Source organism: Pararhizobium sp. DWP1-1-3, from assembly GCF_049896125.1.
Classification (GTDB): Bacteria; Pseudomonadota; Alphaproteobacteria; order Rhizobiales; family Rhizobiaceae; genus Pararhizobium.
Window position 1 is genome coordinate 1 of the sequence record NZ_JAFCTR010000008.1, and the last position, 115343, is coordinate 115343.

Here is a 115343-nt window from a genome sequence, read left to right on the forward strand (position 1 = left end):
CTGATGTAGGCGTCGCCGGTCGGCGAGGGTGATTTGCGTATAGCATCTGGACATGCCAAAATCTCCAAAGTGAAGCCATTGAAATTACTGGCATGTCGCACTTGGAAATAGAATGTACCCCGCTACATGGGTGGATTGCGTAATCTATCTTATGGAACTCACTCGCATTAGACGCGATGTCCCGGAGGGCTGGCAGTGGCGTGGCGCTTTGAAAGCGCCGGTAGCGACCGGCAATGCGCTCACAGTTCCGGGGGGCAGCCACGGTCTTGGTGCCTGTCGGGTCTTCCGCACCGTGTGCCCTATTAATCCCCTCGAAGTCATCCGTCGGGGACCCGTCGATGTCACTTGGTCCGCGCTTGGCGGCGGCGTCAACAACAGCCTCTCCCGTCCCGGCCTACGGCATCAACTGGCCGCCATTGACCTCGATGATCTGGCCGGTGACGTAGCCGGAGAGTGTGGGAGATGCGAGAAACAGATAGGCGCCGACGCATTCTTCCGGCGTGCCGACCCGTCCTTGCGGAACGGTCTTGCGCTGGGCGTCGAGCATTTCAGGGCTGGTATAGCGGTCGTGGAAGGGTGTTGCGATGACCCCGGGCGCGACAGCGTTGACGCGGATATCGTCGCCGGCAAACTCCTTGGCGTGCCCCCGGGTAATCGTCGAGACGAAGCCTTTGGACGCTGCGTAGAGGATGGCACCGTTGCCACCGCCGTTGCGGGCGGCGATCGAAGTCGTGTTGATGATGAAGCCGCCCTGCTTCTTCAGCCACGGGTGCGCGGCGCGGGTCGCAGCCAGCACGGAACGGGCATTGAGATCCATGACGCGCTCGTAATGCGCGTCGCTCATCTCGGCTGTTGCGACACGGCCGAGCATGCCGCCGGCATTGTTGATCAGCCCGTCGAGCCGGCCGAAATGACGGGCTGCCTCTTCGACCACACGTTCCGTCACGCCATCGGCAGAGACATCGCCCTGAACCAGAACAGCTTTGCCGCCCGTGCTTTCGACTTCCAAGAGGAGGTCGGCTGCCGCCTGCCTGCTCTCATTGTAGTGGATCGCGACACTGGCGCCCTGCGCAGAAAACGCACGGACAAGGGCCGCGCCGATACCGGTCGAGGCCCCCGTGATCAAGATCGTCTTGCCGTCGAGGTCGGCAATACCAACCCCATTCCATTGTCCTTGCAGGCCTGCCATTTCTCATCCTCGCGTGTCACGATACATGGCACGGAGAATAGCGTTTGAAACGCGATTGGCCAGTCCCGCTTGAAGGCGGTACGGACTGAAAGCAATACCGTCCGAAGGCGAACCTCCGGACGGTGGAGACATTGGCAGTCAGCGGCGGTGGAACCCGCCGCCTCCATGGAAGCCCCCGCCGCCGTGGAACCCGCCACCGCCGCCAAAATTACCGCCGCCGTGGAAGCCACCACCACCGCCGCCGCCGCCGCGCTGGAAATCGCCGCCGTCAAATCCACCCCGTGCCGGACGGCGGATCATGTCCTGCTGAAAGGCACGCTGATTGCCGATCTGACGTCCGGCACGGTCAAGGCCGAGATTGTCCGGCGCCACCGGGCGGACGCGATTGCTGTTGCGGTTGGCCAAAGGTTTGATGGCATCACGGTTCTGGCCGATTTTCTGCGCCGCATCCGGATGCTTGGCCGCGAAGTTCTCGCCGTGCTGTTTCAGATTGTCGGTCGATGGCTTCTGCACCGGGTCCCAGCCGTCCGGTGTATGCTTCTGCCACTGACCATTGTCGCGGCGGTAGACGTTGCCGTCACGGCCGGCATAGATGTCGCCGCCCTTGCCGGCTGCGACGAAACCATGATTGCCGTCGGAATTGCGCCAATGAACATTGCCGCCGGCCGCTGTCGTACCGCCGGCAATATGCGCGAAGTCCGAACCGTGCTTGACGTTGGCCGAGCCCCAGGAACCGTAGACATTGTGGCCGCCCCGCGCCATCACGCCGTTTCCGGTGCGCGGATTGTAGGCTGCAATGAAGCCACGCTCGCCAGCCGGACCTGAAACGGCACCGCCGCGAACATAGGTGCCGGTACGGGGATTATAGGCCGCCCCGCCCGCGATGCCGCGGTACGGACCATAGGCATAGCCGTAGCGCCCGAAGGTTCCGAAAGCCGGATTGTAGAAGGCGCCGACGCCATAGCTCACAGGGCGCGGGTAGTATGGGACGTAACCGCCGCCTGCCCAGCCGTAATCCCAGTAGTCGTCATAGGCCCAGCCGGTACCGTAGACATAGGTGTCCCAGGCCAGATAGGCGCCGAGATACCCCATGGTATAGCCGTACCAGACCGCATCCGGCTCGGTCTTGTAAACCCGCACATAGGTGACGTTGTAGACCGGCGAGGACGGCGGGATCTTGTAGATCTCATCCGGCACCGCCTTGGCGACTGCGAATGGGCCGGTGGGGCTGGCGCCCTCGAACCAGACACCATCCTTCAGGACGAAATATTTGTCGCCGACCTTGATGACCTGTTCGTTGGTATTGACCGCATAGGTGAGCGAGGTGCCGTCGATCGGTTCGAATTTCGGTTCGCCGCTATAGGAGACCTCGACCTTCACGGAGCCATCGGTGGAGACACGCGCCGTTTGCGGAATGCTGGCCTTCAGCCGCGCTTCGGCATTTTCCGAGGTGCCCGGCACCGATGCACGCACCGCATAATAGGGCGCGTCATCCGGAATGTTCTGGAAATCGGCTGGCAGGTCCGGTGTGGCGAATGTCCAGGGACCGTCGAGCGATGCCGCGGAAAACCAGCGGCCGGACAACAGGACGTACCATTGCTTGCCCTTTTCATCAAAGAATACGTCGCCAGCGGCATTCGAGGCCCCTTTCAGCGCGGTGCCCTTGACGGGCTCAAGCTTCGGTTTCCCCTCGAACTGGATCAGTTCGGCCGGCGCTTCCGAATAAACCACCTTCGGCAGTTTGTAGCCTTCCACCGCTGTCAGCGGGATGGCCGTGCGGGCCGCCTTCCAGCTGTCGTCGTCGGGAAGCTTCGTCAATGCGTCTGGAAGTGCCGCCGCGATCTGCCAGCCGCCCGCCGGGTCCTTGGAGGTCAGCCAAGTCTTGTCATCGCGCAAATAATAGCTCTTGTCGGCATCGGCCTGAAACAGGTCCCAATTGGTATTGACCGCGAAGGAAAGACCCGTCACGCCCTTGACCGGAGCAAGCACCAGCTTGCCGTCCGTCTGCAGCAAGATCGCCGGCGTCTCGCTGATGAAGATCGGCGGCGGATCGGATTTAAGCCCCTTCACATCCTCCATGCGCTGATAATCGGCAAGGCTGGCGGTCAGCCGTTCTTCGGGATAGGTCAGATTGCCTGTCGGCATCAGCTTGCCGACCTCAAGCGACAGATCCGAAATCTGGCTCCGGTCGAGCGCCGAGAAATTGATCTCCGTGGCTTTGATATTGCTGAGGATGACGGTACCTGCATCCGCATCGGACACCGTGTCGGCACTGACGCCGATGACGCCGAAGATCGGTTTTGCATCCTTGCTGGGTTTATATTCCGTGGCGATCAGCGCCGAGAGCGTGGAAAAATCCTTCCAGTCGGTGATCTGCGGCTGATAGAGGGTAATCTCGGCACCGCCGTCAGTCGTGTAGACCCTTGGCCAGCCCGGCCGGTCCGTCGTCGCGTCGGCCTGGTTGAGATACTTGCCGTTGACGAAACCCTGCTCACCCTTGACGGAAACCGCGCACCAGGCGCCGCTGTCGTCACATTCGCCGAGATCGACGGCGGTTCCCTCAACAAGCTGGCCAAGGCTACCAAACCCGGTGCCGGGGCCTGAGCGGAAGTTCACATTCGCCGTCGTGACCGCAGGTCCTGCCAGAGCGGAGCCGGCCGTCAAAGCGGCGGTCATTAACACAAAACCAAATCTCACCATCATTCTCATCCTTGTCATGGGCATCCAGTGTCGTCGCGCAGCGGGCTGTACTCGCGCGGAAACGGCTTTGAAGCCTTGCACGATGGGGCGCTGAAACAAGTACGTTACAGTTACTTTTATGAAATCTGGGGAATATGGAGTCGCGTCCTCGATACGGGATGCACCATTCACCCTACGGACCGCGGCCTCAGGATTTCTGCGGCGTCGCCTTTATAACGCCGATTTCGATCAGGTCGGTCATTTTGGGCGTGAAATAACGCGCGCTCATATTCTTGCGGAATGCGACGTCGAAATCGGCGCGGCCCGCTCCGAGGCTGGCGAGAGCCGATCGCGCCTCGTCCGTTCTGCCCAATTGCCCGGCGGCAGCGGCCTGAACCGCGTGAGCCACATAGTCACCGGAAATCTTCAACTGTTTCGAGAGCGCCAGCGCATCTTCGAAACGGCCAAGCCGGTAAGCATCCAGAGCGCGGGTCAACAGACCGTCGAATGCAGAATCCTGGTCCATCCACGCTGACCGCACAGCGAGGCCAGCGCCTTCTTCCCAACGTCCAGCGGTAAAAAGATAGAGCCCCAGACGTGCGGCGATATCGCTGTTGTTGGGATTAAGGGCCATCGCAGCATACCCCGTCTGGATCGCCGCCTGCATCTGACCCGAGCGAAACTGGCTGGTCATCAACGCATATTTGCTGCGGTCGGAAAATGGCGAGAGCTTTACCGCATCGGCGGCCAATCTGTAGGCTCGGTCGGAGGCATCGGTAGGGGCCTCTATCGGGTCCTTTGCGAGCAGGACAATTGCCAGTTCCGCCTTGGCCCCGGCGTCATTGGGCGCAATGGCCAGTGTTTGTTCCAGGCAGTTGCGAGCATCCGCCATCCCCGCTTCATCGCTTCGGTCCCCCGCCGTGATCGCTCTCAGGATGCAGCCGTTGCCAAGCGAGGGCGTGTTGAGTTCATGAAGTGTTTCAATGGTGTTGATGACGCCACGGGTCCCGACAAGCGTCCGTGCCAGCCGGTTCGCCAAGCTCTGGCTTGCCGGCACGGAAACCGGATCCGTCAGCATCCTCGATGCCGGACAGCAGCACCTCTCCGGTGGACGCATCCGTCACCTGCCACCAAGCAAAACCCTGGCTCCCCTTCCCATCGTATTTGAGAACGATACGGTAGTCTTCGGCCACCCGCTGGCCTCTGAGCGCCGATACGAGTTTCGGAGCAGTCCATTCGCCCAAAGACGCCGCCACCATATGATCGACGGTAGATGCGAGGCGAACGGTATGAAATTGCGAGATTGCCACCGTGAGATAATCCCGGAGCTTTTCAATGTCGCGTTCCGGCGTATCTCCGTCAGCACTCAACGCTAAGGAAATCAGCGGCTTCTGCCTCAAGGCATTTTGTTTCCAGGCGCCAAGACCTGTCGTCAGCGCATATGTGGCAATACCGATACCGATTAGCAACCAGGCCAAAGCGAGCCGCGTAGTGCCGCCCCAAAACCGCCGGCCCGAACCCTCCTCCACGCTCGCAGCCTGAGCCGGCAGATCCGGGGCTGCGGCTTCAGCCGGCAGGGAGGGCATTTCGTTGGGCACCATGCGGGTGAAGTCTGGAACATACCGGCCGCGAGGGAGATCAACGCGAATACCGGTGTCGCTTCCGTGTGCATCGTAGTATTGCGTCAGTGCGGCACGCAGCCGCGTCGCTTCGATGCGCACGATCGGGTCAACCGAGGGATCGAAATTTGCCGGACGGCCGAACACATCGACCGCGATCGCATACGCCTTGATCGCCTCCGCCCTGCCCTCGAAGTATTCGGAAGCGATGAAGCGGAGAAAATTTTTGTTGCGTTCGGGAGACTGAAAGCGAGTATCCGCCAGCAGCCGGTCAATCTCGGCCTGCGCCTCGGTCTGATCGATATGTTCGCAGAGTGATCGTTCGATTTGACGCTCGCTGCTCATACCTGCCCCCAAGCTTTCAACTCGAGGTCACATTAGCACACCGAATCGGCACAGCAGTCAAACGCTCTTTGCTGAAGAATCTCGGCCGTAAACGCTAAAAATTCCGTTGACTGTTTGAAAAGTGATAATTCGGCGTGGAAGTGCCTCACTTTGGAGCAGGCCAGAAAATCCATGCCAAACAAATAGATATGGCGGCTTATCGGCGCGGCTTGGTCTGCTCGGTCAGACAGATCTCGATCACTTCGCCTTCTATTTCGCTGCACAGCGTCTCGTATTCGCGGATGATCGCACGATCGACGTTGAGATCCTTCCTCAAGGAATCGAGCGTAGAGCTGGCATCGTGAAAAGCGTCGCAAAGAGTGAGCAGGCCTGCATTCCGCACACTGAGAAGCTGAAGCTGGCCGCGCAGGGCGGGCAACTTCAGCATGAGCTTCCACAAACCCCTCTGCGCCGTGTCTGTCGGCATCGATCTGGTACCTGGTTTGGCCGGCGGATACATATCCTGTGCGTTTTACCTGCTGCGTTAAGGCATGCCTCAACGATCAGCCCGGATTATGTATCGCCTTTTTCAGATCGGTGGGGAGTACGTTACGGTTACAATTGCATCGGCGGGGCATCGAGTGCCGGAGATGGATCGGCTGCGCCGAGGGCGGCAGCCGAAAAGGTGAAGGGAAAATCCCTTTAAAAATCCCAGTCGTCGTCCTCGGTCGCGACGGCCTTGCCGATGACGTAGGATGAGCCGGAACCGGAGAAGAAGTCATGGTTCTCGTCGGCGTTCGGCGATAGCGCCGAGAGGATCGCGGGATTGACCTTGCAGGCCTCCGGCGGAAACAGTGCCTCATAGCCGAGGTTCATCAGCGCCTTGTTGGCGTTGTAGTGCAGGAATTTCTTCACGTCCTCGGTCAGCCCGACGCCGTCATAAAGCGTTTCGGTATATTTGGCCTCATTGTCATAAAGCTCGAACAGGAGTTCATAGGCAAAGTCCTTGATCTCCTGCTGTTTTTGCGCGCTCAGCCGCTCCAGTCCTTTCTGGAACTTGTAGCCGATGTAGTAGCCGTGCACCGCCTCGTCGCGGATGATCAGGCGGATCATGTCGGCGGTATTGGTCAATTTTGCCCGGCTCGACCAGAACATCGGCAGGTAGAAACCGGAATAAAACAGGAAGCTCTCGAGAAAGACACTGGCGACCTTGCGCTTCAGCGGATCGGGATTGCGATAGTGTTCGAGGATGAGAGCCGACTTGCGCTGCAGGTGCTCGTTTTCCTCCGACCAGCGATAGGCGTCGTCGACATCCGGCGTCGAGCAGAGCGTCGAGAAGATCGAGGAATAGGAGCGGGCATGCACCGCTTCCATGAAGGAGATGTTGGAATAGACGGCCTCCTCATGCTGGGTGATCGCATCTTCCATCAGCTTTGGCGCGCCGATGCTGGTCTGGATCGTATCCAGCAGGGTCAGTCCGGTGAAGACGCGGATCGTCAACTGCTGCTCTTCCGGCCGCAGCGTCGCCCAGGATGGAATGTCGTTGGAGAGCGGCACCTTTTCCGGCAGCCAGAAATTCCCGGTCAGCCGGTTCCAGACTTCCAGGTCCTTGTCGTCCTCGATGCGGTTCCAGTTGATGGCGCGCACGCGCGAAACTGGCTTGATGGCGATGTTCATGGGCATGTCTTTCCTCAATAAATCTTACAGGGCGCCTGGCCCCCTCACCCTGCCCTCTCCGCACGGGGAGAGGAGAACCCCTCGCGCTAGCCGCTCGTCTCTTCTCCCCATCGGGGAGAAGGCGCCGGCAGTCGGATGAGGGGGGCTCCGGGCTCGAGCGTGACTGAAACGGCAGGGCCTCAAATCACAAACTGCACGACACGCAGCCCTGCACCTCGGTGCCGGACAACGCCATCTGGCGAAGGCGGATGTAGTAGATCGTCTTGATGCCCTTTTTCCAGGCATAGATCTGCGCCTTGTTGATATCGCGCGTCGTTGCCGTATCGCGGAAGAACAGGGTCAGTGAAAGGCCCTGATCGACATGCTGCGTTGCCGCCGCATAGGTATCGATGATCTTATCAGGGCCGATCTCATAGGCGTCCTGGTAATAGTCGAGATTGTCGTTGGTCATGAACGGCGCCGGATAGTAGACGCGTCCGATCTTGCCCTCCTTGCGGATCTCGATCTTCGAGACGATCGGATGGATCGAGGAGGTCGAGTGGTTGATATAGGAGATCGATCCCGTCGGCGGCACGGCCTGGAGGTTCTGGTTATAGAGGCCGCTCGCCATGACATCCGACTTCAGGGCCAGCCAGTCTTCCTGCGTCGGGATGTGGATGCCGGCGGTCTCGAACAGTTCGGCGACACGCCCGGTCGCCGGCACCCATTCCTTCTCGGTGTATTTGTCGAAATAGTCGCCGGAAGCGTATTTCGAGTTCTCAAAACCCTTGAAGCTCGACCCGCGCTCGACGGCGATCCGGTTCGATGCCCGGATGGCATGGTAGGTCACCGTGTAGAAATAGATATTGGTGAAATCGACGCCTTCGTCCGAGCCGTAGTGGATGCGCTCGCGGGCGAGATAGCCGTGCAGGTTCATCTGGCCGAGGCCGATGGCGTGGCTGTCGTCATTGCCTTTCTCGATCGACGGCACCGAGGAGATATGGCTCATGTCGGAAACGGCGGTCAGCGCCCGGATCGACGTCTCGATGGTCTTGCCGAAATCGGAGCTGTCCATCGCGGCGGCAATGTTCAGCGAGCCGAGATTGCAGGAAATGTCCTTGCCCATATGCTCGTAGGATAGGTCGTCATTATATTCGCTGGCCTCGCTCACCTGCAGAATTTCCGAGCAGAGATTGCTCATGGTGATGCGGCCGGCGATCGGATTGGCCCGGTTCACCGTGTCTTCGAACATGATGTAGGGATAGCCGCTCTCGAACTGGATTTCAGCCAGAACCTGGAAGAATTCGCGCGCCTTGATCTTCTTCTTGGAAATGCGGGCATCGTCCGCCATCTCGCGGTACTTTTCCGTGACCGAGATTTCGGTGAACGGCACACCGTAGACGCGCTCCACGTCGTAGGGTGAAAACAGATACATGTCCTCGTTGTTCTTCGCCAGCTCGAAGGTGATATCGGGCACGACGACGCCGAGCGACAGCGTCTTGATGCGGATCTTCTCGTCGGCATTTTCGCGCTTGGTATCGAGAAAGCGCATGATATCGGGGTGATGGGCGTTGAGATAGACGGCCCCTGCCCCCTGGCGGGCGCCAAGCTGGTTGGCATAGGAAAAACTGTCTTCCAGCAGCTTCATCACCGGAATGATACCGGACGACTGGTTTTCGATCTGCTTGATCGGCGCACCGGCCTCGCGGATATTGGTCAGCGACAGGGCAACGCCGCCGCCGCGCTTGGACAGTTGCAGCGCTGAATTGATGCCGCGCGCGATCGATTCCATATTGTCTTCGACGCGCAGCAGAAAGCAGGAAACGAGCTCGCCGCGCTGCTTCTTGCCGGCATTGAGGAAGGTTGGCGTTGCAGGCTGGAAGCGGCCGGAAATGATCTCGTCGACCATGTCGCGGGCCGTCGCCTCGTTGCCCTGCGCCAGCGCCAGCGCCACCATGCAGATGCGGTCTTCGTAGCGCTCGAGATAGCGTTTTCCGTCGAAGGTCTTCAGCGTGTAGCTGGTGTAATACTTGAAGGCGCCGAGGAAGGTCGGGAAACGGAATTTCTTGGCATAGGCGTGATCGTAGAGGTCGCGCACGAAGTTGAACGAATACTGGTCGAGAACCTCGCGCTCGTAATAGCCCTCGGTCACCAGATAATCGAGCTTCTCCCGCAGATTATGGAAGAACACGGTGTTCTGGTTGACGTGCTGGAGGAAATACTGCTTCGCCGCCAGCCTGTCCTTGTCCAGCTGGATCCTGCCCTCGTCGTCATAGAGGTTCAGCATCGCGTTCAGCGCGTGATAGTCAATCGCCTGTTCAGTGACCTTCAAAGGGCGTTCGAGCGTTGAGACGTCCAAAATCGTTCCAATCCATTGATGACATTGGCGACGTCCTCGTCCGTGCCCAGAAGCTCGAACCTGTAGAGGTACGGCACCCGGCATTTATCCGAGATGACATTGCCCGCGAGACCGAACGTCTCGCCGAAATTGCTGTTGCCGGCGGCGATCACGCCCCGGATGAGGGATCGGTTGTCCGCGTTGTTGAGAAAGCGGATCACCTGCTTGGGAACAGCCCCCTTGCCGTCATCGCCGCAATAGGTCGGCAGGATGAGGACGAAGGGTTCGCGCACATCGGGCGTTTCCGCGCCACTGCTGACGGGAATACGGGCCGATTTCAAACCGAGCTTGGCGACGAAGCGATGGGTATTTTCCGACAGGCTGGAATAGTAGACGATCAGGCCCATCGCTTGTCCACCCGCACTCAGGCCGCGCTCAGGACAGCGCGTTGATCTTGTCCGGACGGAATCCAGCCCAATGGTCCTGGCCCGCAATCACCACCGGAACCTGCTGGTATCCGAGGCCGATCACCTTCGCGAAGGCGTCCTCGTCCTTGGAAATGTCGACGACCTGATAGTCGATGCCTTCGCGATCGAGCGCGCGATAGGTCGCGGTGCACTGGACGCAGAAAGGCTTGCTGTAGACGGTAATGTTCATGATGGTCCTCGTGGTCTGTGATATTGCTGGCACACGAAAGGCTCCGAGCCGCTGCACGCGGATCCGATCGTGGGGTCTTGTATTGCGATACTTGCGGGAGGTTAGGCCTGCGCCGCCGATCCCGCATATCTTGGTCTGCGAATTCGATTGACTGACATGCCTTCACCCCGAAGCCTTTTTGGCGGGCATCGGAAGAACGCAATCCAAAGCGGAATCATTCCGCTGCACATCACGCGACCTTCCGGGCACCCCGCCCGTGGACGTTTTGTTCAATGCAGGTCTCCTGGCTTGCGGGTCGTGGCGTCCATTCCGTCTTCCCGAAGCCTGATGCTTCAGTGACCTGAAATGAAACAGACGCTCGCCGCTTACAGTTGCGGGGGCAGCTCCGGTTTTGCCTGCCTTTATGGCCAAGCGCACCGCATTCCCTCTTAGCCTCCCTACCTTGCGATTTGGAGGAACCTTTAACACTAGATATAGTATACGACAGGAAAATAACGTCAATGTGTAGACATCGGAAACATGCCTTGCGGTGCATATTTTTTGCAGCTTTGTGGATAATGGGGAGTTAATGCCCGCCACGGCAATCGGCTGTGGATAGTGGGGCAGCCGCCCGGGACAGTGGCCCCGGTATCAGTAATGAGCCACGCGCGTGGGCCGCCGGGCGCCCGTCTGGACCGGCCGGGACGACGAACCACCTATCACTCGGCAGCGGCAGCTGCACGGCGGCGGCCGATGGTGGCCTGGGTGAGCAGCAGCGCGCCGACGGCGCAGAGCGCGATGCCCGTGGCCATCGGAACGGCCGTGCCGTCGAAGAACACCGAGGCGATCACCATGGCGACGGCGGCGGTGACGAAATGCAGCGTTCCCATCAGCGACGATGCCGTGCCGGCGATTTCGCCGTGGTCTTCCAGCGCCAATACCGCACTGGTCGGAATGACCAGACCGAGAAAGCCGTAACCGACGAACAGGAACGCGGCCATCACCGGCAGCTGGTTGAAGCCGAGGCTCATGACGATGGCCATCGCCGCCATGGTCAGCGCGAAGGCTGCAACGGCGATGCGCATGACCCGGACGAGCCCAAACCGTTCGCCGAACCAGCCGGTCGCCTGCGATACCGCGAAGAACGACACGGCATTGATCGAGAAGGCAAAGCTGTATTGCGTCGGCGACAGGCCGTAATAGTCGATCAGCACGAAGGGCGAGTTGGCGAGATAGACGAGGAAGCTGGAAATGCCGAGGCCGCCGATGAAGGTCAGCGTCAGAAAATTCTTGTCCCTGAGCAGCAGGCCGTAGGCAGCCATGGCGCTGCGCAGGCCACTCCCGGCACGGTGCTCCCTCAGGCGGGTTTCCTGCAATTGCGTCGCCAGCAGGATGAGGCCGATGAAGGCGGCGATCATCACCGCCCAGAACACGCCGCGCCAGCCGTAGAACTCGATGACGGCACTGCCGGTCAGCGGCGCCAGGATCGGCGAGATGCTGAACACCAGCATCAACAGCGACATCAGCCGGGCGGCCTGCACGCCGGTATGCATGTCGCGAACGATGGCGCGCGGGATGACCATGCCGGCAGCTCCGCCGATCCCCTGCAGGAAGCGGAAGGCGATCAGCGTTTCGATATCGCTTGCCAATGCGCAGCCGATGCTGGCGAGCGCAAAGATGCCGATACCGATATAGAGCGGCGCCTTGCGGCCCCACATATCGGACAGGGGACCGTAGACCAGCTGCGCCACCGCAAAGGAGACGAAGAAGGCGAGCAGGCTCAGCTGCACGATATGGTTCTCGGCGCCAAGGTCCTGCCCGATCGAGGGCAGCGCCGGCAGGTACATGTCTATGGCAAACGGGCCGATGGCCGACAACAGGCCGAGGATGAGGGCAGTCCGGAAGAAGGAGGACGTCATGGGGGGCATCTTTCAGAAAACGGCCGCACAAAACCGGGTCGGTCTGGCGCCGCGTTGCTCTCAGGAGTTCACCGTGATCGTTGCCAAGGGCGCGCGGTGCTTGGGAGGACGCCTGCTTGGCAAGCCGTGTCAATATTATTGGACAGAGCTGTAAAATTAGACACCATTGTCTAAAACGTCAAGAGGCATTATCTTCGGCCGATGAAAACCAATCATGACACAGTGCCGAAAATGTCCGTGCATAGCCAGCGCGGGCAATGTGCCAAGCGCAAGTCCATTCTGGAAGCCGCCGCCCAAGTCTTTTGCCGTCAAGGCTTTACCGGCGCCAGCATCGACGAGATCGCCGCCGAAGCCTGCGTCTCGCGTCAGACCGTCTACAACCACTATCGCGAAAAAGAGAACCTGTTCACCGCCGTGGTCGAGGACGTGATGGACCGGGCAAACGCCATGCTGTTCACCACTCTCTCAACCTTTCCCGAGAAGCCGGACAATCTCGAAGACGATCTCGTCGCCTTTGCCGTGCGCCTCAGCCACAATTGCATCTGCAACCAGGATGGAAAATTCCTGCGCAAGCTGGTCCAGTCCGAAGGCGAGCGTTATCCGCACCTGTTCGAAAGCTGGCGCCAGCATGGCCCTGGCAAGATCGGCACGGCACTGGCCGCACTTTTTGCCCGGCTCGCCCACAAGGGCCTTTTGCAGGCAGACGATTTCGACGTTGCGGCGCGTCAATTTCTGGCACTGGTCAATGCCGACCTGCAGATGAGCACGCTGTTTGGCGTCACGCCGACGGAAGCAGAACTGGACATTGCGGCCCGCAATGCCGTGCGGACATTCATGCGGGCCTATGGGCCAGCGCAGGCAAACACGCTGGCTGTCAAGACGGCGTAAGTCCCGGCGTCAGCTGACACCGGTGATCATCGAGACGATCTCGTTCTTGTTGGTCTCCGCAGTCCTGCGGATGCCGATCTGTTTGCCACGCCTCAGAACGCAGATCCGGTCCGACAGCTTGAACACCTGATCGAGGCTGTGGCTGATGATCAGCACGCCGATATTGCGCGACTTCAGCGATTGCACGATTTCCTCGACCTTCGCGGTTTCCGCGACCCCGAGCGCCGCCGTGGGTTCGTCGAGCAGGATCAGCTTCTTTGCCCAGCGGGTGGCCCGCGCAATCGCAACGCCCTGACGCTGGCCGCCGGACAGATCGCGGATCGTCGCGTGCGCCGAGGGGATGCGCACGTCGAGTTCCTTCACCAGCTTTTCCGTTTCCGAAATCATCGTCTTGCGATCGAGCAGGCCGATGCCGTTGGTGAGTTCGCGTCCGAGGAACATGTTCATATAGACCGTCTGCTGGTCGGCCAGCGCCAGATCCTGATAGACCACCTCGATGCCGTGCGAGCGGGCCATGGTGGCGCTGGACATCGCGACCGTCTCGCCCTCGATGGTGATCGTGCCGGAGGACGGGCCATAGACGCCGGAAACAATCTTGATCAGCGTCGATTTGCCGGCACCGTTATCGCCGACGAGGGCAACGATTTCGCCGGGATAGATATCGAGCGAAAAATTCTCGATGGCGACAACGGCGTCGAAATTCTTGCGGATGTCCTTGAGCTGCAGCACAGGGGCCTGAGTGTTCATGGTCATTCTCCTATACCGGCCAGGATTGAGGTTCGCCGAAACCGTTCTCGATGCTTTCGACCTTCGGCAAACCCTTGGATATTCCAGACACGCCGACGACATAGGCGCGGGTGACAAAGGCCTGCCCGCGGAACCCGAAGACGGCGGTGTCGCCGGGCTTCGGCGCCTTCGGTCCACCAGCATCGATCATCGCGTAATAGTCGATGGCCGATGGTGGCGGCACTTCGACACTGCGCAGCGACGATGCCGCGACCGTCGGCTCGTCAGAGACGATCGCCTTGACGTCATAGTCCGGAAAGATCGGGTCGATGTAGAAGCCGCCGCCGAAGCAATACGCCTTGCCGGCGGACAGATGAGAGACCTCGGTGAGGTAGCAGACGGCTGGAAGCTCGGGCAGGTCTTCCACGACATGCAGCGCCGTCGTGCCGTGCAGGCCGTTGCCGGGCTCGCATTGCGTCGCCCCGGCATCGGCCAAGCCCTGCAAGAGAACCGAGGATGTGGTGCCCGGCGCGTTGACCTCAATGCCGGTGCGCCCGGCCTTCGCCAGCGCCTCGGCAGCCTTGGTCAGCGTTGCCAGATTGTGCGTCGGCAAAACCTTGCGGCTCTTGTGGTCGAACAGCAGCGCCGGAAACGTGGTGATCCCGGCAAACCGTCCGCCATCCAGCGCGTCGAAAGCATCGGCCACATCAGCGACATCGGCCGCATCGAAGCCGCCTTCATGGCCGCGATAGAAAGTATCCCCTTCGGCCTTGATGCGGGCAAGCAGGTCCTGCACATAACCCGCCGCCCTGGCGCCTTCAGCGGCTTCATTCGCCTTTTCATCGTTGAAGACGGTCCAGTAGTCCGGGCGGAAGGCAGCGGCAGCGGCTTTGGCTTCATGGCGGGCAACCTGCTGCAGATGACCGAGATGGCCGACGCGGAGGCCTGCCCGGTGGGTGGCGCGGGCGCAGGCCATGTCGACCGCAACGGACCGGTCGATGCCGCCCCGCTGCACGGCCGCGCAGAATGAACTGGCGCGGCCGACCTGCTTGGTCATGGCAAATATCTTAAGGCCGAGCCGGTCGGCCTCTGTCTTCAGCACACCGGCATTGGCTTCGACGGCATCGAGATCCAGCACATAGGCATTGGCCGGGATCTTGCCCTGCCGGTGCAGCGCGATCGCGGCTTCAAGGAGTTTCGGGTTGCGGCGGCGCAGAACGTCGAGAAACATGGGGTATCCTTTCTTCAGCGCAGCTTTTCGCGCAGCGATACGGCGACTGCGGCGAGAATGATAAGACCACGGACGATCATCTGGTCGGACACGGAAAGCCCCATCAGGATCAGGCCGTTGTTGAGCATGCCCATCATCAGCGAGCCGACGAGCGCGCCGACGATCGAGCCTTTGCCACCGTTCAGGAGCGTGCCGCCGACGATGACCGCGGCAATCACCGTCATCAGGTCGGTTTCGCCCAGCGTATACTTTGCCGCCTGAAGACGGCCGGCATAGAGCAGACCGGCAAGACCGGCGAGCGCGCCGCTGATCACCAGCACGGCAAGCCGGATGCGCGGCACGGGAATGCCGGAGACGCTGGCAGCACGGGCGTTGTCGCCGGTCGCCAGTACATGAGCGCCGAACCGGGTCTCACGGAAGATCAGATGCCCGGCGGCGATGGCAATGACCGTCCACCAGATCAGCGAGGGAATGCCGAGCAGCGTACCGGAGCCGAAGAAGCCGGTGAACATGCTATCGGTGACGGGAATGGAGCGCAGGTTGGTGAGCGACCGGGCAACGCCGGCAAACAGCCCAAGCGTTGCCAGCGTCACCAGAAACGATGGCAACCGGACATAGGCGACCAAAAGGCCGTTGACCAGCCCAATGGCAACCCCTGCCCCGACCCCGGCAGCGATGCCGGCGATCATGCCATAGGCGTTCATCGTAACGGCGGCAGAGAGCGCTGCGACCGCGACGGTCGAACCGATCGAAAGGTCGATCTCGCCAGCCGACAGCACGAAGACCATGCCGATCGCCATGATCGTGATCGGCGCCGTCTGCAGCACGATGTTGGAGAGGTTGCGCACCGTCAGGAACCCGCTGTCCTTCAGCACGATGGCGAAGAACAGGAAGATCGCCAGAAAGCCGACATAGACGACATATTGCTGGATATTGATGCGGCTGATCATGCTCATCGCCGGTTTGGCGGCATTGCTTGGGGCGCTGGACATAGCGGTTCCTCCGAAGAGCGGGGGTATGGGCGGGAACCCGTGGCTCCCGCAGGGCAGCGGCACGCTTCATGTGAAGCCGCTGCGACGATTTCAATCTGCGCCGGAGCGCGGATAGTTACTTGATGGCGTCGGCAATGGTGGCCGGAACATCCTTGTTGAGCGACTTCCTCCAGCCGTCCTTGACCGTGTCCTTGGTGACCGCAAGCGAATCCACCACCAGGAACGGCGCAGCCTGCTTGCCGACCAGCGATCCGGCCGCAGCACGCGCAGCAGTCACGCCGATATTGTAGGCTTCGTCGGCCACCAGCGCTGCAACTGCGCCGCCCTTGACCATGTCGAGCGCTGCCGGCTCGTTGAGATCGAGCGTGACGATCTTGGTGTGGGTGTTTCCGGCAGAGCGCAGGGTGGACAGCACGCTCAGCGCAGGCTCCGCCCAGGTCACGTAGATGCCGTCGAGATCGGGGTTCTGGGTCACCATCGCCTGGGCGATCTCTTCCGCACGGGCCGGATCGGCCATGCCCGCCTCGGCAGTGATCTTCATGTCGGGATAATCCTGCTCGATCGTCGACTTGAAGGCTTGGTCGCGCTGGTTGGTCACGTAGAAATCGGCATCATGGAAGATATAGCCGACCTTGCCCTTTTTGCCGAGCGCCTCGGCCATCGCGACACCGGCCTTGTGACCCATCTGGAACAGGTCGTCCGAGACGATGGTCACATAGTCCTTGCCCTGCACATAGCCCTGCGGCGAGTTATCGACAAAGGCGAGCTTGACGCCGGCCTTCAGTGCCGGATCGTAGATCGGCCCGGCGGTTGCCGGATCGACCGGCAGAGACAGGATGATCGACGGCTTCTTGGCAAGCACGGTCTCGACATCGGCCTTTTGACGCGCGGCATCGAAGCCGGCGTCCGTCTGGGCGACGACTTCAACACCCAGACGCTTGAATTCGTCCTGCGCGCCGCTGTTGACGGCATTGGTGTATTCGCTCATTTCGTGCCAGACGAGGGCGGCGGTGAACTTGCCGTCCTTGATCTTGGTCTCTTCATCCGGCGTCAGCGTGAAGCTTGCGGCCGGTGTCGGCTTTTCGCCATGCGGGCCGGTGGTTGCGCCATCGGCGGCAAACGCGTGGGTGGATAGAAGCGCGGCAACCAGCCCGGCCGGGATCATCGACAGCTTGTTCATCATCATTCCTCCAGAATTTTGGGTTGATGCGCGCCGGGCGGCTGTCTGCACAGCCCGGCGCAGCAGATCATTTGGCAGCGTCGAGGACTGACTGCGGCGCATCGCGGTTGAGCGACTGCTTCCAGCCTTCGGACACATCGGCCTTGGTCACGGTCAGCGCCGGGGCAACGATGAAGGCAGGCGTTTCCTGACCCAGCAACGCTTTCAGGCCGGTGGCGGCCATCGTCTGGCCAAGCTCATAGGCCTTGTCGGCAACAAGGGCTACGACATTGCCGCCCTTGACCATGTCAAGCGCTGCCGGTTCCGACAGGTCGAGCGTCACGACCTTGGTCTTGGTATTGCCAGCACCGCGCAGAGCAGAGAGAACACCTTCGGCCGGTTCGGCCCAGGTCACATAGATGCCGTCGAGATCCGGGTTCTGCAGCAGCATGGCATTGGCCAGTTCCTCGGCGCGGGCCGGATCGGAAATGCCCTGTTCGGCAACGATCCTGATATCCGGATAGTCCTTCTCGATGGTCGTCTTGAAGGCCTGGTCGCGCTGGTTGGTGACATAGTAGCTCGCATCGTGGAAGATGTAGCCGACCTTGCCCTTGCCGCCGATCGATTTCGCCAGCGCATCGGCCGCCTGCTTGCCCATCTGGAACAGATCGTCGGTGACGATCGCCGCATAATCGGTGCCGTGTTTGTAGCCGGCCGGAAGGTTGGAGAGAAAGACCAGCTTGGTGCCATCGGTCACGGCCTGCTTGAAGGCTTCGGCCGATGTCGTCGGGTCGAGCGGCAGGGCGAGAATGACATTCGGCTTGGCGGCAAGCGCCGTCTCGATGTCGCTGCGCTGACGGGCGGCGTCGAAGCCTGCGTCCGTGGTCACCACAACCTCGACGCCTGCCTTGGCGAATTCGTCCTTGGCACCGGCCGAAACCGCATTGATGAAGTCGGACGACGTGTGCCAGAGCAAAGCCGCCTTGTAGCCCTTGCCCTTCAAGGCGGCGATGTCGCTGTCGGAAAGCTTGATTTCAGCGCTCGGTGTTGCTGTTTCGCCAGCCGGACCGACGGTCTGGGCGTGGGCCGCGGTGATCATTGCACCAGTCAGAAGCGCGGCATTCAATAAAGTCCTGATAAGCATCTTTCTGTTCCCTTTTTTCAGATTATCGATGGTTCAGTTTCTCATTCCACGATGCCGCAATAGCGCGCCATGAAGGTGGCGAACGCCACGATCCCGGCGAGGTATTCCTCGACATCGACATGCTCCTCGAATGTGTGACAGTTGCTTATATCGCCCGGCGCGCAATAGACGGCAGGCACGCCGAGCCGGTTGACGAAGAACGGCGATTCCGACCAGAACGGCGCCCCATGGATCGCTCCCCGACCAGCCATTGCCTCGCCGGCGGCAGCGCAGAGCATCGAGACTTCCGGCAGGTCCTGATCGATTTCCGCCGCCGAACCGCCGAGTGCATGGTCGCGCCCGGCCGGATAGGAAATCTCCACTTCGATCTGCGGATCGGACACGGCGCCGCGGATGACACTTTCCAGTTCGGCCGCCGCGGTATCGAGTGATTCACCCGGCAAGAGCTTGCGGATCAGCGACAGCGTGCATTCTTCCGGCACGGCAATGAATCCGCCGCCCGAAAGTCCGGTGATCAACAGGAACCCGCGCCCGATCAGCGGGTGCTCGGCCCGCGCCGAAATCGCGTCCGAATGTTCCCACAACTCCGACATCACCGCATGGCTCGCCTTCAGCGCGTCGCGCCCAAGCTCCGGCACGCCGAAATAGGCGGATTTGCCGGTGATCTTTATATCGGTGATGAAGAAGCCGATCTGTGCCGGATAGACTGCCAGCTGGGTCGGCTCGACATAGACGGTGAAATCCGGCTTTGCCACCACGCCCGCCTCGATGCTGGCGGTATAATCCTTGATCCCGGCCGACACGCCGGTTCCCGGCTGGCCGCTCTCCTCGTCGCCGACAAAGGCAAAAGCGATGTCGCCTTTCAGTTGGATCCCTGCTTTGTCGAGCAGCGTCAGCGCTGCCAGCGAACTGCAGATACCTGCCTTCAGGTCTGCGGCACCCCGTCCCCAGACCTGCCCGTCGATAACAGGCGCGGCAAACGGATCTTCCCGCTCGGTGCCAGCCCAGTGCTCCCGCCAGCCGTCGACATGAACAGTGTCGGTATGGCCGATGAACAGCAGCCGCTTGCCGCTTCCATCGCCCTTGCGCTCGCCGCGAAGGTTGGGACGCCCCGGCAGGAAATCCGAGACATGGATGCCGTCGATCCCGCGCGCTTTCATCTGGCTTTCGAGAAAGCCGACGAAATTGGCCTCGTTGCCGGTAATGCTCTCGGCTCCGATGGCGCCGCGCAACAGGGCAATTGCGTCCTCGCGGTCGAGTACGGCGCGCAGTCTTTCCGTCAGGGCGTTCGACATGCTCATTGAAGGGCCTCCCGGAAGGTCACGGTTTCTGCCGGCGGCAGCGACATGCGGCTGTCGGGAGCATCGGCGCCGAACAGCGCATTGTGCAGGTGGCTGAGCCCGATCGCCGCAGCACCAACGATTGCCGCGCGCGGACCGAGCTGGCTTGCCTCGATATCGACGGGATAGGGGAAGCAGGTTGGCAGGAACTTGCGGATGCGCTCGATCAGTTCCGGACGCAGGCCGATCGAGCCGCCCATGATGACCTTTTCCGGATTGGCGATCGCCGCGATCGCGCTGATGCCGCGCGCCAGATATTTCGCCGTCTCGTCCAGGGTCGCGGACGCATGCACATCGCCACTCGCCGCCCGCTCGAAAATCGCCGGAACGGTCGCCGTCTCACCGGATGCTTTAGAATAATGCTCCATGATGCCGATCGAGGCGGTGACCCGCTCGAAGGCGCCGGTGCGCAGCGATTCCGGATCGAAAGGATCGGCGCCGAACGGCAGGAAACCCAGTTCGCCGGCAGCATTCATCGCGCCGCGCACCAGCTGCCCCCCAACCATCAAGCCGCCGCCGATACCGGTACCGACGGCGATGAAGGCGAGGTTGTCGATGCCCTGCCCCTGACCCAGCCAGTTTTCGCCGAGCACCGCAAGATTGACGTCGTTTTCCAGGATCACATCGATGCCGAGCGCCTTTTCGAAGGCCGCCGCGACGTTCATCGTGTCGAAATCGGCAATGTTTGGCGCCAGCAGGATGCGGCCGGTCTTGGCGTCCGGCGCGCCGGGTGCCCCGATGACGGCCATGCGGATGCGTTCGCGCGGAATGTTCAGATGGCTTGCCGCCTGCGCGCAGAGTTCGGCGATCTGGTCGACGACAAACTGGCCGCCCCGCCGGTCGGTCGCGACGACTTCCTCGGCAAATACCTGGCAGGCAAGATCTGCAATGGCGAGCCGGATTTTGGTGCCACCGAGATCGACCGCAGCAATATAGGCCGCATCCGGAACCAGTTCATAGGTGACGGCCGTGCGCCCGACATGGCCACTGGTGCGCCCGGTCTCTCGTACCCAATCATCCAGTTCCAGCTGGCGGACGATTTCCGAGATGGTCTGCTTGGAGAGCCCCGTCTGCTTGGAAATAGAGGCGCGGGAGATCGGCCCGTTCTGGATTATCGCCTCCATCACGGCCCTTTGGGAAAACTTCCGGGAGATGCGCAGGGTTTCGCTCACAGTCACCTCAATTAATTCGTTCTGTCACCGAACTATTGACCCGATTGGAATATGAGTCAACCGGAAAATGACCCGCGCATTCGGATTGAATGATTTTCCCCCGCGGCAGCGGGCGTGCATCTGCATCGGCGCTCGCCTATTGGCAGGCTCTGATAGCCTCTGCGTTTGAGATGATGATGACGAATCGTGTGCGGGCCCAGCCAGCGTCAGTACCCCTGATCGCAGACACGGCCGTTACGGTTCAGGCGATAGCCGGATAGCCCAGCCGCCGCGCCTGCCGTTCCAGTTCGGCCAGCGGTTCATAATCGGCATCGGAAAGAACGGCGAAATCCTTCAAGCAAAGCACATCCCGCACGGTGGCCAGCGACGGTGCGGCGATGGCCTGTTGCAAGACCTGTCTCAGCAGTGCCACCTCCGTCTCGGGGGCGTCGGCTCGGGTGATGAACGGCAGTCCTGGCCCGCTCACAGTCTGCGTCAGGATGCGGACACCGGCAAGGCTCTCAGGGTCAAATCGCAACGCGTTGCCATAGGTGACGCAGTCGATCGCCGCGACATCGGCCTTGCTGGCGGCAATCGCCGCAATACTGTTGCGATGGCTGCCGGTTTCGACCACCGAAGAAAAGAACCGGCCATTGCGTGAAAGCGGCGCAATGGCGGCGCGGAACAGGTTGGTGCCGGAATTGCTGTCAGGCTGGTTGATCGCCGCCCGCGCGCCGCGCAAATCTTCCAGCGATCGGGCAGCGCTGTGTTTCGCCACGACAATAAAGCTGCGCATCAGCGGTCCATCGCAGCCCGGATGGCCATAGACGGGTGTTGCCACCAGATTCACCTTGCCGCGCAGATGCTTGACGTAAGGAAAGCCGCAAGTCTGGGCGAGCAGCAGATCCGGCCGCGTCCAGGCCTGATGGTAGTCCACGACATCGTCCAACCCAGCCGGAACCTCGTCCAGCCCTGCCCGCTTCAGGGCTTCACTGAGGAAATCCCACAGTTTAGCCGTGGCCTCGGCAAGCGGCGGCGGACTGGCATACATGGCAAGGCTGGCAAGACGCATTCGGGAGCTTTCACAAGGGACAGGAGCCACTACAGCATCGCGCTTCATTCATAACGCGCAAACGCCGCTGTAGCACTCTAAATTTGCTGCACAATCCCGCCGGCGCCGTATCGTCAAAGTTTGCTGCGGTAGCACACCACTCAGGAATGTTTCGGATGCGTGATATCGTCATGGGGCTTTAGGAAAAACCGCCGGGCGACGTCCCAGTAGCTGTCATAGACCAGTCCGCCATTGGTGCCGATCAGGGCCTCGCGGTGACGGCGATAGACCGATGGCAGCCGGTACCAGGAAATGCCGGGCTTCAGGTGATGCAGCACATGAAGGTTGTTGTAGAGGAACAGCAGGCCGAACAGGTGGCTGTTTTCGACGATCGCCGTGCGCTCCTCATGCTTTTCGGCATAGCGGTGTTCGGCATAGGACCGCAGCCGCGTCAGGGCCGCACCGGCATAGACGAAACCGCAGAAATAGAGCCAGAACGGCATGCCGCAGATCATCATGACCCAGAACAGCACGGCTGCAACACCAATCATATGCACCGTCCAGATGCGCGCCTGCCCAGGCTCGCCGGCCCACAGCAGCCGAACCTCTTGCGCCAAAAAACTCACCAGCATGACGGCGGGTCCAATGGTCAACCGCCCTAGCAACGTCGTATTCCAGCGGGCAAGGAGCTTGCCCACCCGTCCCAGCCGCTCCCAGGCTGCCTTGGTAAAATAGGAGGATTCCGGATCCTCGATCGGATCGGTCAGATGCTCGTCGCGGTGATGCTCTAGATGGCTGTCGCGATAGATCGGATAGGGGAGCCACAGCGATAGCGGGATCGATCCGATCGCATCGTTGATACGCTGATTGCCCGTCGGGTGTCCGTGAATGACCTCGTGCTGCAGCGAGCCCTGCCAGGCGATCAGCCAACCGCCCGCAAGGGCAACGATGACGACCGGCAGCGATTGCCACCAGAATGTCAGCGCCAAAAAGCCTCCATAGATCGCGATGGTCAGAATAACGGTCGGCCACTCCACGCGGCGGGCGGGGATTTTGATGATGTAGGATGGCGTGTCGGACATGCGCGGCTGTTCCCCCAGAAGTAGAGGGAAATTACATCGCTGCGGCAGATTTGGATAATTATTGTTTATTTATTTTATGGACTATTTGGGAAAAATCGTTCGTTCTCAGCTGCATCGGCCACAGCTTTCATCCGCCGACCGCTTCGCCTTACAAAAAAGGATCAGACCCAGGATGCCGACGTCTTCGGCAACCGGCCGTCCGGATCAACGACATCGAGGCGGGGTGCGCCCTTTTCATTCCACCGCCACAGCGCCACGCAGGTCCCGCCCGGCGACATGAACGACGGATAGACGACGCCATCGAAACCGCCGGCAATCAACCGCTGGCGCAGCTGGTGAGTCTTTGGCACCTGGCCTTCATCGAGAAGCATCCGCCACTCGCAGAGATGAATATCCTCCGGCACGCCAAGGCCGGAGAGCGCCGTGGGATCAGTGAGGTCGGCGAGCGCGGCATCCTTGAGATCCAGTTGCGCAATTAGCGCCGGATGCTGGACAAAACCCTGATTATACTCTGCCCAGGCAGTCGAGAGTTCGCGGGCCGCATAGATCGTCGCAGCGCCCACCGGATTCCAGCGTCCACCGAACCGCGCCGCGCCCTCGCCGGAAAGCGGCGCAAAGGCCCATTGCGGCACGAAGGCGCGCCACAATGTCAGCGTTTTCCTGGCTTTGTCAGGCATAGACGCCGGATCGGACCGCCTCGAGATAGGCCAGCACCTTGTCCGATTTGCCCTCGCTCACCAGATCATACGCGGTCTTTCCCGCCCAGCCCGGGATCGGCTGATGCTTGAACCAGATGGTCGCGCGGTTCTCGTCACCGGCCATTTCGCTGGCCATCGCAAGGATGCGCACGACATGGCTCAAGGCATGATCGACCTTGCGCGCGCCGGATTTCGCCGTCAGTGTATTGCGGGCAACGCCGATCAACCGGGCAAGCTCCGACAAGGTCACGCCAAGCTGGTTGGAGACCCGTTCAGCCGAAAGGAACGGCGATTGACCATCGCCGAACCGGCTTGCCGTCATATCGAAGCTCAAAGCTGCCATGACATTTCCTAACGTATATTGATAAGTACAGTATCAAAATATGCTCAAATCGTGCGCATTTCAAGCGCCGCTGCTGATTAAACTGGTTTGCGCCACCAAGGCTCGCGCTTTTCCAGAAAGGCGGAAATCCCTTCGCGTGCCTCGTCCGTTTCCCAGACATCGGCCAGGCGTTCGATCGTCGCCTCGATGACATCATCGGTGATCGGCATGCCGAGCGACCGCGCCAGCGCCTTGGATTGTCCAACCGCCCCGGGGGCGACCTGCAGATAGGGTGTTATCTCCGCTTCGACCGTGGCATCGAGATCGTCTGATGGCACGACGCGCGCCAAAAGCCCTGCCGCTTGCGCTGCCTGCGCGTCAAAAATCCTGCCGGACATGAACAGGGGCCGCGCCTGCCCCTCGCCGATCCGCGCCATCACATAGGGGCTGATGGTCGCCGGAATCAGCCCGAGCCGTGTTTCCGTCAACCCGAACTTGGCGGTATCGGCGGCAAATGCAACATCGGCGACGCATAAAAGCCCGACGCCACCGCCAAACGCATTGCCGTGAACGCGCGCGATGAGCGGTTTCGCCAGATCGTTCAGCGCCTTGAACATCAAGGCCAGCCGCTTGGCCTCCTTGATGCGCCCCGCCCGGTCCGCCTCGATCTGCGCCTTCATCCAGCCGAGATCACCACCGGCACAGAAGCTTGCACCCTCAGCTACCAGCACGACGACCCGAACGGCGGCATCCGCTCCCAGCAATCTTGCCACGGTGGTCAGCTCGCCGATCATCGTGCCGGACAAAGCATTGTGCTTTTCCGGCCGTGCCAAGGTCAGCGTTGCCACGCCCCTGCCGTCAACCGTGACGCGGATCGTCTCGTATGTCATGCCGCACTCCTCAAGCCGCGCGCAAACACCGAGGCTGCCGCAAGCGCTTCCTCGTTGAGGCCGGTGACGAAACCACGACCCCTCATGTAACGATCCACCAGCAGCGTATCGACATTGCCCTTGGCGCCCGGCGCATAGGGACAGCCACCGAGACCGCCGACCGACGCATCGAATACCCGGATGCAGCGATCGAGCGCCACGCCGATATTGTCGAGCGCCCAGCCTGACGTGTCATGGAAATGCCCGGCGAGCTTACCCGCAGGAATGTCCGCCAACACCGCCGCCAGCATGCGGTCCACCGCCTCCGGCGTACCTCGTCCGATCGTATCGCCAAGGCTGATTTCGTAGCAGCCAAGCTTCAGCAATTGCCCCGCGACGTCGGCAGCACTTTCGGGTGCCACGGCCCCGTCATACGGGCATTCGACCACGCAGCTGACATAGCCGCGCACAGCAATCCCCGTTTTACGGGCAGCCTCCGCCACCGGGCGAAACCGCTCGATGCTCTCGGCAATCGAGCAGTTGATGTTGTGCTGTGAAAACCCTTCCGAGGCCGAGGCAAAGATCGCCACCTCGTCTGCGCCAGCCGCAATGGCTGCCTCAAAACCCTTCATATTGGGCGTCAGCGCAGCGTATCGTACCCCCGGCCGCCGGGTGATCCCGGCCATGACCTCGGCAGCGTCGGCCAGTTGCGGCACCCATTTCGGGCTGACGAAACTGGTCACTTCGATCCGCTCGAAACCGCAGCCCGACAGCATGCCGACAAGCCTGATCTTTTCCTGCGTGCCGATCAGCACCTTCTCGTTCTGAAGGCCGTCGCGAGGTGCCATCTCAACGATCGACACTCTGTTGGAAACTCCGCCTTTACCCACGGAAGACATCAGGCTTCCTCGGGCTTCAGCATCAAAAGCACAGTACCATCCGTCGTCTGATCGCCCTCGGCGACAAACAGGCTATCGACGATACCGTCGCGGCTGGCCGCAAGTGTCAGCTCCATCTTCATCGCCTCCATGACGATCAGCGGATCACCTTTTGCCACCGCGTCTCCCGCCTTGACGCGCACCAGCTTGATCAGCCCCGGCATCGGCGCGGTCAGGCGATCGCTTCCCGCCGCACTTTCCGCTTCGCCGTCCAGCGGATCGGGAATGTGGAAATCGAAAGCCCGGCCATCGACGAGAAGCGTGAACCCCTTTGCGATCTCAAGCCGTTGCAACCGGCTTTGCCGGCCATCGGCCTCGACAAGACAACCGCCATCGAACCGCCCGGAGATCCGAACCGGAATGACCCGGTTGCTGCCATGGACGGCAAAAAGGTCGAGACCGCGCGCCGCCACCCGCAGCACATGCCGCTCGCCGGCATGATCGAGCGTCACCGTGCGCGTCGCCTGCCCCCAGACTTGCCAGTGACCGAGCGATCTCCAGGGATCGCCGGTGGGCGGGGCCGGCAATGTTCCGAGCGACAGGACGGCTGCCAGCGCCAGCACGGTTTCATCCGGCGCATCAGTCACCGTCAGCGCCTCGACCTCCCGGTCGATCAGCCCGGTATCGGGATGCCCGGCCGCGAAATCGGGCTGTTGGCTCAGGCCGGTCAGAAATTCGAGATTGTTGGCAACGCCGCCGATATGGCTCTTTGCCAATGCCGCCGTCAGCTTTGCCAATGCCGCTGCCCGCGTCGGCCCGTGCACGATCAGTTTGGCAATCATCGGATCGTAGAACGGGCTGATCCGGTCACCCTGCCGCACACCGGCGTCAACCCGCACACCATCGTCCGGAAACCCCACATGCGACAGCGTCCCGGTCGATGGCAAAAAACCGCGCGCAGGGTCTTCCGCATAGACCCGCGCCTCGAAGGCCCAGCCGTCGATCGACAGTTCCGATTGCTTCAATGGCAACGGCTCGCCATTGGCGACCCGCAACTGCCATTCCACCAAGTCAATGCCGGTGATCGCCTCCGTCACCGGATGTTCGACCTGCAGCCGCGTGTTCATTTCCATGAAGAAAAACCGGTCCGGCCAAAGCCCATCGGAGACATCGGCGATGAACTCGACGGTGCCGGCGCCGCAATAATCGATGGCGCGCGCCGCCCGGACGGCAGCCTCCCCCATCGCCCGGCGCATTTCCGCCGTCATCCCGGGCGCTGGCGCTTCCTCGATCACCTTCTGGTGGCGCCGCTGCAGCGAGCAGTCCCGCTCGAACAGATGCACCGCATTGCCATGCCGGTCGCCGAACACCTGGATTTCGATATGGCGCGGCTTCGTCAGGTATTTTTCAATCAGCACCGCACCATCGCCGAACGCAGCCTCCGCCTCGCGCCGAGCCGCCTCAAGCGATGCGCCGAAATCCTCGGCCCGATCGACCCGGCGCATGCCCTTGCCGCCGCCGCCTGCCCGCGCCTTGATCAGCACCGGAAAGCCGATCTCGGTGGCTTGTCCGGCAAGAAACGCAGCATCCTGATTGTCGCCGTGATAGCCGGGGACCACCGGCACGCCCGATTGCTCCATCAGCACCTTTGCCGCGTCCTTCAGTCCCATTGCCCGGATGGCAGCGGCCGAAGGCCCGATGAAGGCCATGCCCGCCGCTTCCACGCTTTCTGCGAACTCCGCATTCTCCGACAGGAACCCGTAGCCGGGATGGATCGCCTGCGCGCCCGAACGCCTGGCAGCCGCGATGATGCGCCCGGCGTTCAGGTAACTTTCGCTGGCTGCGGCCGCACCGATGCGAAAGGCTTCGTCCGCCAGCTCGACATGCAGCGCACCGGCATCCGCCTCGGAAAACACCGCGACCGTGCGAATGCCGAGACGCCGCGCCGTGCGGATGATCCGGCAGGCGATCTCACCGCGATTGGCAACCAATATCTTCGAAAACATCACTCTATCCCGGTTATTGCGCGGCGACGACTTCGACCTCGAGCAGCCAGCTCTCATCGAAAATACCGGCAATCACCACTGTCATCGCCGGCGCCAGACTGCCCAGATATTCGGCGCGGATTTCCCGGTTGGCCATCGTATGGTGCCTATCGGACAGATACATCGTGACCTTGACGATATCGGCCTTGCTCATGCCGGCAACCTTCAGCTGCGCATCGACATTCAGCCAGACTTGCCGCGCCTGCGCTTCGAATCCTGTGGGCAGCACATCGTCGGGACCGGCCGGAATCTGGCCGCTGACGAACAGCACCTTGGTAAAACCCTCGATCCGCACCGCCTGTGAATAACCGCCGCGCGGCTGAGGGGCGTTCTTGGCGTTGAAAGCATCACGGTTCATGGTCTTTCTCCTCACATCCTGAACAGGCCAAATCGGGTATCGTCGATCGGCGCATTGAGCGCTACAGACAAGGAAAGCGCCAGAACGTCGCGGCTCTTGCGCGGATCAATGATGCCGTCGTCCCACAGCCGCGCCGAGGCATAGAGCGGATGGCTCTGGGTCTCGAACAGGTTGAGCACCGGCTGCTTGAACTTCGCCTCGTCTTCCTCGCTCCAAGGCGTGCCCGCGCGTTTTAGCGCATCGCCGCGCACGGTTGCCAGCACCCCTGCCGCCTGCTCGCCGCCCATCACCGAAATCCGGCTGTTCGGCCAGGTCCAGAGGAAGCGCGGCGAAAAGGCCCGGCCACCCATGCCATAATTGCCCGCGCCAAAAGAGCCGCCGACCAGCATGGTGATCTTCGGTACCTTGGTCGTCGCCACCGCCGTCACCAGCTTGGCGCCGTGCTTGGCGATCCCCTCCGTCTCGTATTTGCGCCCGACCATGAAGCCGGTGATGTTCTGCAGGAAGACCAGCGGGATCTTCCGCTGCGAGCAGAGCTCGACGAAATGCGTGCCCTTCAGCGCCGATTCCGAAAACAGCACGCCGTTGTTGGCGATGATACCGACCGGAATTCCGTGGATATGGGCAAAGCCGCAGACCAGCGTCGTGCCATAGCGCGCCTTGAACTCGTCCAGCCGCGAGCCATCGACGATCCGGGCGATCACCTCGCGAATATCATAGGGCGTGCGCAGGTCCAAAGGCACGACACCGGCAATGTCGGCAGGATCGTAGGCCGGCTCTTCCGGCGCCTGCCGCTCGACGGTGGTTATCGCCAGCCGGTTGAGGTTGGCAACGGCGCGGCGCGCCAGAGCCAGAGCATGCGCATCGTCGCGCGCCAGATGATCGGCAACGCCGGAAAGCCGCGTATGCACATCGCCGCCGCCGAGATCCTCGGACGACACCACCTCGCCGGTCGCAGCCCGCACCAGCGGCGGCCCGGCCAGAAAGATCGTGCCCTGCCCTTCGACGATGATCGCCTCGTCCGACATCGCCGGCACATAGGCGCCGCCCGCCGTACAGGACCCCATCACCACGGCGATCTGAGGAATACCGGCCGCCGACATATTGGCCTGATTGTAGAAGATCCGGCCGAAGTGATCGCGGTCCGGAAACACCTCGTCCTGGTTCGGCAGGTTGGCGCCGCCGGAATCGACCAGATAGATGCAGGGCAAATTGTTCTCTGCCGCGATCTCCTGTGCCCGCAAATGCTTCTTCACCGTCATCGGATAATAGGTGCCGCCTTTGACCGTCGCATCGTTGCAGACGATCATGCAGTCGCGGCCGGACACACGGCCGATACCGGTGACCAGCCCCGCCCCCGGCGCCTCGCCCTTGTAAAGCCCGTGCGCCGCCGTCAGGCCCACTTCCAGAAATGGCGTCGCCGGATCGATCAGCTGCGCCACGCGCTCGCGCGGCAGCATCTTGCCGCGGCTGACATGACGCTCGCGCGCCACCTCGCCGCCACCGCCGGCAGCCAGAGCCGCCGCTTCCTCGACGACATGCATCGCCTCCGCCATTGCCGCGCTATTGGCGCGGAATGTTTCGGAAGACGTGGTAATTTGCGATTTCAGAACGGCCATTCATTCCCCCGACCAAACATCCTGCAGAGTGTCACGCTCAAGCCGTCTCGCCAAAAAGCTCCCGCCCGATCAGCATGCGCCGTATCTCCGACGTGCCCGCGCCAATCTCGTACAGTTTCGCATCCCGCAGCAGCCGGCCGGCCGGATAGTCATTGGTGTAACCATTGCCACCCAGCACCTGGATGGCTTCCAGCGCCAAAGCCGTTGCCCGTTCGGCCGCGTAGAGAATGCAGCCGGCCGCATCCTTGCGCGTCGTCTCTCCACGATCGCAGGCGGCCGCCACGGCATAGACATAGGCGCGCGCCGCATTCAGCGTCACATACATGTCGGCGATCTTGCCCTGCATCAGCTGGAATTCGCCGATCTGCTGGCCGAACTGCTTTCGCTCATGCAGATAGGGGACCGCAACGTCGAGGCAAGCCGCCATGATCCCGAGCGGCCCGGCCGACAAAACGACGCGCTCATAGTCGAGCCCCGACATCAGGATGCGCACACCGCCGCCAACGCTGCCCAGCACATTTTCCTCCGGCACCTCGCAGTCGCTGAAGATCAGTTCGCAGGTGTTGGAGCCGCGCATGCCGAGCTTGTCGAGCTTCTGGCCGGTTGAAAATCCGGCAAAACCCTTTTCGACCAGGAACGCGGTAATGCCGCGCGGTCCGGCTTCCGGATCGGTCTTGGCATAGACCACCAGGACATCGGCGTCCGGCCCATTGGTGATCCACATCTTGTTGCCGTTGAGCACATAGCGGTCGCCGCGTTTGTCGGCCCGAAGCTTCATCGACACCACATCGGAGCCGGCTCCCGGCTCGGACATTGCCAGCGCGCCGACGTGCTCGCCGGAAATCAGCTTCGGCAGGTATTGGGCCTTCTGGGCATCGGAGCCGTTGCGGTTGACCTGGTTGACGCAGAGATTGGAATGGGCGCCATAACTCAAGGCCACCGATGCTGAGGCCCGGCTGATCTCCTCCATCGCCACGCAATGGGCGAGATAACCAAGGCCGATACCACCGTAATCCTCGCCCGCGGTGATCCCGAGCAGCCCGAGATCGCCCAGTTCCCGCCAGAGCGGCATCGGAAAGCTGTTGTTCCGGTCTATATCGGCCGCCTGCGGCGCAATACGTTCGCTGGCAAACCGCTGCACGGTTTCGCGCAGAGCCTCGATCTCGTCGCCCAAGGCAAAATTCAAGCCGCCAGAATACATCGGGCCTCCTCCCTGTCGGATCACGCTGCCTGAACGGAAAGAAGACGATAATACGAGACTCGGCCTCGAAAAGGCGGTCAAGGATACCTGCATTCCTCCCGGTACAGCAGCCGCTGCATGACGCCGGCGCTGCGGACTCCTCTCCACCGCACCGGTACCGGTTTTAAGACTAACACAGCCGCACAACAATTTCCGAACCAAGACAGGCGCTTGCACGCATGATTTGCAAAAAATCACGGCAGGAACCATCGTCGGCGTTGCTTGGCCCGTTGGAAGGGTCCATCCGCCCTTGCATACAAAACCTGCAGGCTTCAAGACGGCATCACGACAATCAGCGCTGGAATGTTCATGTCAGGAAAACAGATTGCGATCATCGGTGGCGGACCGGCGGGCCTGATGGCGGCGGAAATGCTGTCGATGTCCGGCCATGCCGTGACGGTCTATGACGGCATGCCGACATTCGGCCGGAAATTCCTGCTGGCCGGAAAGTCCGGCCTCAATATCACTCATTCGGAAGACTACCTGCGTTTCGCCACCCGTTTCGGTGCGGCGTCGGACCGCCTGCGCGCAGCGCTGGATGCCTTCACTCCCGCCGACGTGCGCGCCTGGGCGTCCGGCCTCGGCACGGAAACCTTCACCGGTACATCCGGCCGCGTCTTTCCAACAGTCATGAAGGCCTCGCCTCTGCTGCGCGCTTGGCTTAGACGGCTGGAGGCGCAGGGTGTCACGCTCGTCACCCGCCATCGCTGGATGGGCTTTGCCGATGACCGCCTCACCTTCGAGACCCCGTACGGCCCCAAAACCATCCTCAGCGATGCGACGCTGCTTGCGCTCGGCGGCGCCAGCTGGCCGCGCCTTGGCGCTGACGGCAGCTGGATGCCGCTGTTGCGAGACAAAGGCGTCGAGATCGCCGATCTCCAGCCCGCCAATTGCGGCTTCGATGTCGATTGGAGCGATGTCTTCAAGCACCGCTTTGCCGGTGCGCCGCTAAAATCCGTCACGACCATGTCGGACGCAGGCGCCTTCCCCGGCGAATTCGTGATCTCCCGCCACGGGATCGAAGGCAGCCTCGTCTACGCCCATTCGGCAGAATTGCGCGACCGTCTGGCGCGGCAGGGCAAGGCGACCCTCCTTGTCGATCTCGCTCCCGGCCGCAGTCTCGACAGACTGGAAAAGGACTTGGCGCGGCAGGATGGGAAGATCAGCCTCTCCAATCGCCTGCGCAAGGGCGCCGGTCTCGAAGGCGTCAAAGCCGCCCTGGTGCGGGAAGTCGGTTCCCCGACCACGCTCAACGACCCCGCCCACTTGGCCAACCTGATCAAAGCGCTGTCCATTACCGTCACGCGTCCTCGGTCCATCGCCGAAGCGATCTCTTCGGCCGGGGGCATCCGCTTCGATGCGCTCGACGAACGATACATGCTGAAGGTCCTGCCAGGCGTCTTTGCCGCCGGGGAAATGCTGGACTGGGAAGCGCCCACCGGCGGTTATCTGCTTACCGCCTGCTTTGCCACTGGACGGGCGGCAGCGGCGGGGATCAGCGAATGGCTACTGAATCCGGCTTCATCATCGGTGTCAGTTTGATCGGTTCTCTTGGCGCATCGGCATCTGGTCGATCAGCTCGAACAGCACGGCTGCCGGCACGACCTCATCCGTGCGGAATTTCACCGCGCCATCCTTGCCGACCAGCTTCAGTGCAAAAAAACCGTCCGTGACGTCCAGATCGGAGCGGATGGCGTAGCAATTGAGATCGTATTCGGGGCCGAACAGTGCCTTGACTTCATTGCGCCCGACCTCCAGCACGATCATGTCGCGCTCGCGAAGTCCATCAGCCTCGGCAAGCAAAAGGTTCGCCTGCCGCGCTGCGTCGAGATGGTTGTCATCGGGGAAAATAATGACCACGCGGTAGCGCCATTCGAAATCCGCCAAACTCATCCCGCCCTGCTGCGGATCGATTTCGATACCGGAGACAGCTCCAGACAATGATTTCAGCATCGCCTTTATCCTCTTGCATTGAACCATGAGGATGCTAACTGGCGACCAGGGCATTTGGTTCCAGAGTTCGTGCACCGATGCCTTTAGGTGAATGAGCGGCGCTATTGCACCAAAATCGCCCTGATATCATTGACATTGGTTCCGGTCGGCCCCGGCTTGAAAATATCGCCGATCGCATCGAACGCGGTCCAGGCGTCGTTGCGGTCAAGCAGCGCCGCTCCATCGACCCCGGCCTTGGCAAGGCGCGCGACACTTGTCCCATCGGCAAACGCGCCGGCATTGTCCTCCGACCCGTCGATGCCATCGGTATCGGCGGCCAGCGCCGAAATTCCTTCGGAACCGTCGATACCCAATGCCAGCGACAAGAGGAATTCGCTGTTGCGCCCGCCCTTGCCCTCGCCCCTTATGGTCACCGTCGTTTCGCCACCCGACAGAATGACCACCGGCTTGCGGAACGGCCGGTTGCGAACGGAGACCTCGCGGGCAATCGCCGCATGCACGCGGCCGACCTCCCGCGCCTCGCCTTCCATCGCGTCGGACAAGATGACTGCCTTGACGCCGGCTGAACGGGCAAGATTGGCGGCCGCCTCCAGCGAAACTGCAGCCGAGGCGACAAGGCGGACCTCGTTGCGGTGAAACTTTTGGTCGGCAGGGTTCGGTGCCGCAGACGCGTCGCTGCGGATAAACCCCATCACCTTTTCCGGCAATTCCAGCCGGTAGCGCTCGATATAGCGCAGTGCGTCTTCGCGGGTGCTGTTGTCGGGAATCGTCGGTCCCGAGGCCACCAGCGCCGGATCGTCGCCGGGAATATCCGAGACCACCAGCGACACGACTTTTGCAGGCCAGGCCGCCGCCGCAAGCCGCCCGCCCTTGATGCGGGACAGATGCTTGCGGATCGCGTTCATCGCGCTGATCGGTGCGCCGGAGGCCAAAAGCGCCCGGTTGACGGCGATCTCGTCGTCGAGCGTCAGGTCACCCGCCGGCAACGGTAGGAGCGCCGAGCCGCCACCGCAGATCAGCGCCACGACCAGATCGTCCTCGCCAAGGCCGCTGACCTCCTCAAGCAACCGGCGCGAGGCTTTCAGCCCGTTTCCATCCGGCAGCGGATGCGATGCCTTCAGCACCTCGATCCGCTCGCATCGTGCTCCATAGCCGTAGCGCGTCACGACGGCGCCCGACAGCGGTCCGTCCCATAGCCGCTCGAACACCTGCGCCATCTGGGCCGCTCCCTTGCCGGCGCCGATCACCACCGTGCGGCCCTTCGGCTTTTCCGGCAGGTTGGCGGCCAGCACCTTGGCCGGATCGGCGGCGGAGACTGCCGCATGAAACAGCGTTTCCAGAAAGGCTTTCGGGTCGGCGATCACGGCCATGTCTTCATCCTCATTCATGAAAAACCGGGCGGCCCTCCTCCTGGCCGCCCGGTCCTTGTCGTCAGGCGACCGCGTGGTTGGCCATGCGTTCGAGAGCCGTGACGAGGCCTGAATGATCGAGGCCGGCATCCCCATGGGCAGCGCAGCTGTTGAACAGTTCCTGCGTCGCCGCCGTGTTCGGCAGCGAAACGCCGATGGCCTTTGCCCCCTGTAGCGCCAGGTTCAGATCTTTCTGGTGCAGCGAGATGCGGAAACCGGGCTCGAAGGTGCGCTTGACCATGCGGTCGCCATGCACTTCCAGAATGCGTGACGAGGCAAAGCCGCCCATCAGCGCTTCGCGAACCCGGGCCGGATCGGCACCGGCCTTCGAGGCAAAGACCAGCGCTTCCGCGACAGCCTCGATGGTCAGCGCGACGATGATCTGGTTGGCGACTTTGGTCACCTGCCCGTCGCCGCAATCGCCGACCAGCGTGATGTTCTTGCCCATCAGCTTGAACAGCGGCAGCGCCCGCTCGAAACTACCTTCGGTACCGCCCGCCATGATCGACAGCGATGCGTTTCTGGCGCCGACTTCGCCGCCCGAGACCGGCGCGTCCATGTATTCGGCGCCCGTTTCACGGACCTTTTTGGCAAATTCCTTGGTCTCGATCGGCGAGATCGAGCTCATGTCGATGACCAGCTTGCCCTTCGACAGGCCGGAGGCAACGCCGTCTTCACCGAACAGGACGTCCTTTACATCCGGCGTATCCGGCAGCATCAGGATGGTGATATCGACCTTTTCCGCCAGCGCCTTCGGTGTGTCGGCAAAGCGCAGGCCGTTGTCGAGCAGTTCCTGCTTCGGCGGGATGTGGAATTTCGAGGTAACGACGGTGTGGCCGGCATCCTGCAGGTGGCGTGCCATCGGCGTGCCCATGATACCCAGTCCGATAAAGCCGATTGTGGCCATGATGCTTAACTCCTGATCTTGATGATGTCTGCGCTGCGGGCGGATGTGGCTGATGCAAGCCAGCCGAGCCCTTCGGATGTCGTGGTGCGCGGCTTGTATTCGCAGCCGATGAAGCCGTCATATTCGGCCGCATCCAGCGCCGCGAAGACGAAGGAATAGTTGATCTCGCCGGTGCCCGGTTCGTTGCGGCCGGGATTGTCGGCCAGCTGCACATGGGCGATCTGCGCCTGGTACTTTTTGAACGTGCCGATCAGCTCGCCCTCGGTCCGCTGCTGGTGGTAGAGATCGTACTGGATGAACAGGTTGTCGCTGCCGACTTCCTTGATGATCGAGGCCGCCTGCTCCACCGTGTTGAGGTAGAATCCCGGAATATCGAAGCGGTTGATCGGCTCGATCAACAGCCGGATGCCGTGCTTGCCCAGTTCCCCTGCCGCCAGCCGCAGATTGGCAACGAACGTCGCCCGCAATAACTCGTCCGATATGCCGACCGGCGCGATGCCGGAGAGGCAGTTGATCTGCGTGCAGCCGAGCGCCGTCGCATAATCGATGGCTAAGGCCACGCCCCGGCGGAATTCGTCGCCCCGGTCGGGCAGGACGGCGATGCCGCGCTCGCCGGCGGCCCAGTCGCCGGCCGGCAGGTTGTGCAGCACCTGGGTCAGGCCGTTGACTTCGAGTGCTGCCTTCAGCGCCTTGGCGTCGAAATCATAGGGGAAGAGATATTCCACCGCCGTGAACCCGGCCTTGGCGGCTAGCGCGAACCGGTCGAGGAACGGCACTTCGTTGAAAAGCATGGTCAGGTTTGCCGCAAATTTTGACATGAAAAAATCCTCCATTCTCTGGTCAGTCGAGCAGCGCCATGATCGCCGTCGGGGCGTCCTCGCCGCGTTCGGCCAGTTCCTCGAATTCGACCACCGCATTGATGTCGGCGCCCATCGAAATATTGGTGACACGCTCGAGGATGAACTCGATGACGACGGGCACCTGGTGCTCCTCCATCAGGTCTTTTGCCCTTGAAAAGGCCTCCTGGAACTCGTTCGGGCTCCTGACCCGGATCGCCTTGCAGCCGAGACCTTCGGCGACCGCCACATGATCGACGCCGTAGCCCTTCTCCGCATCGCCGGAGGCGTTGATATTGTCGAAGGCGAGGCTGACTTCGAAATCCATGCTCAGCCCGCGCTGCGCCTGGCGGATGAGGCCGAGATAGGAATTGTTCACGACCACATGCAGGTAAGGCAGCTTGTGCTGGGCGCCGACGGCCAGTTCCTCGATCATGAACTGGAAATCATAGTCGCCCGAAAGCGCCACGATCGTCCGGTTTGGATCGGCGGCACGCACGCCGAGCGCTGCCGGCAGCGTCCAGCCGAGCGGGCCGGCCTGGCCGCAATTGATCCAGTTGCGCGGTTTGTAGACATGCAGGAACTGCGCACCGGCAATCTGGCTGAGACCAATGGTCGAAACGTAGCAGGTGTCGCGGCCGAACGCCTTGTTCATCTCCTCGTAGACACGCTGTGGCTTCAGCGGCGTCTGGTCGAAATGCGTCTTGCGCAGCATCGTCCGCTTGCGCTCGCGGCATTCCTCCGCCCAACCGGACCAGTCCTTCAGCTTGCCCGCGGTTTTCCATTCGGTGGCGACGTCAAGGAACAGTTTCAGCGCAGCACCGGCATCCGAAACGATGCCGAAATCCGGTGCAAAGACCCGGCCAATCTGGGTCGGCTCGATATCGACATGCACGAACGTGCGGCCTTCGGTATAGGTCGGGACGTTGCCGGTATGGCGGTTGGCCCAGCGGTTGCCGACACCCAGCACGAAGTCGGAGGCAAGCAGGTTGGCATTGCCGTAGCGATGCGATGTCTGCAGGCCGCACATGCCGGCCATCAGCGGATGGTCGTCGGGGATCGTACCCCAGCCCATCAGTGTCGGAATGACCGGAATGCCGGTGATCTCGGCAAATTCGGTCAAGAGATCGGACGCATCCGCATTGATGATGCCGCCACCGGCAACGATCAGCGGACGCTCCGCAGCGTTCAGCATGGCGATCGCCTTTTCGGCCTGCGCCCGCGTTGCTGACGGCTTGTAGGCTTCGAGGGGCGCGTAGGTGTCGATGTCGAATTCGATTTCCGCCAGCTGCACATCGACCGGCAGGTCGATCAGCACCGGACCGGGACGACCCGAGCGCATCAGATGGAACGCCTTCTGGAAGACGAACGGCACCAGTGCCGGCTCCATGACGGTCACCGCCCATTTGGTCAGCGGCCCGGCGATCCTGGCGATATCGACCGCCTGAAAGTCTTCCTTATCGAGGCGCGCGCGCGGCGCCTGGCCGGTGATGCAGAGGATCGGGATCGAATCCGCCTGGGCGGAATAGAGCCCGGTGATCATGTCGGTGCCGGCCGGACCCGAGGTGCCGATGCAGACGCCGATATTGCCATGTTTGGCGCGGGTATAGCCTTCCGCCATATGGGAAGCGCCCTCGACATGCCGCGCCAGGATATGGCGCACAGTGCCGCGCGCCTTCAGCGCCGAGTAAAGGGGATTGATCGCCGCGCCCGGAACCCCGAAGGCACAATCGACGCCTTCCCTCTCCAGAACCAGAACCGCCGCATCGACTGCGCGCATTTTCGCCATGACTATTCCTCCATCGTGTGAGGATCAGGGTAGTCCGATTTTTTCAGCGGGCAATCATTAAATGGAAATCATTCCCATCATATGGAAATAAACATCTTCAACGATTCCGCTATGAATGGCGACACTCGGGAGCATGATAAATGGCTATGGCTAACCGCGCCCTTCCTCTTCTCCCCAGCGGGGAGAAGAGGCCCCGAAGGGCCGATGGGGGCAACCACAAACACCGGGATCGCCGCCCCTCATCGCCTCGCATGCGCTCGGCACTTCTGCCCTCAGGGAGAAGAGGAAGACACCGAATGCCCAGCAAACCCGTTCCGCTTTCGTCAACGATGCACTATGTCATGGACCACGACACAACGGAGCCGATATGCCCGCCAAGCCAACACAACAGGATCAATTGCGCGCCAAACCGGGCCGCAAGGCCAGCGAAAACGCCGTCCCCTCCTCCGTGCAGGTGCTGGATCGCAGTTTGAAACTGCTCGATCTTGTCGCCAGCGCCGATGGCGCCGCGCTGACCGACCTGTCGGATCAGTCCGGCATGGCGCCGTCCACCGTCCACCGGTTGCTCACCTCGCTTGCCAATCACGGCATGGTCACCCACGATGCCGAGACCGGCGCCTGGACGATCGGGCTGAAAGCCTTCGAGATCGGCAATGCCTTCCTGCGCTTCCGCAAGCTCGGCACGATCAGCCGACCTTTTCTGAAACAGCTGATGGAACATTCCGGCGAAACCGCCAATATCGGCATCGAGGACGGTGGCGATGTCGTCTTCATCTCGCAGGTCGAAAGCCACGCCCCGATGCGTGCCTTCTTCCGCCCCGGGCGCCGCGGCCCGATCCACGCGTCGGGCATCGGCAAGGCCATCCTGTCGACGTGGGACAACGCTGCCATCGAACGCCTGCTGACGCCCCGCCCGCTTGCGCGCTTCACCGAAAAAACCCGGGATACCCTGCCCAAGCTTTTGACCGATATCGAAACCATCCGTGCGCGCGGCTGGTCGATCGACGACGAGGAGCACACACTCGGCATGCGCTGCCTCGCCGCGCCGATCTTCAACGAATACGGCGAGGCGATCGCCGGGATTTCGGTGTCAGGCCCGGCGGTCAGGCTCCCGGACGCGACGCTGGCCGCGCTTGGACCTGTGGTCGAGGCTGCAGCCGAGGGGGTGACGCAGGCGATGGGCGGCCGGCGGGGCGTCAGCTCACAGAGGCACGCCCAAACCAGCTAACGTGTCGCTCCCGGTATCAATGGCCGGGATGCAGGGCGTCGTTCAGATACATGCAGGTCAGCATGGTGAAGACGTAGGCCTGGATGATGGACATCAGCATTTCCAGCGCCGTCAGGGCAACGGTCATCGCCAGCGGCAGGATGGCGCCGATGACCCCCAGCGTGCCAAGATCGGTCATCGACGCCACGAACCCCGCAAACACCTTCAGCGTAATATGTCCGGCCAGCATCACCGCGAACAGGCGGACGGAATGGCTGATCGGCCGCGACATGTAGGAAATCACCTCGATGGGGATGATGATCGGCGCCAGAACCATCGGAATCCCGGCGGGCATGAACAGCCGGAAAAAGCCCAACCCGTGCTTCACCAATCCATAAATCGTCACCGTGCCGAACACGATCATCGCCAGCGCGAAGGTAACGATGATGTGGCTGGTGACAGTGAACGCGAAGGGAAACATCCCGATCAGGTTGGCGACGAGGATGAACATGAACAGCGAGAACACCAGCGGGAAAAACCGCATGCCCTCTTTCCCGGCATTCTCGCGCAGCGTTTTGCCAACGAATTCGAACAGGAGTTCCGACACCGATTGCCAGCGGCCGGGCACGAGGCGCCGCTTTGCCGTGCCGATCAGAAGCAGGCCGGCTGCCAAGGCGACCGTCAGAACCATGTATGCGGAGGAATTGGTGAAGCTCAGATCGACGCCACCCGCTGTCAATTCCAGAAGCGGCTTGATTTCGAATTGTTCAATAGGACCGGCCATCGGTTATCCTTGAAAAGAGATCGCGATCACGCGCAGGTCCGCACGCCGGTTCAAGGACGCAAAGACACGCGCGACGGGATCGCGGGACTGAATGATGAAAGCGAGGGAGAGGGTTTTGACGGGCGGCTCCTGCTCTCACGGGTGAGATGCGGGGCCGTCCCCAGGGTGGTCGAGGCGCAGGTCGTCCTGCGCAAAATCCTGATATCCACATCCTGCGGCGATTGCAAGCCGCCGCAGACAGGCGCGGTTCAACGGGTGAACAGCATCAGAGCAAACACCGCAAACACCATCAGATGCAGCAGTCCCTGGGTGATCGACGTCCGGCGCCCCAGATAGGTCATTACCGTCAATCCCACGGTCAACCCGAACAACACGGTCTCGGTCGGCGATATCCCGAAGACCACGGTTTTGCCGGTCACCAGGCCGACCGCCAGCACGGCGGGAACGGTAAGCCCGACCGTCGACACGAAGGCCCCGAGGCAAAGGTTGATCGCCCGCTGCGTTTCGTTGTTCAGCGCTGCCTTCACGGCGGTGATCGATTCGGGCGTGAACACGATGATGGCGATCAGCACGCCGCCGACCGCAACCGGCGCACCGGCGATGGCCACGCCATAGTCGATGACCACGGCAAGATCATGCGCGAGCAGAACGATCGGCACCATCAAAGCCAGCAGGATGACGGTGTGAACCAGAAGCTTGCGCCTGCCGGCACCGCTCCGTGCTGGCGAAGGCCCGGCCGAGGCATCGGGGGTTTCCCTGCGGATCGACATTTCGCCCGCGGTCGGCTGCATGAAATGTGTTCTGTACCGCCCCATCTGCAGAGCGAGGAACGCGCCGTACAGTGCCGCCGTGAGCAAGCCGATCGCGATGGCCTGCGATGGCCGGAAGGTGCCGTTGCCCGTCGTCAGCGTGTTCGGAAGAATGAGCGCGACGCCGGCCAAAACCAGGGTCATGGAAATGAAGGCAAGGGCACCCTGCGCATTATACTCCTGCTCGCCATGACGGAACGCACCGGCAACCAGGCAGAGGCCGGTGACGAGGTTCATGATGATCATCATGACAGCGAAGATCGAATCCCTGGCGATGGTCGGCGCCTCGTTGGGGCCAAGCATGACGGCGGCAATGAGAATGACTTCGATCGACACGATGGACAGCGTCAGGATGAGCGTTCCATACGGCTCGCCGAGCTCGTGCGCCAGATGGTCGGCCTCGCGCACGACACCGAACGAACCGAGCAGGATGGTGCCGAACAGCGCGGCGAAACAGGCGATGGCCACCCAGACCGTCATCGGCTGGGATAGCCAGGTGGATCCTTTCCACAGGAACAGGATGACGACCAGCCAGGCGATGGCGAGTTTCAAATAAGGGCTATGGATCAGGCTAGGGGAAGATTTCGGCAACAAGACTTGTGAACCTCACAAGGGGCCGTCCCCGATGGTTAGGATCGCGGCACGGTCGTCCGTGCCGGGCTTTCGCGAAGCATATGGATTTTTCTAACAATCTACTGTGGCGCTGTCCAGTCGCGATGGAGTTGGGGCACGGCGCTGGCCAAGCTGGGCACCGCAATACCCCTCAGTCACCGGCAGCCGGTTCCGTATTAGTTCCGTGCCACCCACGCGTGCCAGTCGGCTTCGCTGCCACGGAACACGTTGAGATCGATCCTGCCCTCGACGCCATGTGAAAGACCGGAGCCGGAATATTGCCAGAACAGCCACTTGCGGCCCGGATAGACCTGCGACGGGTGTGCTGCCACCGAGCGCAGCCAGAACGGATAGTCCTTGAATTCGCCGGTCAGGTTGTCACGGTAGAAATCCGGTGCGGTGTAAATCACCGGACGCTTGCCGTAGTGGCGCTCCAGCTTGTCCATGAACACCTGCATCTTCTCGATCGCCTTGGCCCGCGACAGGCGGTACTTGCAGCTGGATTCGCCGTTATATTCGACGTCGATCACCGGCGGCAGCGCATCGGGATCGCGCGGCACGTTGCGGATGAACCAGTCGGCCTGTTCGCCGGCCGTGCGGCACCAGTAGAAGAAATGATAGGCGCCGCGCTTCAGTCCGGCATCCTTTGCCCGCTTCCAGTTCGTCCTGAACATCGGATCGAGATGGTCGCCGCCGTCGGTCGCCTTGATATAGGCGAAGTTCGCCCCTTGCGTACGCAGTTTCGCCCAGTCCATTTCGCCCTGCCAGCGTGACACGTCGACGCCATGTACCGCGAGCTTGCGCGGCGAAGCCTTGCCGAAATTGATCGGATGCGCATCGCGGAACTGGTGGCCGTAGATTTGCCCACGCCGGGTGCGCGAAGCGCCGCTTGTCGGGTTTTCCGGCATGATCATTGCGACCGGGCGTTCAGCCGGAACAGCCATGCCTTCGGTCACGGATTCGAATGCCTGCGACTGCGGAACCTGACCCGCCCAGGCCAGTTGCTCGGGATGACTTTCGGCCTGCGCAATCAGCGCGCCGACATCGGCCGCAGGCACTGGCCCCGGCACGACGGAACTGGTCGTCTCCTTCGACGGCAATCCCGCCACCAGGCTTTTCGGCCCGGAACTCGATGTGCAGCCTGCCATAAACAGGCCGGCAAGAAGGATCGCTGGAACAGCCACAAAACGCATAGGAACCCGTACGCAAAACAAACAAACAGGCGGCACCCGCCCCCACTGCCTTCAATTCCTAACGGATAATTACCAACAAAGATTGAATCCGATCTTTCTTACATACGATGGACGCAGATGGCACAGAAGTGGCGGGTTTTATTGTTGACAACGGGGACGTTCCGATGAGGCTGCCTCGCAGCAACCCCGGTTTTCCAGGTCCTCATTGAAAAATCATCCCCGCAAAATCCCCGCCCTTAAAACCCGTGCCATACTTCTTTCCGTCCCACCACGGATACACCGGAAAGCGTTGCCGGCGAGATGGGGCCGGTGCCCGGATGGTTTGGCGAAACGCGCGCGAAATCCCCGGGGCTGCGTGAAAGGCGGTTCTCCTCCGGTTCGTGAAAGCGGACCGGGCGTGCCGGGTGGTCACACCGTCCTTGGACGGTCCAGGGCCAAACCCCGCCGCATTGAAAAGCCCAGCGGATAAGCGGCCGGGCTGGGGCATTGGAGGTTTTCCTGTCAGAGAGGAAAGCGCAGAAGAACCTGAGAAGCGCGGCAAAAGACACTGAACGGGGCGCCGGAAGGCGTCATATAAACTTACTATCCTGCGGCACTTTCCAGCGCCCCGGCCAATTAAGCTTCAGCAAAACCACGGCGGATTTTTCCGGGCGTGGCTATAGGCCGTTGAAGCTGCCGCGAACTCCCTCTTCTCCCCCGCAGGGAGAAGAGGGAGTTCCACCTCCCCCTTGAGGGGGGAGGTCGCGACGCAGTCGCGGGTGGGGGTGATCACCGCGAGCACCATAGTCTATTGCATATGCCGCAGATCACCCCACCCGGCACTACGTGCCGACCCTCCCCCTCAAGGGGAGGGTAACATCCTCACGCCGTCTCCAGCGTCCTTGCCGAAACACTAGCCTTGCGTTTCTTCATCGCCTTGCCGGCCACATAGATCTCGGCCACACAACGGTCGTCGCCCATCGTCTGCAGGATGAACAGTTCCTCGACCAGCGATTTCGCCGTGCGCATCCGTAACTCCATCGCCGATTTGCCGCTGCTATCAAGCACGACGATATCGGCGTCGGCGCCCCCGTGCAGCGAGCCGATGCGGTCCTGCAGCCCCAGCGCCCGGGCATTGCCGAGTGTCATGCGGTAGAACGAGTTGAGCGGCGACAGGCGCTGGCCCTGCAAGTGCAGCACCTTGTAGGCCTCATCCATCGTCTCCAGCATCGAGAAGCTGGTGCCCGCCCCGACATCGGTTGCCACCGACCAGCGGGCGCCGAGGCGGTCGAAGCGGTCGCGGTCGAACAGGCCGGATCCGAGGAAGAGGTTGGAGGTCGGGCAGAATACGCCGACAGCGCCGGTCTCGGCCAGCACCGAAATCTCCCGGTCGCTGAGATAGATGCAGTGCCCGAGCAGCGTCTTGTCCGTCAAAAGATCGTAGCGGGCATAGATGTCGGTATAATCCTTGGCATCGGGATAAAGCGAGGTGGCGAAGGCGATCTCGTCCTTGTTTTCGGACAGATGCGTCTGCACGTAGCAGTCGCGATGTTCAGCGACAAGCGCTTGGGACATCTCCATCTGTTCCGGCGTCGAGGTGATGGCAAAGCGCGGGCTGATCGCATAATGCGCCCGGCCGCGGCCATGCCATTTGCCGATCAGCCGCTTGGTCTCGTCATAGCCTTTTTGCGGTGTGTCGCGCAGCGCGTCCGGCGCATTGCGGTCCATCATCACCTTGCCGCCGACCATCAGCATGCCGCGCTGTTCGGCGGCCGAAAAATAGGCATCGACGCTCTGCGGATGCACCGAACAATAGGCAACCGCCGTCGTCGTGCCATTGGACAGAAGCTCGTCCATGAACCGTCCGGCGATGAAGGCCGCATGTTCCGGCTCGGCGAACTTCTGCTCCTCGACGAAAATATAGGTGTTCAGCCATTCGAGCAGCTGTGCGCCATAGGATGCGATCGCCTGGGTCTGCGGGAAATGCAGGTGCGTGTCGATCAGCCCGGGCAGAATCAGATGTGGTCGATGATCGGCCACCGCGACGCCAGGACCGGCAGTCTTGCTGATTTCGGCATAGTCGCCGACGGCTGCGATTTTTCCATCGCGTACCAGAACCGCGCCATCGTCCACGGTCAGATAAGATGCGGTATCATCGATACCCTCGGGCTCATCGATAAAGGTCAGCACACGTCCACGGATCAGGAGTTCGCTCATTGGGTTTTTCCTCCGTTCACAACTGTCTCGTACCAGGCAACCAGAAGCTTGCGCTCGTCGTCGGTCACGGCCGTCACATTGGCAGGCGGCATCGCATGCGAGCGTCCGGCCTGCAGGTAGATTTCGCGCGCATGGTTGGCGATCTCAGCATCGCTCTCCAGCACCACCCCCTTCGGTGGCTTGATCATACCCTCCCAGCCCGGCTCCTGCGCATGGCACATGGAACAGCGGCCAAGGATGGTGTCGCGCACCTCCGGAAAGGCTTCCGCAGTAACGAAAGGCTGCATCGCCGCCGAAACCTTTTCCGGCTCGCCGGTCAGGATTTTGGGCACGGTCGACAGCCACATGATGACGATGAACAGAAGCACGGTGGCCAGCCAGGTCCAGGTCGGGTTGCCAGTGTTGGCGTGGCGGGTGTTGAAATAGTGCCGGATGGTGACGCCCATCAGGAACACCAGCGAGGCGATGATCCAGTTGAACTGGGTACCGAAGGCCAGCGGATAATGATTCGACAGCATCAGGAACAGCACGGGCAGCGTCAAATAGTTGTTGTGCGTCGAGCGCTGCTTGGCGATCCGGCCGTATTTCGCATCCGGCGTGCGGCCGGCGATCAGGTCGGCGACGACGATGCGCTGGTTCGGCATGATGATGAAGAACACGTTGGCCGACATGATCGTCGCCGTGAAGGCGCCGAGATGCAGGAAGGCGGCGCGGCCGGTGAACAGCTGCGTGTACCCCCACGCAACCGCGACCAGGATGAAGTAGAGCGCCACCATCAGCCGCGTATTGTCGTTGCCGAAGCGCGACTTGCACAGCAGGTCGTAGATGATCCAGCCGAAGGCGAGCGAGGCCAGCGATATGACGATGGCAACCGGCTTAGAGACGTCCATCACGTTTGGATCGATCAAATAGAGATCGGCACCGGCATAATAGACAAGTGCGAGCATGCCGAAGCCTGAAAGCCAGGTGACGTAGCTTTCCCATTTGAACCAGATCAGGTGTTCCGGCATGTTGGACGGCGCAACCAGGTATTTCTGGATATGATAGAAGCCGCCGCCATGCACCTGCCACTCCTCGCCATAGGCGCCGGCGGGAAGATCAGGACGCTTGCGCAGGCCAAGGTCGAGCGCGACGAAATAGAACGACGAGCCGATCCAGGCGATGGCGGTAATGACGTGGAGCCAGCGGACGGCGAAGGTCAGCCAATCCCAGGCAATGGCGTATTCGTACATAAGGGCCTCCCTCTTTGGGAGACTTCTGCCACTGGACGATTACAACCGAAATGCCGGTTAATCACCAACACTTTCAAAAAAATCTATAAGATCACCCCCGCTGTGGTCGGTTGCCGCCTGTGGTAGAAGGGTGTCATGTCCTATCTCGATAATATCCGTGTCTTCGTCCGCGTCGTTGAACTCGGCACGCTTTCCTCCGCCGGCCGCGACCAGCGGGTGACCCCTGCCGTCGCCAGCAATCGCATCAAGGAGCTGGAAAAACACCTCGGCGTGCGCCTGTTCAACCGCACGACGCGAAAACTGTCGCCGACCGAACATGGACGGGTGTTCTATCTCGGTGCCGTCAAGATCATCGAGGCCGTCAACGAGGCGGAAAGCGCCATCGCCGACCTTTCACACAATCCGAAAGGGTCGCTGAGGATCACAGCCCCGCTCGGCATCGGCCGCCGTCTGATCGCCTCTGGCATTCCGGAATTCCACGATAAGTATCCGGATATCGAGGTGCGGGTGCGCCTCTCCGACCACAATGTCGATATTATGAGCGAGGGCGTCGATGTCGCCTTCAAGCTCGGCGTGCTGGAGGATTCCAACCTGCGCATGCGCGGCATTCTCAACTGTCAACGCGTCGTCTGCGCCGCTCCCGGCTATCTGGCTAAGCGCGGCACACCGGACACTCCGGACGCGCTGATCGACGACAAGCACGACTGCCTGCTCCTGCGCTATCCCGGCTCGAAGGAATATTACTGGACTTTGCAGACCCCGGACGGCATCCGCAAACTCGAAATCGGCGGCCCCTACGATTCCGACGATGGCGACGTGCTGACCCAATGGGCGCTGGAAGGCCGGGGCATCATCAACAAGCCGCTGTTCGAGGTGAAAGCACACCTCAACGACGGCACGCTGGTCGAAATCCTCAAAGACACCCCGCCCGCCAGCGTCCAGCTCGCGGCGATCTACCCGCACAAGCGTTTTCAGGATCCAAAAGTCCGGCTGATGATCGATTTCATGGCCGAACGCTGTCAGCGGATGATCGGCAAGATGCTGGAGTGAGAAGGGGAGCAGTCGACCCGGATTGAATATGTCGTAAAAAAACGTATATCTTATGGTAAATGTACTAGGTGGAGATGCCGATGACATATGCTCTCATGACCAGCGCCGACTTCAACCAAAACCCCAGCAAGGCAAAGAAAGCCGCGAACGAAGGTCCGCTCGTCATCACCGAGCATGGGGAAGCGAGCTATGTTCTTGTCCGATATAGCGATTTCGAAAATAACTGGAAAAAGTCCAGAAGCCTGTATGATGCCTTACGTCACAAGGACTCCCGGTTCGATGATGATTTCACTCCCGAACGCGTAAGTTTCGAGGGGCGGGACGTCGAATTCTGATGACATTTCTGCTCGATACGGACGCGCTATCTGCGTCTCGCAGACCCCATCTTCAAGCCAGAGAGTACCAGGATTTTCTCCGAGCATTCGATATAGGTACGGCATATATTTCCACGGTCTCAATCATGGAAATAGAGTTCGGTATAGAACGCGAACGAGGTCGTAATCGTGATTTCGCGGATGATCTGACCCTCTGGTTGACGACGGTTGTTATCCCGGAATTCACAGATAGGATTTTGTCTTTCGATAGGCGCGCGGCCTCGATCGCCGGCCGATTGCCGACACCGCATAAAAAACCGAATGCGGATGCCATGATCGCGGCAACCGCGCTTGCCAATGATCTGATCATCGTTACGCGCAATCTATCGGATTTTCAGCCGCTGGGTGTGACCTGCCTCAACCCATGGCACGGCCTGTGAGTAGATAGGTGGATCAGACTTTGGCGGAAAACGCTTGCTGCCTCGTCTGCACTACTGCCAACGCCGCCGTCATGATTTCCGCAGCCGCCAGAGCCGCAATCACCGCAGGCCGCTTGTCTTTCACCCCCGTCCCACCAATCGGGCAGATCAGGCGGTCGAAAAGTTCGGGGCGGCCGACTTCCCGGGAGAGCCAGTTCTTGAAGGTCGCGCGCTTGGTCTTCGAGCCGATCATGCCGACGTAAGCCGCGTCGTCGCGGCGCAGGGCCTCGGCGGCGATGAGGAAATCGAGCGCGTGGTCATGGGTGAGGATGACGAAGGAACTGCCGGCCGGGGCGTCGCGGACCAAGGCTTCCGGCATTGCCGTCAGGCAGGTTTCGATGCCCGGCAAGCTGGATGCGGACAGCTCATCCTCTCGGGTATCGACAAGGATGATGCGTAGCGGCACCAGCGAAAGCGCCATCGCAAGCGCATCACCGACATGGCCGGCGCCAAAAACATAGACATGCGGACGCGAGGCCATTTCGCGGTCGCAGCGGGCAATCAGAAGCATGGCCAGCTCCGCTTTCATAGCCGTGAACGAAAGCCCGACCCGGCCGCCACAGCACTGGCCGATTTCTGGACCGAGCGGAACATTCATGGCTTCAGCCGGACGCCCTTGGCGTAGAGCCCGCCGCGCATGGTCGATCGCCATATATTCCAGCTGCCCACCGCCAACCGTGCCGAAAATGCAATCTGCCGCCACCAGCATCCAGGCATCGGTATCGCGCGGCGTTGAGCCAGCGGCACCCGTCACCTCGACGAACACGCAGTCCGGCTCGCGGTGCAGGAATTCCCTGATGTCTTCGCGTTTGGCAGACATGCCGTTTACCCGTTCTTTGCCGCGCGGCGCAGCCGCTCGATGGCGAGCAACACCCGTTCCGGCGTTGCCGGCGCATCGATGCGCGGTGCGGTATGATACTCCGCAACGCTCGCCGCCGCCATGGAGATTGCTTCGAGCACCGAGATCGGCAGCATGAACGGCGGCTCGCCGACGGCCTTGGAGCGGCGGATCGTTTCCTCCCGATTGACCGACCATTCGGCCAGCTTGACGTTGAAGATGCGCGGCCGGTCGGAGGCGAGCGGGATCTTGTAGGTCGATGGCGCATGAGTGCGCAGCCGCCCCTTGGCATCCCACCACAGCTCCTCCGTCGTCAGCCAGCCCATGCCCTGCACAAAAGCACCCTCGACCTGGCCGATATCCAGCGCCGGGTTGAGCGACTTGCCGACATCGTGCAGCACGTCACTGCGATCCACCTGATACTCGCCGGTCAACGTATCGACGCTGACTTCGGAGCAGGAGGCGCCATAGGCATAGTAGAAAAAGGGGCGTCCCCGTCCCTCGGAACGGTTCCAATGGATCTTCGGCGTCTTGTAGAAACCGGCTGCCGACAGCTGGATGCGCGATCCATAGGCGATCCTGATGAACTCCGCGAAAGAAATACGTTCGGCACCGATGCGGATCGTGTTCGGCTCGAAGGCGATATCGTTTTCGCTGACGCCCCAGCGCTCGGCCGCAAAGGTCACCAGCCGCGCCTTGATCTGCTGGGCCGCATTGGCGGCGGCCATGCCGTTGAGGTCAGTGCCGGAGGAAGCCGCCGTCGCCGAGGTGTTCGGCACCTTGCCGGTCGTCGTCGCCGTCACCTTGATCCGGTTGAGATCCACCTGGAATTCGTCCGCCACCACCTGGGCGATCTTGGTGTAAAGCCCCTGCCCCATCTCCGTGCCGCCATGGTTGAGATGGATCGAGCCATCGGCATAGACATGCACCAGCCCACCGGCCTGATTGTATTCCGTCTTGGTGAAGGAGATGCCGAACTTCACCGGTGTCAGTGCAATACCGCGCTTGATCACGCTGCTCTTGCGGTTGAAGGCCAGAACCTCTGCGCGCCTCGCAGCGTAGTGGCAGGAGGTTTCCAGCTCCTCGATGATCCGGCCGATGATGTTGTCTTCGACGGTCTGGTGATAGGGCGTGAGATTCCGCCCCTCGCCGCCGTAGAAGTTCAGCTTGCGGATTTCGAGGGGATCCTTGCCGAGCGCATAGGCGACGTCCTCGATCATCCGCTCGCCGCCGACCATGCCCTGCGGGCCGCCGAAGCCGCGAAAGGCGGTGTTCGAAACTGTGTTGGTCTTCAGCGGCCGCGAGCGCAGCCGGACATGCGGATAGAAGTAACAATTGTCGGCATGGAACAGCGCGCGGTCGGTGACCGGGCCGGAGAGATCGGCCGAGAAGCCGCAGCGGGCCGAGAAGGTGGCGTCCACGGCCTCGATCCGGCCATCGTCGTCGAAGCCGACCTTGTAGCCGACATGGAAATCATGGCGCTTGCCGGTCGCCGTCATGTCATCGTCGCGGTCCGGCCGGATTTTCACAGCACGGCGATATTTCTTCGCTGCGAGCGCTGCAACCGCGGCAAACAGGTTCGCCTGCGTTTCCTTGCCGCCGAAGGCACCGCCCATGCGGCGCACGTTGATGGTGACGGCATTGGAGGCGACGCCGAGTACCTGGCCGACCATGTGCTGGGTTTCACTCGGATGCTGGGTCGAAGAGTAGAGCAAAATTTCGTCGTCTTCGCCGGGAATGGCAAAGGAGATATGGCCTTCGAGATAGAAATGGTCCTGCCCGCCGATGCGCATCTCGCCTTCGAGGATGTTCTTCGCCTTGGCGAAACCGGCAGCGATATCGCCACGCTCCAGCTTCAGCGGATCGATGACCAGCGGATAGTTGGCGGCGGTGGCCTCCAGAACGTCGGTGACATGCGGCAGGTCGCGATACTCTATCTTGACCTTGGCGGCGGCGCGGCGGGCCTCGTCGCGGGTTTCGGCGATGACGGCGAAAATCGGCTGGCCGTGGAACTCGACTTTTTCGGTCGCAAAAACCGGATCGTCATGTTTGTGGGCCGGGCTGACATCGTTCTCGCCGGTAATATCGTCGGCGGTGAGGACGCCGATCACGCCGGGTGCGGATTTCACAGCCTCGAAATCGATCGACAGGATTTGCGCATGGGCGCGCTGCGAAAGGCCGAGATAGGCGTGCAGGGTGCCGGCGGGTTCCGGAATATCGTCGATATATTCGGCGGTGCCCGTCACATGCTTGTGGCCGGATTCGTGGCGTTCGTTTTCATGGACGCCGCCGCGGATGCGGTCGATGGGCTGCATGACGTTCATGATCTTCTCCTCACACAGCCTGCTTGCGGTCGAGCCGCACCGGCTCATCGCCCTCAGTCTCCAGATAGAAGCGGCGCAGAAGGTTTTTCGCCACCATCAGACGGTAATCGGCGGATGCGCGCCAGTCGGTCAGCGGCGTATAGTCCTTGCCGAGCGCTTCCATGGCGATCTCAATCGTCGCCTCGGTCCACTCGGCGCCGATCAACGCAGCCTCGACATTGTCGGCCCGCTTTGGTGTCCCGGCCATGCCGCCGAAGGCGATGACAGCATCGGAAACTCTGCCATTCTCATCGACAGTCAGGCGGAAGGCGCCGCAGACGGCGGAAATGTCTTCGTCCAGCCGCTTGGTAATCTTGTAGACCGCGTAGTGCGCTTTTTCGTTGAGGAACGGGATGCGCACGGCCTCAACGAATTCGCCGGGCTGGCGGTCCTGCTTGCCGTATTCGATGAAGAAGCTTTCAAGCGCCACGGTGCGGCTGACCTTACCCTTGCGCAGCATGACGGAAGCGCCGAGCGCGATCAAGGCCGGTGGCGTATCGCCGATCGGCGAGCCATTGGCGATGTTGCCGCCGATCGTGCCCATGTTGCGCACCTGCTGGCCGCCGATGCGGTTCCACAGTTCGACGAGCTGCGGGAAGTGTTTCGAGATCAGCGGAAAAGATTCAGTGTAGCTGACACCGGCGCCGAAGGTGATACCGGTCTCATCGACGGTGATACGGCGCAGCTCATCGAGATGGCTGAGATGCACGACCGGCGCGATATCGCGCATGAATTTCGTCACCCACAGACCGACATCGGTGGAACCGGCGACGATGCGGGCCTCGGGCTCCGCTACATAAATTTCGGCAAGATCGTCAACGGAGGCCGGCAGCAGGAAGCGCTCGGAACCTTCGCCGATTTCGACGCGCTTGCCATCCTTCAGCGCGTCCAGCTTTTCAATTATCCCTGCACGCTCTGCAACTAGCGGATCCTTGTCGAGATCGCCGATCACCGACACGGCCTCGGCGGCTCGGATGATAGCGGCGTAGCCGGTGCAGCGACAGAGATTGCCCTGCAGCGCCTTCTCGATTTCGGTCACCGATGGTTTCGGATTTTCCATCCAGAGCCCATAGAGCGACATGACGAAGCCGGGCGTGCAGAAGCCGCATTGCGAGGCATGCGTATCGACCATCGCCTGCTGCACAGGATGCAGCGGGCCGCCCGGCACGGCGAGCGAATCCACCGTGACGATATGGCAGCCATCGAGCGAGCCGACAAAACGGATGCAGGCATTGACGCTCTCGTATTTCAGCCGTCCGTCCAGCAGGCGGCCAACCAGCACCGTGCAGGCACCACAGTCGCCCTCGGCGCAGCCTTCCTTGGTGCCGCGCAAATTGCGGTCGAGCCGCAGGAAATCGAGCAGGGTCTGGACCGCCGAAACGGCCGAGAGCTCGACCTGACGATGATTGAGCAGGAAGCGGATGGAACTGCGGATCTGGACGGTCATAGCTCAGCTCCCGCGATAGGTCGAATAGCTGTAGGGCGACAGCAGCAGCGGCACATGATAGTGCGCCGACACATCTGCGATGCCGAAGCGGATAGGGATGATATCGAGGAACGCGACTTCGCCGTCCCTCCGGCCAAGATAATCGCCGGCGTGGAAGCGCAGCTCGTAAGTGCCGGATATCATGGCATCGCCGCTCAACAGCGGCGCATCGCAACGGCCATCGTCATTGGTGCGGGTCGAGCCGATCTGCTCGGCACGGTCGCTTTCGATGTGGAAGAGGTCGATGCGCAGGTTTCCGGCGGGCTTGCCGAGCGCCGTGTCGAGAACGTGGGTCGTCAGCCGGCCGGCTGTTCCAGATTGCATGCGTTTCACCTCCCGAAGACTGCATTCATCCAGTCACTATCCTTCACCGCACTTCCCTGCGGTAGCGGGCTGATCGTTCGAGACTTTCAAAATTTTGAGGGGGAATGGCGCGCGCGGTTTGCGGCTAGAAATCGGCCAATCGAACATTTTGGGAGGAATGATTTCATGAGATATCCGCGCGATCTTCAGGGCTATGGCGCAATCGCGCCGAACGCCGCCTGGCCGGACAGAGCCCGCATCGCCGTTCAATTCGTCGTCAATTACGAGGAAGGCGGCGAAAACTGCGTGCTGCATGGCGACATCGCGTCGGAAGCCTTCCTGTCAGAGATCGTCGGCGCCAGCGCATGGGCGGGCCAGCGGCATTCGAACATGGAATCGATCTATGAATATGGTGCCCGCGCTGGCTTCTGGCGGCTGCACGGGCTTTTGACCGAACGCGATGTCCCGGTCACGGTCTATGGCGTCGCCACTGCCCTGAAACGCTCCCCTGAACAGGTGGCGGCGATGCAGAGTGCGGGCTGGGAAATTGCCTCGCACGGGCTGAAATGGGTCGAGCACAAGGACATGGACCCAGCCGAGGAGCGCAGGCAGATCACGGAAGCGATCCGGCTGCACACGCTCGTCACCGGCGAGCGGCCGCGCGGCTGGTACACCGGCCGGTGTTCGGAAAACACCGTCGATCTGGTGACGGAAGAAGGCGGCTTTGCCTATGTCTCCGACAGCTATGCCGACGACCTGCCCTACTGGCACGAGCACGGCGGCAAACACCAACTGGTCATTCCCTACACGCTCGATGCCAACGACATGCGCTTTGCCACTCCGCAAGGCTTCAACAGCGGCGACCAGTTCTTCAGCTATTTGAAGGACACGTTCGACGTGCTCTATGCCGAGGGCGCGCAGGGTGCGCCAAAAATGATGAACATCGGCCTGCATTGCCGCCTGGCCGGACGGCCGGGCCGCGCGGCCGCCCTTGCCCGGTTCATCGATTATGTGAAGAGCCATGACAAAGTCTGGATCGCCCGTCGCATCGACATTGCCGATCATTGGGCCAAGACCTTTCCCTTCAAGCCGAATGACAGCCGTCCGTCGCGTCTTTCGGAAGAGGCGTTCGTTGCCCGTTTCGGCGGCATCTTCGAACATTCGGACTGGATCGCCCGGCGTGCCTTTACGGGCGAATTGGGCGCAGCCAACGATACGGCGATCGGCCTGCATGCAGCGCTAGCGGCAGTGTTTCGCGGCGCGAGCGAAACGGAGCGGTTGGCGGTACTCAACGCCCACCCGGATCTCGCCGGCAAACTGGCGCAAGCCAAACGCCTGACCGAAAGCTCGACCAGCGAACAGGCGTCCGCCGGGCTCGATGCTTTGACGGATGCAGAGCGCGAACAGTTCAACATTCTCAACGGCCGCTATGTCAAAACCTTCGGCTTCCCCTTCATCATCGCCGTGCGCGGCCTTGGTAAGGCCGAGATCCTGGCCGCCTTTCAGCGTCGCATCGGCAATGACTGGCAGACGGAATTCCAAACCGCCTGCCGCCAGGTCGAGCGGATCGCCCTGCTACGCCTCACCGACATGCTGCCGAACTGAGGGGGCGCTGATGAAGACGATCGATATCAGACCGCTGACCCGCGAGGCTTTCGCCCCCTTCGGCGAGGTGTTGGAAACCGATGGCGCACACAATTTCCCGATCAACGCGGGCAAATGCGTGCGCTACCATGATCTGGCCAAGATCGAGACAACCGGCGAGAAGGCACGGCCGATGATCAGCCTTTTGCGTGGCGAACCTTATCCGCTGCCGCTGGAACTCGGCATGGTCGAGCGGCACCCTTTCGGCAGCCAAGCCTTCATTCCACTCAGCGAACACCCGTTCCTCGTTGTCGTTGCCGAGGAAACGCCGGATGGGCCGGGCGAGCCGATCGCCTTCAAGACGGCGCCAGGCCAAGGCGTCAATATCGGCCGCAATGTCTGGCACGGCATCCTCACGCCGCTCGACGGCCTCTCCGACTTCGCCGTGGTCGACCGCGCGGGTGAGGGCGTCAATCTGGAAGAGCATTTTTATGATACGCCGTTCCTGATCCGGTGAGCCGTACGGCGATCCTTGGGGCCGATCCAGCGCGCCCGCACTTCAACCGTCAAAAAATTTGCAAGACGATGTCGATTTCCGAAAAGCCCGTTCGTCGTTAGGATGCCAGCCCGATGCGGCCGACACTAACAAGGAGACAGACGATGCGTGTGATGGTGCTCGTGAAAGCGACCGAAGACAGCGAAAAGGGCTTTGTCCCGACGGCCGAAACCAACGCGATGATGGAGGCGATGGGCAAATTCAACGACGAACTGCGCGATGCCGGCATCCTGCGTGACGCCGACGGCCTGAAACCCTCCTCGGCGGGCAAGCGCGTTGCCTTCGATGGTCCCCACCGCACCGTCATCGACGGGCCGTTCGCGGAGGCCCGCGAACTGGTCGCCGGTTTCTGGCTCTGGGACGTCAAGGATATGGACGAAGCCGTCGCCTGGGTAAAACGCTGCCCCAACCCGATGCCCGGGCCAAGCGAGATCGAAATTCGGCCGCTGTATGAGATGGCTGACTGGCAATGAGAAGCTGACACGCAGGTCACGAAAGTCCGTGGGTGAGCGCCCGCGAAGCGCGGCGGCGGCTGAGAACCGTCGCCTGGTCTCTGGAATTTACTGTGGCTTGGCAGGTATTGCAGATGACTGAAGGCGGCAAAGAGCGCGCCATTTGCGGTCACGCTAACGCACAACACGATAGGCCATACCGAGAGACCGTGGGGCCGTTTCCTTGAAGCCGAACTGTTCATAGAGCGTGTTTGCGGGCACATCCGCGATCAGACTGACATAGGCTGAAGCAGGAAGTTGGCTTTCTATATGCGCCATAATGGCTTTCATGATCATCTTTCCGAGCCCGCGTCCCTGATGTGCGGGATGAACCGCAATGTCCACGACCTGAAAGAAGCAACCTCCATCCCCGATCAGCCGTCCCATTCCAACCGCCGCGCCTTCGCACAAAACCAAAGCGGAAAAAACGGTCCCCAGCAAACCCTTACTCGCTGCCTCTTTTGTGAACGGGCTCAGCCCCGCCCCCGCACGAAGATGAAGATATTCTTCTGTAGAGGGGGTCCGAAGCACGATTGAGTAAGCAAGCTGGTCCATCCGAAATCTCCTGATCGTCTTATCCTGGCGATTTCCTCTATCATCACGCCCAGCATGAATCACTGCTGTCCAGGTCGGCTGAACCTATCGAAGAACGCTAAGGAAGATCCTTGGCCCATTGCTTTTCACAACCGAAATCCGGGTATGACTGAGCGGCACTGCGGACACCACAACTGTTGCTTTGGGTTGAACACATAGTTCGTTCATGTCAAATAAAAATCCTGGGTTGCATGGACACGTCTTGAGCGAACAAATTCGGGGGTTAAAATTACCAATATCAGATTGGTAGCTTTTGACGTGGATGGAACACTGTTCCGAGGTGAAAATGTCTGCGGTTGCATCGGCAGAAATATTGGGCGGTCAACCGAAATGGTTGCCTTCGAGCTTCTACGTTCACGTGAGGACATCACCAAGGGACGGGAGGCTATGCTGGAATGGTACCTTCCTTTCAGCAAGGCCAAATTGATTGAGCATCTGGCTGATCTCCGTCTCGCTCCGGGTGTTACCCAAGGTTTCGACCGGCTAAAGGCTGCAGGGATAAAGATCGCCCTTGTTTCGATTACCTGGCAATTCGCAGTCGAATGGCTCGCGACAGAGTTGGGTGCCGATTACGCGGTTGGTACCGGCTGGCGAGAGGACGATACCCTCAGCCATTTCTGGCCGGAAGATAAGGCCATCTATCTGAATTCGCTACTCGCTGAACTCAAAATGACACAGACGTCCTTGGCGGCAGTCGGGGATTCGTATGGCGATATTCCAATGCTCAACTTCGCTTCTCGAAGCTATTTCGTTGGTGAAACCCGACCACAGGAACTGCTCCATTCCGAGCATTGGGCTGACGCAAATATTGAAGACATAGTTCTGGACATACTCGCGCGGCGCTAGGGCCGTATGACAGAAACTGAGCGACAATGGATGACTGGGACCTACCGTAAAAAACGGGCCGCAGCGCCTGCGGCCCATACTGTGGATAAATCGTCGGAAACGAGGCGGCCGTTCGCCGCCTCGCCGTTCTCATCTCACTCCGCGAAGAATGCGAAGCGGATGACGAACAGGATGGCGACGATCAGGGTGGCCGGGTGGATGGCGCGCCATTTGCCGGTGAACAATTTTAGCACGACATAGCTGATGAAGCCGAAGGCGAGGCCGTTGGCGATCGAATAGGTGAAGGGCATGGCAAGGGCCGTCAGCGCCGCCGGTGCGGCTTCGGTCAGGTCTTCCCAATCGACTTCGGTCAGTTCGCGCATCATCAGGCCGGCGACGTAGAGCAGAGCCGGAGCCGTCGCATAGGTGGGCACGGAGGCCGCCAGCGGCGAGATGAACAGTGCTGCCAGGAACAGCACGGCGATAACCAGAGCCGTCAGGCCCGTGCGGCCGCCGGCCTGGACGCCCGAGGCGCTTTCGACATAGGCGGTGGTGCTGCTGGTGCCCATCAGCGAACCGGCAACGATGGCCGTGCTATCGGCCAGGAGCGCGCGGCCGAGGCGGCTTGGCTTGCCTTCCTGGATCAGGTTGGCGCGCTTGGCGACGCCGATCAGCGTGCCGGTGGCGTCGAACACTTCGACCAGAACGAAGACGAGGATGACGTGGATCAGGCCGCCATGCAGGGCGCCGACGATATCGAGCTGCAGGAAGGTCGGCGCCATGCTCGGCGGCATCGAGACGATGCCGTGGAATTCGCTGACGCCGGTCATCCATGAGAGGATGGTCACGGCCAGAATGCCGATCAGGATCGCCCCCTTGACCCTCAGCGCATCGAGCACCGCGATGACGAAGAAGCCGAAGATCGCCAGCAGCGGTCCGGCTGCCTTCAGACTGCCGAGGCCGACCAGCGTTGCCGGATTGTCGACGACGATGCCGGCATTCTTCAGGGCGATGATGCCGAGGAAGAGGCCGATGCCGGTGGCGATTGCACTGCGCAACGAATGCGGTATGCCCTGGATCAGCCAGCTGCGGATACCCGTCACCGTCAGGAAGACGAAGATCAGGCCTGAGATGAAGACGGCGCCCAGCGCCTGTTGCCAGGTGAAGCCAAGTGCGGCGACGACGGTGAAAGCGAAGAAGGCGTTGAGGCCCATGCCCGGCGCCATGCCGATCGGCCAGTTGGCAACGAGCGCCATGACGATCGAGCCGAGTGCAGCGGCGAGACAGGTGGCCACGAAGATCGCGTCGCGGTCCATGCCGGTGGTCGATAGAATATCCGGATTGACGAAGATGATGTACGACATCGTGAGAAATGTCGTGACGCCCGCAACCAGTTCGGTGCGGATCGTGGTATTGTGCTCACTCAGCTTGAAGAGCCGTTCAAACATATTTCCTCCCTTGGCCGGAAAAATCCATTCCCGGCGCATGCCACAGGTTGAACCGCCTTCTCCTCTGGCGAACCAACCAAAACTGTACCGATCTTCAAGCCATCACGGCTTGTCAGGGCCCCTGCCCGATCAGTCTCCGGCTACCGTTGCGGCAGTCCGGATGTCTCATTCACGGTTTTATGATTGTGCGTTTTCGCGCGACGGATCGCTAGCCGTCCATTTAGACGAGGAAAACGAAAGACTTTCAAATTTTTGGGGGAACAGTGTTTGGCGGAACGGGGCTTGGCCGGCGGGAAGCGGCGCTTCCCTTTCGTCAGGCTCGCGGTGCGACTGCCGCAGACGCCGTAAATCATTTTGTGAGCATTTGCAGCAAAGTCAAGCATGGCTCAGCTGCGTTCGATGTCGCGGCGCAGAACGATCGATGTGGTGAGGTCATCGACATTTTCCATCGTCGCGACCTCGTTTCTCAGTTCGTTCAGCGCGTTGATCGAGCCCACTTCGACCTCGACGACGAGATCGAGCTGGCCGCTGACCGACGACACTTTTCGGACCGACGAAAAACCCGCCAGCCGGTCGAGCACGCCGATGGATGGGGTCTTCTTCAGCGTCAGAAGCAGGAAGGCATGGACCTGGCCTTCGTCGAGCTGGCCGATATCGGCCCGATAGCCGCGAATGATCCCCGCCTTTTCGAGCCGGTTGACGCGCTCGGTCGTTGCACTTCTGGACAGGCCGATGCGGCCTGCCAGCGACTTCATCGGGATGCGCGCTTCACGCGACAGAATGCTTAGGATCGTGCGGTCGATCGCGTCTGTGTCCTGCATGATAATGCGCCTTTCCGGGAACTGACAAGATGACGGTTATTATAAACATAATGCCGGTGCAACCGGCATATTGTCAGGTGCAAGGTTTGACGGCCCGTGCAACTCTGACAGCAGACGAGGACCCATCATGACCGATATGCTGAAGACCACACCGGATTTTTCCATCGACGATGCCAAGCGCCTGTTGGCGGAGCACTATGGCCTCGCCGGTTCGCTATCGCCGCTCGACAGCGAACGCGACCAGAACTTCAAGGTAGCGGCCAGCACCGGCGGGATTTACATCCTCAAGATCGTCAACGCCGCCGAACCGCCGGTAGAAAGCGATTTCCAGACGGCGCTTCTCAGCCATGTCGGTGAACATGCGCCCGACCTGCCCGTTCCCCATATCCGCCCGACGATCTCAGGCGCAAGCCTGGGCGAAACGACCAGCATACATGGTGTGCGCCATCTGCTGCGCCTTGTCGGCTGGGTGCCGGGCACGCCGCTGGCACAGTCTGCCCGCAGTTCTGAAGCGCTGACATCGCTTGGCGGTCTGCTCGGCCGGTTCGATGCTGCATTGAAAGGCTTCATGCACCCAGGCGCGTTGCGCGATCTCGACTGGAATATTCGCAATGCCGGCCGCTCCGCTGAGCGGTTGCACCATATTGCCGGCACAGACGACCGCGCACTTCTGCAGCGCTTCCTTACCCGGTTCGAAACGGTGGTCGAGCCGAGACTGCCGAAATTGCGCTCGGCCGTCATCCACAACGATGCCAATGACTGGAACGTGCTGGTTGCCGATGATGATCACGACCGGATCGCCGGCCTGATCGATCTCGGCGATGCGCTCTACGCTCCCGTCATCGCCGAGGTTGCTATCGCTGCCGCCTATGCCGGGCTCGACCATGCCGATCCGATCGGCGCTGCCGCTGATATCGCCCGCGGTTTCCATGCCGAGTATCCGCTGCTCGAAGAGGAACTCGATCTTCTGTTCGATCTGATCGCCATGCGGCTCGTCACATCCGTGACGATCTCAGCGTCCCGCCGTGCCCATACCGGCGGCAATCCCTATCTCGCCATCAGCGAAAAGCCGGCCTGGACGCTGCTGCGCAAACTCGATGCGATGAACCCGCGTTTTGCCACCGCAATCCTGCGGCATGCCTGCGGTTTCGAGGCAACGCCGGGCACACGCGCCGTCACCGCCTGGATCGAGGCAAACCGGAAGACGCTGCGTCCGCTGCTCGACCGTCCCGCCGCAACTTATCCGGCTGCCCTGGTTCCCTATGCCGATCCGCAGCATCCGATGACGGTCAAGTCCGCCGGCGAACAGCCGGACGAGGCGCAGGCGATCTGGGAAGCCTATTGCGCCGAACGGGGCGTCGATCTCGGCATCGGTCCCTGGGGCGAGGCACGCACGGTCTATTCCGGCGATATGTTCGTATCGCGGCTGATCGAAGACACTCGCCGCATCCGTCATCTCGGCCTCGACCTGTTCATGGCCGCAGGCACCAGGCTCTACACACCGATCGCTGCCACGGTCGTCAGTGTCGAGATCGAGCCCGATCCGCTCGGCTACGGCTGCCTGATTGCTCTGCGCCATGAACCCGAGGGCTGCCCGGCCTTCATCAGCCTCTGGGGCCATCTTGCCCATGAAGCGCTGGGCCGGTTGAAGGCGGGCGACCGCCTGGACGCCGGCGCGCTGGTCGGCGAGACGGGCGCTCCGGCGGAAAACGGAGGCTGGGCGCCGCACCTGCACCTGCAGCTCTCCGTCGATACCCGGCTTTCCGCCACGGAAATCCTCGGCGTCGGCGAAGAACGCTATCTCGATGTCTGGGCCGAGCTTTTCCCCCATGCCAACGCCTTTGCCGGCATCGCACCGGAATTCTATGCAAAAACCGGGCGATCGCATGACGAGATCGTCAAGCTGCGCAAGGAGCTTTTGGTCCCCAACCTGTCGATTTCCTATGACAAGCCGATTAAGTTCGTGCGTGGCGACGGGGTCTGGCTGATCGACGACAGCGGCCGGGCCTATCTCGATTGCTTTAACAATGTCTGCCATATCGGCCATGCGCATCCGGCCGTCGTCGAGGCGATGGCGCGGCAGGCAGCGACCCTCAATACCAACACGCGCTACCTGCACGACAATATCGTTGCCTATGCCGAACGGCTGACCGCGACGCTGCCGAAGGAGCTGACGGTTGCCGGTTTCGTCAACAGCGGCTCGGAGGCCAACAGCCTGGCGCTCCGGATGATGCGCGCCCATACCGGCCGGGAAAACGCCATCGTGCTGGACTGGGCCTATCACGGCACGACGCAGGAGCTGATCGAGATCAGCCCCTATAAGTTCCGCCGCAAGGGCGGCAAGGACAAGAAGCCGCATGTGCATGTGGCGCCGGTTCCAGACAGCTATCGCGCCCCGGCCGATTGGCCGATTGAAGAACATGGCAAGCGTTACGCCGAAAGCGTCGCCGAACTGATCGCGCAGATGCAGGCAAGGGGCGAAGGTCCGGGTTTCTTCATCGCCGAATCGATCCCGAGCGTCGCCGGTCAGGTGTTTCTGCCGGAAGGTTATCTCAGGCAAGTCTACCAAATGATCCGCGGCGCAGGCGGTGTGTGCATCGCCGATGAGGTTCAGGTCGGCTTCGGCCGGGTGGGCAGCCACTGGTGGGCATTCGAAGAACAGGGCGTCGTTCCCGACATCGTCACCATGGGCAAGCCGATCGGCGATGGCCATCCGCTGGCTGCTGTCGTGACCACCCGCGAGATCGCCGACAGCTTCGACAACGGCATGGAATATTTCAACACGTTCGGCGGTAACCCGGTCTCCTGCGCCGTCGGTCTCGCCGTGCTCGACGTCATCGAGGGCCAGAACCTTCGCGAAAACGCGCTGAGGATCGGCAATTACCTGATGGCCGGGTTCCGGGCGATGCAGGAGCGCTACGAGGTGATCGGCGACGTGCGCGGCATGGGGCTCTTCCTCGGCATCGAACTGGTGACCGACCGCAAGACCAAGGCGCCAGCGACGGATTTCGCCCGGGCCGTTTCGAACGGCGCACGTCAGCGCGGCGTGCTGATGGGCACCGAAGGGCCACATGACAATGTGCTGAAGATGCGGCCGCCTATGGTCTTCTCAAGGCGCGACGCCGACCATCTGCTGGCCGTGCTCGAGGAAACATTCGAGGCAGTTACTGCCCGGGGCTGACAGCCCCGGCGAATATGAGAGGACGAATGAACGAAGAGCTTGGCAGCGCTTGGCGCTGCCCGGACGGAATACGTGCGACTAAAAACCGGAGGAGAACGAAACCATGAAATCAGCAATTTTTGGACTATTGGCCGCAGCAACGCTGGCGGGCACGGCAGCACAGGCGGGCACGCTTGATATCGCCCGCGAGCGCGGTGCGCTTCGTTGCGGCGTCAGCCAGGGCGTACTGGGCTTTTCGAGCCCGAACGACAAGGGCGAATGGGCGGGCTTCGACGTCGATTTCTGCCGTGCGGTGGCAGCAGCGACGCTCGGCGATTCCAGCAAGGTGCAATATGTGCCGCTTTCCACCAAGGAGCGTTTCGCCGCCCTGCAATCGGGTGAAGTCGATCTTCTGTCGCGCCAGACCACCTGGACCTTGTCGCGCGATACCGATCTCGGCATGAGCTTTGTCGGCGCCAACTACTATGATGGCCAGGCTTTCATGATCCGCAAGGATCTGGGCGTAAAGAGCGCCAAGGAACTGTCCGGCGCTTCGGTCTGCACCGAAACCGGTACCACCACCGAACAGAACATGGCCGACTATTTCAGCGCCAACAGCATCCAGTACAACGTGATTGCCTTTGAAAAGCCCGACCAGACCGTGCAGGCCTTCGGCACCGGCCGATGCGACGTCTATTCGACGGATGCTTCCGCCCTTTATGCCCAACGGCTGACGCTGACCGATCCCGACAACTACATCGTCCTGCCCGAGGTCATCTCCAAAGAGCCGCTTGGGCCGGCCGTCCGCCAGGGGGACGAGCAATGGTTCAAGATCGTTCGCTGGACCCTGTTCGCGATGATCGAGGCGGAAGAACTCGGCATCACCAAGGAAAATGCGGCCAAAACGGCTGAAGACGGCACCGTGGCGCAGAAGCGCTTTCTCGGCGCAGACGGCGCGATTTCGAAGAACTTCGGCCTCGATCCGAAATGGGCTTTCCAGGCCATCTCGGCCGTCGGCAACTATGGCGAAGTTTTTGAACGCCATCTCGGCAAGGACAGCCCGCTGAAGATCGAGCGTGGCCTGAACAACCTGTGGAACAATGGCGGCCTGGTCTACGCACCGCCGCTTCGCTGATCGAAACGCATAAACTGCCCGTGCCGTCGCGAGGTCAAACTTCGCGGCGGTTTTTTTATTCGGCGTCGGAGACGGAAATAAAGAGGCCCAGAATCGAAAAAGCCTGCCGCGGGAGGAGGTGCGGCAGGCTTTCGAATAGAACCGAATGGCAACTGGGAGGAGGAGTGTTGCCATTCCGCAAGTGCCCTCTGGGAGGAGGAGTGAGGCCACTTACATATCGAAGCTTTGCGGGAGGAGGTGCATCACTTCGATGAGTTCAATATACATTGTTTCCGCTTAATTCGTAGGCAGAATTTTGCAGAGCAGCCATGCGCTATGCGCGTAGCAGATGGCTTGCCCTGCCATAAATCGTTTCAATGCCGACATCCTGTGTTCGGTGTGCATTGCATGGCTACAGCCGCAGCATCTGCTGCAGGTGCCATTTGAGGGAGGACTATCATTCCGCTGCGATCGCGGCCGGATAGTGGACGGTCCCTTCTGTCTCATCGCTTGCCGGCTCCGGTTCGGCAATCTTGCTCTTCGGCTGCTTTCCGAAAAACAGCGCATAACCGGCCGGCAGAACGAGGATGGTCAGAACGGTGGCAACGAGGATACCGCCCATCATCGCATAGGCGAGAGGCCCCCAGAAAACCCCGCGCGAAATCGGGATCAGCGCCAGAACCGCGGTCATCGCCGTCAGCACGATCGGCCGGAAACGCCGCACAGCCGAGCCGACGATCGCTTCCGTCCGCTCCATGCCCGCGGCGATATCCTGGTCGATCTGATCGACGAGGATGATCGAGTTGCGCATGATGATGCCGAGCAGCGCGATGACGCCAAGGATCGCGACGAAGCCGAACGGTGCGCCGCTGATCAAAAGGGCAGCGGCGGCACCGATAATGCCGAGCGGGCCGGTTGCCAGAACCAGCATCGCCTTGCCGAAATGCTGCAGCTGGATCATCAGTAGTACGACGATGACGGCGAGCATGACCGGCGCCTTGTCGGCGATCGACTGCTGGCTTTCGGCCGCATCTTCTGCGCCGCCCTGGATTTCGACCGCATAACCGGGCGCAAGACTATCGCGCAGCGGTTTCATGTCGGCATACATCTTCATCGCCACGTCATTGGGCTGTACGCCATCGGGAAGCGTGCCGCGCACCGTGATCGTCGGCAGGCGGTTGCGGCGCCATTCGACACCCTGTTCGAGAACAGGCACGACCTTGGCAACCTGCGACAGCGGCACGTAACTGCCGAAATCGGTTGGAACATAGATCGAATGCACCGCCGACAGCAGATGACGGTTCGCATCCGGCTCGCGGGCAACGATGGACACCGTTTCCTCGCCATCGCGGAAATCGTCGAGCGGCGCACCGCTCATCGTCGCCTGCAGCATCTGGCGAATGCGCTGCGACGAAACACCGAGCGCGCGGGCACGATCCTGATCGATCACCAGCTTCATCGCCGGCACCGGCTCAAGCCAATCATCATGGATAGCACCGAGCTCGGGATTCTCGGCGAACTTCGCCTTCACCTGATCGGCAATGCGGCGGACTTCGGCGCGGTCTTGTCCGGTCACCCGCATCTGGACCGGCCAGCCGGTCGGAGGGCCGAGGAATAGGCGATCGACCTTGCTACGGATGGACGGGAAGTCCTGGGCAAGAATGGTGCGCAGCTTGACGATCAGCCGTTCGCGGGCTGGCTCGTCATTGGCCATGACGAGAAGCTGGGCGAAATTCGGATTGCGCAGCTGCTGATCGAGCGGCAGGAAGAAGCGTGGCGCGCCCTCGCCGATATAGGTGGCGATGAATTTCTTGTCGGTGTCGTCGAGTATTTTCGCTTCGAGCGCCTTGGCTTGCGTTTCCACTTCCTTGATGCTGGTGCCTTCCGGCAGCCAGAGATCGACGAGAATTTCGGGGCGCGACGATTGCGGGAAGAAGTTCTTCGGGATGAACTGGAATGCCCAGAGGCTGGCGACGAAGGTGACGAGCGTCAGCGACAGAACGATCACACGGTGGCGCACTGCCCAGCCGACGGTGGCGCGCAGACGGCGATAGAAGCGCGTGTCGAAGACATCGTGATGGCTTCCGGCATGGGCGCGCTGCTTGAGGATCATGTAGCCGAGCCAGGGCGTGAAATAGACGGCGACGAACCAGGAGACGACCAGCGCGATGCCGACGACATAAAATAGAGATCGGACATATTCACCGGCAGTGGAGGCCGCAAAACCGACCGGGATGAAGCCAGCCGTGGTGATCAGCGTGCCGGTCAGCATCGGGAATGCCGTCGAAGAATAAGCGAAACTGGCAGCATCGAGCTTGTCCAGCCCCTCCTCCAGTTTGCGCTCCATCAATTCGACGACGATCATGGCGTCATCGACCAGCAGACCCAGCGCGATGATCAGCGCCCCCAGCGAAATGCGCTGCAGGTCAATACCCAGCTCATACATGATGGCGAAGGTGGCAGCCAGCACCAGCGGAATGGCAATGGCGATGACAAGGCCCGAGCGCCAGCCGATCGACACGAACGAAACGATCAACACGATCACCAGCGCCTCGCCGAGCGCCTTCATGAATTCGCCGACGGCCTCGGTGACAACTTCCGGCTGATCGGCGATCTGATCGACCTTGACGCCGTAGGGAAGCGCGGTTTCGAAACGCTTGTAGGTTTCCTCGACCGCAGCGCCGACATCCGTCACCTTGTAGCCTTTGGCCATGACCACGCCGATCTGGACGCTGTCCTCGCCATTGAAGCGGTATTTGCGCTGATAGGGATCCTCAAGGCCGGACGAGACAGCGGCAATGTCGCCAAGCCGCGTCACCTCGTTGCCGGAGCGCAGGCGCAGCTCGCGGATATCGGCAGCACTGGTCAGTCCGCCTTCGACAGATACACGCACCGAACGGGTGCCGGTATCGACGGAGCCGGCAGGATCGACAGTGTTCTGTCCCTTAATGGCGTTCTGCACATCGGCAAGCGTCAGGCCGCGCGACGCAAGCACCGCGGAGGAAATGTCGATATAGATCTTTTCCGGCTGATCGCCGATAATCACGGCCTTTTCGACGCCCGGCGTCGTCAACAGCATGTCGCGCGCCTGGATGGCGAATGTCTTCAGTTCCGGATAGCTGTAGCCTTCGCCGCTTAGCGAATGCAGGGTGACGAAGGTATCGCCGAACTCGTCGTTGAAATACGGCCCGAGCAGGCCTTGCGGCAGCTCATTGGCGATATCGCCGACCTTCTTGCGCACCTGATAGAAGGCGTCGGCCACCTGCGCCGCATTGGTGTCGCCCTTGACCTGCAGGGTGATGATGGCGCTGCCCGCGCGGGTATAGGAGCGGACGAAATCGAGATGCGGGGTTTCCTGCAGCTTGCGCTCGATCTTGTTGACGACCTGATCTTCCATGTCCTGGATCGAAGCCCCCGGCCAGATCGCCTGCACCACCATGACGCGGAAGGTGAAATCCGGATCCTCCTTCTGGCCCATGCGCATTAGGCCGAGCACGCCAGTGATCAGGATCAGGCCGAACAGGAAGCGCGCGATGCTCGGATGCCCGATGGCCCAGCGCGACAGGTTGAAGGACTGCTTTTGATTGGTGGAAGAGGTCATCGGCGTTGTTCCGCTTTCGATGGATCTGGGGTCAGCGCACGAGCTGGGTGTTTTCGGCGGCAGCGGATTGCTGTGTCGCGTCGCTGCCGAGCTTTACCTTCAGGCCTTCCGTCATGAACTGGGTGCCTGCAGCCACCACGACATCGCCGGGCTTCAATCCTTCGGCAATCCGCACGCCGTCGCCGCTGAAATCGGTAACCTTGACCGGACGGGAGTGCACGGTCCCGGCGGTGCGATCGACGGTCCAGACGATCGGCTGGTCGCCCTTCTTGGCAAGGGCGCTCAACGGGATGGAGACCAGTTGCTGGGTATCGGCAGCAGCGGCGAGGATGCCGGCGGTCATGCCGAGAAGCACGTTTGGATCATTCGGCAGGCTGATGCGCACCGCAAATGTACGCGACTGCAGCTCGGCGCTGCCGGAGAGTTCACGCACCTTGCCCTGCAGCATCAGCGCGGCATCCGACCAGAACCCGACGGTGACCACCTTGCCGGGCTTGAACTGCGCAATATCCGTTTCGGGGATGGCAACCAGAACTTCCTTTTCGCCATCGACGGCAACGCTGACGACCGGCGTTCCCGAGCCGACGACCTGGCCGATATCGGCACTGACCGCCGTGACGATGCCGTTCTGATCGGACTTCAAATCGGTATAGCTGACCTGGTTCTTCGCCTGGTCGAGCGTCGACCGCGCAGAGTCACGTGTGGCAACCGCTTGATTGTAGCTCAGCGTCGCCTGCTCGAGCTGCGATTTCGGGGCGACGTTCTTGGCAAACAGCTGCTCGGCACGGACGCGGGCCAACTCGGTCGTCTCGACCTGCCGCTCGGTGGCATCAAGGTTCGCCTGGGCGCTGGTCAATGCAAGCTGGTAATCGGATGGATCGATGCGGGCGAGCAGATCGCCGGACTTGACCCGTTGGCCGATATCGACGAGGCGCGCGATGATCTTGCCGTTGACTCGGAACCCGAGGTTCATCTCGGTGCGGGCGCGAACCGTGCCGGAATAGCTGAGCGTGCGCGAGGTATCGATAGCGGCGATCTCGATCACCTTTACCGGCCGCACGATCTCCTTGGTTTCGGCTTTCTCCTCAGAGCAGCCGGAGAGAACCAAAACAGCGGCGGATAGGATGGAAACGGCTGACAAACGAATATAGTTATGGGTCGGCGAAAGCATGTTCGCACTCCTGATCAAAAATGAAGTCGGGAAAGCAGGCCACTAATGGCTGCGTTCATCTCAAGGCATTGATTGCAAATTCGGTGATTTCATCGGGCGTCGCCCGGTTCGGCTTGGAAAGACACTGCGCCACCAGTTGCGGATGGCACATGACCACTGTCGCCGCCCCGAAAGAACGGGCGGCAATCGCGACGTCCCGCTCGGCAAATTCACCGGCCGCGATGCCCTGGCGGATGATCTCTTCCAACAGTTCGTGCATGCGGTCGATATGCTTTTCGATGACATGCCAGTCACGCTCGATGGCGACGATGACCATCTCATGGACTTTCTCATGATCGAGCATGGCGGTCAGGATCAGTTGATATTCCGCATGCAGGTAACGGCGCAGGCGGTCGGCAGCGCTGATCGGCAGGCGTGAGATTTCAAAGGCCTGCTGGTAGCTGCCCTCAAGCATACGGCCGCAGATCGCCTGATGGATCTCGGTCTTCGAGGCGAAGAAGCGGTAGATATTGGCCGGCGACATGCCGAGATCGCGGGCTATGTCGGCAACATTGGTCTTGGCATAGCCGTAGTGCCGGAACAGCCGTTCCGCGGCCTCCAGAATACGCGTGATGTTTTCCTGACGAGCAATGTCGAGGATGTCGCTGGTCTCGTCCATGGATACGTTCCGATTTACGACTGACGAATTTAGAATTTCGTCAGTCGTAAATCGAAATGCAGGTCCTGTCAACTGCGGCGTTTTAACCGGCGGAAAGCGAAGTCGAGGACTGCACGTTCTGGTTGGCGCGCAATTCGGCCACCAGAAAGTCCACGAACGCTCGTGTCTTGGCAGAGATATGGCGGCCCTCGGCGTGCATCACGTGGATGGGAATCACCGGCTCCTCATAGTCGGACAACACGATATTGAGTTTTCCGTCACTCACGGCCGATGCGACCTGATAGGACAGCGCGCTGGTCAGGCCCCATCCGCGGAGCGCTGCGGAGATCGACGCATCTACGGTGTTGCAGAACAATCGTGGGCGCAGCGTGACATGGCTCTTCTCCCCGCCCGCGAAGCGCCAGTCCTGCGGCGCGGACGAACCGGTATTGGCAATGATCGTGTGCCCTGCCAGATCAGCCGGAACCTGCGGCACCGGATGCTCCTCGAAATAGGACGGTGCACCGCAGATCACCCGCCGCACGCTGCCGACTTTGATGGCATGGTAGCCGGAATCCGGCAGTTGCCCGATACGCAAGGCAACATCGATCCCTTCCTCCAGCAGGTTGACGACGCGGTCGAGCAGAAGGGCTCGGCCGTTGACGGCCGGATGCTGTGTCAGAAACGATGTCAGGACCGGCATGACATAGATCTGGCCGAACAGGACCGGTGCCGTAACTGTCAATAGGCCCGACGGCGTCGCGTGCGAGCCGCCGGCCGACGCTTCGGCCTCGTCGATATCGGCAAGAATGCGGCGGCAATCCTCCACGTAGCGGCTTCCGGGCGCCGTCAGTTTCACCGATCGGGTCGATCGCAGGAACAGCCGGGCACCCGTCAGGTCTTCCAGATAGGCAATGGCACGAGTCACCGCCGGCGGGCTCATATTGAGCGCGCGCGCTGCCTTGGCGAAGCTGCCGGTATCTGCGACCCTGACCAGAACCCGCATGGATTGAAGCCTGTCCAAGCTCAGCCCCCCAAATCATTGTTCCGTTGAATGGAATGATATCTTGTCTCCTATCACGCTTCTGTTTCTGCGAAGAAAGAAACATCTTCTCCCACAGGCAATCATCGCCCGAAGGAGACCGTCGATGAAACTTTACCATCACCCGCTATCCGGCCACGCGCACCGCGCCCGTCTGTTCATCTCGCTGCTCGGGATCGATGCAGAACTGATCGAGGTCGATCTTGCCGCGCGTGCCCATAAGAGCCCGGAATTCCTGAAACTCAACCCCTTCGGACAGGTTCCGGTGCTCGACGATGACGCCATAATCGTCGCCGATTCAAACGCCATTCTCGTCTATCTCGCCAAGAAAACCGGGGCCGAGGACTGGCTGCCCGAAGACCCGAAGGGTGCCGCCGCCGTGCAGCGCTGGTTGTCCGTCGCCGCCGGCGAAATCGCCTATGGCCCGTGTGCTGCGCGGCTTGTCACTGTCTTCGGTGCGCGCTTCGATGCGAACGAGGTCATCGCCCGCGCCCACCTTATTCTGGGTCACATCGAGGCAGAACTTGCCGGCCGCCAGTGGATTGCGGCAGATCGGCCGACCATCGCCGACGTCGCGCTCTACAGCTACATCGCCCGCGCGCCGGAGGGCAATGTCGACCGTGCCGCCTATTCGAACGTCAATGCCTGGCTGAAGCGGATGGAAGCGCTTCCCGGTTTCGTTGCCTTCCAAAAAACGGCAATCGGCATTCCGGAGGCTGCTTGAGCAGCTTCGGAGCAGCGCGGCAGCCTGCCAACCCATCATCAAAGGATCAGCAAATGTCGGTTCTCAACACGATAGACCAGGCATCTCCCTGGCATCCAGGCGAGCGGGTGCTGCAGGATCAGGCCGGAGTGGCCGGGCGCATGGAAGAGCTCGGCCGCCGGGTTCTGCGCGATCATCTGATCGATCAGCACCGCGCTTTCTATCCGCAGCTCCCATTCATCGTGCTGGGCACCGTGGATGGCGAAGGAGATGCGTGGGCAACGATACGGGCGGCCAATCCCGGTTTTCTGCAAAGCCCGGATCCGCACACCCTGAATGTTCGCCTTGGCTGGGAACCCGAAGACCCGGCGCAGGCAGGACTGGGCGATGGTGCGGCGATCGGCATGCTCGGTATCGAACTGCACACACGACGGCGCAATCGCCTGAACGGAACCATCCGCAGGTCTGGGCCGGAAGGTTTCGACGTCGATGTCGGCCAATCCTACGGAAATTGTCCGAAATACATCCAGCTGCGCGATTTCCACTTCGTCCGCGATCCATCGGCGGGGTCTGTCACCGCGCCAGCGATATTGAAGACGCTCGATACCGGTGATCGACAGATGATTGCATCAGCCGACACATTTTTCGTCGCGACCTATGCGGAGTTCGAAAACGGTGAGCGGCAGGCGGATGTCTCGCACCGGGGTGGCAAGCCGGGCTTTGTCCGGGTTGGCGATGACGGTGTGCTGACTATCCCAGATTTCGCTGGCAACCTGTTTTTCAACACGCTCGGCAATATTCTTGCAAACGGCAGAGCCGGTCTTGTCTTTGCCGATTTTGACACCGGCGACTTGCTGCAGCTTTCCGGCGATGCCCATGTCGTTGTGGATACGCCCGAAATCGCAGCATTCGAGGGCGCCGAACGCCTCTGGCGCTTCACGCCGCGCCGCATCATCCGGCGGCCGGATGCCCTGCCGTTGCGCTGGGCATCCCAAATGGACGGCCAATCGCCGAGCCTGCGCATGACCGGCAGCTGGGGCGAGGCTGAACGCCGGTTGAGCGAATCGACGGCCTGAAGAAGGCGTTGAGCAGGCGAATTTGGCGATATTGTCATTCGTAGAGGGAGGCCGCCGAAAGAGAGCCGGAACACACCCTTGCCGGACGGGTCGACCACATCATCCGCGACCCGCGTACCAAGCTGAAGCGGAAGATGTGATCACCGGGTTTTCAGATCCCTGTTCGACACGTTGGGCCACAAGTGAACCTGAAAGCGTGCTATGCGTTGGTATGAGAGGAGAAGCCCATGAGCCGCGCATTCACCAAGGAAATCGACGACGTCCCGCCGCCACCGGTCGCGGAGAGGCCGATCAGCACTGCCCGAAATCTTGTGACACCCAATGGTGCCAGGCAGATCGAGCAGATGGTTGCAGCGCTCACCCAACAGACTGCGGCGACCAGCGATAACGAGGTGCTTGCCGCTCTCAAGCGGGATCTGCGCTATTGGGAGGCGCGGCGCGCCAGTATGGAGATCATGGACCCCGTCGCGGAACCAACCTCGGTCCGGTTTGGAACGCATGTTTCCATCAGCCGCGGTGGCAGCGTCAAGGATATCAGCATCGTCGGCGAGGACGAGGCTGATCCGCATGTAGGGGCCATTGCCTGGACATCGCCGCTTGCGCGCGCACTGGACGGCGCGGCTGCCGGTGACACGGTCGAGTTCGAAGTGGCCGGCCGTGAGGAGGATATCGTCGTCCTGTCCATTGCCGGACTTGGGTAAGTCCCGTTTCCTCCAACTGACCATCATTTCATTGATCTGATCGGCAAATCACGGCAAGACCGTGCAGACGATGATGTGAGGACACGATTTGGAGACCACGCTCTATCTGCCGATCAAAGGCTTTCTCGAAGCCGCCGGCTACAGCGTCAAGGGCGAGGTGGCCGGTTGCGATATTGTGGGCTTAAGCCCGGATGAACCGCCGGTCGTGGTCATCTGTGAACTCAAGCTCAGCTTCAATCTCGAACTAATCCTTCAGGCCGTCGACAGGGCAGCGGCAAGCGATGAGGTGTGGATTGCAGCCCGCGTCTCGGCCAAGGGAAAGGGTCGCGAAAGCGATCGCCGCTACCGCGATCTCTGCCGGCGGCTCGGGTTCGGCATGCTGAGCGTTTCCGACAATGGAACGGTCGATGTCGTCGTTAGCCCGGTGGCGCTGATGCCGCGCAAGAACCCGCGCAAGCGGTCTCGTCTGGTCAACGAACACAAGAAGCGCAAGGGCGATCCGGCCCTCGGCGGCAGCACGCGCTCGCCGATCATGACCGCCTACCGGCAGCAAGCTCTGGCCTGCGCTGCGGCGCTCCAGGCTGGGCCTTTACGGCCAAGAGACTTGAAGCCGATCACGCCATCGGCTGCCGCCATCCTGCGCGGCAATGTCTATGGCTGGTTCGAGCGCATCGACCGTGGTGTTTATGGTCTGACTGCTACCGGTGCCGAAGCCCTCATCCGGTGGCCTGTCGCGGCCGCAGGTGATGTAGCAGCGGTTGCCGTAGCCCTATAATTTCAGGCTGCAGCGCGGGAAACTGTGCGCAGCATGGAAACGATTGCCTGGTCCAGCTCAGCATCGACCGGCAAGGTCTGCGATGACAGCTTGACGACGACGGTTGACGTTGCCGGATCGACCCAGATCCATTGGCCGTGAATGCCGATGGCCGCCAGTTCGCCCTCGCCGGTCTCGTACCAGTAGTTGCGATAGCTGCCCGATGGAAACAAGCTGGTCTGATCACCATTCTTCCACGCATCACGGCTGCCACCGGTCCACAGATCGTCGATGAACTTCTCCGCGATCAGGCCGGCCCCTCTTGTCCGCACGAGCTCGCCAGTCAGGGCAAGGTCGCGCGCCGTCGCCGACATGCCGCCTGCAGCGCGCGCCGTGCCGATGCGATCAACGGTGATCATCGCATCGGAGCGGGCGCCCATCGGCTGCCAGAGGTGATCACTCAGCAGGCTTGGCAGCCGCCCGCCCCCGGCGCGCTCAAGCACGATACCGGCGAGATCGGTATTGGGGGAGCGGTAGGCGTGCTTTTCGCCGTGCCTCCAGTCGCCTTTTCCGATGCTGCAGACGAAGCTTTTCAAATCCGGTGCGGGACTGTCCGGCCTGTCGGGATTCCAGCCGGTCGCCCGGCGATAGCGATCGAAGCCGCCTGATGTGTCGAGATAGTCCTCGACGAAATCGACGCTGATCTCCATGTCGAACAATTGCTGAACGGTCGCGTCCGCGTAAGCCGAACCGGCGGCCTCCGGCACATAATCGATCACCAGCTTGTCGAAGGAGAGCAAGCCCTTGCCCGCCAGAATTCCGGCAAGCAAAGCCGTCAGGGATTTCGACACGGAAAAGATGATATGCGGCCGGGCGGGGTTGGAATGATCCGCCGACCATTCGGCAACGATGCGCCCATTGCGCATGACCAACAGTTCGTCTGTCTCGCTTGCCGTCAGAAATTCCTTCAGCGATTGGACCGTGCCATCGATGCCGGGCACCTGCAGGTCTTCGAGACCACCGAGATTTAGGGATGGCGCTTCGCCCTCGCCTTTGGCCTTGATGACGGCTGAGGGAACGACCTCGCTGACATTCTGAAAAGACCATTGCGAGAAAGGGGCCGTCCGCCAATTTGCGAGCGTAACGTCCGAGCGTTTGAAATCCGTCATGTTCTGTCTCCTCCATCCGCTGTCGCCAGCACGCCATAAAGTTCCGGCCGGCGATCGCGGAACATACCCCAGGCGGCGCGGTCGTCGGCAAGCTGCTGCCGGTCGAAACTGGCAACCAGCACGTCTTCTTCGGCACGTCCGGCGCTGGCGACGAGCTGCCCGTCGGGACCGGCGATGAAGGACGACCCGTAATAGGATTGTGATTGGCCGCTAATGGTTTCAGAGCCGATACGGTTGGCGGCGGCAATGGGCATCATGTTGGCGGCAGCGTGGCCGCGCATCACCATGCGCCAGTGTTCCATCGTATCCAGATCGGGGCGGGCCGGTTCAGAGCCGATGGCGGTCGGGTAGAGGATCAGTTCGGCGCCCATCAGCGCCAAGGCGCGCGCAGCTTCTGGAAACCACTGGTCCCAGCAGATGCCGACACCGATCGTGCCGAAACGGGTCGGCCAGACCTTGAAGCCGGTGTCACCGGGGCGGAAATAGAATTTTTCGCTATAGCCCGGACCGTCGGGAATGTGGGATTTGCGGTAGACACCGAGGATGTCTCCCGTGGCGTCGATCATGGCGAGGCTATTGTAAAAGGCCTGGTTCCTTTTCTCAAAGAAGGAAACCGGCAGGACGACGCCGAGTTCCCTGGCGAGATCCTGCATCGGTGCGATGACCGGATGATTGGCAAGCGCATGCGCTCTGGCAAAATGGACGGGATCCTGCGTCTGGCAAAAGTACAGGCTTTCGAATAGCTCCTGTACCAGCACGATATTGGCACCCTCGCCCGCAGCCTGCCGGATCAACCGGTAGGCGGTGGCGAGGTTTTCATTGAGATCATCGGTGCAGGCGAACTGGACGACGCCCAAAGTCATGACGGAGCCGGAAGCCACGATCAGTTGCCCTCAAAGCCGGTCAGAACGCTGACGGCATTGACGCCGATCTCGGCGACGGCATAGCCGCCTTCCATCACGAACAAAGTGGGCAAATTCAGCCGGGCGATACGCTCGCCGATCTTCGGGAAATCTTCGGTCGTGAGCTTGAACTTGCTGATCGGGTCCTTCTCGAACGTATCGACGCCGAGCGAAATCACCACCACATCCGGATTATAGGCCACCAGCTTGCCGCAGGCGTCCTCCAGCGACTGGCTCCAGCGCTCCCAATCCGTGCCGAAGCGCATGGGATAGTTGAGGTTGTAGCCCTCGCCCTCGCCGGTTCCGCGCTCGTCGGCATGGCCGAGGAAGTAGGGATATTCCTGCATCGGATCGGCATGCAGGTTGATCACCTGCACATCGGCGCGGGAATAGAAGATTTCCTGCGTGCCGTTGCCATGGTGATAATCGACGTCGAGGATCGAGACGCGCTTGGCGCCGTTGTCGCGGAACCACTGCGCCGCTACTGCGGCATTGTTGATGTAGCAATAGCCGCCCATGAAACCGGCGCCGGCATGATGGCCAGGCGGGCGGCACAATGCAAAGGCCGAACGTTCACCATCCTGGACGAGGCCGGCCGCCGTCAGTGCCACGTCATGCGAGGATTTGATCGCATCCCAGGAGCCTTCGACGATGCCGCACCCGGCGTCGAAGGAATAATATCCGAGAAGCCCGTCAATGAATTCAGGCGGCACGTCGCCGCGCAGGCCACGGGTGGGCCAGGTAAAGGGAAGCGCGGTGCCGGTGCGTCCCTCCGCAGTCCAGAGATCCCAGATCGTCGGTAGGAAATCGAGATAGTCCTTGCGATGGATGCGCGCCGCCGTCGTCAGGTCATGCCCCTGCGGCGGCAGGATCGGCCCGAGCCCCACGGTCTTGATCCGCCCCGAGACATATTCAGCGCGCGAGGTTAGCTCGTAACCAGGTACGATGGCGCCGGCGACCAGCTCGAGCTGGTTGGCATGACCAAGATGGCGGGGCGAGAAGACGGTTTTCATGGGATTATCCAAGCGGCGGGAACAAAAACGCACCCCGCCGCGACCGGCGGGGTGCGTTGGGAGAGGATTACTTCTGAAGCTCGGTCCAGATCTTGGTGTAAAGCTCCTGAACTTCGGGCGGGCAGGTCTGCGAGGGAACGCCGACCGAAGCAAACTCGGCGGGGATATCGATTTCCGGTGCCCCCTTCATATCGGCCGGCATGAATTCGCCGGAACCGGCGATCCCGTTCGCATACCGATGAAATCCGGAATTCATCCCGGCATTCTGTGGATCCATCATGAAATTCTGGAAGAGCTTGGCGTTTTCGACATTCTTTGCGTCTTTCAGAACGGCAAGATTGTCGCTCCAGTTGACGAAACCTTCCTTCGGATAGCCGAATTTGATCGCAGGATTGGCCAGGCGCTGGCGAAACGCAGAGCCGTTCCAGTCGCTGGAAGCGGCGAAGTCGCCCGAGCCCATTTTCTGGATAGTGCCGTATTCCATCGCCACCCAGTTCGGCTTCGCCTTGACCAGCGTATCACGCACCTTCTTGAGGACGGTAAGGTCGCCAGTGCATTTCGTGCCGCCATTGTAGAGCACGGCTGCGTCGATGACATCGGTCATCTCCGGAACAACGTTGACCTTGCCTTTCAGCTCATCCGGCGTGTCGAAGACGATACCCCAGGTGTTGATGTCCCCCTTGTAGACATCGGTGTTGACGACGACGCCAACGATGCCCATCGCCCACGGAACGGTATATTTGCGGCCCGGGTCGAATTCCGGATTCTGCCATTCCTTGGCGACGTGACTGAAACTCTCCATCTTGCCCGGATCGGTCTCGAGCAAGAGGCCCTCCGAGATCCAGATCGGAATGTAGTTCTGCGACGGCACGACCATGTCGAAGCCCGAACCGCCCTGGCGGACCTTGGCGAGCGCCGTATCGTTGGAATCATAGTCGGTGATCGTCACCTTGACCTTGTACTGGTCCTCGAATTTCTTGATCATCTCGGGGCTGGTATAGTTGCCCCAGTTGTAGATGTTGAGTTCGCCTTCGGCCCGGGCAAGCCCGGTGGAGGCGAGAAGTGCGGCCGTGACGGCCATGGTCGCTGTCATCCGTTTCATGATGCTGTTCCCTTTTCTTTCGTTAGACACGTTTTCTGTTGACGATGAAGAAGACGGTGACGACACAGACTGACAAGAGCAGGAACAGCGTCGAAATCGCGTTCATTTCCGGTGTGATGGAGCGGCGGATCTGGCCGAGCATGTAGGTCGGCAAGGTATCCTGGCCGGCCGATTTGACGAATTCGGTGATGACCACATCGTCGAGCGAAATCACGAAGGCCAGCATGAAACCGGCGAGAATGCCGGGCCACAGCAGCGGCAGCGTGACATAGCGGAAGGTGTTCCACGGTGTTGCGTAGAGATCGGCAGCCGCCTTCTCCAGCGTCAGGTCCATATTTTCCAGCCGCGCCCGGATCGGCAGATAGGCAAACGGGATGCAGAACGCCGTATGGGCGGCGATCAGGTAGCCCAGGCCGGAATAACCGGTCCAGATCTTGACGCGGGCAAAGAAGATCAGAAGGGCAACGGCCGTGACGATTTCCGGAATCATCAGGGGCTGGTTGATGAAGGCATATTTCAGCGTCAGGCCGCGATAGGGCTCCGTCCGGGTGGTCGCCAGCGCCGCCATGGTGGCTGCAATGGTGGCGACGACAGCGGCAAACGAGGCGATCTGCAGCGAGCGGATGGAAGCGTCGATCACCTGCTGGTTTTGAAAGGCTTTGGTGAACCAGCGAAGCGAAATCCCGTCAAAGGAAGCCAGGGATTCGCCCGCATTGAACGAGTAGAAGACCAGCACCGCGATCGGGAGGTAAAGCGCAAAGAAGCAGGCCATTGCAATGGTTGTGAATCCGCGCTGACGCCGGATGGAAAATGTCTTAGCCATGCCGGCTCCCTTGAGATCCCGCATTGCGAACATAGACAAGCAGTGCCGCCATGACGATCAGCATCAGCGTGATCGACAGCGCCGAGCCGAGCGGCCAGTTCCGGCCCTGGCCGAACTGCAGCTCGATCAGGTTGCCGAGCATCATGTTCTTGCCGCCGCCGAGAATGCTCGGCGTCACGTAGGCGCCGAGCGCCGGAATGAAGACGAGAATCGAGCCGGCTATGACGCCGGGCTTGACCAGCGGAAAGATGATTTTTCTCAGCACCCTGAAGGGCGTGGCATAAAGGTCATAGGCCGCTTCCACCAACCGGAAATCCAGCTTTTCCATGCTGGCATAGAGCGGCAGCACCATCAGCGGCAGATAGACATAGACCATGCCTGTCAGGATCGCACCGTCGGTGAAGAGCATTTGGACGGGCTTTGAAATCAGACCGAACTTCAACATCAAACCATTGATCAGGCCTTCGTTGCGAATGATCTCGAGGATCGCGAAGGTGCGGATGAGAAGATTGGTCCAGAAGGGGATGGTAATCAGGAACAGCCAGAGTTCCCGGGTTTTTTCCGGCCTTGTGGCAATGAAATAGGCGGTGGGGAAACCGACCAGCAAGGTCAGGACCGTCGTTGCCAAAGACAGCATGACAGAGCGCATGAAAATCGACACATGCGCATCGGCAAGCGAGAAGGTGCCGTCGAAAATATCCTTCTCCATGACGACGCCAATCCAGCCCTCAAGCGAAGGCAGCCATTGCACATCGCCATAGGGACCGGGTGTCAGGAAGGAATAGACGAGAACGATCAGCAGAGGGCCGGTCGATGCAAGAAGGATGATCAGCAGGGCGGGAAGCGAGAGCAGCCACCGTTTCCGGATATCCCTGCTCTTCTCCGCTTCGATCGTCCCCGGCATGTTCGTCATCTCAGTTCCTCAACACCCGGGCGGCATTGGCTTCGAGCGCAATGCCAACCATATCGCCCTGGTTGAACCGTGCGCTCTGCAGAGGTTTGTTTTGTTCTCGCAGGGTAAACACCGTTTCGCCGTCGGAAAGGCGGACGTGATAATGGGTATCCGTGCCGAAATAGACGACGTTTTCGAGCGTGCCGGTCATCTGGTTGGCTACGGTACGGTCAGGTGGGCAGAGCGTTGCATGCTCCGGCCGCAGAACCACCGTCACCTCGCCTTCGGCGTGGAAATCCTGCGGCATTGTTGCCGAGATTCGGCCGGCGACCGGCGTATCGACATCGGCGATGCCGTCCCTCACCGAACTGATCCGGCCTTTCAGAAAATTGGTTTCTCCGATGAAATCGGCGACGAAGCGATCCGCCGGGGCATCATAGATCTCCCGGGGATTGCCGACCTGCAGGATCCTGCCCGATGACATCACCGCGATGCGGTCCGACATGGTCAGCGCCTCCTCCTGGTCATGGGTGACGAAGATGAAGGTGATGCCGGTTTCCGCCTGCAGGCGCTTCAATTCGATCTGCATGTCCTTGCGCAGCTTGTAATCGAGCGCCGAAAGCGGCTCGTCAAGCAGCAAAACCTTCGGCTGGGGCGCAAGGGCGCGGGCGAGCGCGACACGCTGCTGCTGGCCACCGGAAATCTGACTGGTGCGCCGACCGGCGAGCGCTTCCATGCGCACCAGCTTCAGCATGGCATCGACGCGGTCCTTGATCTCCTGCTTCGGCTTGCCAAGCATCGTGAGACCAAAGCCGATATTCTCCGCCACCGTCATGTGTGGAAACAGCGCGTAGCTTTGGAAAACTGTATTGATTGGTCGCTTGAACGGCGGCATGGCGGCGATGTTCTCGCCGTTCAGTATGATCTCGCCGGATGTCGGATATTCGAAGCCTGCGATCAGCCGCAACAAAGTGGTCTTGCCGCATCCGGAAGGTCCCAGAAGCGTGAAGAACTCGTTCTGCCGGATCGATACCGATGTGTTGTCGACGGCAGCGAATGCAAACTCGCCAAAGCCGAATATCTTAGAAACATGGCGTATTTCGACCGCGTTCAATTCCGCCATATGCGGCACACTACCCATTGCATGAAGCTGCTGTTCCCGCCTTTTCGGCTTTGCGCTAGGTGACCACAGCGGCCTCGCATTGACAACACGATTCTACTTGATGAGGAAAAAATCTTTATCAGGAGGAAAAACTTATACGGCCGCCGCAAATTGTGGTGGTGGGTTGGATCGTCTGCAGCTCATTTGGAGCCGTTGCCTCGATGTCTCCGCTGAGTACAACGATATCGGCAAGGTATCCTGCGCGGATCATGCCCTTTCGATCCTCCTTGAATTCCGCATAGGCGCCTTCGACGCAATAGGCCGAGAGGGCCTCCATCAGGGAAAACGATTGATCCGGATCGCTGTCGGCCCAGCGTTTGCGCGTGATGGCCGCCTCAATGCCGATGATCGGGTCGATCGGAGACACCGGCCAGTCGGAGGCAAAGCAGATATGCGCGCCGGCGTCCTTGAACGTGCGCCAGGCATAGCTGACCGGCCAGCGATCCCGGCCGATGCGCGATACGGTCGGCTCCAGCGGCACGCCGGCGCAACCCGGCGGATGCGGCGGCTGCATTGAGGCGATGACGCCGAGTTCGGCGAACCGGGCGATGTCACCCGGATGCACGACTTCGATATGCTCGATGCGATGCCGGCTGTCGCGGGTGCCGTTCTGCGCGCGTGCGGCCTCGTACCCATCGAGCACTGCCCGCACCGCGCCGTCGCCGATCGCGTGAACCGCGATCTGCAGCCCGCGCCGGTCCGCTTCCACTGCGACATCGCGAAACGTTTCGGGCGTGAAGAGGCCCTCGCCGCAATCGCCTGATTTGTCGGCGTAAGGCTCCACCATCACCGCCGTCCAGCTGTCGAGCACGCCATCGTAGAAAACCTTGACGACGCCGGACGATAGCCAGTCGCTGTCGAACCGGCGCGCAAGTTCGGATGCCTTTTCCAGCATGTCGAGCGACATGAAATTTTTGAAATGGAAGGGAATGATCACCCGGCACGGCAGGCTGCCATCCTCTTTCTCGATCGCGGCGAGCAGTTCCAATTGGTAGAGATTGCCATCCATGTTTTGAACGGTGGTGATGCCGTGGCGGGAACAATAATCAAGGCCGCGCCGCATCACGGCAATATCTTGCGCCCATTCCGCTTCGTTGGGATAGGGGTCCGGCTCGCCGCCGGTGGAGAGGCCGAGGCGGTAGCGATCGAAACCGCCGGCTGCCTGCAACGGGCTGAACGCTTCCATTTCACGCAATTCCCCGGTCGCCAGGCCATCTGAATCCACCACAACCTCGTTGCCGGGTCCAAGGTCCGCGCCGTGCAAGATGCCGACCAGTTCGAGCGCCTTGGTATTGGCCCAGGCCGTATGATGATCGGGCGCGAAAAGAACCAATGGCTGATCAGCCACAATCGCATCGAGATGACGGCGCGTCAGGCGTTCGTCCCCGAGGATCGTGTAGTCGGCACCTTGTGCAAAAAGGACCTTCTCGGCGGTCCGCGTTAGCGCGTACTCCCGAACAGCCTCGGTCAGAGCTGCCAGTCCGCTGATCCCGGCAAGCTGGAGATGGTCGAGCTCGGCGGCGCCCGAAAACAGGTGCATGTGGTTTTCGGAAAAACCCGGAAGCACCGTGCCTCCCGCTGCATCGATCACCTGCGTGCCTGCGCCTCGAAAGGTCTCCATCTGCGCTTCCGTGCCGACGGCCAGGATAAAGCCTGCAGCCATCGCGACCGCCTCGGCTCGGGGCCGATCCTCATCCAGCGTCAGAACACGGGCGTTGAGGATGATGATATCGGCGGTCTGCGTCATGATGATACTCACTGCTTGCCACGAAGAATCTGGGGCGAGCTAAGCCGATCCGGCTGCGCAATTCAATCGGAATGGGAATGTTTCCTCACCATCCGTCCGAAAGCACCCGCTCCAGCATGTCGGCGAAGAAATCCGCGCTCTCCTGTGACAGACAGAGTGGCGGCTTGATCTTCAGGACGTTCAGATAATCACCGGTCGGCTGCATGACGACGCCGAGCTGCAGCAGCCGGTCACAAATCACAGCCGTTTCGGCAGTTGCCGGCGCCAGCGTCTCGCGGTCACGGACGAATTCCAATCCAAGATAGAGACCCATGCCGTGCACGGCACCGACGAGAGGGAACCGCTGTCCCAATGCCTGCAGGCGGCGTTTCAGGTGGTCGCCGACGACGCGGGCGTTCTCCTGAAGCTTCTCATCGCGCATGATATCCAGAACCGCCATGCCGACCACGGAACTGACCGGGCTTCCGCCAGCGGAGGAGAAGAAGTAACCTTCCTTCTCCAGCGCATCGGCGATCGCCTTGGTGGTGATGACAGCACCAAGCGGATGGCCGTTGCCCATGCCCTTGGCGATGGTGATGATATCGGGGACCACGCCCTGCTCTTCAAAACCCCAGAAATGATTCCCGAGACGGCCGTAGCCGACCTGCACTTCATCGGCGATGCAGACGCCGCCGCGTGCCCGAACCAAAGCGTAGATGTCCTTGAGGTAACCCGCCGGCAGCGGTAGCCCGCCGGCATTGCCGTAGACGCATTCGCAGATGAACCCGGCCAGCCCCTTGCCGTCGCGATCGAGCTTTTCCAGCACCGGCATGACGGCTTCGATATAGCCGGCGGTCGAGCCCGCCCCGCGAAACGGACCGCGATAGGTGTTTGGCGACATGACCGGGTGGACCCAGTCAGGCCGGGTGGTCAGTGCCTGCGGATTGTCGGCGATCGAGGTGGAGACTGCGTCGCTGGCAACCGACCAGCCGTGGTATCCTTCCAGCAGGCACAGCGTGTTGCGCGCGCCGCTCGCTGCCCAGGCGAGCCTGAGCGCCAGATCATTGGCTTCCGAGCCGCTATTGACCAGAAACACCGTGTCGAGCCCTTCCGGCGCGAGAGCTGCCAGCCGCTCGGAAAATTCCGCGACGGAGGCATAGTGGAACCGGGAATTGGTGTTCAGCCGTTGCCACTGCCGGTGCACGGCATCGGCGAGACGCGGGTGGCCGTGGCCAAGGATGGTGACGTTGTTGACCATGTCGAGATAGGCGCGGCCTTCGACGTCGACCATATGCTCGCGCAAGCCCCGCTCGATCTGCGGCGGCATCCCGTAATAGTTCTTTTGCGGCTTGGCGAAATGGCTCTGGCGGAGCGAGAGAAGCGACGCACTCTGCGGCACCGGTGCATCGCAATCAAAGCCGAGCAGCTTTGCCGGTGACGGGCATAGAACCATCCACGCAGCGGCGTGAGCGGGTGAGACAAACGGCGGCGGCACGATGTCCTTGTCACGGCAGAGCTGGACGCGCAGCACGCCATGGTCACCGGCCGAGCCAGTGACCAGGCCAAGCGGCTGACCAGGATGGATGAAATCATCCGGGCCAGGCAAGGCATCAAGACCGGACAGATGCAGCGCGGCATCCCGCCCCAGCAATATCAGGCCGCCATCGGTGAGTTTCAGAATGCCGCCGAAAGGCGCCGACACGCCGGTGCCCGCCGGCAAGAGCAGATCGACATGAAGAGCGCATGTTGCCGCCGGCTGAGATGAACGCAGCACAGTTCGGGTCAGCCGGTATTCGCCGTAGCGCGTTGAGACGGCATTGTTGTTTTCGCGCGATGCCGCCGAAAGAAGCCGGTCTTCGAGATCCGGTTGCGGCCATGCAACGCCGTCGAACAGCTCACTTTGCGTGTCCAGGGCGATCGCCGCGATCCCGGACGCTTCGATCTCCGGCAGCAGACGCTCACCGGTGATTGCAGCACCCTGATCGCCCAGTTGGCCAACCGCCTGCAGGATGGCGATTTCCATCACGGCTAACGGCACCGAAACCGCGACGTCGAAAATCAACCGCTCGTGGTCGATGTTGCCGCTGACATAGCTGTTGTCCGGATCGAGCGCGATCTGCTGTTCGCTGCTTGCCACCAGCACGGCGGCGCGCGCCACGATCAGCGGCCAGAGTGCGCGCAGTTCCGCCTCGTTGAGCGGGAAAACCGCGTGGAATGCCTTGATCGCTGGCAGGATGATGACGGGATCGCCATCGGCATGATGCAGCAGCGAGGCGCAGGTGACAGCGAGATCGGCGACCAGCCAACCATGGATGACGTCGCCGAAATCGATCACACCATCCGGTATTAGCTGGCGGCTGTCATTTGGCAGGCTGACGACATTGTCGTCGGTGATGTCATGATGGATCGCCTGTTGCCGGAGCTCCGGCTTCAGCACGCTGAGCCGGCGCATGGCTGCATCCATCGCCTGGCCGATGCGCTGCTTGCGATCCGCATCCCTTACCGCCGACAGCAGATGGCTAACGACCGGTTCGGCATTCCGAAGATCCCATTGCAGGTCGCGCGACAGGCCGGGATGCGTAAAATCCGCCAGCGCCAGCGCCAGCCGGCCGCCCAGCGCGCCGAGTGCCGCGACCGTCACTGCCGGCAGATGTTTGCGCCGCGTCAGCGGTTGGCCCCTGATATAATCGAGCAGGCGGATCTGATAATTTGCATTGCGCACCGTGACGAACAGGATGTCGGCGCCATTGTTAGCGGCAATCACTTTCGGCACGCGGGGCGAATTGGCCTTGCCGGCGATATGGCGCAGTGCGGCGTTTTGCGCTTCAAGCTCGACAGTCGCATAATCGGCGCGGCAAATCTTCAGGACGAAACGGCCTTTTGCTGTGTCAATGCGATAATTGCGGTCCTGCTGACTGCCGAGTTCGGCAATCTGGCCAGCAAGACCATAGTGATCGGAAAAAAGCCGCGCGGCATCTTCGGCAGTCACATCAGGCCGAGACAATGCCGCCCGCCGCAAAAAAGCATGTTCCAATCTCTCGCCCCCCGGAATCAGTCGGCTGCAGATTGGCATATGCATCCGGGAACAAGAATGACAAATTGGAGGGTGCTATCCCGCAGGCTTCAAGTGGCGGCATCCCACATCCTTCGTTATGCGCCAAACACAGAAACGCCCGCTGCAAGGCAACGGGCGTTTATGGACACTTCGCCGGGGGCGGTGTTTTAAGCGATTAGCGAGCGACCGAGGCGCGGGCGATGCTCTGGATATCGGCACGGTCGATGCCGAGGTCGCGCAGTTCGCGGGAGGTCATGCGGCCAAGTTCGGTGACCGTCTGACGGTACTTGCGCCAATTGTTGAAAGAGCGTGCTACGTTCATGATAATCCCCTTTCTAGGGCTTTCCGGGCCCGGCAGCCATTCAGTGGCGCCGTTGTCGTTGTGATGAGTTGTGTATAAGCCTCCTGATTATGGAGTAACAGCGCCAATACTTCAGGACACCCATGCACTAGCTGCATGGTCAACTTCCAAAGGGCCAATCCCAATGGCAGACTGCGGTTTGCACTTGGGAGTGACGCCGTTCATTGCCGGGCGCCATGGCAATCGCATCACCGAACATCTGAAACGGTTCTCCCATCTCAGCGGAACTTTACCCATCTCGCCGCGTTCAACGGATGAGGTAAACAGGAGTTACTAAAATGCTCGCGAAGTTTTCCTATCTCGCATTCGGTTTTGTCGTCGGCGCCGGCCTGCTGATGGCACTGACTATGGCAGATCATACCACCACGCTTGCGAAAACCAGCCGCGTGAATGGTCCGGTGGCGCCGGTTAATTTTGAAATGGAGCGATTTGGCTAAAGGCTCGACAAGCTGGCCTACACTGTTTCGCGCAGTCCGCTCAGCGCGGGGCGGCTATCTGTGACCGCCCACCTGTTGGCGGGAAACATTTGCCCGTTGCATAGACAGGAAAAGTCCTTTGAACTCAGGCTCGCGTACACGCCGCGCCGCCTCGACGCAGGACACCCACTCGCTGAGCCGCTGGCCCTTCTCACGAAAGACATCGCAGCTTTCCCTGACATCGAGCAGGTGCACTTGGACGCAACAAGGCGCGCGCTCGCCATTGGTGAACATCTTCAGATAGGTGAAATACCCGAACGGCTTTTTCGTTGCCTTTCCGCGCACGCCGGCCTCCTCAAAGGCTTCGATCGCGGCGACCTCGTGTGGCTTTTTGCCGGCTATGGGCCAGCCCTTGGGAATGATCCAGCGGCCGCTTTGACGGCTCGTTACCAAAAGAACTTCGAATATGCCACCTTCCGCACAAATGCGGTAGCACAACGCCGCGAACTGCTCGCGCATCCGCTCCTTGAACAAGGTTTCTGTAAATGGGGCCAGCTCGGACAAAAAGGTTGCCGGTTTTTTCGACGATTTTTTCAGCGCACCGCCCATAAGGCTTACCCGCCTCTGATCGAGGTTCGCCATACCAGGTCGGCATGCAGGCGCACCGTATGGTCCTCAGGCTCGGCGTCCTCGGATACCAGCCAGGACACGGCCTCGCGCGCAATCGTGTCCACGGGCTGCGCGAATGTGGTCAACCCATAGGATGACCAGGACGCCTGCTCGATATCATCGAAACCGGCCACACAAATCTGATCTGGAACGGACACTGAAAACTGATGACGGGCGGCATCCATGAAACCGCAGGCGAGGAGATCGGTGGCGCAGAACACTGCGTCCGGGCGCTCCTTGCGGGTCAGAAGCTGTTGGGCGACAACCCGGCCACTTTCATACCCGGTATGGCCGAACCGCTCGACGATCACATCCAGACCCAGCGCCTTGGCAGCGGCAACGAAGCCGTGCTCGCGTGCCATCAGGCTTGGGGTGCCGGCCTGGGAGTTGGCAAAGGCAAGCTTGCGGCAGCCAGCCCGCACGAACGCGGTGGCAATACGCGAAGCCGCATCCGCGTCATCCAGATTGATCTTCAGCGGCCCTTCCCGGTCGTCATCGCGGTTGATCAGCACCAGCCGTTGGCCGTTCTTCAGACAAAGGTCGGTGATCGACTTGTCCGGCAGGCCGGACAGGATGACCGAGGCATCGGCCCGGTAGCGAATCGCCTGCCGGAGAGCCAGGTCGACACTGCCGTCCGACCGGTCGGTGTTGATCAGCATCGCGACCTTGCCGGAATTCTGCAACTGCTGTGTCAGGGCGCGCAGCAGCGCCGAGCGATAGGGCGTGCCGATTTCTGAGACGATCAGGCAGACGATGCCGCTTTCGTTGCGCATGAGTCCGCGGGCCAGGTGATTGACGTGGTAGCCGAGCGCCTCTGCGGCATCGAGCACTTTCTGCCGCGTTTTCGGCGAAACGCTGGCACCTGATGTAAACGTACGGGAAACTGCGGAGCGCGAAACCCCGGCCTTCTCCGCCACTTCCTGGGCACTGACGAATAATTTTTGTGACACGATGCGGTCCGTCCTCTTGCGCGTAATCTGCACAATTTTGCAATTGCGTGCAAGCGCTCGATCCCTCGAAGTGTGACAGTTTTGTGAAGATTTTGTTTGACAGCCGTTGTCATCTCATGCAGCATTTGCACACGCTTGCAAAAGCTGATGGCGTGGAGGCGCCGCTTAACAGGAGGAAATTTCATGGGTTCACGATATATTGCCGTCGCCGCATTGGTCGCCGGAACGACACTTTCAGCTTTCTCGGCCCAGGCCGCCGGCGATCTCAACCTGATCTGCTCGGCCGATGTGGTCATCTGCGAGCAGATGAAGGGCGACTTCGAAAAGGCGCACAGCGACATCAAGGTCAACATGGTGCGCCTGTCTTCCGGCGAAACCTATGCCAAGATCCGGGCCGAGGCGCGCAATCCGAAAACTGACATCTGGTGGGCCGGAACAGGCGATCCGCACCTGCAGGCGGCATCTGAAAACCTGACCCTGGAATACAAGTCGCCGATGCTCGACCAGTTGCAGGATTGGGCAAAGAAGCAGGCGGAAAGCTCCGGCTACAAGACGGTCGGCGTCTACGCCGGCGCTCTCGGCTGGGGCTACAATACCGAGATTTTCAAGACCAAGGGTTTCAAGGAGCCGAAATGCTGGGCGGACCTTCTCGACCCGGCATTCAAGGGTGAAATCCAGATTGCCAACCCGAACTCGTCCGGCACCGCCTATACGGCGCTCGCTTCACTGGTCCAGATCATGGGTGAAGACCAGGCCTACGACTATTTAAAGAAGCTCAATGCCAATATTTCGCAATATACCAAGTCCGGCTCTGCCCCGGTAAAGGCGGCTGCACGCGGCGAAACGGCGATCGGCATCGTCTTCATGCATGATGCCGTTGCCCAGACGGCAGAAGGTTTTCCGGTCAAGTCGGTCGCACCGTGCGAAGGTACCGGTTACGAGATCGGCTCGATGTCGATTGTCAAGGGCGCAAAGAACCTCGACAATGCCAAGACCTGGTACGACTGGGCACTGAAGCCGGATGTGCAGTCGCGCATGAAGGATGCAAAATCCTTCCAGCTGCCGTCCAACAAGACGGCTGAAATCCCCAAGGAAGCACCGCGCTTCGAGGACATCAAGCTGATCGACTACGACTTCAAGACCTATGGCGATCCGGCCAAGCGCAAGGAACTGCTTGAGCGCTGGGATCGCGAAATCAGCGCCAACGCCAACTAAGAGACACGGGTCAGGCCGGGGCCATCGTCAAGGCCAGACCCAAAGTTTTTCCCGGCCGGGGATCGCGCAACCCTCCTCAGATTGCGGCGCCGTCTCCGGCCACTCCTAACTCCATATTTTGCATCATGAAAAGGCGCGGGGATCGTTATGGACCATCGCAACCGTAGGCTGGATATTGTCCTCGGAATAGGCATTGCCGCCTTCCTTCTGGTTCCGTGGTACCGGATCGAAGGCGGATTTCTCGGATTCGGCTGGTTTTCCGGCTTTCCGACAGAGGCCTCCGTCGCTCCGGGCATTCTGCAAATCCTCAGCTACGGCCGCTGGTGGCTGGCCTTTGCCGGCCTGATCATGGCCGCTGTAGTGGCAGCGCGGTTCATTCGCGATCCGATGCCGCGCGGAACATTGCTTGCCGCGGCAGGCGCCGCCGGCGTGCTGTTTCTGACACTTCAGGGTCTGGCGATCGGCTTTTCCGGCTGGTCCTGGACGATCAGCGAAACGCTGTTTGGCGCGCTGGCCGACGGCCAGCCAGCCATGGGTGCCGGTGCAGTGCTTTCAGCATTCGCCTTCGTTCTTATCTTCTCTTTCGGCCTTGCCGAGCGCGGCGTCATGAAGGGCGATGCCTTTGTCGTCTCCTCGATCGCCATCCTGGTTTTCCTCGTCGCGATCTTCGTATTCTATCCGGTCGGCAGCATGTTGGTCGGCGCCTTCCAGGATTTCGACGGCTCGTTCAATCCGGACGGTTTTACCCGCAACATTCAGGACAATTCGATCTGGAGTCTTGGCTGCGTTGTTGGTGGCGAGCGCTGCGGCGTTGCCTGGCGCACACTCTGGCTGGCCTTGATGACGGCGGGCGGCTCCACCATCATGGGTCTTGCCTTTGCGTTGGTCGCCACCCGCACGCGCTTCCCGTTTAAGAAGGGCCTGCGGCTTTTGACGGTGCTGCCGATCATTACCCCACCCTTCGTCATCGGCCTTGCCCTCACTTTGCTGTTCGGCCGCGCCGGGGTGATCACAGAAAGCCTGTCCAACTTGTTCGGCATCGAGCCAGGCCGCTGGCTCTATGGCCTCACCGGCATCTGGATCGCCCAGGTCCTGTCGTTCACGCCGATTTCCTTCCTCGTGCTCATCGGCGTCGTCGAAGGCGTCAGCCCATCCATGGAAGAAGCGTCCCAGACGCTGCGGGCCGACCGCTGGCGCACCTTCTGGCGCGTATCGCTGCCATTGATGAAACCGGGCATCGCAAATGCATTCCTGATCGGCTTCATCGAAAGCATGGCCGATTTCGGTAACCCGCTGGTGCTCGGCGGTAGCCATGGCGTGCTTTCGACTGAAATCTTCTTTGCCGTTGTTGGTTCGCAGAACGATCCGTCCCGCGCCGCCGTGCTTGCCATCATCCTGCTCTGTTTCACCCTGACGGCATTCCTTGCCCAGCGCTACTGGCTGTCGGGCAAGAATTTCGCCACCGTGACCGGCAAGGGCGACAGCGGCTCGCATATCGCGCTGCCCCGCTCTATCTCGATCGCAGTGCATGCCATGGTTATCCCGTGGATGATCTTCACGGTCGTCATCTACGGCATGATCCTGGTCGGCGGCTTCGTGAAGACCTGGGGACTGGACAATTCGCTGACGCTTGATCACTACGCCCGCGCCTTCTCTGTCGAAATGCGCGATGGGGCACTGGCCTGGACTGGTGTGGCCTGGAACTCCTTCTGGACGACGATCGAGATCGCGCTGATCTCGGCGCCGCTGACGGCTGCCGTCGGGTTGCTGACGGCCTATCTCATCGTCCGGCAGAAATTCGCCGGCAGGAATGTGTTCGAATTCGCCCTGATGATGAGCTTTGCCATTCCCGGCACGGTCATCGGCATCAGCTACATCATGGCCTTCAACCTGCCGCCGCTGGAAATGACCGGTACGGCACTGATCCTGATTGCCTGCTTCGTCTTCCGCAACATGCCGGTCGGCGTGCGCGGCGGCGTGGCGGCGATGAGCCAGCTCGACAAGAGCCTCGACGAGGCATCGCTGACCCTGCGCGCCAACAGCTTTAGGACGATCCGCAAGGTTATCCTTCCGCTGCTACGCCCGGCGATCACCGCAGCCTTGGTCTATTCCTTCGTGCGGGCCATCACCTCGATCAGCGCCGTCATCTTCCTCGTCAGCGCCGAATACAACATGGCGACCTCCTATATCGTCGGCCTCGTCGAAAACGGCGAATATGGCGTGGCGATCGCCTATTCCTCGATGCTGATCGTGGTGATGATTGTCGTTATCGCCAGCTTCCAGCTTCTCGTCGGAGAACGCCGGCTGCGGCGCGAAAACCGCGTCGCCGGCGTCACTTCAGCCCCTTCCCTTTCCCTCGGTCAGGAGAAAACCGTATGATCACCTCTCGCTCCGGCTCGGTCGTCTTTCAGAATATCAAGAAACAGTTCGGCGCCTTCACCGCCATTCACGACCTGTCGCTGACCATTGAGCCCGGCCAGCTGGTCACGTTGCTCGGGCCTTCCGGCTGCGGCAAGACCACGACACTGCGCATGCTGGCCGGCCTTGAACATCCAAGCTCAGGCAAGATCCTGATCGGCGGCAAGGACGTCACCATGCTGCCCGCCAATGAGCGCGACGTTTCGATGGTGTTCCAGTCCTATGCGCTGTTTCCGCATATGAGCTCGCTCGACAATGTCGCCTATGGCCTGGAATCGTCCGGGCTCAAGAAGAAGGAAGCCCGTGATAGAGCGGAGGAAGGTCTGAAACTGGTCGGTCTCGCCGGCATGGGCGGACGGCTTCCCGCCGAGCTTTCCGGCGGCCAGCAGCAGCGCGTCGCTGTTGCCCGCGCCCTCGTGCTCGAACCGCAGGTGCTGTTGCTCGACGAGCCGCTGTCCAATCTCGACGCCCGGCTGCGCCGCCAGGTACGAACCGAAATCCGTGACCTGCAGCAGCGCCTCGGCTTTACCGCCGTCTACGTCACCCATGACCAGGACGAGGCGCTGGCCGTCTCCGACCGCATCGTCATCATGAAGGACGGTGTGATCGCGCAGGAAGGCTCGCCCCGCGATCTCTATGAAGCGCCAGCTTCGGCCTTCATTGCCGACTTCATGGGCGAGGCCAATGTGGTTGCCTGCGACGTCATCAGCGTCGATGGCGCAGACGCCACCATCCGCATCGGCGGGCTCGAACATCGCGTACCCAGCCGCAATGCCAAACCCGGACCGGCAAAGCTTGCAGTGCGGCCAAACTCGATCACGCTGGAGCCGGCATCGGGTGCTGCCTTTCCCGGCCAGATCACCCATGCGGCCTATCTTGGCGACCATGTCGAATACGAGGTAGAGACAAGCACAGGCAGACTTTTCGTCGTCGATCCGGCCGTCGAACGGGCCTTGGCACCGGCGACCGAAGTCGCTATCGGCTTCAAGGGACGCGGTATCGCCATCATCAACGGCTGAGGCATACAATATTACAGAAGGACTATTTCATGACATTGCAGATCTCCGGGCTCGACGCGCGTTTCGCCCTGGCGCAGGCTATCGCCAAGGAAGCAGGCAGCGTTGCGCTCGACTATTACAACAGACGCGAGACGCTGGTGATCGAAACCAAGCGCGACCTGCAGGACGTTGTTTCCATTGCCGACCGCGAGGTCGAGAACCTCATTCGCGCCCGCGTCGCTGAGGTTAACCCGGGCGACGGGTTCCTGGGCGAGGAATACGGTCTTGCCCCCGGCGACTCCGGCTATACTTGGGTGGTCGATCCGATCGACGGTACCAGCCCTTTCGTCAACGGCATGCCGAACTGGTGCGTCTCGATCGCCGTGCTGCACGACAATGCACCGGTGATCGGCGTCATCTGCGCCCCCTGCCATGACGAACTCTATGCCGGCGCGAGCGGCAAGGGCGCGACGCTCAACGGCCGGGTGCTGACCCTCGATCCCTCCCGCACTATCCGCAACGCCGTCACCGGCATCGGTGCCAACAATTACGTGACGCCGGCCTTCGTCGGCAAAATGGTCGAGGACCTTTTGGCAGCGGGCGGCAATTTCATCCGCAATGGCTCCGGAGCGCTGATGCTCGCCTATGTCGCCGCCGGCCGTCTGGTGGGTTACTACGAGCCCTACATGCATGCCTGGGATTGCCTTGCCGGTTATTGCCTCGTCAAGGAAGCGGGCGGCTGGTATCACCCCTTCCCTGTCGAAGGAGAACAGCTGACCAAGGGGTCGCCGGTCCTGGCGACGGCTCCCGGCGCACGGGAAGACCTGATGAAAATCGCTGGCCTCTGAAAAAACCCTCATGGGGGCGTGCGCCAACGGGCGCCGCCCCATTGAGACCCGAGCAGCGCCTTACCGTTCGGCGCGACCAGCTGGCAAAGCGCGTGCCGCCGCGCTCAAAAGATCGGTCTGGGATATCAAGCCGAGTATCCGATGCTCGCTGTCGATGACGATGACCGCATGGGCGTGCCCGTCGGTCAGGACCGGCAATAGCGAGAACGCCGGATCGGTGGCTGAAGCAGTGGCGGCCTTCGACAGGATGTCGCCGACACGATCGGCATGCTTCGACAACTCCCGCAAACCGATCGTCCCGGCCAGATGGCCGTTCCCGTCCATGACCGGCAGCGTCCGGATATTATGCTTTAAGACAAGCGCGCGCGCATCGGCCGGGTCGGCATCGGCGTCGATCGAGATGACGTCGCGGGACATGATGTCGGCGCAGCGGATATCGCCATGCGCGCGGATGGTTGCCTGAAGCTCGACCTGTTGCAGCAAACGGCTGAGATCGCCCCGGTCGATGTCGAAGGTTTCGTCAAACGCGGCCAGCGCGGCGTCGAGATCTTCCTCGCGAAAACCGACGCGCAGCGATGCGGGCAGGTCTGCCGTCTCGTGGATATTGACCGCCGTTATGGTCGCGGCATGCGGATAGTTGCGCCGGGCAAGCTTGTGAAACAGCAAGCCGAGCGCGACCAGAATGCAGGAATTGAGGCCGACCGGCACGAACGGAAACAACAGCCCCCAACTGGCAACGACCGGCCCGCCGAGCACGGCAGTCAGAGCCGCCGCCCCGCCAGGCGGATGAAGGCAACGCGTTAGCGACATTGCCGCGATGGCGAACGAGACGCCGACGCCGGAGGCAATAACCGGATCGTGGACCAGAGAGGCGGTGATGATGCCCACCAGCGCCGAAATCGTATTGCCGCCGATGATCGACCACGGCTGCGCCAGCGGGCTGGCCGGTACCGCAAACAACAGCACGGCCGATGCGCCCATCGGTGCCACGATCAAAGGCAGGTGCGGCCCCTGCCCGAGCAGATAACTGCTGATCAGACCGGTCAGGCCGATACCGATCAGCGCGCCGACACAGGCAATCAGCCGCTCGCGCAAGGTGGCGCCGGCCAGAATGGGAACGAACATTCGAAAACGGCCGTCCGGTTTTGGCATCTTGGGATGGGACATCGGGAAACCGGGCACGCCGAAAGATGGGATCGGGATACCGGCGCGCGCGTCATCCCGTGTCCCGGCTATAGGAAAATCACGCACAAAGCGCAACGGCCAAACGGCAACGGGCCTGGCGGCAAGGGCTGGGACGGCCGGTTTCCCGCCCGCCAAGATCACCTAGTTCTGTTTGGCGGCTTCGGCAAAGAAGCCTTCCGGACTATCGACCTCGACCAGCTTCTTCTTCTCGATCAACCAGAAGCGATTGCCGACCGAGCGGACAAAACTGCGGTCGTGCGAGACGAACAGGCAGCTCGCCTGATGCGCCATCAGTTCGCCCTCCAGCGCCTCCTGGCCGTCGATATCCAGATGGTTGGTCGGCTCGTCGAGCAGGTAGAAGTTGGGGTTGGTCAGCCGCAGGATCAGCATGCCGAGCCGTGCCCTCTGACCACCCGACAGCTGGCCGACCGGCCGCGCCTGCAGCTCGATGGACATTCCAGCGCCTGCCAGCAGCGCCCGCGCCCGCTGGTCGCCGATATCGAACCGGCGAATAATCGTCCCCATCGGGGTGTCTTCATTGCGAAGATCGGCGAGCGCCTGATCGCCATAGCCGAGAACCAGCGAAGGCGTCGCCTTGATGCCGTCCTGCGCCACCTCTGGCTGTTCAACCGCCCTGCGCAGCATCGAGACAAGGCGGGTTTTTCCGGCGCCGTTGGCCCCGAGCAGCACGATCCGGTCACCCTGGCAGACGAACTGCTTGCCGGTTTTGAACAACAGGGTGCCATCCGGCGTCTGAACCGTGGCATCCTCCAGGGTGATCAACACCTTGGCATGGGTGCCGCGATTGGCGAGCCTGATGGCTCCGGCCGAGCGCTCCAGATGTGCGGGCTTGGCGGCATCTTCGAGCTTGTCCGCCCGCTGCTTCAGCTGCTTGGTCTTGACCACCAGCAGGTCGCTGCCGGAATTGATGCCGATATTGTTGAGCTTGGCCGCCTGCTTGCGCAATTGATCGGCGACCTTGATGTCGCGCTGATAGCGGCGCTCGTCGGCAGCGTCGGCCTCGTCCAGTGCACCCCGCGCCCGTGTGTAGGGCAACGGAAAGATCTGCGATTGCTCGGCGCGCAGAAAGAGCGTGCGGTTGGTCACCGTGTCGAGGAAGGCACGGTCATGGCTGGCGATGATGACGGGCACATCGCGCGGCAGCGCATTCAGCCACGCCTCAAGCATGGCGATCTTGCCGAGATCGAGATGGTTGGTCGGCTCGTCGAGCAACAGCACATCCGGCTCGGTCACCCAGACGCGGGCAAGCATCGCAATACGCTGCCAGCCACCGCTCAACTGCTTCAACGGCCGCTGCCGCAACGCTTCCGGCACATCGAGCTCCTCCAGCACCACATCGACACGCCAGCTCTCGCTTTCCTGCTGGTCGGCGGACAGCGCATCCAGCACGGCAGCATAAAAGGGTAGATCGAACAGGCGGGTGGGAACGTTCTGTTCGACATAGCCGATGGTCAGGCCGCGTGCCTTGGTGATCTCGCCTTCGTTCGCCTCAAGGGCGCCGGCAAGGCAGCGAAACAGCGTCGACTTTCCGCGGCCATTGGCAGCGACGAGGCCGATGCGATCGCCGGCATTGACGACGAGGTTGAGTTTGGAGAACAGCGGACTGCCCAGCACGATGCCGAGATTGCGGATGTTGATAAGGGTCATGATCGGTCTCTGGTCTTGCCGCGCAAACATCCATCGAGGGCTCTCAAGCCATCATCGATGCGATGCGCGCGGCGGATAGAAAATACAGCAGCTCGAACCAATAGGATCAGCGCAGTGCCACGAAGGGCAGACCAGAAGACGGTTTTTTAAGAGAAACGGACTTTGGTCAGCCCTGCAAACGCATTTGCAGGGCGTTGACGGGGCCACGCTGGCGATGGTGCCGGAAAAATGTGTTCATTGCGCAGCCCTCCTTTCGATAGGGATCTCTCATAACATCCGATTTTGGGATTCGCAATCGCCCCCCAAAGCAGAGCAACCCGGCCTCAAAGGATGGAGTGATCGACGATGACGACGGGCTTGCCATGCGAACACATCTCGACCCGCGCCTCGACCCTGTAAATGTCACGCAGCATCGAATCCGTAATGACATCGCCGGTCGGGCCACTCGCGATCATCGCGCCCTTGGCGATGACGATGGTGTTTTCGCAATAGCGCAGCGCGTGATTGAGATCGTGCAAAGCAATCAGCACCGACATGCCGGACTTTGCCGCCAGCGACCGCATGAAGCCCAGAACTTCGATCTGGCGAAACAGATCGAGCGCCGAGGTGGGCTCGTCCATCAAAAGGATTTCGGGTTTGCGGATCAGTGCCTGGGCAATCGACACCAATTGCCGCTGGCCGCCGGACAGCTCGCCGAGGCCGCGAAAGGCAAGGTCGTCGATCCGCAGGGCCTGCAGGATACGGTCGATTTCCAGAAGCTCGCTGTCGCGCACCTTCCAGCTCGACCCTTGCTTGCTGGCGAGCAGCACGGATTCGTAGACCGTCAGAACGGCATTGGCGCCCGTGTCCTGCGGCATGTAACAGATGGTTTCCGGCCCCTTCAGCGTATCGGACAGAACGACCGTCCCCGGCCCCGAAGCGAGCCCGGCGATGCGCTTGAACAAGGTGGATTTACCCGCCGCATTCGGACCGATGACGGCAGTCATCACGCCGCCGTTGAGGACATCGGTATCGACGTCCGAGAGCACGACGTGCTTGCCGTATTTGGCGCCGACGCCCTTGAGTGCCAGACCTACCATGCCCGCCTCCGATTGGTGAAGATCAGGATGAAGAAGAACGGCACCCCGACCAGCGCGGTAATGACCCCGATCGGCAGGATGGCGCCGGGAATGAGCGTTTTCGACACGACGGATGTGGCCGACAAAAGCAGTGCGCCGCACAGCACGGACGCGGGCAGGAAGAACCGCTGATCCTCGCCCACCAGCATGCGGGCGATATGTGGGCCGAGCAGGCCGACGAAACCGATGGTGCCGACAAAGGAGACCGGGATGGCCGCAAGCAGGCTGACGGTCATCATCGTCTGCAGCCGCAGCCCGCGCACATTGATGCCAAGGCTTGCCGCCTTGTCTTCACCGAGTCGCAACGCCGTCAGCGCCCAGGCCTGCCGTGCAAACAGCGGAAGGGTAAACACAAGCACCGCACCGGTGATCCAGACCTTCGGCCACGTCGCCTTGGTGAGGCTGCCCATCGTCCAGAAGACCACCGCCGCCAATGCCTGTTCGGAGGCCAAATATTCGAGGAGCGACAGCAGCGCGTTAAAGGTGAAGACCAATGCGATGCCGAGCAGCACGATGGTTTCGACCGTCACGCCGCGCATGGTCGAGGCGAAATGGATGAACAAAGCCGCCGCCATCGCCATCAGGAAGGCATTGATCGGGATCATGAACTGCACGGCGGCCGGAAAAAGCGCCACGCCGCCGACAAGGCCAAGCGCTGCGCCAAATCCGGCGGCGGCTGAAATCCCCAGCGTGAAGGGGCTTGCCAGCGGATTGGCGAGAATGGTCTGCATCTGCGCCCCGGCGACCGAGAGCGATGCGCCGACGGTCACGGCCATTATCGCGATCGGCATGCGGATATCCCAGATGACGACGCGCAGCTGATCGCTGACCGAACCGGCATAGAACAGGGAGGTCAGCACCTCTTTCAAGGTGTAATTGGCCGGCCCCAGCGCCATGTCGATGGAGACGCTGAGGAGCAGGGCCGCGACCATGCCGCAGATCAGCACGATCCGGCGAAAAGCCAGGGCGCGATACTGGACGCGCCCTGTTGTCGTTTCGCTCCGTTCGGCGGCAATGGCCATCGGTTATTCACCCTTCAGGGAGACGAAATAGCCGGGCTTGTAGTCCAGCGGCAGGAAGCGCGCATGCAGTTCCTTGAACGTCGCTCCCGGATCGAGATCCTTGAACAGTTCCGGATGCAGCCATTTGGCAATCTGCTGGATCGCCACGAACTGATACGGGTTGTTGTAGAACTGGTGCCAGATGGCGTGGACATTGCCGTCCTCGACCGCCTTGACGCCGGTGAATGCCGGGCGCTTGGTCAGGTTCTCGAGCTTGCGGTGCGCTTCGGTCAGATCGGCACCATAACCAACGCCGACCCAGTTGCCGCCAGGAACAAAGCCCTGCCAATTGCCTCCGGTGATGATGATTTGATCCGGATTGGAGGCGATGATCTGTTCCGGATTGACCGTACCGAACGTGCCTGGAATGATGTCCTTGGCCATATTCGTGCCCCCGGCGATTTCGACCATCCTGCCGAAATTCTCGTTGCCGAACGACATGCAGCAATCGTCGGAATAGCCGCCGGCCCGCTCGACGAAGACGACCGGTCGAACCATATGGGTCTTGGCCAGCACGTCGGTCACCTTGGCGATCTCGTCGGCGCGGAACTTGATGAAGTCCTCGGCCTTGGTTTCCTGACCAAGCAGCTTGCCCATGATCCGCATGCTGGCTTCGGTATTTTCCATCGGCTTTTCGCGGAAATCGATATAGACGAGCGGGATACCGACCTTGCCGAGCTTTTCGATATAGCCGGCTTCTTCGGTCGAGGTCTTCGCATCGAGGTTCATGATGACGACGTCGGGCTTCAGCGAAATGGCCTGTTCGATATCGAACGTGCCATCCTTCATGCCGCCGAATGTCGGCAGCTTTGCCATCTCCGGGTATTTGGCGAGATAGGTGGCATAGGTTTCCGGATCGGCCTTTGACAGGTCGTCCCGCCAGCCGACGATACGCTTGAAGGGTGCATCCCGGTCCAGTGCGGCGACGAAATAGATCTGCCGGCCCTCCCCGAGAATGACATTTTCGACCGGGACACTGACCTCGACGTCACGTCCGGTTATATCCTTGATGACGACCTTTTCACCGGCCAGCGCTGTACTGGAAAAAAGCGCGCAGAGACCCACGGCGACCAAGGCCGCCTTGCCGAACATACCCATCGTTTTCAACTCCATCGGGGAACTGCAAGTTTCGTAGATATCATGATATTGACAGTCAAGTTTTATCTTTTAGAAGCTTTCCAGAAACCGTTCGCCAACACTTCAATGCAAGGCAGCCATCCATGACTGACACGCCCCGTCTCTCGAACTATGACCTGCGCGACGAGATCAAGGCCTATTGGTCGGTGCGCGCGGCAACCTTCGATCAATCGCCGGGACACGAGATCTTCTCCGACGAGGAACGTGTTGCCTGGCATCGGCTGATCGGCAAGCATCTCGGCACGGGTTATGGGCGCTTGGCGCTGGATCTGGCCAGTGGCACCGGCGTCGTCTCGCATCTGATGGACGATCTCGGTTTCCAGGTCACCGGTCTCGACTGGGCCGAACCGATGCTGGAGCGCGCCCGCGACAAGGCGAAAACCCGCACCCGGGACATCACCTTCCGCATCGGGGATGCCGAAAACACCATGGAGCCGGACGATCACTATGACGTGGTCATCAACCGGCATCTGGTCTGGACGCTGGTCGATCCGGCGAACGCCTTTGCCGAATGGTTGCGGGTGCTGAAACCCGGCGGCACGCTGCTGGTGATCGACGGAGATTTCGTCAACACGACCCTGTTCGAACGCGCGCTGATGAAGCTTGCCGGCTGGGGCCAGCGCTACGGGCTCTTGAAGGGCGATCCGCTTCATACCCCGCCCGGCATGATGGAGACCCACCGCAGCATTCTTTCGCGGGTCTATTTCTCGCAAGGCGCCCGCGCCGAAGCCGTCGCCGGTCTATTGGCTGCCGCAGGGTTCGAAAACATTGTCATCGATACCGATCTTGGCGACATCCACCGCACGCAGGCCAAGCACTGGAATATCCTGAAAGGGTTGGCCCGCGCGACACAGCATCGCTATGCGATCCGGGCAATCAAACCGGTTAAAGAATCAATATAGACCAACTTTCCATTCTGGACTTTATTGTCCATAGTCTCCGTGATAGACAAGCTGCATCGCTATCACGGAGAAGCCAGTCATGCAGATCGAGGAATTCACGCTCGAACGGATTCAGTCGCTTTATGAGAATCTGGTGGAGCTCAATCTCTCCGACAGCGGCGTCCATCCCTATTCGTTGAAGGAACTGTTGACGCCGGACCAACTGCTAGGCCTGCACGAGGTCGAGCTCGGCTACGGCTGGACCAATGGCGGCGTAGAGCTGCGCGATACCGTCGCCCGGCTCTACAAGGACCGTGACCGCGAAAACGTCATGGTCACCAATGGCTCGGCGGAAGCAAACTTCATTCTGGTCATGACTCTTTTGGAGCCCGGCGACGAGATGGTGATGTTCGTGCCGAACTATCTGCAGATCCGCGGCTGGGCAAAGGCGCTCGGCGTCACCGTCAAAGAGATCGTTTTGCGCGAGGAGCTGGGATGGTTGCCCGATCTCGACGAGGTGCGCGCCGCCGTTACCCCGAAGACCAAGATGATCAGCCTGTGTAATCCGAACAACCCGACCGGCAGCCTGTTGCCGCGCGAAACGATGGATGCGCTTGTCGATATCGCCCGCGAGCACGGCGTGTATCTGCATGCCGACGAAATCTACAAGGGTTCCGAACTGGATACCGAAGAGTCCATCAGCTTTGCCGACCTATACGAAAAGGCAGTGGTAACCGCGGGGCTTTCCAAGGCGATGGCGCTTCCGGGCCTCCGGCTCGGCTGGTTGGTTGGTCCGGCCAAGGAAATCTACGGCACCTGGCAGCGCAAGGACTATACCTCGATCACTACCGGGGCATTGAGCGAGCACATCGCCAATATCGTCCTGCAGCCAGCCAAACGGGCCGAAATTCTGGCACGCAGCCGCCATCTGCTACGGGAAAATCGGGCGTTGCTGACAGCCTGGATCGAGGCGCACAACAATTTATTTTCCTACCTGCCGCCACGCGCCGGCGGCATGGCTTTCGTGCGTTATAACCGTGACATCAACTCCTCCGTTCTGGTCGATCGGGTGCGGGAGCAAAAGAGCGTCATGCTGGTGCCCGGCGATGTCTACGGCCTTGACGGCTATATCCGCATCGGTATCGGCGCACAGAAGCCTCATCTGGAAGCCGGGTTGGAGCGCCTTGCAGATTTCATGAGGGGTTGAGAACCACCCTATGAAGCCTGAACTCGCCTCCTATGCTGCCGTTTGCGATGGTGTCGCACAGCTGTTCCAGCCATTTGTCGAGGTGGTGCTGCACGATCTCGACACGGAGACGGCGGCGCACATCGCCGGGAATTTTTCCAAGCGCGAGATCGGCGAGCCCTCGTTGTTGCACGAGATCGACTTCCGTCCGGCCGAGCGGCTTCTCGGCCCTTATGAAAAGGTCAACTGGGATGGCCGCCGCATCAAGTCGATCAGCATCATCCTGCGCGATAGCAGCGAGCGGCCGATGGCCGTGATGTGCATCAATGCCGACGTCTCGCATTTTCATGCCGTGATGCAGACGTTGAGCGCCTTCGCCTCGATCCCCGTCGATCATGCCAAGCCGGCAAGCCTGTTCAAGGAAGACTGGCACGAGCGTATCAACGAGTACATCCAGAACTGGACGGGTTCGCGCGGGCTGATCATCGCCGACCTGACCCGCGAGCAGAAGCAGCAGGTGGTCAAGGATCTCTCGGCCGACGGCGCTTTCGGCGGCAAGAACTCCGCCGCCTACATCTCGCGCATCCTCGGCATGGGCCGCGCGACCGTCTACAAATATCTCAGCCAGGACCGATCGGCGGACGAATGATCATCCTGTCACACTGAGATAGAGGCTTTGGTCGATCTCGACAGTGCGCTTGCGGCGGCTTCACCCCGGCGATATCACCATCGCTGATCTTACCGGCATCGCAATTCAGGATATCGCCATCGCAACTGCTGTTCTCGAGGCACACCAGCGCGCTCATGCGGTTTGAACTTGTCTTTTTCAGCTGTCCGCAGGCTGCCCCATCCGCGAAAGCAGGATCACAGGCAGTATCCCGATGACGACGATAGCCAGAGCTGCGATGGATGCTTCCTCATAGGTGCCCCTTGCGGCCTCGCCATAGAGGTGCGTTGCGAATGTCTCGACGTTGAGCGGCCGCAGCAGCAGCGTGGCGGGCAGTTCCTTGACGCAATCCACGAAGACCAAGAGACTGGACGCCGTGATCGCCGCCTTCGACAACGGCAGATGGACATGACGGAACGTACCAGCCGCCGATTGACCAAGGACACGCGAGGCGTGGTCGAATGACATCGGGATACGCGCCAGTCCCGCATCGATGCCGCCAGCCGAGATGGCGAGGAACCGCACGGTATAGGCATAGAGCAAGGCGGCGCCCGAACCGATGAACAGGAGGCCAGTAGATACGCCGAACCAGGCGGTGGCCGTACGATCAATGAAACCGTCGACTGTGGCGAGCACGATCAGCACGCCGATGGCAACGACCGTGCCAGGCGCTGCATAACCGAGCGTCGAAAGCCGCTGCAGCCACGCGGTCGCCGCTCCCGGCCGCAGCCGGCTGGCATAGGCGACGAGCAGGCCGAACAGGACCGTGATGATCGTTGCGGCGGACGCAAGAACGATGGTGTTGAAGGCTTCACTGAGGAAGCGCGGCGAAAGTCCGGCGAATTCAATCCGCTTCCATGCTTCGTTGACGAGATAGCTTGCGGGGGCACCAAAGCCGATGAGGATCGGCAGGAGCCCGGCGGTAAACAGCACCAGACCTTTTGCAGTCGATACCCGGCGCGGTTCGAAGGCGCGGCTGCGTTGCGCGCCGGTCGAGTAGCGCTGCTTGGCCCGCGCCCATTTCTCGAAAGCCATCAGTGCCACCACGACCATCAGCAACGACAGCGCGATCTGCGAAGCCCCCGGCAGATCGGTACGGGTGATCCATGTGGTGTAGATGGAGACGGTCAGCGTCCGCACACCAAGAAATTCGGAGGCACCGATATCGTTGAGGGTTTCCATCACCGCGAGGCTGACACCGACGGCGACTGCCGGGCGGGCCAGCGGCAGCGCGACATGCCAAAAGACGGCGCGGCGCGAGATACCGAGCGTGCGCGACGCATCGATCAGATTGGCCGACTGCGTCAGGAACATCGCCCGCGTTGGAATATAGACATAAGGGTAGAGGACGAATCCCAAAAGCAGGATGCACCCCGTCATCGAACGTACATCCGGCAGACGGAATTCCCTTGGACTGGAATAGCCAAGCAGCCAGCGGATCGCCCCCTGCACCGAGCCGATCGGGTGCAGGATGTCGAGATAGGCGTAGGCGATGATGTAGGTGGGCACCGCGAGCGGTAGCAACAGTGCCCATTCGAGCACGCGTCGGCCGGGAAAGGCATAGGCCGTGACCAGCCAGGCCGTGGACGTGCCGAGAACGGCAGTGATCAGACCGACGCCACCCAGCAGAATGGCAGTATCGACCAAGGCGGTTGGCAATATGGTGGAGACGAGATGAGACCAGAGCCCCGCCGAACCCTTGAGCGCCTGCAGCAACAGAGCAATGACCGGCAGCATGACAAGACAGGCGATGATGCCGGCGCCAAGCAACCAGCGGGCTCCAGCGCGGCCTTTGGGCCAGCTTCGCACAACGCTGATCATCGGCTGAAATCCATCCCTCGGGCACAAGAAAAGGCGCCCGCGATAACGCGGGCGTCTTGCCGTTGTTTAGTTGTCGAAGCCGACCTTGTCGACCAACTCGCTAGCCTGTTTGCGGTGGCTGACGATTTCCGTCAGCGGCTTCGGGTCGATTTTCAGCTCACCGAACGAGGCGACGATCGGATCAGCCGCAACGCCAGCCTTGACCGGATATTCGAAATTGGCCTCAGCATAGATCTTCTGGGCTTCGTCGGAGACGAGATATTCCAAAAGCTTGACCGCTTCTGCCTTGTTCGGCGCATTCTTGGCAACGGCAGCACCGCTGACATTGACCTGCGTGCCGCCATCCTTGAACGTCGGCAAAACGACCTTGATGGCGTCGCCCCATGCAACCTGCTCTTCGCCACCCTTGCCCGAGCGCATCAGGCCGACATAGTAGGAATTGGCGACAGCGATATCGCAAATGCCACCGAGAATATCCTTGGCGCCATCGCGGTCACCGCCAGCTGCCTTGCGGGCGAGATTGTCCTTGAGACCCGTCAGCCATTTTTCGGTTGCTTCAGCGCCGTAATGGGCGATGTGATCGGCAAACAAAGCCGTATTGTAAGGATGGTGGCCGGAGCGAATGCAGATCTTGCCCTTCCATTTCGGATCGGCAAGGTCTTCGTAGTTGAAGGCCGTCAGGTCGAGGTCCTTGGCGGCATAGATGACACGTGCGCGCATCGACAGCGCAAACCAGTGGCCCTTGGCATCACGGAGCTGCTCGGGAATTGATTCCGTCAGTACGGTGGATTCGACCGGCTGAGTGATGCCCTTTTCAACGAGGTCGATCAGGTTTCCGGCATCGACGGTCATCAGGATGTCGGCTGGCGAGCTTGCGCCTTCGGTGGCGACGCGTTCAACCAAACCGTCCTTCATGAAGACGGTATTGACCTTGGTGCCAGTCGCCGCCGTGAAGGAATCGAGCAGCGGCTGGATGAGGCCCGGCTCGCGGGTCGTGTAGATGTTGAGTTCGGCAGCCGAGACGACGCTCGTGCTGAGGAGCAATGACGCCGTAAACAGGGTGGATTTCGCTATGCTTGACGTGTTCATAAATCTCTCCAGGTGGACGATGCCAAGTTGTCGAGCATTAATTGAAGAAAGCAGTCAAGTTTACCTAAGCGACTTTACCGTAAACCGATCGCCGGCAGAGCACGCCTGCCTACGCCACCGGAAACGCCAGCCAGGTATACGGCAAAACGGACAGGCCGACCTTATCTGTACCCGGCGGCAAACGGTCCATTGTGCGCACCTGCAGTGGCTGCTCCAGCCCATCGACGGTGATGGCAAGCTGTTCGACCTCGCCAAGGAATATGCGGCTTTTCAAATGCCCGGAGAGATCGCCCGGAGCGGGTGAGACCGAAATTCCCTGCGGGCGGATATAAAGCATCATCGGCATCCCGTCGCCAGCATCAAGCACGTGCGCAAACCGTCCGATCGCGGTTTCGACATGCCCGTTGCGATAGACGCCTGAAACCTTGTTGAATGCGCAGAAGAATTCTGCCGCATAGGCAGACACCGGACGATCATGCAGATCGTAACCCGATCCCGCTTGAACGATCCGGCCGGCCTTCATCAATACCACCCGGTCGCCGGCCGAAAGCGCCTCTTCCGGGTCGTGGGTGACCATAATCACCGTCGTGCCGAGGCCTTTCAGCAGCGACAGCGTTTCATCGCGAACCTTCTCCCTCAGGCCCCTGTCGAGATTGGAAAACGGCTCATCCATCAACAGAATGTCCGGCTGGGGAGCCAGTGCGCGGGCAAGAGCGACACGCTGCTGCTCGCCGCCCGAGAGCATATGCGGGTACCGCTCCTTGAGATGCGCGATGCCGATATGAGCGATCACATCGGCCGTTCTGGCCGCCGCTTCCTGTTTCGGACGGCGCTTCAAACCGAACAGGATATTCTGCTCGACGGTCAGATGCGGGAAGAGTGCATAGTCCTGGAACACGAAGCCGATCTTGCGGTCCTCCGGCTCAACGAAACGGGATGGGCTGGAAACCTCCTGGCCGTTCAGCAGGATACGGCCGCCATCGACAACATCCACCCCGGCAATCATCCGCAGCAAAGTCGATTTTCCGCAGCCGGACTGGCCGACGAGGCAGATGATTTCGCCGGACGCTATTGTCAGCGACACATCATCAAGCGCGACGGTCGCGCCGAAACGGCGGCTCACATTATGAAGTTCAAGCGTCCGATCCAGGGCGTGCGGCGTCAAAATCCTATCCAGTCCCTCATGCGCGGCCGATAGCCAACCCCGGCAGACGGCGGGCACGACTCATCGTTTGAGCGCGTTTATCAGGATATTTCGCGGAAAAGACAATCAGGTCGCCCACACCGCGGTCAAATCGCAGCGGCGCGGATGGCCGAGCCATCGCCGAGCGCTGCCGCCACCCGAAGCTCGGCTGCAGGCAGCCGATCGATGAAAGTACATTCTGCCTGATAAGGGAATTTTCGGTTTCGGTTGGAGCCCGTCTGTGCGGGCGGTCGATGAATGGCGCCTTTTCGGATCGGCGTCGCAAGCTCGCCTCGCCGCAGGCCCGCCGGAAACCGACGGGAGGCGGCAATCGGCTTAGATTTCGGTTCCCAGCAAGGCCGATACGGAAATCTGCAGTGCTGCGGCAATTCTTCTCAACTTGGCCGGATCGGCATCGCTGCCATCTTCAATGGCCGAGATCTCGGAATTTGCCAATCCGCAAGTCACTGCGAGGTCTTCGATGCTGTAACCGGCAGATTCACGATAGGCCTTGACCCTGGACGCAACGGTCCCGGCGGAAACGGCGTCGAGGCCAAGATTGTCGAAGTTATTGACTGCAATAGACATGGAAGTCTCCTGTTGTTCATGAATCGAACGTCTGCTTTATCGTTCCCCGTTTTATGCCTGACCGCAAAATACGAATTCCTTTTATTGCTGCAGTGCGGCATCGACAAGCGAATATTGCTGCATCCGCTAGATGGCCCGGTTCGAATGTTTTAGCCAACGTCGTTCATATCTTAAAAAGTTCAATCGAACCAATGGTATGTGAAGGTTTCCTCATGGATATGCGCTTGGTTATTTCGTGATGGTGAATCCCGACGGCACCTCCTCAATGCGCGCTGATTTCGTCTCGACATTCGCAACGGAAGCGCCAAAAGGGCCGATCCAACAGCGCTCCAGCATGGTGCTTACCGTTGCAGCAGGTCCGCAGATCAAGGCTGTCACCGACCCATCGGCTTCGTTGCGAACCCAGCCAGACAGATCAAGCCTTTGCGCTTGCCCGCGCATCCAAAACCGGAAACCGACACCCTGGACACGCCCGGTTATGCGAAGCAACATCGCTTTGGCTTCATCCGTCATGACCATTTCCACCAATTTCAGTCAGAACAATCTGGAGCAGGCATCGAAGATTACAAGCGTGTTTTCCAACGCGTCTTTCCCCTGCTATGGAAAGGCCGGCCCTGGATGAAACACCGGGCTCCCGATACGACAACAATGGAAATCGATATGGATACCGTAGAAATCAATGGGCGCAGCGATTTCGCTCTCTGGGCAATCCAGCGCGCGCAGGAAATCGTCATGAACGAGGGCGCAGCTCTTGCCCTGGCGGCCCGCGACATGAACGAAGACGCCCTCCAGGAGAATGGCGCCGCACTTGGCAAGGCCATCGCGGACGCGATGCTCGAGGTTTTTGACGGCTTGATGACCGAGTAGTCGAAACACGTTCAGCGAGCATCGCCGCCCGCCGAACCGATATCGATTTGCCCGGCTCCGGAATGGGCCGTCTGCGCCTTAAAGCGGCGTGACGTCGAACCCGAACCACTTCTCCGACAATGTCTTGATGGTACCATCGGCTTTAGCCCCGCTATAGCCCCAAGACCAGCGTCGCCAAGCGCCGTGAACGCGCTCACAGGTGAGCAGCCTGAGACGCGAATTCGAAGAATTGTTCAAGGCACCGAGGCCGAAGAGTGACAGAGGTCAGAGGCGCTGGCGAAGCTGATATCAGGCGAGATCGTCCAGCGTATAAGCGCGGATATAGTCGATCTTCATTTCCGAACCATCAGGAAGCCCGTCCGTGGGCGCCCCGGCCATGCCGCCGACGGCGAGGTTGACCAGCATGTACATCGGTTTGTGCATGTCGGACGGCGTATCAGCACGCGCGACGGCGACATCATCGATATACCAGACGATCTCATCCTGCTGCCACAGGACGCCGTAGGTGTGAAAACCTTGCGTATCGACGACGCTGACGGCGGTGGCAACCGACGTTTGCTGGCCGGTTTCGTTTGAGTGGACGGTCACATGCACGGTGTTGGGATCCTGGCCGCGCATTTCCACGACATCCAGTTCCGGTGGCCAGGAGCCATCTTCCGGAAGCAGCCAGAACGCGGGCCACGTTCCTCTATCTTCCGGCATGTCGGCGCGGATTTCGAAATAGCCATAAGTCTGTGAAAAGGATGCATGCGTCGTCAGCATGCCGGACGTGTAATCGTACCCCTCGACCTCGGCGTTGATCGCGTCCGGGGTTTTCTCGGCTGTGATCGTCAAGACGCCGTCGCTGACGTAAAACGGATTGCTGGCGGATGTTGGAGCATGGCGTGGGTTGACGTACCATTGAAGCTCGCCGTTGCCCGTTAACGTGGCCCCCTTCTCGGGCGCCCACCAGTATTTTGCTTCCCAGACCCCCTCCGTGCCGTTCACAAGCTGCAGCGTGTCGAAATTATCGCCAAATGTCTGGGTCAGAGCGGCGCGATCGAGGCTCAATTCGAACTGGCCGGCATTCAGATCGGCTTTACTCGTATCGGCAAACACCAAGCTTTCGCCATCGCCAAGATCAAGCCTGAGATGTGCGCCTTCCTGGGTCGCATGGGCGAGAACCTGATCAAAGGATGTCAGCGAATAGTCATTCAACCGGACGATATCGGCGGCATCGAAATCGGTGATCAGATCACTGCCATTGCCCTTGGCGAAAATGAAAGTATCCGCGCCGGCACCGCCGGTGAGCACGTCATTGCCGGCGCCGCCGTCCAGCGTCTGCCGGCCGGAGGCTCCCCTGATGATGTTGTCGGCGGCATTTCCGAAGGCATAGCGGAGATCGCCGGTGACAGTGAGGTTCTCGAAATTGTCGGGCAAGGTATAGCTCATCCAGGTGCTGATCGTGTCGATACCCTGCCCTGCCGCCTCGTATGCGCGGTTTATCGCCGAATAGAGGTAGTAGATATCGTCCCCCATGCCGCCGCTCATCGTGACGTTGACGGCGCTATCGCCCCACATGGAATCATTGCCCGCTGTACCGCGCAATGTCGGGCCGGAGCCGGTTGCGGAGAAAAACCCGGTCGAACTGTCGCTGTAAAACAAGGTTTGCCCGATGGCGTTCAAAACGGTTTTGCGCATGATCATCTCCTGTGGTCCTGCTGGCAATAGCCAGTGGCACCGGAAACGGGATCGATGCCGCAGTGCAACCAAGGTACACCAGGCTGCCGGATACCCCATCAAGGATCGGGCTGGTGCGCGCGAAACCGTCAAGCTGCGTTAATATGCAGACAAACAATCTCGTTCTGGATCAAGTGTGACCGATTTCGGAGCAGTAAGACAGTCAGTTTTTCCCCTTGTCTGGAATGCGCGAGAAGGCGGCAAGGACCGTGCGTTCCGATTGAAGAAGGTAGCTTTCCAACGTTGCTGCAGCCTCATGCATTTCGCCCGCATCAAGCTTTTCGACAATGGCGGCGTTCAGTTCGATATAGGGCTCATGCAGAAGTTCGGGACTGTCAAGAAGTCCGAAGCTCAGGCGAAGCTCTGCGGCAATCTGGAGGTAGAAAGCGTTCAGACGTTCGCTGTCGGCGAGATCGACGATCGCCGCATGGAAGACCATGTTGGCGCTGCCGACCGTGCCCCAATCACTCTTAACGCTGGCTGCGCGCGCTTCCTCGACAGCGGCGCGCATGCGGCCGACTGCGGGATGCTTCGGATAGGCCTGCGCCACAGCCCGGCACTCGATGACGCGGCGCACGCGGTAGATATCGATGATCGACGCCATGCTGGGGATGGCGACGAAAACGCCACGGTTCGGCTCGTGACGCAGCAGCCCTTCCTTGGTCAGAAGCCGGAATGCTTCACGCAGCGAATTGCGGGAAACCTGCAGATCGGCGCTCAACTTTACTTCCGACAGACGATGGCCGGGCTTGAGTTCGCCAGCGATCAGCTTGTTGCGGATCGCTTCCGCCAGGCGGGGCGCAAGTGCGGATGTCATGTCCTGGTCAGTCATACACGTCCTTCATGCGAAGCGATAAGCACCTCGTGGTTGACCGATATCGTGGTTTTCTTCACTTGGAAATGGGGTCTGCATCGATCGCGTGAATGGGCGTATGATCTGCAGCTTGAATGCGGCAGCCATAGAGGGATTCCGCAATCCGGCTACGCTTTATTCGGTGGCGGCAAGGCCGCCTACGCAGCAGCAGATACTGAAAAATGCATCAGGAGACACGGATTCGCTTCTTGGTTCAAATATGAAAAGCTCAACATTTCAACAATATGATGGAACGATGAAATAATAATCGTTGAACAATATTGACAGGGTTGTGAAATGCGGCGAGGTTGTGGCTGTCAATAAAATTGACTGGGCCCGTGCGGGGAATGTGCGGCGCCCGTAAATAAAAGCGAGGGTTCATGGAACAGTCACCTATTTCACCCAACAACGGCACACCGCCAACGCCCGCCATGTCGGCCAAATCGCGGCGGGCCGCACTTGTCGCCGCAATCTTCCTGATGGCCACATCCGCCATTGGCCCGGGCTTCATTACCCAGACGGCCACATTCACAAGTCAGCTCGGAGCCGCCTTCGCTTTCGCGATTCTTGCCTCCATTCTCATCGATTTCGTCGTGCAGCTGAACATCTGGCGGATCGTGACGCTGACCAAGATGCGCGCGTCCGACATTGCCAATGCGGCCATTCCGGGCACCGGTTACCTTTTGGCAGTTCTCGTCATCGTCGGCGGCCTGTTCTTCAATATCGGCAATATCGGCGGCTCTGGCCTCGGCCTCAACGCCATGCTCGGTCTCGATCCGAAATGGGGCGGCGCAATCAGCGCCCTGATCGCCATCGGCATCTTCAGCTCGAAGCGCGCCGGCGTTGCCATCGATCGCCTGATCGTCGTGGCCGGTGTCCTGATGATCCTTCTGACGCTGTATGTCGCGATTGTCTCCGCGCCGCCGGTCGGCGATGCGCTGTTCCAGACCTTCCTTCCCTCCACCATCAATTTTGCCACGATCACCACAATCGTCGGCGGTACGGTCGGTGGCTACATCACCTATTCCGGCGCACATCGTTTGCTCGACAAGGGCACTGTCGGCATCGAGAATCTTGGCGCAGTCAACCGTGCCGCGTTGACCGGTATCGCCGTCACCGGCCTGATGCGCTATGTGCTGTTCCTTGCCATTCTCGGCGTGGTCGCCAGCGGCGTTGTTATCGATGTTTCCGGCAAGGGCGCCAATCCGGCAGCACAGGCCTTCCAGGCGGCTGCGGGCGATGTCGGCTATCGCATCTTCGGTGCCGTTTTATGGTTTGCCGCCATCACCTCGGTCATCGGTGCGGCCTACACTTCGGTGTCGTTCATCACAGTCTTCAAGAAGGATATCAGTGAGCGTGCCCGCAACATCGCGACAGTGATCTTCATCGCCGTCTCGTTGTTCTTCTACGTGATCATCACCACGCCACCGGCGCAGATGCTGATCTTCGTTGGTGGACTAAATGGCCTCATCCTGCCGATCGGCCTGTCGATCTTCATCTATGCTGCCTGGGCACGTTCCGACCTCATGTCCGGTTACCGCTATCCGCGCTGGCTGCTGGTGCTCGGCGTTCTGGCTTGCGCGCTCACCTGGTACATGGGCTACAAGTCGATCGGCCCGATCTTCGCCCTGCTGTCGCCAGCCACCTGAGGAGATAAACATGACTGCCATCGATCTGAACAGCGATCTCGGTGAAAGCTACGGCGCGTGGCGCATGGGCGACGACGACACGATGCTTGCCATCGTTTCCAGCGCCAATGTTGCCTGCGGCTTCCATGCCGGTGATCCCGCCGGTATCTGGAAGACCGTCGAGGCGGCCGCCAAGAAAGGTGTTTCGATCGGAGCGCATGTCTCCTATCCCGATCGCGTCGGCTTCGGCCGGCGCGACATGGACGTGACGAGCGGCGAACTCATCGCCGACGTCATCTATCAGATCGGTGCGCTGAAAGGCATGGCGGCCGCCGCCGGAACAACCGTCGGCTATGTCAAGCCGCATGGCGCCCTCTACAACCGCATCGCCCATGACCCCAAACAGGGCCAAGCGGTGATCGATGCCATCAAGGCGATCGACCCGTCACTGGTGCTGATGGGCCTTGCCAATGCCCCGATCCTTGCGCTTGCGCAGGCGTCGGGTCTCAAGACCGTCGCCGAAGCCTTCGCCGACCGTGCCTATACGCCGGACGGACAGCTCGTTTCGCGCCGCGAACAGGGTGCTGTGCTCCACGACACACAATTGATCGCCCGCCGCATGCTGCAGCTGGCCCGGCAGGGCACGCTTGAGGCGGTCGACGGCTCGACCATCAAGATCGATGCGCAATCGATATGCGTCCATGGCGATAGCCCGGGTGCCGTTGCCATCGCACAGGAAATTCGCCGCGCCTTCGAGGCCGACGGCATCACCGTCCGGTCGTTTCTGCCGGCTTGATGGATATTGTGGGAGGAACACAATGATCGCGATAGACCATCTCCGCCATGTGAATGCCGAACAGGCTCGTATTGCCCGCGAACGCTACCGTGCTGGCAGCATCGAGCCGACATCGGGCGTCGCCCCCGGCTTCACCCAGGCCAACATGATCGTTCTGCCACGCGACTGGGCCTTTGATTTCCTGCTGTATGCGCAGCGCAATCCGAAGGCTTGTCCCGTCCTCGACGTATCCGATCCCGGCTCGCATGCCACGTTGCTCGCCCCCGGCGCTGACCTGCGCACCGATATTCCGCTCTACCGCATCTGGCGCGATGGCAAGCTGGCCGAAGAAACCGCCGACGCACGCACCGCCTGGGCCGAGCATCCCGATCTCGTCAGCTTTCTGATCGGCTGCAGCTTCACGTTCGAGACACCAATGGCGGAAGCCGGCATCGAGATACGGCACATCACCGACAAGTCCAACGTGCCGATGTATCTGACCAACCGGCCATGCCGCCCGGCCGGGCGTCTGCACGGCAACATGGTCGTGTCGATGCGGCCGATCCCGGCGTCGCGCGTTGCCGATGCGGCAACGATTTCCGGTCGCTTTCCGGCCGTGCACGGTGCGCCTGTGCATATCGGCGCACCGGAAGAGATCGGCATCAAGGATCTCGCTAAGCCCGAATTTGGCGATCCGGTACGCATCGAGCCCGGCGAAATCCCCGTTTTCTGGGCCTGCGGCGTTACTCCGCAAGCAGCCGTGATGGCATCCGGTGTGCCGTTTGCCATCACCCATGCGCCGGGGCATATGTTCATCACCGATATCCCCGATTCCGCTTACCACGCCTGAGGTTCCGATGCGTTTTCTGCCCGTCAGCCTGACAGTCCTGCTTGTCGAACTCGCCGATCTCGACGAGACGCTGGCGCTGTTTGCCTCGCTCGAAGCCGATCCGGTCGACGGCATCGAAGACATGGTGCCGGCCGCCCGCACTCTGATGATCCGGTTCCGGCCGGAAAAACTGACGGCTGACGAGCTTGCCGGCGCAATCGCGACCCGCGATCTCTCCGCCCGCATCGCGCCATCAGACAAGTGCGTGGAAATCGCCGTCCACTATGACGGCGAAGATCTTGCCGATGTCGCAGGCCTCACCGGCCTCTCGGTCGAGGAGGTCATCCGCCGCCACACCGAGAGCGAATTTACCGTCGCCTTCTGCGGCTTTGCGCCCGGTTTCGGCTATCTCGTCGGTGGCGATCCCGCCCTGCAGGTGCCGCGCCGCCAGAGCCCGCGCACGAAGATACCGGCCGGCTCCGTCGCCTTGGCTGGCGCCTTTTCCGGCGTCTACCCGCAGGCAAGTCCTGGTGGCTGGCAGATTATCGGCACGACGCCGGAAAAGATGTGGGACCTGTCGCGCGATCCACCGGCATTGTTTCAGCCGGGTTACCGGGTGCGCTTCACCGATCTTTCGAAAAGCCAGACGACCATCTCCGCAGCTGCCGCCAAAACGCCTGCAAAGCCGGTGCCGCCTGCGGCAGCGGATACCCTGACGCTCAAGGTCCTTGCCGCTCCCATGCCGGCGTTGTTTCAGGATCTCGGCCGCTTCGGCCAGACCGGTCAGGGCGTCTCGTCGTCCGGCGCTCTCGACCTCGGCGCGTTTAAGGCCGCCAACCGCGTCGTTGGCAACCCCGTCGATTTCGCCTGTCTCGAAATCACGCTCGGTGGCTTCTCCTTCGAAATCACCGGCCGCGCGGTGTTGGCCATTACCGGCGCCCCCTGTCCCATTCTCATTCGCGACTCTCGTGGGCGCGTGCAGACGGCCGAAACCTACCAGCCGATCTCGCTGGAGCCCGGCGATATCGTCACGCTTGGCCATGCGCCGAAGGGTATGCGCTGCTATCTGGCGATCCGGGGCGGCTTTGCCGTCAAGCCGGTGCTTGGCAGCGCTTCCAGCGATACGCTCGCCATCGTCGGTCCGGACCCGGTATCAACCGGCACCGTGCTAACAGTCGCGACCGGGACCAAGGGCCTCGCACCTGTTTCTCTCATCGAAGAACCGGCCTTTGAGCATCCGGCGTCCGGCGAGACCGTGACGCTGGACGTGGTCATGGGCCCTCGCAGCGACTGGTTCACCGAGACCGGCATCGCAACGCTTTCCGGACAGCTCTGGACGATGACGCCGCAATCCAACCGTGTCGGCATCCGGCTGTCCGGCGACGTGCCGCTGGAGCGCAAGGACAAGGCGGAACTGCCAAGCGAAGGCACGGCCACCGGCGCCATCCAGGTGCCGCATAGCGGCCAGCCGGTGCTGTTCCTTGCCGACCATCCGCTGACCGGCGGCTATCCGGTGATCGGCACCGTCGCCGAATATCATCTCGATCTCGCCGGGCAGATTCCGGTCAATGCAAAGATCCGTTTCCGGCCCGTGACGGCCTTCGCCGATATCAAGCCCACCAAGGCCTGAGATCGCGATGCCCGGCCGACCAAAGACAATGAGGATAGACCCCATGAAAAAAGTGCTGATTGCCAATCGTGGCGAAATCGCCGTCCGCATCATCCGCGCCTGCCGCGATCACGGCATCGCCTCCGTTGCTGTTTATGCCGACCCGGACATGGATGCGCTGTTCGTCCAGCTGGCCGACGAAGCCTACGGGCTTTCCGGCAGCCGGCCGGCGGAAACCTATCTCGACATTGAAAAGCTGATCGGCATCGCTAAGCGCTCCGGCGCCGATGCCGTGCATCCGGGTTACGGCTTCCTCTCCGAGCGGGCAGAGTTCGCCCGTGCCGTCATCGATGCCGGTTTGATCTGGATCGGTCCCGACCCGCAGGTCATCGAGGCCCTCGGCGACAAGGTCCAGGCACGGCGGATCGCCACCAGCGTCGGCGCCCCTCTGGTTGCCGGCAGCGACGGCCCTGTCGAAACGGCAGCAGAAGTTATCGCCTTTGCCGAACAGTATGGCCTGCCGGTGGCGATCAAGGCAGCGCATGGCGGCGGCGGCCGTGGGATCAAGG

Annotated in this window: 103 protein-coding genes and 1 riboswitch (1 of these 104 running past the window's edge); of the genes, 31 read left to right on the forward strand and 72 right to left on the reverse strand. The window is 61.0% G+C overall.

The features are described 5' to 3' along the window. Window positions 1-394: 394 nt before the first annotated feature. The 10 genes from ACP7BS_RS17010 to ACP7BS_RS17055 form a co-directional block, all read right to left on the reverse strand. Entirely contained in the window at window positions 395-1189 is a 795-nt protein-coding gene (locus tag ACP7BS_RS17010) for an SDR family NAD(P)-dependent oxidoreductase (RefSeq protein WP_426239046.1), read from the reverse strand. 138 nt (window positions 1190-1327) lie between these two features. Next, on the reverse strand, window positions 1328-3865 hold the full coding sequence (locus tag ACP7BS_RS17015) for an SH3 domain-containing protein (protein WP_426239047.1): 2538 nt from the start codon (window positions 3863-3865) through the stop codon (window positions 1328-1330). Window positions 3866-4076: 211 nt separating this feature from the next. Next, the gene (locus tag ACP7BS_RS17020; protein ID WP_426239048.1) at window positions 4077-4946 is read right to left on the reverse strand and encodes a tetratricopeptide repeat protein; all 870 of its coding nucleotides are present in this window, start codon (window positions 4944-4946) and stop codon (window positions 4077-4079) included. Continuing rightward, window positions 4849-5832, reverse strand: coding sequence for a hypothetical protein (locus tag ACP7BS_RS17025; RefSeq protein WP_426239049.1), 984 nt, complete (start codon window positions 5830-5832; stop codon window positions 4849-4851). The genes ACP7BS_RS17020 and ACP7BS_RS17025 overlap by 98 nt, the downstream gene beginning before the upstream one ends. Window positions 5833-6028: 196 nt before the next feature. Continuing rightward, window positions 6029-6298: a hypothetical protein gene (locus ACP7BS_RS17030; RefSeq protein ID WP_426233321.1), complete on the reverse strand. Its 270-nt coding sequence runs from the start codon at window positions 6296-6298 to the stop codon at window positions 6029-6031. Between the two features lie 215 nt (window positions 6299-6513). Beyond that, entirely contained in the window at window positions 6514-7488 is a 975-nt protein-coding gene (gene nrdF / locus ACP7BS_RS17035) for a class 1b ribonucleoside-diphosphate reductase subunit beta (protein ID WP_426239050.1), read from the reverse strand. Between the two features lie 184 nt (window positions 7489-7672). Beyond that, window positions 7673-9826: a class 1b ribonucleoside-diphosphate reductase subunit alpha gene (gene nrdE, locus ACP7BS_RS17040; protein WP_426239051.1), complete on the reverse strand. Its 2154-nt coding sequence runs from the start codon at window positions 9824-9826 to the stop codon at window positions 7673-7675. Beyond that, on the reverse strand, window positions 9796-10212 hold the full coding sequence (gene nrdI, locus ACP7BS_RS17045; RefSeq protein WP_426239052.1) for a class Ib ribonucleoside-diphosphate reductase assembly flavoprotein NrdI: 417 nt from the start codon (window positions 10210-10212) through the stop codon (window positions 9796-9798). Before nrdI ends, nrdE begins: the two co-directional genes overlap by 31 nt. Window positions 10213-10240: 28 nt before the next feature. Then, window positions 10241-10462, reverse strand: coding sequence for a glutaredoxin-like protein NrdH (gene nrdH, locus ACP7BS_RS17050; protein ID WP_426239053.1), 222 nt, complete (start codon window positions 10460-10462; stop codon window positions 10241-10243). A gap of 256 nt (window positions 10463-10718) precedes the next feature. Next, window positions 10719-10940: riboswitch (cobalamin riboswitch) on the reverse strand. A gap of 220 nt (window positions 10941-11160) precedes the next feature. Next, a complete protein-coding gene (locus tag ACP7BS_RS17055; protein ID WP_426239054.1) occupies window positions 11161-12360 on the reverse strand; it encodes a multidrug effflux MFS transporter in 1200 nt (399 codons plus the stop codon). Window positions 12361-12591: 231 nt separating this feature from the next. Here ACP7BS_RS17055 and ACP7BS_RS17060 point away from each other — a divergent pair, with 231 nt between their 5' ends. Then, window positions 12592-13248: a TetR/AcrR family transcriptional regulator gene (locus ACP7BS_RS17060; protein ID WP_426233330.1), complete on the forward strand. Its 657-nt coding sequence runs from the start codon at window positions 12592-12594 to the stop codon at window positions 13246-13248. A gap of 9 nt (window positions 13249-13257) precedes the next feature. Here ACP7BS_RS17060 and ACP7BS_RS17065 read toward each other — a convergent pair whose 3' ends face one another. The 17 genes from ACP7BS_RS17065 to ACP7BS_RS17145 form a co-directional block, all read right to left on the reverse strand. Next, window positions 13258-13995 carry an ATP-binding cassette domain-containing protein gene (locus ACP7BS_RS17065; protein WP_426233332.1) on the reverse strand — a complete coding sequence of 246 codons (738 nt, stop codon included), beginning with the start codon at window positions 13993-13995 and terminating at the stop codon, window positions 13258-13260. Between the two features lie 10 nt (window positions 13996-14005). Further along, the gene (locus ACP7BS_RS17070) at window positions 14006-15205 is read right to left on the reverse strand and encodes an alanine racemase (RefSeq protein WP_426233334.1); all 1200 of its coding nucleotides are present in this window, start codon (window positions 15203-15205) and stop codon (window positions 14006-14008) included. Between the two features lie 14 nt (window positions 15206-15219). Next, window positions 15220-16197: an ABC transporter permease gene (locus tag ACP7BS_RS17075; protein ID WP_426239055.1), complete on the reverse strand. Its 978-nt coding sequence runs from the start codon at window positions 16195-16197 to the stop codon at window positions 15220-15222. Between the two features lie 115 nt (window positions 16198-16312). Further along, a complete protein-coding gene (locus ACP7BS_RS17080) occupies window positions 16313-17383 on the reverse strand; it encodes a substrate-binding domain-containing protein (RefSeq protein ID WP_426233338.1) in 1071 nt (356 codons plus the stop codon). Between the two features lie 61 nt (window positions 17384-17444). After that, the gene (locus ACP7BS_RS17085) at window positions 17445-18500 is read right to left on the reverse strand and encodes a substrate-binding domain-containing protein (RefSeq protein WP_426239056.1); all 1056 of its coding nucleotides are present in this window, start codon (window positions 18498-18500) and stop codon (window positions 17445-17447) included. Between the two features lie 41 nt (window positions 18501-18541). Beyond that, a complete protein-coding gene (locus ACP7BS_RS17090) occupies window positions 18542-19801 on the reverse strand; it encodes a M20 family metallopeptidase (RefSeq protein ID WP_426239057.1) in 1260 nt (419 codons plus the stop codon). Further along, window positions 19798-21012, reverse strand: a complete 1215-nt coding sequence (locus tag ACP7BS_RS17095; protein ID WP_426239058.1) for an ROK family transcriptional regulator — start codon at window positions 21010-21012, stop codon at window positions 19798-19800. Before ACP7BS_RS17095 ends, ACP7BS_RS17090 begins: the two co-directional genes overlap by 4 nt. Before the next feature lie 241 nt (window positions 21013-21253). Next, window positions 21254-22063, reverse strand: coding sequence for a phosphate/phosphite/phosphonate ABC transporter substrate-binding protein (locus ACP7BS_RS17100; protein WP_426239059.1), 810 nt, complete (start codon window positions 22061-22063; stop codon window positions 21254-21256). Between the two features lie 140 nt (window positions 22064-22203). Further along, window positions 22204-23124 carry a fatty acid desaturase gene (locus ACP7BS_RS17105; RefSeq protein WP_426239060.1) on the reverse strand — a complete coding sequence of 307 codons (921 nt, stop codon included), beginning with the start codon at window positions 23122-23124 and terminating at the stop codon, window positions 22204-22206. A gap of 161 nt (window positions 23125-23285) precedes the next feature. Further along, window positions 23286-23801, reverse strand: coding sequence for an RES family NAD+ phosphorylase (locus ACP7BS_RS17110; RefSeq protein ID WP_426239061.1), 516 nt, complete (start codon window positions 23799-23801; stop codon window positions 23286-23288). Beyond that, complete coding sequence (locus ACP7BS_RS17115) at window positions 23794-24165, reverse strand: antitoxin Xre/MbcA/ParS toxin-binding domain-containing protein (protein ID WP_426233352.1); 372 nt, start codon at window positions 24163-24165, stop codon at window positions 23794-23796. Before ACP7BS_RS17115 ends, ACP7BS_RS17110 begins: the two co-directional genes overlap by 8 nt. 77 nt (window positions 24166-24242) lie before the next feature. Next, window positions 24243-25034, reverse strand: a complete 792-nt coding sequence (locus ACP7BS_RS17120) for a crotonase/enoyl-CoA hydratase family protein (protein ID WP_426239062.1) — start codon at window positions 25032-25034, stop codon at window positions 24243-24245. Continuing rightward, a complete protein-coding gene (locus ACP7BS_RS17125) occupies window positions 25031-25912 on the reverse strand; it encodes a hydroxymethylglutaryl-CoA lyase (protein ID WP_426239063.1) in 882 nt (293 codons plus the stop codon). Before ACP7BS_RS17125 ends, ACP7BS_RS17120 begins: the two co-directional genes overlap by 4 nt. Next, a complete protein-coding gene (locus ACP7BS_RS17130) occupies window positions 25912-27897 on the reverse strand; it encodes an acetyl-CoA carboxylase biotin carboxylase subunit (protein ID WP_426239064.1) in 1986 nt (661 codons plus the stop codon). Before ACP7BS_RS17130 ends, ACP7BS_RS17125 begins: the two co-directional genes overlap by 1 nt. A 13-nt stretch (window positions 27898-27910) precedes the next feature. Further along, window positions 27911-28294, reverse strand: coding sequence for a RidA family protein (locus tag ACP7BS_RS17135; RefSeq protein WP_426239065.1), 384 nt, complete (start codon window positions 28292-28294; stop codon window positions 27911-27913). An 11-nt stretch (window positions 28295-28305) separates the two neighbouring features. Beyond that, entirely contained in the window at window positions 28306-29913 is a 1608-nt protein-coding gene (locus ACP7BS_RS17140; protein WP_426239066.1) for a carboxyl transferase domain-containing protein, read from the reverse strand. A gap of 37 nt (window positions 29914-29950) precedes the next feature. After that, window positions 29951-31114 carry an isovaleryl-CoA dehydrogenase gene (locus tag ACP7BS_RS17145; protein ID WP_426239067.1) on the reverse strand — a complete coding sequence of 388 codons (1164 nt, stop codon included), beginning with the start codon at window positions 31112-31114 and terminating at the stop codon, window positions 29951-29953. Window positions 31115-31462: 348 nt separating this feature from the next. Between ACP7BS_RS17145 and ACP7BS_RS17150 the strand changes: the two genes are divergently transcribed. Continuing rightward, window positions 31463-32695 (forward strand): TIGR03862 family flavoprotein, encoded by a 1233-nt coding sequence (locus ACP7BS_RS17150; RefSeq protein ID WP_426239068.1) that lies wholly within the window; start codon window positions 31463-31465, stop codon window positions 32693-32695. Here the strand turns inward: ACP7BS_RS17150 and ACP7BS_RS17155 are convergent. The 5 genes from ACP7BS_RS17155 to gcl form a co-directional block, all read right to left on the reverse strand. Next, complete coding sequence (locus ACP7BS_RS17155) at window positions 32687-33106, reverse strand: DUF4174 domain-containing protein (protein ID WP_426239069.1); 420 nt, start codon at window positions 33104-33106, stop codon at window positions 32687-32689. The two genes, ACP7BS_RS17150 and ACP7BS_RS17155, sit on opposite strands and share 9 nt — an antisense overlap. Before the next feature lie 101 nt (window positions 33107-33207). Then, the gene (locus tag ACP7BS_RS17160) at window positions 33208-34476 is read right to left on the reverse strand and encodes a glycerate kinase type-2 family protein (RefSeq protein ID WP_426239070.1); all 1269 of its coding nucleotides are present in this window, start codon (window positions 34474-34476) and stop codon (window positions 33208-33210) included. A gap of 61 nt (window positions 34477-34537) precedes the next feature. Beyond that, window positions 34538-35422 (reverse strand): 2-hydroxy-3-oxopropionate reductase, encoded by an 885-nt coding sequence (locus tag ACP7BS_RS17165; RefSeq protein WP_426233371.1) that lies wholly within the window; start codon window positions 35420-35422, stop codon window positions 34538-34540. Window positions 35423-35427: 5 nt separating this feature from the next. Beyond that, window positions 35428-36240, reverse strand: coding sequence for a hydroxypyruvate isomerase (gene hyi / locus ACP7BS_RS17170; protein WP_426239071.1), 813 nt, complete (start codon window positions 36238-36240; stop codon window positions 35428-35430). Between the two features lie 22 nt (window positions 36241-36262). Then, a complete protein-coding gene (gene gcl / locus ACP7BS_RS17175; RefSeq protein WP_426239072.1) occupies window positions 36263-38047 on the reverse strand; it encodes a glyoxylate carboligase in 1785 nt (594 codons plus the stop codon). Between the two features lie 367 nt (window positions 38048-38414). On the opposite strand from gcl, the gene ACP7BS_RS17180 reads away from it, so the two are divergent. Next, window positions 38415-39275: an IclR family transcriptional regulator gene (locus tag ACP7BS_RS17180; protein WP_426239073.1), complete on the forward strand. Its 861-nt coding sequence runs from the start codon at window positions 38415-38417 to the stop codon at window positions 39273-39275. 16 nt (window positions 39276-39291) lie between these two features. Here the strand turns inward: ACP7BS_RS17180 and ACP7BS_RS17185 are convergent, their stop codons facing one another. From ACP7BS_RS17185 to ACP7BS_RS17205, 5 genes are all read right to left on the reverse strand, one after another. Continuing rightward, complete coding sequence (locus ACP7BS_RS17185; protein WP_426239074.1) at window positions 39292-40038, reverse strand: F0F1 ATP synthase subunit A; 747 nt, start codon at window positions 40036-40038, stop codon at window positions 39292-39294. Between the two features lie 248 nt (window positions 40039-40286). Further along, on the reverse strand, window positions 40287-41441 hold the full coding sequence (locus tag ACP7BS_RS17190) for a calcium:proton antiporter (RefSeq protein ID WP_426239075.1): 1155 nt from the start codon (window positions 41439-41441) through the stop codon (window positions 40287-40289). A 194-nt stretch (window positions 41442-41635) separates the two neighbouring features. Beyond that, window positions 41636-42652, reverse strand: coding sequence for a glycoside hydrolase family 25 protein (locus ACP7BS_RS17195; protein ID WP_426239076.1), 1017 nt, complete (start codon window positions 42650-42652; stop codon window positions 41636-41638). Between the two features lie 861 nt (window positions 42653-43513). Continuing rightward, complete coding sequence (guaD, locus tag ACP7BS_RS17200) at window positions 43514-44848, reverse strand: guanine deaminase (protein WP_426239077.1); 1335 nt, start codon at window positions 44846-44848, stop codon at window positions 43514-43516. After that, entirely contained in the window at window positions 44845-46080 is a 1236-nt protein-coding gene (locus ACP7BS_RS17205) for a urate hydroxylase PuuD (protein WP_426239078.1), read from the reverse strand. Before ACP7BS_RS17205 ends, guaD begins: the two co-directional genes overlap by 4 nt. Window positions 46081-46215: 135 nt before the next feature. Here ACP7BS_RS17205 and ACP7BS_RS17210 point away from each other — a divergent pair, with 135 nt between their 5' ends. From ACP7BS_RS17210 to ACP7BS_RS17220, 3 genes are all read left to right on the forward strand, one after another. Beyond that, window positions 46216-47130 (forward strand): LysR substrate-binding domain-containing protein, encoded by a 915-nt coding sequence (locus ACP7BS_RS17210; protein WP_426239079.1) that lies wholly within the window; start codon window positions 46216-46218, stop codon window positions 47128-47130. Between the two features lie 80 nt (window positions 47131-47210). Next, a complete protein-coding gene (locus ACP7BS_RS17215) occupies window positions 47211-47465 on the forward strand; it encodes a type II toxin-antitoxin system Phd/YefM family antitoxin (protein ID WP_426239080.1) in 255 nt (84 codons plus the stop codon). After that, window positions 47465-47884 (forward strand): type II toxin-antitoxin system VapC family toxin, encoded by a 420-nt coding sequence (locus ACP7BS_RS17220; protein ID WP_426239081.1) that lies wholly within the window; start codon window positions 47465-47467, stop codon window positions 47882-47884. Before ACP7BS_RS17215 ends, ACP7BS_RS17220 begins: the two co-directional genes overlap by 1 nt. A 13-nt stretch (window positions 47885-47897) precedes the next feature. On the opposite strand, the gene xdhC is transcribed toward ACP7BS_RS17220, so the two are convergent. Genes xdhC through uraH form a run of 4 tightly spaced genes read right to left on the reverse strand, consistent with a single transcriptional unit; the run spans window position 47898 to window position 52934 of the window. Further along, window positions 47898-48743, reverse strand: coding sequence for a xanthine dehydrogenase accessory protein XdhC (xdhC, locus tag ACP7BS_RS17225; RefSeq protein WP_426239082.1), 846 nt, complete (start codon window positions 48741-48743; stop codon window positions 47898-47900). A 5-nt stretch (window positions 48744-48748) separates the two neighbouring features. Beyond that, a complete protein-coding gene (xdhB, locus tag ACP7BS_RS17230; protein WP_426239083.1) occupies window positions 48749-51085 on the reverse strand; it encodes a xanthine dehydrogenase molybdopterin binding subunit in 2337 nt (778 codons plus the stop codon). A 10-nt stretch (window positions 51086-51095) separates the two neighbouring features. After that, entirely contained in the window at window positions 51096-52571 is a 1476-nt protein-coding gene (xdhA, locus tag ACP7BS_RS17235) for a xanthine dehydrogenase small subunit (RefSeq protein ID WP_426239084.1), read from the reverse strand. Between the two features lie 3 nt (window positions 52572-52574). Then, a complete protein-coding gene (gene uraH, locus ACP7BS_RS17240; protein WP_426239085.1) occupies window positions 52575-52934 on the reverse strand; it encodes a hydroxyisourate hydrolase in 360 nt (119 codons plus the stop codon). Window positions 52935-53099: 165 nt separating this feature from the next. On the opposite strand from uraH, the gene puuE reads away from it, so the two are divergent. The 3 genes from puuE (at window position 53100) to ACP7BS_RS17255 (ending at window position 55526) form a co-directional block, all read left to right on the forward strand. Then, the gene (puuE, locus tag ACP7BS_RS17245) at window positions 53100-54518 is read left to right on the forward strand and encodes an allantoinase PuuE (RefSeq protein ID WP_426239086.1); all 1419 of its coding nucleotides are present in this window, start codon (window positions 53100-53102) and stop codon (window positions 54516-54518) included. 10 nt (window positions 54519-54528) lie between these two features. Then, complete coding sequence (locus ACP7BS_RS17250; protein ID WP_426239087.1) at window positions 54529-55014, forward strand: ureidoglycolate lyase; 486 nt, start codon at window positions 54529-54531, stop codon at window positions 55012-55014. A gap of 143 nt (window positions 55015-55157) precedes the next feature. Then, window positions 55158-55526 carry a YciI family protein gene (locus ACP7BS_RS17255; RefSeq protein ID WP_426239088.1) on the forward strand — a complete coding sequence of 123 codons (369 nt, stop codon included), beginning with the start codon at window positions 55158-55160 and terminating at the stop codon, window positions 55524-55526. Between the two features lie 153 nt (window positions 55527-55679). Here ACP7BS_RS17255 and ACP7BS_RS17260 read toward each other — a convergent pair whose 3' ends face one another. Next, complete coding sequence (locus ACP7BS_RS17260) at window positions 55680-56099, reverse strand: GNAT family N-acetyltransferase (protein ID WP_426239089.1); 420 nt, start codon at window positions 56097-56099, stop codon at window positions 55680-55682. 282 nt (window positions 56100-56381) lie between these two features. On the opposite strand from ACP7BS_RS17260, the gene ACP7BS_RS17265 reads away from it, so the two are divergent. Continuing rightward, on the forward strand, window positions 56382-56984 hold the full coding sequence (locus ACP7BS_RS17265; RefSeq protein ID WP_426239090.1) for an HAD family hydrolase: 603 nt from the start codon (window positions 56382-56384) through the stop codon (window positions 56982-56984). Between the two features lie 134 nt (window positions 56985-57118). Here the strand turns inward: ACP7BS_RS17265 and ACP7BS_RS17270 are convergent, their stop codons facing one another. Together ACP7BS_RS17270 and ACP7BS_RS17275 are read right to left on the reverse strand one after the other, a co-directional pair. Then, on the reverse strand, window positions 57119-58411 hold the full coding sequence (locus tag ACP7BS_RS17270) for an NCS2 family permease (RefSeq protein WP_426239091.1): 1293 nt from the start codon (window positions 58409-58411) through the stop codon (window positions 57119-57121). A 386-nt stretch (window positions 58412-58797) separates the two neighbouring features. Next, window positions 58798-59232 carry an Lrp/AsnC family transcriptional regulator gene (locus ACP7BS_RS17275; protein WP_060509122.1) on the reverse strand — a complete coding sequence of 145 codons (435 nt, stop codon included), beginning with the start codon at window positions 59230-59232 and terminating at the stop codon, window positions 58798-58800. Window positions 59233-59359: 127 nt separating this feature from the next. Here ACP7BS_RS17275 and ACP7BS_RS17280 point away from each other — a divergent pair, with 127 nt between their 5' ends. Both ACP7BS_RS17280 and ACP7BS_RS17285 read left to right on the forward strand, forming a co-directional pair. Beyond that, window positions 59360-62413, forward strand: coding sequence for an aminotransferase class III-fold pyridoxal phosphate-dependent enzyme (locus ACP7BS_RS17280; RefSeq protein WP_426239092.1), 3054 nt, complete (start codon window positions 59360-59362; stop codon window positions 62411-62413). 103 nt (window positions 62414-62516) lie between these two features. Next, complete coding sequence (locus tag ACP7BS_RS17285; protein ID WP_426231733.1) at window positions 62517-63527, forward strand: amino acid ABC transporter substrate-binding protein; 1011 nt, start codon at window positions 62517-62519, stop codon at window positions 63525-63527. A gap of 436 nt (window positions 63528-63963) precedes the next feature. Here the strand turns inward: ACP7BS_RS17285 and ACP7BS_RS17290 are convergent, their stop codons facing one another. The 4 genes from ACP7BS_RS17290 to ACP7BS_RS17305 form a co-directional block, all read right to left on the reverse strand. Then, the gene (locus ACP7BS_RS17290) at window positions 63964-67107 is read right to left on the reverse strand and encodes an efflux RND transporter permease subunit (protein WP_426239093.1); all 3144 of its coding nucleotides are present in this window, start codon (window positions 67105-67107) and stop codon (window positions 63964-63966) included. 31 nt (window positions 67108-67138) lie between these two features. Next, window positions 67139-68278 (reverse strand): efflux RND transporter periplasmic adaptor subunit, encoded by a 1140-nt coding sequence (locus ACP7BS_RS17295; RefSeq protein ID WP_426239094.1) that lies wholly within the window; start codon window positions 68276-68278, stop codon window positions 67139-67141. Window positions 68279-68333: 55 nt separating this feature from the next. Next, a complete protein-coding gene (locus ACP7BS_RS17300) occupies window positions 68334-68936 on the reverse strand; it encodes a TetR family transcriptional regulator (RefSeq protein ID WP_426239095.1) in 603 nt (200 codons plus the stop codon). An 82-nt stretch (window positions 68937-69018) separates the two neighbouring features. Next, a complete protein-coding gene (locus tag ACP7BS_RS17305) occupies window positions 69019-69921 on the reverse strand; it encodes a LysR family transcriptional regulator (RefSeq protein ID WP_426239096.1) in 903 nt (300 codons plus the stop codon). A gap of 142 nt (window positions 69922-70063) precedes the next feature. Here ACP7BS_RS17305 and ACP7BS_RS17310 point away from each other — a divergent pair, with 142 nt between their 5' ends. The 4 genes from ACP7BS_RS17310 (at window position 70064) to ACP7BS_RS17325 (ending at window position 73212) form a co-directional block, all read left to right on the forward strand. Beyond that, entirely contained in the window at window positions 70064-70681 is a 618-nt protein-coding gene (locus ACP7BS_RS17310; protein ID WP_426239097.1) for a glutathione S-transferase family protein, read from the forward strand. 53 nt (window positions 70682-70734) lie between these two features. Next, the gene (locus ACP7BS_RS17315; protein WP_426239098.1) at window positions 70735-71736 is read left to right on the forward strand and encodes a pyridoxamine 5'-phosphate oxidase family protein; all 1002 of its coding nucleotides are present in this window, start codon (window positions 70735-70737) and stop codon (window positions 71734-71736) included. Between the two features lie 227 nt (window positions 71737-71963). After that, window positions 71964-72437 (forward strand): GreA/GreB family elongation factor, encoded by a 474-nt coding sequence (locus tag ACP7BS_RS17320; protein WP_426231646.1) that lies wholly within the window; start codon window positions 71964-71966, stop codon window positions 72435-72437. Between the two features lie 88 nt (window positions 72438-72525). Then, on the forward strand, window positions 72526-73212 hold the full coding sequence (locus ACP7BS_RS17325; RefSeq protein ID WP_426239099.1) for a DUF2161 domain-containing phosphodiesterase: 687 nt from the start codon (window positions 72526-72528) through the stop codon (window positions 73210-73212). 2 nt (window positions 73213-73214) lie between these two features. Here ACP7BS_RS17325 and ACP7BS_RS17330 read toward each other — a convergent pair whose 3' ends face one another. The 10 genes from ACP7BS_RS17330 to ACP7BS_RS17375 form a co-directional block, all read right to left on the reverse strand. Next, on the reverse strand, window positions 73215-74360 hold the full coding sequence (locus ACP7BS_RS17330; RefSeq protein WP_426239100.1) for a serine hydrolase domain-containing protein: 1146 nt from the start codon (window positions 74358-74360) through the stop codon (window positions 73215-73217). Continuing rightward, entirely contained in the window at window positions 74357-75223 is an 867-nt protein-coding gene (gene aguB / locus ACP7BS_RS17335; RefSeq protein WP_426239212.1) for an N-carbamoylputrescine amidase, read from the reverse strand. The genes ACP7BS_RS17330 and aguB overlap by 4 nt, the downstream gene beginning before the upstream one ends. A gap of 20 nt (window positions 75224-75243) precedes the next feature. Continuing rightward, window positions 75244-76275, reverse strand: coding sequence for a histone deacetylase family protein (locus ACP7BS_RS17340; protein ID WP_426239101.1), 1032 nt, complete (start codon window positions 76273-76275; stop codon window positions 75244-75246). Window positions 76276-76342: 67 nt separating this feature from the next. Next, complete coding sequence (locus ACP7BS_RS17345; RefSeq protein ID WP_426239102.1) at window positions 76343-77377, reverse strand: extracellular solute-binding protein; 1035 nt, start codon at window positions 77375-77377, stop codon at window positions 76343-76345. Window positions 77378-77399: 22 nt separating this feature from the next. Beyond that, on the reverse strand, window positions 77400-78200 hold the full coding sequence (locus tag ACP7BS_RS17350; protein ID WP_113243750.1) for an ABC transporter permease: 801 nt from the start codon (window positions 78198-78200) through the stop codon (window positions 77400-77402). Continuing rightward, the gene (locus ACP7BS_RS17355; RefSeq protein WP_426239103.1) at window positions 78193-79113 is read right to left on the reverse strand and encodes an ABC transporter permease; all 921 of its coding nucleotides are present in this window, start codon (window positions 79111-79113) and stop codon (window positions 78193-78195) included. The genes ACP7BS_RS17350 and ACP7BS_RS17355 overlap by 8 nt, the downstream gene beginning before the upstream one ends. Before the next feature lies 1 nt (window position 79114). Continuing rightward, window positions 79115-80224, reverse strand: coding sequence for an ABC transporter ATP-binding protein (locus ACP7BS_RS17360; RefSeq protein WP_426239213.1), 1110 nt, complete (start codon window positions 80222-80224; stop codon window positions 79115-79117). 109 nt (window positions 80225-80333) lie between these two features. Further along, window positions 80334-82001: an amidohydrolase gene (locus tag ACP7BS_RS17365; protein ID WP_426239104.1), complete on the reverse strand. Its 1668-nt coding sequence runs from the start codon at window positions 81999-82001 to the stop codon at window positions 80334-80336. 85 nt (window positions 82002-82086) lie between these two features. Further along, a complete protein-coding gene (locus tag ACP7BS_RS17370; RefSeq protein ID WP_426239105.1) occupies window positions 82087-85053 on the reverse strand; it encodes an aminotransferase in 2967 nt (988 codons plus the stop codon). 157 nt (window positions 85054-85210) lie between these two features. Continuing rightward, on the reverse strand, window positions 85211-85357 hold the full coding sequence (locus tag ACP7BS_RS17375; RefSeq protein WP_113243755.1) for a DUF1127 domain-containing protein: 147 nt from the start codon (window positions 85355-85357) through the stop codon (window positions 85211-85213). Window positions 85358-85674: 317 nt separating this feature from the next. On the opposite strand from ACP7BS_RS17375, the gene ACP7BS_RS17380 reads away from it, so the two are divergent. Further along, a complete protein-coding gene (locus tag ACP7BS_RS17380; protein ID WP_426239106.1) occupies window positions 85675-85833 on the forward strand; it encodes a hypothetical protein in 159 nt (52 codons plus the stop codon). A gap of 54 nt (window positions 85834-85887) precedes the next feature. On the opposite strand, the gene ACP7BS_RS17385 is transcribed toward ACP7BS_RS17380, so the two are convergent. Both ACP7BS_RS17385 and ACP7BS_RS17390 read right to left on the reverse strand, forming a co-directional pair. After that, window positions 85888-86421 (reverse strand): NUDIX hydrolase, encoded by a 534-nt coding sequence (locus ACP7BS_RS17385; RefSeq protein WP_426239107.1) that lies wholly within the window; start codon window positions 86419-86421, stop codon window positions 85888-85890. A 5-nt stretch (window positions 86422-86426) separates the two neighbouring features. Next, the gene (locus ACP7BS_RS17390) at window positions 86427-87431 is read right to left on the reverse strand and encodes a substrate-binding domain-containing protein (RefSeq protein WP_426239108.1); all 1005 of its coding nucleotides are present in this window, start codon (window positions 87429-87431) and stop codon (window positions 86427-86429) included. A gap of 183 nt (window positions 87432-87614) precedes the next feature. Here ACP7BS_RS17390 and ACP7BS_RS17395 point away from each other — a divergent pair, with 183 nt between their 5' ends. The 4 genes from ACP7BS_RS17395 (at window position 87615) to ACP7BS_RS17410 (ending at window position 92910) form a co-directional block, all read left to right on the forward strand. After that, a complete protein-coding gene (locus tag ACP7BS_RS17395; RefSeq protein ID WP_426239109.1) occupies window positions 87615-88646 on the forward strand; it encodes an ABC transporter substrate-binding protein in 1032 nt (343 codons plus the stop codon). Window positions 88647-88793: 147 nt separating this feature from the next. Then, a complete protein-coding gene (locus ACP7BS_RS17400; protein ID WP_426239110.1) occupies window positions 88794-91025 on the forward strand; it encodes an ABC transporter permease in 2232 nt (743 codons plus the stop codon). After that, window positions 91022-92083: an ABC transporter ATP-binding protein gene (locus ACP7BS_RS17405; RefSeq protein WP_426239111.1), complete on the forward strand. Its 1062-nt coding sequence runs from the start codon at window positions 91022-91024 to the stop codon at window positions 92081-92083. The genes ACP7BS_RS17400 and ACP7BS_RS17405 overlap by 4 nt, the downstream gene beginning before the upstream one ends. A 29-nt stretch (window positions 92084-92112) precedes the next feature. Then, window positions 92113-92910 (forward strand): inositol monophosphatase family protein, encoded by a 798-nt coding sequence (locus ACP7BS_RS17410; protein WP_426239112.1) that lies wholly within the window; start codon window positions 92113-92115, stop codon window positions 92908-92910. Window positions 92911-92970: 60 nt separating this feature from the next. Here ACP7BS_RS17410 and ACP7BS_RS17415 read toward each other — a convergent pair whose 3' ends face one another. The 5 genes from ACP7BS_RS17415 to ACP7BS_RS17435 all read right to left on the reverse strand — a co-directional run bounded on the left by ACP7BS_RS17415 (window position 92971) and on the right by ACP7BS_RS17435 (window position 99040). Beyond that, window positions 92971-94077 (reverse strand): HPP family protein, encoded by a 1107-nt coding sequence (locus ACP7BS_RS17415; RefSeq protein ID WP_426239113.1) that lies wholly within the window; start codon window positions 94075-94077, stop codon window positions 92971-92973. 159 nt (window positions 94078-94236) lie between these two features. After that, window positions 94237-95763 (reverse strand): ABC-F family ATP-binding cassette domain-containing protein, encoded by a 1527-nt coding sequence (locus ACP7BS_RS17420; RefSeq protein WP_426239114.1) that lies wholly within the window; start codon window positions 95761-95763, stop codon window positions 94237-94239. Window positions 95764-96086: 323 nt separating this feature from the next. Further along, a complete protein-coding gene (locus tag ACP7BS_RS17425; protein WP_426231621.1) occupies window positions 96087-96842 on the reverse strand; it encodes an ABC transporter ATP-binding protein in 756 nt (251 codons plus the stop codon). After that, window positions 96836-97903: a FecCD family ABC transporter permease gene (locus ACP7BS_RS17430; protein WP_426239115.1), complete on the reverse strand. Its 1068-nt coding sequence runs from the start codon at window positions 97901-97903 to the stop codon at window positions 96836-96838. The genes ACP7BS_RS17425 and ACP7BS_RS17430 overlap by 7 nt, the downstream gene beginning before the upstream one ends. A gap of 3 nt (window positions 97904-97906) precedes the next feature. Then, on the reverse strand, window positions 97907-99040 hold the full coding sequence (locus tag ACP7BS_RS17435; RefSeq protein ID WP_426239116.1) for an ABC transporter substrate-binding protein: 1134 nt from the start codon (window positions 99038-99040) through the stop codon (window positions 97907-97909). A gap of 122 nt (window positions 99041-99162) precedes the next feature. Between ACP7BS_RS17435 and ACP7BS_RS17440 the strand changes: the two genes are divergently transcribed. From ACP7BS_RS17440 to ACP7BS_RS17450, 3 genes are all read left to right on the forward strand, one after another. Then, a complete protein-coding gene (locus ACP7BS_RS17440; RefSeq protein ID WP_426239117.1) occupies window positions 99163-99981 on the forward strand; it encodes a class I SAM-dependent methyltransferase in 819 nt (272 codons plus the stop codon). Between the two features lie 79 nt (window positions 99982-100060). Then, window positions 100061-101167: an aminotransferase class I/II-fold pyridoxal phosphate-dependent enzyme gene (locus ACP7BS_RS17445; protein WP_426231617.1), complete on the forward strand. Its 1107-nt coding sequence runs from the start codon at window positions 100061-100063 to the stop codon at window positions 101165-101167. Window positions 101168-101177: 10 nt separating this feature from the next. Further along, window positions 101178-101795, forward strand: coding sequence for a helix-turn-helix transcriptional regulator (locus tag ACP7BS_RS17450; protein ID WP_426239118.1), 618 nt, complete (start codon window positions 101178-101180; stop codon window positions 101793-101795). A gap of 177 nt (window positions 101796-101972) precedes the next feature. On the opposite strand, the gene ACP7BS_RS17455 is transcribed toward ACP7BS_RS17450, so the two are convergent. From ACP7BS_RS17455 to ACP7BS_RS17475, 5 genes are all read right to left on the reverse strand, one after another. Next, entirely contained in the window at window positions 101973-103634 is a 1662-nt protein-coding gene (locus tag ACP7BS_RS17455; protein WP_426239119.1) for an ABC transporter permease, read from the reverse strand. Between the two features lie 66 nt (window positions 103635-103700). Next, entirely contained in the window at window positions 103701-104723 is a 1023-nt protein-coding gene (locus tag ACP7BS_RS17460) for a Fe(3+) ABC transporter substrate-binding protein (protein WP_426239120.1), read from the reverse strand. A 109-nt stretch (window positions 104724-104832) separates the two neighbouring features. Next, window positions 104833-105888 (reverse strand): ABC transporter ATP-binding protein, encoded by a 1056-nt coding sequence (locus ACP7BS_RS17465; protein WP_426239121.1) that lies wholly within the window; start codon window positions 105886-105888, stop codon window positions 104833-104835. A 354-nt stretch (window positions 105889-106242) separates the two neighbouring features. Beyond that, window positions 106243-106494 (reverse strand): helix-turn-helix domain-containing protein, encoded by a 252-nt coding sequence (locus ACP7BS_RS17470; RefSeq protein ID WP_426231614.1) that lies wholly within the window; start codon window positions 106492-106494, stop codon window positions 106243-106245. Between the two features lie 228 nt (window positions 106495-106722). After that, complete coding sequence (locus ACP7BS_RS17475; protein WP_426231613.1) at window positions 106723-107007, reverse strand: acylphosphatase; 285 nt, start codon at window positions 107005-107007, stop codon at window positions 106723-106725. 147 nt (window positions 107008-107154) lie between these two features. Here ACP7BS_RS17475 and ACP7BS_RS17480 point away from each other — a divergent pair, with 147 nt between their 5' ends. Beyond that, window positions 107155-107361, forward strand: a complete 207-nt coding sequence (locus ACP7BS_RS17480) for a hypothetical protein (protein ID WP_426239122.1) — start codon at window positions 107155-107157, stop codon at window positions 107359-107361. Between the two features lie 288 nt (window positions 107362-107649). On the opposite strand, the gene ACP7BS_RS17485 is transcribed toward ACP7BS_RS17480, so the two are convergent. Further along, window positions 107650-109041: a family 16 glycosylhydrolase gene (locus ACP7BS_RS17485; protein ID WP_426239123.1), complete on the reverse strand. Its 1392-nt coding sequence runs from the start codon at window positions 109039-109041 to the stop codon at window positions 107650-107652. Between the two features lie 202 nt (window positions 109042-109243). Continuing rightward, window positions 109244-109912, reverse strand: coding sequence for a GntR family transcriptional regulator (locus ACP7BS_RS17490; RefSeq protein ID WP_426231609.1), 669 nt, complete (start codon window positions 109910-109912; stop codon window positions 109244-109246). Window positions 109913-109948: 36 nt separating this feature from the next. Here ACP7BS_RS17490 and ACP7BS_RS17495 point away from each other — a divergent pair, with 36 nt between their 5' ends. From ACP7BS_RS17495 to ACP7BS_RS17520, 6 genes are all read left to right on the forward strand, one after another. Next, window positions 109949-110182, forward strand: a complete 234-nt coding sequence (locus tag ACP7BS_RS17495) for a hypothetical protein (RefSeq protein WP_426239124.1) — start codon at window positions 109949-109951, stop codon at window positions 110180-110182. 131 nt (window positions 110183-110313) lie between these two features. Then, window positions 110314-111582 (forward strand): NRAMP family divalent metal transporter, encoded by a 1269-nt coding sequence (locus tag ACP7BS_RS17500; RefSeq protein WP_426231607.1) that lies wholly within the window; start codon window positions 110314-110316, stop codon window positions 111580-111582. Window positions 111583-111592: 10 nt separating this feature from the next. After that, complete coding sequence (locus ACP7BS_RS17505; protein ID WP_426231606.1) at window positions 111593-112357, forward strand: LamB/YcsF family protein; 765 nt, start codon at window positions 111593-111595, stop codon at window positions 112355-112357. A 22-nt stretch (window positions 112358-112379) separates the two neighbouring features. Further along, window positions 112380-113186 (forward strand): putative hydro-lyase, encoded by an 807-nt coding sequence (locus ACP7BS_RS17510; protein ID WP_426231605.1) that lies wholly within the window; start codon window positions 112380-112382, stop codon window positions 113184-113186. Between the two features lie 7 nt (window positions 113187-113193). Next, window positions 113194-114795, forward strand: coding sequence for a 5-oxoprolinase/urea amidolyase family protein (locus ACP7BS_RS17515; protein WP_426239125.1), 1602 nt, complete (start codon window positions 113194-113196; stop codon window positions 114793-114795). Window positions 114796-114838: 43 nt separating this feature from the next. Further along, window positions 114839-115343, forward strand: partial view of an acetyl/propionyl/methylcrotonyl-CoA carboxylase subunit alpha gene (locus ACP7BS_RS17520; protein WP_426239126.1) — the beginning only. Its footprint extends 1223 nt past the window's final position; 505 of the gene's 1728 nt are visible here — the first part of the coding sequence; its start codon is at window positions 114839-114841; the stop codon falls past the right edge of the window.

Excerpts from the sequence above, each read along its gene's own strand:
- ACP7BS_RS17010 (WP_426239046.1), bottom strand. The coding sequence starts at position 1,189 with ATGGCAGGCCTGCAAGGACAATGGAATGGGGTTGGTATTGCCGACCTC.
- ACP7BS_RS17015 (WP_426239047.1), bottom strand. The coding sequence starts at position 3,865 with ATGACCGCCGCTTTGACGGCCGGCTCCGCTCTGGCAGGACCTGCGGTC.
- ACP7BS_RS17020 (WP_426239048.1), bottom strand. The coding sequence starts at position 4,946 with ATGCTGACGGATCCGGTTTCCGTGCCGGCAAGCCAGAGCTTGGCGAAC.
- ACP7BS_RS17025 (WP_426239049.1), bottom strand. The coding sequence starts at position 5,832 with ATGAGCAGCGAGCGTCAAATCGAACGATCACTCTGCGAACATATCGAT.
- ACP7BS_RS17030 (WP_426233321.1), bottom strand. The coding sequence starts at position 6,298 with ATGCCGACAGACACGGCGCAGAGGGGTTTGTGGAAGCTCATGCTGAAG.
- nrdF (WP_426239050.1), bottom strand. The coding sequence starts at position 7,488 with ATGAACATCGCCATCAAGCCAGTTTCGCGCGTGCGCGCCATCAACTGG.
- nrdI (WP_426239052.1), bottom strand. The coding sequence starts at position 10,212 with ATGGGCCTGATCGTCTACTATTCCAGCCTGTCGGAAAATACCCATCGC.
- nrdH (WP_426239053.1), bottom strand. The coding sequence starts at position 10,462 with ATGAACATTACCGTCTACAGCAAGCCTTTCTGCGTCCAGTGCACCGCG.
- ACP7BS_RS17055 (WP_426239054.1), bottom strand. The coding sequence starts at position 12,360 with ATGACGTCCTCCTTCTTCCGGACTGCCCTCATCCTCGGCCTGTTGTCG.
- ACP7BS_RS17060 (WP_426233330.1), top strand. The coding sequence starts at position 12,592 with ATGTCCGTGCATAGCCAGCGCGGGCAATGTGCCAAGCGCAAGTCCATT.
- ACP7BS_RS17065 (WP_426233332.1), bottom strand. The coding sequence starts at position 13,995 with ATGAACACTCAGGCCCCTGTGCTGCAGCTCAAGGACATCCGCAAGAAT.
- ACP7BS_RS17070 (WP_426233334.1), bottom strand. The coding sequence starts at position 15,205 with ATGTTTCTCGACGTTCTGCGCCGCCGCAACCCGAAACTCCTTGAAGCC.
- ACP7BS_RS17075 (WP_426239055.1), bottom strand. The coding sequence starts at position 16,197 with ATGTCCAGCGCCCCAAGCAATGCCGCCAAACCGGCGATGAGCATGATC.
- ACP7BS_RS17080 (WP_426233338.1), bottom strand. The coding sequence starts at position 17,383 with ATGATGATGAACAAGCTGTCGATGATCCCGGCCGGGCTGGTTGCCGCG.
- ACP7BS_RS17085 (WP_426239056.1), bottom strand. The coding sequence starts at position 18,500 with ATGCTTATCAGGACTTTATTGAATGCCGCGCTTCTGACTGGTGCAATG.
- ACP7BS_RS17090 (WP_426239057.1), bottom strand. The coding sequence starts at position 19,801 with ATGAGCATGTCGAACGCCCTGACGGAAAGACTGCGCGCCGTACTCGAC.
- ACP7BS_RS17100 (WP_426239059.1), bottom strand. The coding sequence starts at position 22,063 with ATGCGTCTTGCCAGCCTTGCCATGTATGCCAGTCCGCCGCCGCTTGCC.
- ACP7BS_RS17105 (WP_426239060.1), bottom strand. The coding sequence starts at position 23,124 with ATGTCCGACACGCCATCCTACATCATCAAAATCCCCGCCCGCCGCGTG.
- ACP7BS_RS17110 (WP_426239061.1), bottom strand. The coding sequence starts at position 23,801 with ATGCCTGACAAAGCCAGGAAAACGCTGACATTGTGGCGCGCCTTCGTG.
- ACP7BS_RS17115 (WP_426233352.1), bottom strand. The coding sequence starts at position 24,165 with ATGGCAGCTTTGAGCTTCGATATGACGGCAAGCCGGTTCGGCGATGGT.
- ACP7BS_RS17120 (WP_426239062.1), bottom strand. The coding sequence starts at position 25,034 with ATGACATACGAGACGATCCGCGTCACGGTTGACGGCAGGGGCGTGGCA.
- ACP7BS_RS17125 (WP_426239063.1), bottom strand. The coding sequence starts at position 25,912 with ATGTCTTCCGTGGGTAAAGGCGGAGTTTCCAACAGAGTGTCGATCGTT.
- ACP7BS_RS17130 (WP_426239064.1), bottom strand. The coding sequence starts at position 27,897 with ATGTTTTCGAAGATATTGGTTGCCAATCGCGGTGAGATCGCCTGCCGG.
- ACP7BS_RS17135 (WP_426239065.1), bottom strand. The coding sequence starts at position 28,294 with ATGAACCGTGATGCTTTCAACGCCAAGAACGCCCCTCAGCCGCGCGGC.
- ACP7BS_RS17140 (WP_426239066.1), bottom strand. The coding sequence starts at position 29,913 with ATGGCCGTTCTGAAATCGCAAATTACCACGTCTTCCGAAACATTCCGC.
- ACP7BS_RS17145 (WP_426239067.1), bottom strand. The coding sequence starts at position 31,114 with ATGTATTCTGGCGGCTTGAATTTTGCCTTGGGCGACGAGATCGAGGCT.
- ACP7BS_RS17150 (WP_426239068.1), top strand. The coding sequence starts at position 31,463 with ATGTCAGGAAAACAGATTGCGATCATCGGTGGCGGACCGGCGGGCCTG.
- ACP7BS_RS17155 (WP_426239069.1), bottom strand. The coding sequence starts at position 33,106 with ATGCTGAAATCATTGTCTGGAGCTGTCTCCGGTATCGAAATCGATCCG.
- ACP7BS_RS17160 (WP_426239070.1), bottom strand. The coding sequence starts at position 34,476 with ATGGCCGTGATCGCCGACCCGAAAGCCTTTCTGGAAACGCTGTTTCAT.
- ACP7BS_RS17165 (WP_426233371.1), bottom strand. The coding sequence starts at position 35,422 with ATGGCCACAATCGGCTTTATCGGACTGGGTATCATGGGCACGCCGATG.
- hyi (WP_426239071.1), bottom strand. The coding sequence starts at position 36,240 with ATGTCAAAATTTGCGGCAAACCTGACCATGCTTTTCAACGAAGTGCCG.
- gcl (WP_426239072.1), bottom strand. The coding sequence starts at position 38,047 with ATGGCGAAAATGCGCGCAGTCGATGCGGCGGTTCTGGTTCTGGAGAGG.
- ACP7BS_RS17180 (WP_426239073.1), top strand. The coding sequence starts at position 38,415 with ATGCCCGCCAAGCCAACACAACAGGATCAATTGCGCGCCAAACCGGGC.
- ACP7BS_RS17185 (WP_426239074.1), bottom strand. The coding sequence starts at position 40,038 with ATGGCCGGTCCTATTGAACAATTCGAAATCAAGCCGCTTCTGGAATTG.
- ACP7BS_RS17195 (WP_426239076.1), bottom strand. The coding sequence starts at position 42,652 with ATGCGTTTTGTGGCTGTTCCAGCGATCCTTCTTGCCGGCCTGTTTATG.
- guaD (WP_426239077.1), bottom strand. The coding sequence starts at position 44,848 with ATGAGCGAACTCCTGATCCGTGGACGTGTGCTGACCTTTATCGATGAG.
- ACP7BS_RS17205 (WP_426239078.1), bottom strand. The coding sequence starts at position 46,080 with ATGTACGAATACGCCATTGCCTGGGATTGGCTGACCTTCGCCGTCCGC.
- ACP7BS_RS17210 (WP_426239079.1), top strand. The coding sequence starts at position 46,216 with ATGTCCTATCTCGATAATATCCGTGTCTTCGTCCGCGTCGTTGAACTC.
- ACP7BS_RS17215 (WP_426239080.1), top strand. The coding sequence starts at position 47,211 with ATGACATATGCTCTCATGACCAGCGCCGACTTCAACCAAAACCCCAGC.
- ACP7BS_RS17220 (WP_426239081.1), top strand. The coding sequence starts at position 47,465 with ATGACATTTCTGCTCGATACGGACGCGCTATCTGCGTCTCGCAGACCC.
- xdhC (WP_426239082.1), bottom strand. The coding sequence starts at position 48,743 with ATGTCTGCCAAACGCGAAGACATCAGGGAATTCCTGCACCGCGAGCCG.
- xdhB (WP_426239083.1), bottom strand. The coding sequence starts at position 51,085 with ATGAACGTCATGCAGCCCATCGACCGCATCCGCGGCGGCGTCCATGAA.
- xdhA (WP_426239084.1), bottom strand. The coding sequence starts at position 52,571 with ATGACCGTCCAGATCCGCAGTTCCATCCGCTTCCTGCTCAATCATCGT.
- uraH (WP_426239085.1), bottom strand. The coding sequence starts at position 52,934 with ATGCAATCTGGAACAGCCGGCCGGCTGACGACCCACGTTCTCGACACG.
- puuE (WP_426239086.1), top strand. The coding sequence starts at position 53,100 with ATGAGATATCCGCGCGATCTTCAGGGCTATGGCGCAATCGCGCCGAAC.
- ACP7BS_RS17250 (WP_426239087.1), top strand. The coding sequence starts at position 54,529 with ATGAAGACGATCGATATCAGACCGCTGACCCGCGAGGCTTTCGCCCCC.
- ACP7BS_RS17255 (WP_426239088.1), top strand. The coding sequence starts at position 55,158 with ATGCGTGTGATGGTGCTCGTGAAAGCGACCGAAGACAGCGAAAAGGGC.
- ACP7BS_RS17260 (WP_426239089.1), bottom strand. The coding sequence starts at position 56,099 with ATGGACCAGCTTGCTTACTCAATCGTGCTTCGGACCCCCTCTACAGAA.
- ACP7BS_RS17270 (WP_426239091.1), bottom strand. The coding sequence starts at position 58,411 with ATGTTTGAACGGCTCTTCAAGCTGAGTGAGCACAATACCACGATCCGC.
- ACP7BS_RS17275 (WP_060509122.1), bottom strand. The coding sequence starts at position 59,232 with ATGCAGGACACAGACGCGATCGACCGCACGATCCTAAGCATTCTGTCG.
- ACP7BS_RS17280 (WP_426239092.1), top strand. The coding sequence starts at position 59,360 with ATGACCGATATGCTGAAGACCACACCGGATTTTTCCATCGACGATGCC.
- ACP7BS_RS17285 (WP_426231733.1), top strand. The coding sequence starts at position 62,517 with ATGAAATCAGCAATTTTTGGACTATTGGCCGCAGCAACGCTGGCGGGC.
- ACP7BS_RS17290 (WP_426239093.1), bottom strand. The coding sequence starts at position 67,107 with ATGACCTCTTCCACCAATCAAAAGCAGTCCTTCAACCTGTCGCGCTGG.
- ACP7BS_RS17295 (WP_426239094.1), bottom strand. The coding sequence starts at position 68,278 with ATGCTTTCGCCGACCCATAACTATATTCGTTTGTCAGCCGTTTCCATC.
- ACP7BS_RS17300 (WP_426239095.1), bottom strand. The coding sequence starts at position 68,936 with ATGGACGAGACCAGCGACATCCTCGACATTGCTCGTCAGGAAAACATC.
- ACP7BS_RS17305 (WP_426239096.1), bottom strand. The coding sequence starts at position 69,921 with ATGCGGGTTCTGGTCAGGGTCGCAGATACCGGCAGCTTCGCCAAGGCA.
- ACP7BS_RS17310 (WP_426239097.1), top strand. The coding sequence starts at position 70,064 with ATGAAACTTTACCATCACCCGCTATCCGGCCACGCGCACCGCGCCCGT.
- ACP7BS_RS17315 (WP_426239098.1), top strand. The coding sequence starts at position 70,735 with ATGTCGGTTCTCAACACGATAGACCAGGCATCTCCCTGGCATCCAGGC.
- ACP7BS_RS17320 (WP_426231646.1), top strand. The coding sequence starts at position 71,964 with ATGAGCCGCGCATTCACCAAGGAAATCGACGACGTCCCGCCGCCACCG.
- ACP7BS_RS17330 (WP_426239100.1), bottom strand. The coding sequence starts at position 74,360 with ATGACGGATTTCAAACGCTCGGACGTTACGCTCGCAAATTGGCGGACG.
- aguB (WP_426239212.1), bottom strand. The coding sequence starts at position 75,223 with ATGACTTTGGGCGTCGTCCAGTTCGCCTGCACCGATGATCTCAATGAA.
- ACP7BS_RS17340 (WP_426239101.1), bottom strand. The coding sequence starts at position 76,275 with ATGAAAACCGTCTTCTCGCCCCGCCATCTTGGTCATGCCAACCAGCTC.
- ACP7BS_RS17345 (WP_426239102.1), bottom strand. The coding sequence starts at position 77,377 with ATGAAACGGATGACAGCGACCATGGCCGTCACGGCCGCACTTCTCGCC.
- ACP7BS_RS17350 (WP_113243750.1), bottom strand. The coding sequence starts at position 78,200 with ATGGCTAAGACATTTTCCATCCGGCGTCAGCGCGGATTCACAACCATT.
- ACP7BS_RS17355 (WP_426239103.1), bottom strand. The coding sequence starts at position 79,113 with ATGACGAACATGCCGGGGACGATCGAAGCGGAGAAGAGCAGGGATATC.
- ACP7BS_RS17365 (WP_426239104.1), bottom strand. The coding sequence starts at position 82,001 with ATGACGCAGACCGCCGATATCATCATCCTCAACGCCCGTGTTCTGACG.
- ACP7BS_RS17370 (WP_426239105.1), bottom strand. The coding sequence starts at position 85,053 with ATGCCAATCTGCAGCCGACTGATTCCGGGGGGCGAGAGATTGGAACAT.
- ACP7BS_RS17375 (WP_113243755.1), bottom strand. The coding sequence starts at position 85,357 with ATGAACGTAGCACGCTCTTTCAACAATTGGCGCAAGTACCGTCAGACG.
- ACP7BS_RS17380 (WP_426239106.1), top strand. The coding sequence starts at position 85,675 with ATGCTCGCGAAGTTTTCCTATCTCGCATTCGGTTTTGTCGTCGGCGCC.
- ACP7BS_RS17385 (WP_426239107.1), bottom strand. The coding sequence starts at position 86,421 with ATGGGCGGTGCGCTGAAAAAATCGTCGAAAAAACCGGCAACCTTTTTG.
- ACP7BS_RS17395 (WP_426239109.1), top strand. The coding sequence starts at position 87,615 with ATGGGTTCACGATATATTGCCGTCGCCGCATTGGTCGCCGGAACGACA.
- ACP7BS_RS17400 (WP_426239110.1), top strand. The coding sequence starts at position 88,794 with ATGGACCATCGCAACCGTAGGCTGGATATTGTCCTCGGAATAGGCATT.
- ACP7BS_RS17405 (WP_426239111.1), top strand. The coding sequence starts at position 91,022 with ATGATCACCTCTCGCTCCGGCTCGGTCGTCTTTCAGAATATCAAGAAA.
- ACP7BS_RS17410 (WP_426239112.1), top strand. The coding sequence starts at position 92,113 with ATGACATTGCAGATCTCCGGGCTCGACGCGCGTTTCGCCCTGGCGCAG.
- ACP7BS_RS17415 (WP_426239113.1), bottom strand. The coding sequence starts at position 94,077 with ATGTCCCATCCCAAGATGCCAAAACCGGACGGCCGTTTTCGAATGTTC.
- ACP7BS_RS17420 (WP_426239114.1), bottom strand. The coding sequence starts at position 95,763 with ATGACCCTTATCAACATCCGCAATCTCGGCATCGTGCTGGGCAGTCCG.
- ACP7BS_RS17425 (WP_426231621.1), bottom strand. The coding sequence starts at position 96,842 with ATGGTAGGTCTGGCACTCAAGGGCGTCGGCGCCAAATACGGCAAGCAC.
- ACP7BS_RS17430 (WP_426239115.1), bottom strand. The coding sequence starts at position 97,903 with ATGGCCATTGCCGCCGAACGGAGCGAAACGACAACAGGGCGCGTCCAG.
- ACP7BS_RS17435 (WP_426239116.1), bottom strand. The coding sequence starts at position 99,040 with ATGGGTATGTTCGGCAAGGCGGCCTTGGTCGCCGTGGGTCTCTGCGCG.
- ACP7BS_RS17440 (WP_426239117.1), top strand. The coding sequence starts at position 99,163 with ATGACTGACACGCCCCGTCTCTCGAACTATGACCTGCGCGACGAGATC.
- ACP7BS_RS17445 (WP_426231617.1), top strand. The coding sequence starts at position 100,061 with ATGCAGATCGAGGAATTCACGCTCGAACGGATTCAGTCGCTTTATGAG.
- ACP7BS_RS17450 (WP_426239118.1), top strand. The coding sequence starts at position 101,178 with ATGAAGCCTGAACTCGCCTCCTATGCTGCCGTTTGCGATGGTGTCGCA.
- ACP7BS_RS17455 (WP_426239119.1), bottom strand. The coding sequence starts at position 103,634 with ATGATCAGCGTTGTGCGAAGCTGGCCCAAAGGCCGCGCTGGAGCCCGC.
- ACP7BS_RS17460 (WP_426239120.1), bottom strand. The coding sequence starts at position 104,723 with ATGAACACGTCAAGCATAGCGAAATCCACCCTGTTTACGGCGTCATTG.
- ACP7BS_RS17470 (WP_426231614.1), bottom strand. The coding sequence starts at position 106,494 with ATGTCTATTGCAGTCAATAACTTCGACAATCTTGGCCTCGACGCCGTT.
- ACP7BS_RS17475 (WP_426231613.1), bottom strand. The coding sequence starts at position 107,007 with ATGACGGATGAAGCCAAAGCGATGTTGCTTCGCATAACCGGGCGTGTC.
- ACP7BS_RS17480 (WP_426239122.1), top strand. The coding sequence starts at position 107,155 with ATGGATACCGTAGAAATCAATGGGCGCAGCGATTTCGCTCTCTGGGCA.
- ACP7BS_RS17485 (WP_426239123.1), bottom strand. The coding sequence starts at position 109,041 with ATGCGCAAAACCGTTTTGAACGCCATCGGGCAAACCTTGTTTTACAGC.
- ACP7BS_RS17490 (WP_426231609.1), bottom strand. The coding sequence starts at position 109,912 with ATGACTGACCAGGACATGACATCCGCACTTGCGCCCCGCCTGGCGGAA.
- ACP7BS_RS17500 (WP_426231607.1), top strand. The coding sequence starts at position 110,314 with ATGGAACAGTCACCTATTTCACCCAACAACGGCACACCGCCAACGCCC.
- ACP7BS_RS17505 (WP_426231606.1), top strand. The coding sequence starts at position 111,593 with ATGACTGCCATCGATCTGAACAGCGATCTCGGTGAAAGCTACGGCGCG.
- ACP7BS_RS17510 (WP_426231605.1), top strand. The coding sequence starts at position 112,380 with ATGATCGCGATAGACCATCTCCGCCATGTGAATGCCGAACAGGCTCGT.
- ACP7BS_RS17515 (WP_426239125.1), top strand. The coding sequence starts at position 113,194 with ATGCGTTTTCTGCCCGTCAGCCTGACAGTCCTGCTTGTCGAACTCGCC.